This is a genomic window from Paraburkholderia heleia NBRC 101817, assembly GCF_000739775.1.
GTDB lineage: Bacteria > Pseudomonadota > Gammaproteobacteria > Burkholderiales > Burkholderiaceae > Paraburkholderia > Paraburkholderia heleia.
In genome coordinates, this window is record NZ_BBJH01000013.1 from 1 (window position 1) to 113,143 (window position 113,143).

Genomic DNA, 113,143 nt, shown 5'->3' on the forward strand with positions numbered 1-113,143 from the left:
TTGCTCTAAAAGACTTGCGGGGGTCATCAATGCTCCTCTTGCCATTAGAATGCTTTTTTCGGGTTCGTATTGTCGGGTAACGTTCCCCGTGCCGCAACCCAACAGGCTAACATTAGCACGACCGTTCTATTCTGTGGCGTCAGGCTTGGCGTGCTGCTCACGCCGCGTTCTGGCGCTTATACACTTCTGAACAGGAACCGGAAATGGGCCGTTCGATCAATCTGGAAGGCAAGGTCGCGATGATTACGGGGGCCTCCAGCGGGCTCGGCAAGCGCTTCGCCCAGGTGCTCTCGCAGGCGGGTGCAAAAGTCGTGCTGGCAAGCCGCCGCGTGGAACGGCTCAAGGAGTTGCGCGCCGAAATCGAGGCGAACGGGGGCGCGGCTCACGTCGTCTCGCTCGACGTGACCGACTACCAGAGCATCCGCTCGGCGGTTGCGCACGCGGAAACCGAGGCGGGGACCATCGACATCCTCGTCAACAACTCGGGCGTCTCCACGACACAAAAGCTCGCGGACGTCACGCCGGCCGACTTCGAATACGTGTTCGACACCAACACCCGCGGCGCCTTTTTCGTGGCCCAGGAGGTCGCCAAACGCATGATCATGCGCGGCAACGGCGGTGGTCCGAAGCCGGCCTACCGCATCATCAATATTGCTTCGGTGGCGGGTCTGCGCGTGTTGCCGCAAATCGGCCTGTACGCGATCAGCAAGGCCGCGGTCGTGCATATGACGAAGGCGATGGCGCTCGAATGGGGGCGTCACGGCATCAATGTGAACGCGATCTGCCCGGGCTACATCGACACGGAGATCAACCACCATCACTGGTCGACGGAGCAGGGGCAAAAGCTCGTTTCGATGCTGCCGCGCCACCGCGTGGGCAAACCCGAAGACCTGGACGGCCTGCTGCTGCTGCTCGCCGCCGACGAGTCGTCGTTTATCAACGGTTCGATCATCACCGCCGACGACGGCTTCGGGCTCACCTGAACTGAGGCGAGTCCGGCCGCTGGCCGGCATCCTGTTTTTTCGCAACAAGACGAAGTAGAAGTGCAATGAGTGACTACCACCCCGTATTTGAAATGACCATGCCGATCCGTTGGGGCGACATGGACGCGTTCGGCCATGTGAACAACACGGTCTATTTCCGCTACATGGAGCAGGTGCGGATTTCCTGGTTCGAGCACCTGGGCGTGGCCGCGGAGAGCGGCGACGGGCAGGGGCCCGTGATCGTCAACGCCTCGATGGAATTCCTCAAGCAGCTGCATTACCCCGGCGACATCGTCTGCACGATGACGGTCGGCCAGCCGGGCCGCAGCAGCTTCGACACCGGGTTCGAGCTGCGCCGCGCCGACGAGCCCGGCACGCTCTACGCACGCGGGAATGCGCGCTGCGTGTGGATCGACTACGCGGCGGGCAAATCGGTGCCGATTCCCGACATGCTGCGCGCCACCATCGAGCACGCGGGACTCGTCAAGTCCAACCGGGTAGGCTGAGCGCCCATGTGTCGCGCGCTGCGAGGCGGCGCGCGCCCTTACTGGCCGAGCAGCCGCTGCAGCAGCTCGGTGGCGTTGCCGGTGTCGTACTTGCGCATGAGGCGCGCGCGATAGACATCTACGGTGCGCGGGCTGATCTCGAGAATTCTCCCGATTTGCTTGCTGGTCTTGCCGGTAACGAGCTGCGCGGCGATCTCGCGCTCGCGCGGCGTGAGTTCGATGGCCACGCGCCGCGTCGCGCTCAGGTCTTCGAACGTCCAGACGCCCGCCGCGTGCGGCTCCGCGCGATCGAGCGAGCGCCCCGTGACGTGACACCAGAAGAGTTCGCCATTGGCGCGCTTCATGATGCGGTCGTCGGCGTAACTGCCTTGCGCCGTCATGATGGGCGGGATGCGTGCGCCAATGCGCTCGAATTCGTCCGCTGAAGGGTAGAGCACCTGGAACGACTGGCCGATCAGCGCATCGCGTGCGCAGCCGAAAATGGCGGCGACCTGGTCGTTGCAATCGACGATGGTGCGCTCGCGCGCAAGCACGAGGCCGATGGGCGCGAGGTGGAACGCGGTCTGATAGTCGAGCGCGGAGCGTTCGGCGGGTTGGGTGGGAGCAGCCATGGCGGACGGTGCGGGTATTGCTTTATGTAGTTTTGCGTATTGTGCCGCAACAGGGGGCCAGCGTACGCTTTGCACCCATCGGAGGGGCGGTTTTCGAGGCTCGCGCGGCTTGTTTGGCCCCGCGCGCGCTGCCCGGCCGGGCTGCCGGCTTCACGGCAACGCCACCGGGGCATGACTAGAATTGAACATCCGGACGCGCTCGACGTCCGTGCGACAAACCGGATTGGCGGATTTCCATTCGAGGAAGGGACACACTGATGAACAAGGTCTATCAAAGCGCGGCTGCCGCGCTCGAGGGCATCGTCAAGGACGGCCAGACATTCGCGGTTGGCGGCTTTGGTCTGTGCGGCATCCCCGAAGCCCTGATCGGCGCACTGCGCGATACGGGCGTGAAGGGCATCACCTGCATCAGCAACAACGCGGGCGTGGACGGCTTCGGCCTCGGCCTGCTGCTGGAGACGCGCCAGATCAGGAAAATGATTTCCTCCTACGTCGGCGAGAACAAGGAATTCGAGCGCCAGTATCTGTCGGGCGAACTCGAACTCGAATTCACGCCGCAAGGCACGCTGGCCGAAAAGCTGCGCGCGGGCGGCGCCGGCATCCCGGCGTTCTTCACGAATACCGGCTTCGGCACGCTGATCGCCGAAGGCAAGGAAACGCGCCAGTTCGGCGACAAGCACTACGTGCTCGAGCATTCGCTCACGGCCGACGTCGCGCTCGTGAAGGCGTGGAAGGCCGACAAGTCGGGCAACCTGATCTATCGCCGCACGGCCCGCAACTTCAACCCGATGTGCGCGATGGCCGGCAGGATCACGGTGGCGGAAGTGGAGGAGATCGTCGAGAACGGCGAGCTCGATCCGGACGCCATCCACACGCCGGGTATCTTCGTGCAGCGCATCGTGCTCAACGCACACCCGGAAAAGCGCATCGAACAACGCACCGTGCGCGCCGCATCGAGCAACCCGGCGGGCAACTGAGGAAGGAGACCGACCATGGCATGGAATCGTGACGAAATGGCCGCGCGCGCGGCGAAAGAACTGCAGGACGGCTTCTACGTGAACCTCGGCATTGGCCTGCCCACGCTGGTTGCCAACCACGTGCCCGCGGGCGTGGAAGTGTGGCTGCAGTCGGAAAACGGCCTGCTCGGCATCGGCCCGTTCCCGACCGAGGACGAAGTGGACGCCGACATGATCAACGCCGGCAAGCAGACGGTGACGACGCTGGCGGGCTCGTCGATTTTCTCGTCGGCGGACTCGTTCGCGATGATTCGCGGCGGCCACATCAACCTGGCGATCCTCGGCGCGATGCAGGTGAGCGAGAAGGGCGACCTGGCCAACTGGATGATCCCCGGCAAGATGATCAAGGGTATGGGCGGCGCGATGGACCTCGTGGCGGGCGTTGGCCGCGTGGTCGTGCTGATGGAGCACGTCGCGAAGGGCGACCAGCACAAGATTCTCGAAGCCTGCACGCTGCCGCTGACGGGCGTAGGCGTGGTCGATCTCATCATTACCGACCTCGGTGTGATGGAAGTGAGCGACGCGGGTCTGAAGGTGACCGAACTCGCACCGGGCGTGACGGTGGACGAGATCAAGGCGAAGACCGGCGCGCCGCTCGATGTGAGCGCCGTGGGCTGAACGTCGTAGCGCAAGCGCGATTTGCGGCGGGCGGGACTTCGGTCTCGCCCGTTTTGTTTGCGCGTACGGTTTGCATGCGGCTTGACGGAGGATGCCGTGCGGCAAAGCCGTTTACAATCGGCCGAAAGCCTTGATGCGCCTTCGAGCGAGGATTTTGCGATGACCGGGTCGACCGCAGTGCCGCGCCAGCAATACGTCCAGTGTCTCAGTCCCGCGGGCCTGCACCGCATCGCGTACACCGAATGGGGTGACCCCGCCAACCCGCGCGTGCTCGTGTGCGTGCATGGACTCACGCGCTCGGGGCGCGACTTCGACCGCTTTGCTGCCGCGATGGCCGACCAGTATCGCGTCGTGTGCCCGGACGTGGCCGGGCGGGGGCTGTCGTCGTGGCTGCTCGACCCGCGCGGCTACGCTGTCGCGCAGTACGTGGCGGACATGGTCACCTTGATCGCGCGCACCGGCGTGGAAAAGGTGGACTGGTTCGGCACCTCGATGGGCGGCCTGATCGGCATGGCGCTCGCGGGGCTGCCGGGCACGCCCATTGGCCGCCTGCTGCTCAACGACATCGGGCCGCATATCGAGCCCGCGTCGCTCGCACGCATCGGCGAGTACGTGGGGCGTGGCGGGTCTTTTGCTACGCTCCAGGAAGGCATCGACAATGCGGCGCTTCTCGCGGCCTCGTTCGGGCCGCTGAGCGCCGGGGACTGGCGCGAGATCAATACGCCGTTGCTGCATGAAGTCGAAGGCGAGTGGCGCTACCGGTACGACCCGCGCATTGCGGAGCCCTTCAAGTCGATCACGCCCGAGCAGAACGAAGCGGGCGAGCAGTTCCTGTGGCGCTCGCTCGCCGCGTTCGAAGGGCTTGTGCTCGTCGTGCGCGGCGCGCTTTCGGACCTGCTTTCGCGCGAAACGGTCGCGAAGATGGTCGCGACCGGGCGCCATGTCTCGAGCGTCGAAATCGAAGGCGTAGGGCACGCGCCGGCCTTCCTCGCGCCCGGCCAGATCGCGATCGCGCGCCGATTCTTCGACGGCGAGGTCCTGCGCGCGTCATAATATGAGATTGGCCGGCATATACCGGCGTGCACTGATGCATGCTGGATCGCGCCAGCCCGGAAGTCGACCGTTTTTCACTTCTCACAGGAATTTTCATGGCAGTCATTCGTCACCACGTTGGCCCGCGTCTTTCGGAAACCGCCATTCACAATGGCACCGTCTACCTGGCCGGCCAGATCGCCGAAGACACGAGACAGGACATCGGCGGGCAGATGCGCGAAGTGCTCGGCCACATCGATCGCCTGCTGGGTGAGGCGAACAGCGACAAGTCGCTGCTTCTCTCGGTGCAGATCTATATCGCCGACATGAAGGATTTTCCCGGCATGAACGCCGAGTGGGACAAGTGGGTCGCGCAAGGCGCGACGCCGCCGCGCGCGACGGTCGAAGCGAAGCTCGCGAATCCGGAATGCCTCGTCGAGATCGTCGTGGTGGCTGCGCAGCGCGATTGAGCGTGATTGAGCACGAGTCGTTCAGTCGGTGCAGCTGGTTTGATCCTTTTCGTTGTGGCCCGTCCGGCAAGCCGGCGGGCATCGCCTCATGAGTAGCGACACCGTTCCTCCCGCTCCTGCGGTTTCCGCCGATACCGGCGTGCTGCCGTCGCTCGACGACGCGCTGGCGTTCGTGCGCGAGCACGCCGGGGACGCACGTCTTTCCACGGGCGAGCCGCTCATCGAGCATGCGCACGGCACGGCGTTGATCATGAGCCGCCTCAACGTCGATCCGCCTGCGGTGCTCGCCGCGGCGCTCTTCAATCTCGCGCCGCATCTCGATGACCCGGAAGGCGCGCTCGAAGCGCGTTTCGGCGCGCAAGTCGCGAAGCTCGTGTTCGACGTGCGCAAGCTGTTGCGGCTTGGCACCGTGAGCCTGCGCGCGGCGCACCAGGCTGTGCCCGAAGCGGGCCGCGAAGGGCGCGACGCCCAGGCCGCGCGGCGCGCGCAGGTCGAGTCGCTGCGCAAGATGCTGCTGGCGTTCGCTCAGGACATCCGCGTCGTGCTGATCCGGCTCGCGTCGCGCCTGCAGTCGCTGCGCTTTTATGCGGCGGCGAAAATCACGCCGGCGCCCGAGATCGCGCACGAGACGCTCGAAATCTACGCGCCGCTCGCCAACCGGCTGGGCATCTGGCAATTGAAGTGGGAACTCGAAGACCTCGCGTTCCGCTTCCAGGAGCCCGATACCTACAAGCGCATCGCGAAGCTGCTCGACGAAAAGCGCGTGGAGCGCGAGACCTACGTGTCCGAGGCGATCGCGCGGCTGCAAAGCGAGCTTGCAGCGGCGCATATCCAGGCCGAGGTGAGCGGGCGGCCCAAGCACATCTACAGCATCTGGAAGAAGATGCGCGGCAAGGAGATCGACTTCTCCGAGCTTTACGACGTGCGCGCGTTCCGCGTGATCGTGCCCGACATCAAGGATTGCTACACGGTGCTCGGCATCGTGCACAACCTCTGGCAACCGGTGCCGAAGGAATTCGACGACTACATCTCGCGGCCCAAGCCCAACGGTTATCGCTCGCTGCACACGGTGGTGATCGGCGACGACGGCCGCGCGTTCGAAGTGCAGATCCGCACGCAGGAGATGCATCAGTTCGCCGAATACGGCGTGGCCGCGCACTGGCGCTACAAGGAAGCCGGTGCGAAGGGCTACGGCGGCCAGTTCAGCGCGAGCAGCAGCTACGACGAGAAGATCGCATGGCTGCGCCAGCTGCTCGCCTGGAAGGACGATGTGGCGGATGGGCGTCAGCCGTGGGAACAGTTGCGCCAGGCCACGCTCGACGACGACCACATCTACGTCCTCACGCCCCAGGCGCGCGTGATTGCGCTGCCGCAGGGCGCAACGCCGCTCGACTTCGCCTATCACCTGCACAGCGAACTGGGGCATCGCTGCCGGGGCGCGCGCGTGGACGGTGCGATGGTGCCGCTCAACACCCAGCTTCGCAACGGCCAGACAGTCGAAATCGTCTCGGTGAAAGAGGGCGGCCCGTCGCGCGACTGGCTCAATCCGCAGCTCGGTTATCTGCAAAGCCCGCGTGCGCGCCAGAAGGTGCGTGCATGGTTCAACGCGATCGAGGCACAGGAAAACATCGCCAGCGGCCGCGCGATGGTGGAAAAGACGCTGCAGCGCGAGGGCCGCACGTCGGTCAGTCTCGATCAGCTCGCGGCCAGGCTGGGCTTCAAGTCGCCCGACGACCTCTTCAGCGTGGTCGGCAAGGAGGAGTTCAGCCTGCGCAACGTCGAGCACGCACTGCACGACGCGCCCGCGGCCGCGCCCGAAGAGGAGACGCCCGAGCAGCTCACCAAGCGCGCGAGCGGCGCGAACGTCACGCACGGCGGGTCGTCGGGCGTGCTCGTGGTCGGCGTGGATGCGCTGCTTACCCAGCTCGCGCGCTGCTGCCGGCCCGCGCCGCCCGACGCGATCAGCGGTTTCGTCACGCGCGGCAAGGGCATGTCGATCCACCGCAGCGATTGCCCGACCTTCCGGCGCATGGCCAGCCGCGCGCCCGAGCGCGTGCTGCACACCACGTGGTCCGCCGACGTGATGGGCGGGCGCGGCCAGTCGGTCTACCCGGTCGATATCTCGATCGAGGCGACCGACCGCCAGGGCCTGCTGCGTGACATCTCCGAAGTGTTCGCGCGCGAGAAGATGAACGTGATCGGCGTGAAGACGCAGTCGCGCCGCAACGCGGCGTACATGCAGTTCACGGTGGAAGTGTCGAATTCGGCGCAGATCCAGCGTGCCTGTGTGCTGCTGGGCGAGGTGAGCGGGGTGCAGCGGGCGTCGCGCAGGGGCTGAGGCAGGCAGGCGAGACAGGCAAAGATTGCCGCGCTGCAAAAAATGCTTGCCAAGTCTGCGGCTGCTTCATATAATCTCCCTTCTTCAGGCTCGTAGCTCAGCTGGTTAGAGCACCACCTTGACATGGTGGGGGTCGTTGGTTCGAGTCCAATCGAGCCTACCAACGGAATCGAGGCTGCGGCGGTTGTTTCGCCGAGGCTTCAAATGCAGGAAAAAGCGCTCTGCGCTCAAGGCGACTACGGTTATGACACCGCGAACGTTTACCGAAACTACTTCGGAGCGACGCTAGTCGAGGACCTCTTTCGCCTCTGCAGTCTGGTTTGAAAAGTGAATGCGGCCCCTCGAAAGCGGGGCCGCATTTTTTTTCGCTGCGAAGTTTTCCGCGGTCTGTTCCCACGAACAATACGATGTGCCTGCGCGGCACTTCTGGAGAAAAACATGGTTGCGATACGTCTGCCCGACGGTTCGGTTCGACAGTACGATCATCCCGTCACGGTCGCCGAAGTGGCGGCTTCGATTGGCCCCGGCCTCGCCAAGGCGGCGCTCGGCGGCAAGCTCGACGGCGAACTGGTCGACACGTCGACGCTGATCGACCATGACGCATCGCTCGCCATCGTCACGGACAAGGATGCCGACGGCCTCGACATCATCCGTCACTCCACGGCGCACTTGCTCGCCTACGCGGTGAAGGAGCTGTATCCGGAGGCACAGGTCACGATCGGGCCGGTCATCGACAACGGTTTCTATTACGACTTCGCCTACAACCGTCCCTTCACGCCCGAAGATCTCGAAAAGATCGAAAAGCGCATGCAGGAACTCGCGAAGAAGGACGAGCCGGTGTCGCGCCGCGTCGTCACGCGCGGCGAAGCCGTCGATTACTTCAAGAGCATTGGCGAGAAGTACAAGGCCGAGATCATCGAGTCGATTCCGGGCGCGGAAGAGATCAAGCTGTACTCGCACGGCGGCTTCACGGACCTGTGCCGCGGCCCGCACGTGCCGTCCACGGGCAAGCTCAAGGTCTTCAAGCTCATGAAGGTCGCGGGCGCCTACTGGCGCGGCGACTCGAAGAACGAGCAGCTGCAGCGTATCTACGGTACGGCCTGGACGAAGAAGGAAGACCAGGACCAGTACCTTCACATGCTCGAAGAGGCCGAAAAGCGCGACCATCGCAAGCTCGGCAAGCAGCTCGACCTGTTCCACATGCAGGACGAGTCGCCGGGCATGGTCTTCTGGCACCCGAAGGGCTGGACGCTCTGGCAGCAGGTCGAGCAGTACATGCGCGGCCGCCTGCGCGTGGCCGGCTACGACGAAATCAAGACGCCGATGATCATGGACCGCTCGCTCTGGGAAGCGTCGGGTCACTGGCAGAACTATCGTGAAAACATGTTCACGACGGAGTCGGAAAAGCGCGACTACGCGATCAAGCCGATGAACTGCCCGGGCCACGTCCAGGTGTTCAACCACGGCCTGCGCTCGTATCGCGATCTGCCCCTGCGTTATGCGGAATTCGGCTCGTGCCACCGCAACGAGGCTTCGGGCGCGTTGCACGGGCTCATGCGCGTGCGCGGCTTCGTCCAGGACGATGCGCACATCTTCTGTACGGAAGACCAGATCATCAGCGAGTCGATCGCCTTCAACACGCTGGCGATGAGCATCTACAAGGATTTCGGGTTCGATCACATCGACATCAAGCTCTCGCTGCGCCCGGATTCGCGCGCGGGGACGGATGAAACGTGGGATCGCGCCGAGCAGGGCCTGCGCGAGGCGCTTACGGCCTGCGGCCTGCAGTGGGAAGAACTGCCGGGCGAGGGCGCGTTCTACGGTCCGAAGGTCGAGTACCACATCAAGGACGCGCTGGGCCGCTCGTGGCAGTGCGGCACGCTGCAGCTCGACATGGTCCTGCCGGAGCGCCTTGGCGCGGAGTACGTGGCCGAGGACAACAGCCGCCGCCGCCCGATCATGCTGCACCGCGCCATCCTCGGTTCGATGGAGCGTTTCCTCGGCATTCTGATCGAGCACCATGCCGGCGCCATGCCGCCGTGGCTCGCTCCGGTGCAGGCCGTTGTGATGAATATCGCGGAAAGTCAGGCCGAATACGCTGCAAATCTGGTCCAATCGTTGCAAAAACAAGGGCTTAGAGTCGTGGCCGATTTGCGCAACGAGAAAATTAGCTATAAAATACGCGAGCACACGCTTGAGAAGGTCCCGTACCTGCTTGTCGTCGGCGACAAGGAGCGTGAAGCACAAACGGTAGCCGTGCGTGCCCGTGGCGGTGTCGATCTGGGTGTCATGCCCGTCGAGGCCTTTACCGCGCGTCTTGCGGAAGACGTCAAGACGTTCAAGTAAGCCACTGCGGCAGCGCGGCTCGTTTTTTTAATTTTTAGAGGAAACGTAACATCGCTACGGATAAGTCGCATCGCATCAACGGTGAAATCACTGCACCCGAGGTGCGTCTCGTCGGAATCGAGAACGAGCCGCTTGGTATCGTAAAGCTGGCGGATGCGTTCCGCATGTCGGAACAGCAGGATGTCGATCTGGTTGAAATTGCTCCTCAGGCGGTGCCTCCCGTATGCCGCTTGATGGATTACGGCAAGTTCAAGTACCAGGAGTCGAAGAAGCAGCACGAGGCCAAGCTCAAGCAGAAGGTCATCCAGGTCAAGGAAGTCAAGTTCCGCCCGGGTACCGACGACGGCGATTACAACGTCAAACTGCGCAATCTCATCCGCTTCCTCGATGAAGGCGACAAGACGAAGATCACGTTGCGTTTCCGCGGCCGCGAAATGGCCCACCAGGAAATCGGCATGCGCATGCTCGAGCGCCTGCGCACCGACCTCGAAGAAGTCGGTCAGGTCGAGCAAATGCCGAAGATGGAAGGGCGCCAGATGATCATGGTGCTCTCGCCCAAGAAGAAGAAGTAGTTGGCATGCCGCGCGGCGCAGTCTGCGCGGCGGTCAAAGTCAGTGTTCAATGACGTCTTCGGCGCCGTGGTGCGCGGAAGACGGCAAGCAGGTTCCGGAACGGCGCCCGCGCGCTGCACACGAAGTGCGGCAAACGGGCGCTTTTCCTGAAAGCGGCGGCGAGCTTGTTTTTCAGAAGCCAGCCAGTCGCCAAAACAAGTGGAGTGGGTTTCGAAGGGCGGAGTCCCGGCTAGGTGTGAGAACACTGCGCCAACCGCACACCCACGTCCATCAAATAATGGAGTTGTCTGTCATGCCGAAGATGAAGACCAAGAAGAGCGCTGCAAAGCGCTTCGTGGTTCGTCCGGGCGGTACCGTCAAGCGCGGTCAAGCCTTCAAGCGTCACATCCTGACCAAGAAGACCACCAAGAACAAGCGTCATCTGCGTGGTGCAACGGCCGTTCACGATTCCGATCTGAACTCCGTGCGCGCAATGCTGCCGTTCGCGTAATCCTCAACCGATAACTCATAGGAGCGAAACATGCCTCGAGTCAAACGTGGGGTTACCGCACGGGCCCGCCACAAGAAGATCATCAACCTGGCCAAGGGTTACCGCGGCCGTCGCAATAACGTCTATCGCATCGCCAAGCAGGCGGTCATGCGCGCAGGCCAGTACGCCTATCGCGATCGCCGCAACAAGAAGCGTGTGTTCCGCGCACTGTGGATCACGCGTATCAACGCGGCGGTGCGTCAGCACGACATGACCTACAGCGTGTTCATCAACGGCCTGAAGAAGGCTTCGATCGAACTCGACCGCAAGGTTCTGGCTGACATGGCTGTGTTCGACAAGGCTGCATTTGCTGCGATCGTCAAGCAGGTGAAGGCCGCCGTCGCTGCCTGATAGCAGGTATTGCGCAGGTTCGTTGCAGCAGACATTCCGGTAGTCCCGGTGATGCTGCAACAAAAACGGGGCTCCTCACCGAGCCCCGTTTTTGTTGGTAATTACGCTTCTTGCGCCGCTTCATGGAGTGTCTTCGCACCGTCATTGCCAGGCGTCATCATGGCGTGCCGCGAGCGCGGAGAGGCTTCAAGTCTCAAACTCTGACGCTGAAAAGATGGGATCAATGGATCTGGACCAGATTGTCGCCGACGCGCAAAGCGCGTTCGCTGGCGCCCCCGACGTCAACACGCTTGAAAACGAAAAGGCCCGATTTCTCGGCAAGTCCGGCGCGCTGACCGAACTGCTCAAGGGCCTCGGCAAGCTCGACGCGCAAGCGCGCAAGACCGAAGGCGCACGCATCAACGCCGTCAAGCAGCAAGTGGAAGCTGCGCTTAACGCGCGCCGCCAGGCGCTCGCGGACGCGCTGCTGAACCAGCGTCTCGCCGCCGAGGCGATCGACGTCACGCTGCCGGGCCGCGGCACGGGCACGGGCAGCCTGCACCCCGTGATGCAGACGTGGGAACGTGTCGAGCGCATTTTCGGCTCGATCGGCTTCGACGTGGCCGACGGTCCCGAGATCGAAACCGACTGGTACAACTTCACCTCGCTCAACAGCCCGGAGAACCATCCGGCGCGCTCCATGCAGGACACGTTCTACGTGGACGGCAAGGACGCCGACGGCCGTCAGCTTTTGTTGCGCACGCACACGAGCCCGATGCAGGTGCGCTACGCGCGCACGCACACGCCGCCCATCAAGGTGATCGTGCCGGGCCGGACGTATCGCGTGGACAGCGACGCCACGCACTCGCCGATGTTCAACCAGGTCGAAGGCCTGTGGATCGAGGAGAACATCAGCTTCGCAGACCTGAAGGGTGTCTACACCGACTTCCTCAAGAAGTTCTTCGAACGTGACGACATTCAGGTGCGCTTCCGTCCGTCGTACTTCCCGTTCACGGAGCCGTCGGCCGAAATCGACATGATGTTCGAGCAGGGCAAGAACGCCGGCAAGTGGCTCGAGATCTCGGGCTCGGGCCAGGTGCATCCGACCGTGATCCGCAACATGGGCCTCGACCCGGAGCGCTATATCGGCTTTGCGTTCGGCAGCGGCCTCGAACGCCTGACGATGCTGCGTTATGGCGTGCAGGACCTGCGCCTGTTCTTCGAGGGCGATCTGCGCTTCTTGCGTCAGTTCGCGTAACGCGGCGACGCATTCGCCTGCAGCGCGCGAGGCGGACGCAGCACCTGAGGAAGGTGCGCGAGACCCCGCCTACGCGACGGTCACAATCTGTCTGGAACGTAAAACCACATGCTATTCCCCGAATCCTGGCTGAGAAGCTTTGTTGATCCGAAGCTCACGACCGATGAACTGGCCCACGCGCTCACCATGGCCGGCCTCGAAGTCGAAGGCCTGAGCCCGGCGGCGCCGCCCACCACGAAGATCGTCGTGGGCCGCGTGCTCGAAGTCGTGAAGCACCCGGACGCGGACAAGCTCAACGTCACGCAGGTCGATGCCGGCACCGGCGCGACGCTGCAGATCGTCTGCGGCGCACCCAACGTCGCGCCCGGCATCAAGGTGCCCGTGGCGCTCGTGGGCGCCGAGCTGCCGGCCGCCGAAGAGGGCGGCAAGCCTTTTGCGATCAAGCTCTCGAAGCTGCGTGGCGTGGAAAGCCAGGGCATGCTGTGCTCGGCGCGCGAACTGAAGCTCTCGGAAGACCATAGCGGCCTGATGATCCTGCCGGAAGATACGCCGGTCGGCCAGGACATCCGCGAAGCGCTGAACCTCGACGACACCGTCTTCGAAATCAAGCTCACGCCGAACAAGGCCGATTGCCTTTCGGTCTACGGCATTGCGCGCGAAACGGCTGCGATCACCGGTGCGCCGCTGCAGGCGCCCGTGTATCCGAAGGTCGAAGTCAAGCTCGACGGACCGAACGCCCGGCTGCCCGTGAAGATTTCGGCGCCGGACCTGTGCGGCCGTTTCTCGGGCCGCGTGATCCGCGGCGTGAACGCGCGCGCGAAAACGCCGATGTGGATGGTCGAGCGCCTCGAGCGTTCGGGACAGCGCAGCATCTCGGCGCTCGTCGACATTTCGAACTACGTCATGCTCGAACTCGGCCGCCCGTCGCACGTGTTCGATCTCGACAAGATCCACGGCGCGATGGACGTGCGCTGGGGCAAGAAGGGCGAGACGCTCAGGCTGCTCAACGGCAATACCGTGGAAGTCGATGAAACCGTGGGCGTGATCGCCGACGACCGCGAGATCGAGAGCCTCGCGGGCATCATGGGCGGCGACAGCACGGCCGTCACGCTCGACACCACGAACATCTATCTCGAAGCCGCATTCTGGTGGCCGGACAGCATTCGCGGCCGCTCGCGCCGCTACAACTTCTCGACCGATGCGGGCCATCGCTTCGAACGCGGCGTGGACTGGTCGACGACTGTCGAGCACATCGAGCGCATCACGCAGCTGATCCTCGATATCTGTGGCGGCTGCGCCGGCCCGATCGACGATCAAACGGTGAACGTGCCCAAGCGCGAGCCGGTGACGATGCGCGTGGCGCGCGCGAACCGCATCATCGGCGTGAAGATCGGCGCCGACGAGATCGCGCAGATTTTCACGCGTCTCGGTCTTACGTTCACGCGCAGCGTCGACAGCGCGGGCGACGAGAGCTTCCGCGTCACGCCGCCGCCGTACCGCTTCGACATCGAGATCGAAGAAGATCTGATCGAAGAAGTCGCGCGTATCCATGGCTTCGAAAAGATTCCGGCGTTGCCGCCTGTTGCCCGCAGCGAAATGCGTGCGACCCACGAAACGCGCCGCTCGATCCACGCCATTCGTCACGCGCTCGCCGCACGCGACTACGCCGAGACGATCAACTTCAGCTTCGTCGATGCCGAATGGGAGCAGGACTTCGCGGGCAACGCGAATCCCGTGAAGCTGCTGAACCCGATCGCGAGCCAGCTCTCGGTCATGCGCACGACGCTGTTCGGCAGCCTCATCAACGTGCTGCGCCACAATCTGAACCGCCGTGCCGACCGCGTGCGCGTGTTCGAGGCGGGCCGCGTGTTCCTGCACGATCCGTCGATCAAGGCGAGCGAGATGACGGTGGAAGGTTTCGCACAACCGAAGATGATCGGCGCGCTCGCGTACGGTCCCGCGCTCGAAGAGCAGTGGGGCGCGCCAACGCGCGGCGTGGACTTCTTCGACGTGAAGGGCGACCTCGAAGCGTTGTTCGCATCGCTCGGCGCCGCGAAAACGCCGCGCTTCGTGAAGGCAGAACACCCGGCGCTGCACCCGGGACGTAGCGCGCGCATCGAAGTCGATGGCCGTGCCGTGGGCTGGATTGGCGAGCTGCATCCGCGCTGGATGCAGAAGTACGACCTGCCGCACGCACCGATACTCTTCGAGGTCGAGGCCGACGCGCTGATGGCGCGCGAACTGCCCACGCCTGGCGAAGTCTCGAAATTCCCGCCGGTCCGCCGCGACATCGCTCTTGTCGTCGATCAAAAGATCGAGGTGCAGGCGTTGCTCGACGAGTTCCAGAAGGGCATGCAAGACGAGGCTTGCCGGATTGTGCAGAGGGTTGCGCTCTTCGATGAATTTCGTGCAAAATCAAATACTTCCGGACTTGGCGCGGACGAGAAAAGCCTTGCCTTCCGGGTGACCCTGCAAGATACTGGCGGAACCCTTCAGGACGAAACGGTCGATGCGGCCATCAAGTCCCTGGTGGATCGCCTGGCTCGAGTGTATGGCGCCCGGTTGCGCGGATAAGCTCCTTGGCTCATCACGTACCGACATCGGCTTCCGGTTTGCGAGGTAGCAAGTCAACCTCGCGACCGGCAGCGCGCCATCTCATAGATAGATGAACGAAATGAACTCGAGTGATTTCGAAGCCCTACTTGCGGCACAGCGTAGCGCCATGATTCGCGACATTCCTGCCTCGTCGGCAAGCGCCACGAACGACACGCCCACGCTGACGAAAGCCGAACTCGCTGAGCTGCTGTTCGACAACGTCGGTCTGAACAAACGCGAAGCGAAAGACATGGTCGAAGCCTTCTTCGAAGTGATTCGCGACGCGCTTGAAAGCGGCGACAGCGTGAAGCTGTCCGGCTTCGGCAATTTTCAGTTGCGCGACAAGCCGCAACGACCCGGCCGTAACCCGAAGACGGGCGAGGCGATACCCATTGCCGCGCGTCGCGTGGTGACGTTCCATGCGAGCCAGAAGTTGAAGGCGCTCGTGGAGAGCGGCGCCGAGGCGAGCTTCCCGCGTTGATGCGTTGAGGCTGTTGGCCCGCGCCGGTACGCCCGCGGCGGTGGCAATATGGCGGGCATGAACGAATAAGTAGAAATAGCGGACTTCAAGGACCCAGGCGGCGACGCCTCATTGCGCAACCACCACGACGGCAAACCGGCGATGACATCGACAAGCGAAAAGGTCGTCTTGCCTCCCATACCCGCCAAGCGCTACTTCACCATTGGCGAGGTGAGCGAGTTGTGCGGCGTGAAGCCTCACGTGCTGCGGTATTGGGAGCAGGAGTTCACGCAGTTGAAGCCGGTGAAGCGGCGCGGCAATCGTCGCTACTACCAGCATCACGAGGTCTTGCTGATCCGTCGCATTCGCGAACTGCTTTACGAGCAGGGCTTCACGATCAACGGCGCGCGCAACCGGCTCGATTCGCATGGCGCAGCGGCCGATGAAGCCGGGCAGCCGGAAGCCGTGAGTGCGCCGGTTTCCGAAGGCACGACGGCGCTCGTGGATGTCGATCAGCTGCGCAAGGAATTGCTGCATGTGCTCGATGCGCTCGGGCGCTGAGGCACTTCTCCGAACGCACGCATGTGAGCCGTTCACGAATTACACGCGAAGCGGTTCTAATTGGAGAAACTCTCTGTTATACTTTCTAGCTCTCGGGGCGTAGCGCAGCCTGGTAGCGTACCTGCATGGGGTGCAGGTGGTCGGAGGTTCAAATCCTCTCGCCCCGACCAGAATAGAGCCCGCGTAATCGAAAGATTACGCGGGCTTTGTCTTTTGTGCGCCGCGAAGAAAGCACAAGAAAACACAGGAAGCGCACGCAAGAAGCGCACGAACGACACCGCAAGATCCGGCTGTTATTTTTTCTCACATATCGGTGAGAATCCTTCGTTATACGGCGCGTGTTGCTCGCCTTACGATACGCGTACCTTCGCGCCGGTGATTCGTGCAAACGCGCGCCCGCGCGCAACTCCGTGCTCACTCAGCGCCACTTCACATGAACCCGATCGAACTCGCGCAACTCATCTTCCTCGCCGCCCTATGGGGCGGGTCGTTTCTGTTCATCCGCGTCGGCGTGACCGACTTCGGCGTCGCGCCGCTGATGGCGCTGCGCGTCGGCATCGGCGCGCTGTTCCTGCTGCTGGTGCTGTTTTCACGCCGCCCCGCACGCGAAGCGCTCGGCACGCTGCGCGAACGCGCGTGGCCGCTTTTCATTGTCGGCATCCTCAATTCGGCCGCGCCGTTCTGTCTCTTCGCGTGGGCCGAGCTTACGCTCTCCGCGGGCGTCACGTCCGTGATCAACGCGACTACGCCGCTGTGGGGGGCGGTCGTCGCGTATGCCTGGCTCAAGGATCGTCTGAGCGGGTTGCGCGTGGCCGGGCTCGCGATCGGCTTCGCGGGCGTGCTTGCGCTGGTGTGGGATCAGGTCGTGACGCACGCCGGCGACGGCGCGTCACCCGCCGGCGCTGCGCTCGCCGCCCTCGCGGCGCTGGTTGCAGCGGCGCTGTACGGCGTCGCTGCGAGCTACACGAAGCGCCATCTCACGGGCGTCGATCCGCTCACGGTCGCTGCCGGGACGATGACGGGCGCAACGCTCGTGCTCGCGCCGTTCGCCGTGGCAACCTGGCCTGCTACACCCATCTCGCTGCACGCGTGGGGCGCAGTGCTGGGCCTTGGCGTGGCGTGCACGGGTATCGCGTATCTGTTGTTTTTCCGCCTGATCGCAGCGGTAGGCCCGGCGCGCGCGATCACGGTGACGTTCGTGATCCCGATCTTCGGTATTCTGTGGGGCGCGCTCTTTCTCGGCGAGCGCGTGTCGATGGGCATGGTCGAGGCGTGCGCGGCGATTCTCGTAGGCACCGCGCTCGCAACCGGCTTCGTGAAGCGCTTGCCGGGTTTCACTGCGCGCCGCAGCGGGGCAGGCGCAGAACGCTAGCCGGGCAGTGCGCGTACGAGACGCTCGAAGCGGGTGCGTTGTGACCGCCATGCAGGCGATTCGCCACGCTGCGTCCGACGAGCGGGATCAGCGAAATCGCGCGGCGACCAACGTCGCGCGATTTGCATTTTCGTGCGCGCTCAAGCCGCCGCGCGAGGCACGGCTTCGACTTCCTTCTCCCGATCGCTGCGGCTACCGCGCCCGATCGACAACGTCGCGACGATCATCGCCCCCGGCACGAGCAACCCTGCGGAATAGACGAGCCCCGCAGCATCGCTGTGTGTCGCATCCTTGAGCCAGCCCACCACCCAGCCCACCACCCAGCCCACCACGAGCGGATTCGCCGCCGAGCTGATGTTGCCGATCGCATCGATCACGATGCCCACTGCGCGCGCCTGCGGCGCGAACGCCTGATCGGGTGTCGTCCAGAAGATCGGCATCGCCGTGTACGACCCCGCCGATGCCAGGCACGCCGAGCAGTTGCACGAGCGGCGCGCCGCCTTGCGCCGTCAGCACGCAGCCAATCCCCGAGAGCGGATTATGCGAGCGGCCTACGCGTTGTCTGTCCTCAATTTGGGTACAGCTGCGCATTGCGCGCTGTTCGGGAATGCCCGGGCCCAGACGTCATGCCGGTTTTACGCAGAGGAATATCAGGTCGAGTGGCGAACCACAAAAGTCGTCATTCATGGATTTTGAATACCCGGTAAATCGAAGAGCGGTAATTGAGGCGGATTCGCTAATAATGGGAGTTCATATCCCGCAAATTATTCCGTCAATACGCGTTCAGCACCATTTATGCGATTCAATAATGGAAACTGAAAGCCGTCAGTCAGTCTTTATCAAGCCACAAGCGCCTGCCCGGGCGCGGTCTATTGGCGCGTCAACGAGCGCGTTCGATTTTTCGACGCTAAACTTCGCTCTCATATACGCGCGGGTCATTAGTGAACATCTGGACGTGAAGGTATTTGTTCTGTCCACGTGACAGGTGCGCAGTGCTTTTTTATTTGCGCCGATACCGAATCCGCACAATTCGTGGTTGTGCCCGATGCATGGCGTCATGCTGAATCGATTGAATCGGGGAAATAGATGAAACCAGGAAGATTCGTCTGGCACGCTCATGCAGTGCGCGGGGCGCTCACCGCGCTTTGCGCCTTTGGCGCGGCGAGCGCGCAAGCGGACAACACGTTCGGCGTGCAGCTCGGAGCGGGCATCGCGGACCACGACGTGAAAAAGCTCGACCTCGGTTTCGTGTGGGATCCGGGCCTGCAGTGGTGGCACATCGGCGGGTATCACTTCACGCTGGTTGGCGAGGCACACGTCGCCTACTGGAAGCTGAACGCACCGGATGCCGTCTACTCGCATATCTGGGAATACGGCGTGACGCCCATTTTTCGCTTCATCAGGGACAGCGGCTGGTTCAAGCCGTTCATCGAGGCGGGCGTGGGCTTGCACTTTCTCTCGCATGTCCGGCAGACGCCAGATCGCGCGACATCGACGTCGTTGCAGTTCGTCGACATGGTCGGCGTTGGCGCGCAGTTCGGCGAGCATGGAAACTATCAGGCCGGGTTCCGTTTCCAGCATTTGTCGAACGCGGATATCAAGGAGCCGAATCCGGGCACGAACTTCAGTCAGATCTATTTCCAGTACAACTTTTAGGGCGCCGGCGAGTCGCCGACGAGCCTTCCAGTGACGCGCTCCCTGTCGCGCGGGCGTCAGTCGATTCCCGCAACCCGTTACACTGTGGGTATTGGTGCGGTGCACCACGCGTTGCGCCGCCGACCGGCATTTTCCATAGCGACTCGCCGGGGTCGCAGACCAGGAGTGAGGACGAGGCATGGCAATCGAATCGGTAGGGATTGTGGGCGCAGGCACGATGGGCAACGGCATTGCCCAGGCCGTGGCGGTGGCGGGGCTCAAGGCGGTGATGATCGACGTCACTGATGCGGCGCTCGCCAGGGGCATCGCCACGCTCACCCATAGCCTCGAGCGGCTCGTCTCGAAGGGCAAGCTCGAGGCCGGCGCACGCGACGCCGCGCTCGCGCGCATCGAGACGACCACCGACTACCAGCGCCTCGGGAGCGTCGATCTCGTGATCGAGGCGGCGACCGAGAACGCCGAGCTCAAGACGCGCATTCTCAAGCAGATCGAGGCCGCGGCCCGCCCCGACGCGATCGTCGCATCGAACACCTCGTCGATCTCGATCACGGCGCTCGCGACCACGCTCGCCGACCCCTCGCGCTTCATCGGCATGCACTTTTTCAACCCGGTGCCGATGATGCCGCTCGTCGAAGTGATCCGCGGTCTGCAGACGCGGCCGGACGTGGCCGAGTCGGTACGCGAAATGGCGCTGCGCCTCGGGAAGACGCCGATCGCCGTGAAGAACGCGCCGGGCTTCGTGGTGAACCGCATTCTGGTGCCGATGATCAACGAGGCGTTTTTCGTGCTCGCGGAAGGCATTGCGAGCGCCGAGGAAATCGACGCCGGCATGAAGCTCGGCGCCAATCATCCGATTGGACCGCTCGCGCTGGCGGACCTGATCGGCCTCGACGTGTGTCTTTCGGTGATGGATGTGTTCCTGAAGGACTTCGGCGACTCGAAGTATCGTGCGTGCCCGCTGCTGCGCGAGATGGTCGCGGCGGGCCAGCTCGGCCGCAAGACCGGCCGCGGCGTGTATCAGTACGACAAGGTGTCCTGAGGCCTCGCGCCGGGCTTCAGGCGAGCACGCTCACGCGGTATTGCGTGACTTGCCGATAGGTCTTGCCGGGCTGCAGCACCACTTCGTCGCAGGCGGGCGCTTCCATGTTGATCTGGTTCGGGAAGCCGCCCGCTTCGAGGCAAAGCCCCGCATAGCGCGCGCACGTCGCGCCCCGGCGTCCCGGCTGCCCCTCCAGATAATTCCCCGTATAGAGCTGCAGGCCGCGCTGATCGGTCGAGACGGCAAGCTCGCGTCCGCTGCCCGGCTCGTAGACGCGCGCCACCGGCCGCACCGGCCAACGCCCCGGCGCGGCGTGCAGCGTGCCTGCCGTGCTCTCGGGGGCGCGCAGCACGTAGCAGTGGTCGAAACCGCGTGCGCGCTCGAGCTGGGCGTGCGGCCAGTCGAGCCGCCCGCCGAGCGGCGCGCCATGGCGGAAGTCGAAGGCGCTGCCCGAGACGTCGGCAATGCGCGCGGGAATCAACTGCGGATCGACTTCGAGGAAGGCGTCCGCGTCGATCGTCAGCACATGGCCGCGAATGTCCGGGCTCACCTCGCCGGAGAGGTTGAAGTAGCCGTGGCTCGTGAGATTCAGCGGCGTAGGCGCGTCGGTCACGCCCTCGTATTCGAGCGTGAGCGTGCCTTCGTCGTCGAGCGTATAGCGCACCTGCACGCTCACGTTGCCCGGAAAGCCGCCGTCGCCTTCGGGCGAGTCGAGCCGCAGCACGAGCGACCCCCGGTCCTCTTCCACCTGCCACATCTGCCGATGAAAGCCGTTCGCGCCGCCGTGCAGCAGATTGCCGTTCTCGTTGCGATCGAGCGGATAGTCGATCCCGTCCAGCGTGAAATGCGCACCCGCGATGCGGTTGGCCCAGCGCCCGACCACGCCGCCCATATACGTGGTGGCCGCGAGATAGTCCGCCGGCGTGTCGTGGCCGAGCATGATGTCCGCGAGGCGGCCGGCGCGATCGGGCGCGAACCACGAGACGAGCGTCGCGCCGAGGTCGCTGATCGTCACCTTCATGCCCTGCGCGTTGCGCAGCGTGTAGAGCCGCACGGCGTCGCCGCCGGGCAGGGCGCCCCACGGTTCGGAAGTCAGATGGGCAGCAAGAGTGTTCATGAGCTGAAGGGAACGTATGAAGAAAGCGTGATTGTCCGGGAAGGCCGAAGCCGCTTCATCAAGTGGACAGGCGCGGGTCCGAAGCGTTCGCGACGCTGTCCTGATATTCGCGCGGCGTGCATCCCAGTTCGCGCCGGAATACGGCATACATGTATTGCAGCGACGTGAATCCGCAGCGGATCGCCACTTCCGCACTCGAGGCGTCGCGGCTCGCGAGCATCGCCTTCGCGGCGTCGAGTTTGTGGCGCAGGATTTCCTGGTGGACCGTGCACTGCAGTTCACGCCGGAAATAGTCTTCCAGCGACGAGCGCGAGACGCCCACGTAGTCGGCCACCTGCTCGGTCTTGATGCCCTGGCAAGCGTACTGGCGGATGAAGTGGCGCGCACGCATGACATGCGGGCTCGACAGCGGTTCGTGCCGGGTCGATTCGAGCACGTTGATGCCCACGGGCGGAACCAGGATGCGTTGGCCCGGAAAACGGGCGCCGCGCAGCATCTGGTGCAGCAGGTGGGCGGCGGTCTTGCCCATCTCCTCCGTGCCCTGGATGACCGACGAGAGCGGAATGCGCGTGAGCGTGCGGGTGAGCGGATCGTTGTCGATGCCGATGATCGCCACCTGCTCGGGCACGGCAATGCCGTGAATCAGGCAGGCCTGCAGCAAATGCCGCGCCCGTGCGTCCGTCACGGCGATCACGCCCACCGGCTTGGGCAGGCTGTGCAGCCAGACGCTCAACTGCTCGATGGCCTGGTTCCACGCGCTGGCGCTGGTCGCCTGGCCCCGGTAGATCGGCGCCTGCAGGCCCTCTTCGCGGGCGAGCGCCTGAAACGCCAGCTCGCGCTCCTGCGCCCAACGGTTTTCTTGCGCGACGGGCAGGCTGTACATCGCGAAATTGGGCAGGCCCGCGCCGATCAGATGCGTCCACGCGAGCGAGACCAGTTTGCGGTTGTCGGTCGCGATATAGGGCACGTCGGCCGGGTACTGGGCCGCATCTTCGAATGACGAGCCCACGGCGACCACCGGCAGCGGGCAGCCGCGCAGGGCATCGGCCACGTCGGGGTCGTCGAAGTCGGCGATGATGCCGTCCCCGTCGAAGCGCTCGATGCCCGCCAGGCGGCAGCGGAAGTCTTCCTCGAGAAAGAGGTCCCACGCGACGCGCGTGGAGCGCAAATAGTGGCCGATCCCCGCAATGATCTCGCGGTCGTACACCTTATTTGCGTTGAAGAGCAGCGCGATGCGGTGGGGCGTCTGGGAAGCGGGGGCGCGGGTCATGTCGTGTCGGCGGCTGTTCGCCCGGCTTGGTGCGCCTGCGGAAAGCCGCACTGTCTCCAGTTCGGGCGCGGTGCACGCAAATGAGCGCCGCGCTACGATGTCTCTCGCGCCGGTGGCGCGTCGTTTTAAGCGTCCGGCTATTTTAGGCCCACATTCGGTTCGCGGGCACAACGGCCGCGCCGGTCGGCAGGAAACATTACAGGTCTCACGCAATTTCGCAATTGCCGCACTTTGCGCGTCGCGGGCAGTATGACGTCACACAGAGGGATGCACGCTGCGCCGCTGCGCTGCAACAACATTGGAGACATCATGTCGTATTTCGAACATATTCCCGCCATTCGATACGAAGGCCCGCAGTCGGACAACCCGCTTGCGTACCATCACTACGACCGTACCAAAAAGGTGCTCGGCAAGACGCTCGAGGAGCATCTGCGCATCGCGGTGTGCTACTGGCATTCGTTCGTCTGGCCCGGCAACGACATTTTCGGCCAGGGAGCGTTTCACCGCCCGTGGCAGCAGCCCGGCGACGCCATGGAGCGCGCGCGCCAGAAGGCCGATGCGGCGTTCGAGTTTTTCTCGAAGCTCGGCACGCCTTACTACACGTTCCATGACACCGATGTCGCTCCGGAAGGCAAGGACCTGAAGGACTACACGGAAAACTTCAAGCGCATGGTCGACTACCTCGGCGAGCGTCAGCAGGCGAGCGGCGTGAAGCTGCTCTGGGGCACCGCCAACCTGTTCTCGAATCCGCGCTACGCCGGCGGCGCCGCCACGAACCCCAACCCCGAAGTCTTTGCGTATGCGGCCGCTCAGGTTTGCCAAGCGCTCGACGCGACGCGCAAGCTGGGTGGCGAGAACTACGTGCTGTGGGGCGGCCGCGAAGGCTATGACACGCTGCTCAATACCGACCTCAAGCGCGAGCGCGAGCAGTTCGCGCGCTTCCTTTCGATGGTGGTCGAGCACAAGCACCGCACCGGCTTCACCGGCACGCTGCTGATCGAGCCGAAGCCGCAGGAGCCGACCAAGCACCAGTACGACTATGACGTTGCGACGGTGCACGGCTTCCTCACGCAATACGGTCTGCAAAACGAAATCCGCGTGAATATCGAGGCGAATCATGCGACGCTCGCGGGTCACTCGTTCCATCACGAAATCGCCACGGCGTTCGCTCTGGGCGTGTTCGGCAGCGTCGACGCGAATCGCGGCGACCCGCAAAACGGCTGGGATACGGACCAGTTCCCGAACAGCGTAGAAGAGCTGACGCTCGCGTTCTACGAGATCCTGCGCCACGGCGGCTTTACGACGGGCGGCATGAACTTCGACGCGAAGGTGCGCCGCGCGAGCATCGATCCGGAAGACATGTTCTATGGTCACGTGGGGGCGATCGACGTGCTCGCGCTGGCCCTCGAGCGCGGTGCTGCGCTCGTGGAAAACGACCGGCTCGAGCAGTTCCGCAGCCAGCGTTACGCGGGTTGGGACAGCGAGTTCGGCCGCAAGATTCTCGCAGGGGGCTATTCGCTCTCGTCGCTCGCCGCCGATGCGCTCGCGCACGGCATGAATCCGCAGCACGCGAGCGGCCAGCAGGAGCGGCTCGAGAATGTCGTGAACCAGGCCATCTACGGTCAGCGCTAGCCGTGCCACGGCGCGCGCGAAAAAACATTAGCGCGCGCCGTCAAATTCGCAATTGCGCAGCTTGCCGTTGAGGGCAAACTGACGCAAAAAAATCAGGACGGAGACATGTTCATCGGTATCGACCTCGGCACGTCGGGCGTGAAGGCCGTGCTGCTCGACCGCGCGGGCGATGTGCTCGGCAGCGCGAGCGCGCCGCTCACCGTGAGCCGGCCACAGCCGCGCTGGTCCGAGCAGGCGCCGCAAGACTGGTGGCTCGCCACGCAGAGCGCATTGCGCGCACTCATCGACGAGGCGCGCGGGCGCGGCATCGACCCGGCACGCATCGAGGCGCTCGGCCTGACCGGCCAGATGCACGGTGCGACGCTGCTCGACGCGCAGGGCGAAGTGCTTCGCCCCGCCATTCTGTGGAACGACGGTCGTTCGGATACCGAATGTATCGAACTGGAACGTGCCGTGCCGCAGTTGCATGCCATCGCGGGCAATCTCGCGATGCCGGGGTTCACGGCGCCGAAGCTCTTATGGGTGCGCAAGCACGAGCCGGAGATCTTCGCGCGTATCGCGCACGTGCTGTTGCCGAAGGATTATTTGCGCTGGCTGCTCACGGGCGTATTCGCCACCGATGCGTCGGATGCCGCCGGCACGCTGTGGCTCGACATCGCGAAGCGAGACTATAGCGAGACCTTGCTTGCGGCGTGCGGCCTCACGCGCGCGCACATGCCGGACGTATTCGAAGGCAACCAGGTGACCGGCTCGCTGCGGCCCGAACTCGCGCGCCAATTCGGCCTGCGCGACATTCCGGTCGTGGCGGGCGGGGGCGACAACGCGGCGGGCGCGGTGGGCGTGGGCATCGTACGGCCCGGCGACGCGATGCTTTCGCTCGGCACTTCGGGCGTCTATTTCGCGGTTTCGGACGGCTTTCTCGCCAATCCCGACTCCGCGGTGCACAGCTTCTGTCATGCGTTGCCGCACACGTGGCATCTGATGTCGGTGATGCTCAACGCGGCCAGTTGCCTCGACTTCACGGCGCAGTTGACGGGCTACGAAAGCGTCGCCGCGTTGCTCGCCGATGCGCAAGCGAACGCGAACGCCGGGCGCGATGCGCGCCGGCCGTGGTTCCTGCCGTATCTCAGCGGCGAGCGCACGCCGCACAACAACGTCAACGCGAAGGGCGTGTTCTACGGCATGACCCCGCAGACCTCGCGCGCCGATCTCGCCAACGCCACCCTGGAGGGGGTAGGCTTCGCGCTGCTCGACGGCATGGACGCGCTGCACGCGGCGGGGCTCGTGCCGGACACGATCACCGTAATCGGCGGCGGCTCGCGCAGCGCCTGGTGGACGCAGATGCTCGCCGATATCAGCGGCCGCGCGCTCACGCTGCGCGCGGGCGGCGAGGTAGGTCCGGCGCTCGGCGCCGCGCGCCTCGCGCATCTCGCGATCGAACCGGGCGCGACGCTCGACGAAGTGTGCCCGCAGCCGCCCGTGCTGGCGGTTCGCGAACCCGACACTGCTCGTCACGCGTGGTATCGCGAGGCGCGCCGTCCAACCTTCAACGCGCTGTATCGCGCACTCGAACCGGTTTTCGCAACCGGCGCCTGATTAGCGGCGCCGGCGAGGAAAAAACTGCACGGCCAGTGTAGTCGTGCAGTCGATTGGTAGTCCTACGGTTATACCGCACGCTGTGCCGTTTTGCGTGTGTTCCGCAATTGCATCGGCAACAACCTGAAAACCATCGCCGCGGCGGCGACGCGTTCGCGCGTGCCTGCGTATCGGCATCAAGAGGAGTATGGAGACATGAATTTCACCAAACGTCGTTCGGTTCTGAGTTCGCTCGTGTGCGCAGCCGTGCTCGCGAGCCTGTCACTTGCCGCCCCGCTTGCGCATGCGAGCAAGGATCATCCCGAGATCGGCTTCTGTATCGATGACCTGCGTGTCGAGCGCTGGTCGCGCGACCGCGACTATTTCGTCGCTGCCGCGGAAAAGATGGGTGCGAAGGTGTCGGTACAGTCGGCTGACGCCAGCGAAGAACGCCAGATCTCGCAGATCGAGAACCTCATTTCGCGTGGCGTCGACGTCATCGTGATCGTGCCGTTCAACTCGAAGACGCTCGGCAATGTTGTCGCCGAAGCGAAGAAGGCAGGCATCAAGGTCGTTTCGTATGACCGCCTGATTCTCGACGCCGATATCGACGCGTACATTTCCTTCGACAACGAGAAGGTGGGCGAACTCCAGGCGAAGGGCGTCTACGACGCACAGCCCAAGGGCAACTACTTCCTGCTGGGCGGCGCGCCCACCGACAACAACGCGAAGATGCTGCGTGCAGGACAACTGAAGGTCCTCAAGCCCGCCATCGACCGTGGCGACATCAAGGTGGTCGGCCAGCAGTGGGTGCCGGAGTGGAGCGCTTCGACGGCGCTGCGCATCATGGAAGACGCGCTCACCGCGAACAACAACAAGATCGACGCAGTCGTCGCCTCGAACGACGGCACGGCCGGTGGCGCGATCCAGGCGCTCGCCGCGCAGCATCTCGCGGGCAAGGTGCCGGTCTCGGGCCAGGACGCGGACCTCGCCGCGGTCAAGCGCGTGGTGGCGGGCACGCAGACCATGACGGTCTACAAGCCGCTCAAGCTCATCGCGAGCGAAGCCGCGAAGCTCGCTGTCGATCTCGCGAAGGGCCAGAAGCCCGCGTACAACGCGCAGTACGACAACGGCAAGAAGAAGGTCGATACGGTGCTGTTGCAGCCGACGCTGCTTACGAAGAGCAACGTGGACGTCGTCGTGAAGGACGGCTTCTACACGCAGGCGCAACTGGCAAGCCAGTAACGCTTATGGCCTGACGGCCCGCGCGCGACACGAGTGTGGCCACGAAAGTGGTCACGGATGTGATCACTGCGTCGCGTGCGGGCCATCGCAGCGAGTAACCAGCGTATGACCGAACCCTTGCTGACGATGCGCGGCATCGTCAAGTCCTTTGCGGGCGTGAAAGCGCTCGACGGCATCGACCTCACGGTGCGGCCCGGCGAATGCGTGGGCCTGTGCGGTGAGAACGGCGCCGGCAAATCCACGCTCATGAAAGTGCTCTCGGGCGTGTACCCGCATGGCACCTGGAGCGGCGAGATCCGTTGGGAAGGCGCGCCGCTCGAAGCGCAAAGCGTGCGCGACACCGAACGCGCGGGCATCGTCATCATCCACCAGGAACTGATGCTCGTGCCCGAGCTGTCGGTCGCGGAGAACATCTTTCTCGGCAACGAGATCACGCTCCCGGGCGGCCGCATGAATTACGCGGCGATGTACCAGCGCGCCGACGCATTGCTGCGCGAGCTGAACATCGATGCCATCAACGTGGCGCAGCCGGTGATGAACTACGGCGGCGGCCATCAACAGCTCATCGAGATCGCGAAGGCGCTGAACAAGCGCGCGAAGCTGCTGATTCTCGACGAGCCGTCGTCGTCGCTTACGGCGGCGGAAACGAAGATCCTGCTCGACATCGTGCGCGACCTGAAGCGCCGCGGCGTGGCGTGCGTCTACATCTCGCACAAGCTCGACGAAGTCGAGGCCGTGTGCGACACGGTGAGCGTGATTCGCGACGGCCGTCACGTGGCCACCGAGCCGATGGCGACGCTCACCACCGACCGCATCATTGCGATGATGGTGGGGCGCGAGATCCGCAATCTCTTTCCGCGCGAGCCGCACGATATCGGCGAGGTCGTGTTCGAGGCCCGCAACGTGACCTGCCATGACGTGACGAACCCGCGCCGCAAGCGCGTGGACGACGTCTCGTTCTCGGTGCGTCGCGGAGAGATCCTCGGCGTGGCCGGACTGGTTGGCGCGGGCCGCACGGAAACGATGCAGGCGATCTTCGGTGCGTACGCGGGCGCATGCACGGCGACGGTCCTGCTCGAAGGCAGGCCACTGAAAATCCGCTCGCCGCTCGACGCGATCAAGGCGGGCATCGCCATGGTGCCCGAGGACCGCAAGCGTCACGGCATCGTGCCGCAACTGGGCGTGGGCCACAACATCACGCTCTCGGTGCTGCAGCGCTTTTCCCGGCATGGACGCATCGACACGGCCGCCGAGCTCGATACGATCCGCACGGAGATGCAGCGCCTTTCGGTGCGCGCGGCGAACCCCATGCTGTCGATTGCGAGCCTCTCGGGCGGCAATCAGCAGAAGGCGGTGCTCACCAAGATGCTGCTCACCGACCCGAAGGTGCTGATCCTCGACGAACCGACGCGCGGCGTGGACGTCGGCGCGAAGTACGAGATCTACAAGTTGATCTTCCAGCTGGCCAAACGCGGCGTGGCGATCGTGATGGTGTCGTCCGAGTTGCCCGAAGTGCTGGGCATCAGCGACCGCGTGCTCGTGATCGGCGAGGGCGAGTTGCGCGGCGACTTCGTCAACGACGACCTCACGCAGGAAGACATTCTTGGCGCGGCGATCCAGAGCGTGCGCGCCCAACCCGATACAGCGAGTGCAGTATGACCCCCGACGTCACGACCCAAGGCGCACGCGAAGACCTGCCACAAGGCGGCAACGGCTTCGCCATGCGTTTCCAGCAACTCTTCGCGCGCTACAAGATCCTCGCGCTGCTGCTCGCAGTGGCCGTGATCTGGCTGTTCTTTTCGCTGCTCACGCATGGCGCGTTCGTCACGCCGCGCAACGTGTCGAATTTGCTGCGGCAGATGTCGATCACCGGGATGCTCGCGTGCGGCATGGTGTTCGTCATCATCGCGGGCGAGATCGATCTTTCGGTCGGTTCGCTGCTGGGCCTGCTCGGCGGCGTCGCGGCGATTCTCGACGTGAATCGCGGCTGGCCCATCGGCGTGACCGTGCCGGTGGTGCTCGTGCTTGGCGTGCTCGCCGGACTCTTCAACGGCTGGTGGTCGACGTACCGCCGCGTGCCATCGTTCATCGTGGGGCTCGGCGGCATGCTCGCGTTTCGCGGCGTGCTGCTCGGCATCACGGGCGGCTCGACGATCGCGCCGGTGTCCGATCACTTCGTGTTTCTCGGCCAGGGCTATCTGCCGCGCGTGGCGGGCGACGTGCTGGCGCTCGCGCTCTTCGTGCTGCTCGCCGTGCTCACGGTGCGCCAGCGCGCGAACCGCAGGCGCTATCAGCTGAGCGTCGTGCCGCCCTGGCAAGACGGCATGAAGATCGTCGGCGCGGGCGCGATCCTGCTTGCATTCGTGCTGATGCTCGACAGCTACGGCGGCATTCCGGTGCCCGTCCTGCTGCTGCTCGCGCTGCTCGGTATCTTCACATGGATCGCCACGCAAACCGTGTTCGGCCGCCGTATCTACGCGGTGGGCTCGAACCTCGAGGCGACGCGTCTTTCGGGCGTCAACACGAACCGCGTGAAGCTCGCCATCTTTGCGCTCATGGGCCTCATGTGTGCATTCGCGGGCATCGTCAATACGGCGCGTCTCGCGGCGGGCTCGCCCTCGGCGGGCACGATGGGCGAACTCGACGCGATCGCGGCCTGCTTTATCGGCGGCACGTCGATGCGCGGCGGTTCGGGCACCGTGTACGGCGCGCTGATCGGCGCACTCGTGATGGCGAGCCTCGACAACGGCATGTCGATGCTCGACGTGGACGCGTATTGGCAGATGATTGTGAAGGGCGGCATTCTCGTGCTTGCGGTGTGGATCGACGTGGTGTCGGGCTCGAACCGCCGTTGAGAAACGCGTGACGGACACGATTGCAAACCTGATATCGCTGCGAAAAGGATGACCGTGTTCTCGCATCGCGCGTGACACCGCGACGTATCGCTAGCGGATAACTGCCACGCGCAGTTGCTCTCCTCGTGCGCCCCGGGCGCGCTTTCGGGGCGGGACTCATGTCCCGCCCTTTTTCTTGCCCGTGACCGGTCGGCGGCGTCGCATCGGGCGGCGCATGTTCGACGCGCCGGCAATCGATTCCTGCCACAATCGTTCGCACCTGTGCAGGGCGGCGCACGCACGAGATGTGCGCGAATCATTGCCATCCGCAAGGCCGCCGTCAGCCATGGCACGCCGCCGCAATGCGTTCGCGCGCGTGCTCGCCGATTTGTCGCTTTACCGGTGCAACCGCTGCAACTGCTGCATGCGCTGTCGCGTTGCACCGAATCGTGCCGTGAGGTTGTGCCAGCGTCTTGCCAACTTCGCCGGCGCGATGCCGATCCTACGGAGACAAGCCGACCATGCCCACTCTTTGCGAAATCTGTAATGCCCGGCCTGCAGTCGCACGCGTGACTGTCGTGCAAAACGGGCAGCGCAGGTCCATGTCGATCTGCGACTACGACTACCGTCAGCTGATGCGTCACCAAAGCATGCTCAACCCGTTCGATTCGCTGCTGGGCGGCAGCGGCCTGTCGCGCTTTTTCGGCGGACAAGGCGGCGAGGAAGCGCGCGACGACGAGGAGCACGACTTCGCCGCCGAGGTGCCGCGCGAATCCGTGGACGCGACCGATGCGTTCAGCGAGCAGACGCTCGAAATCCTGCAGCGCGCCGCGGAAAAAGCCCATGAACTGCAGCGCAATGAACTCGATACGGAACACTTGCTGTACGTGCTCGCGGACACCGATGTTTGCGCCGCACTCCTGAAAGAGTTGAAGCTCTCGCCGCAGGACATCAAGGACTATATCGATCAGCATGCGCAAAAGGGTACGGCTTCGCCCGCCGCGTCCATCGACAGGATGACGATTTCGCCGCGCCTGAAAAAAGCGTTTCAGTTCGCGTTTCAGGCATCGCGCGATCTCGGTCACTCGTACGTCGGCCCCGAGCATCTGCTGATCGGTCTCGCCGCGGTGCCCGACAGCATTGCGGGCGCGCTGCTCAAGAAGTACGGCGTGACGCCCGAGGCGTTGCGCCAGAAGGTCGTGAAGGTGGTGGGCAAGGGCGCGGAAGACGGCCGCGTCGATGCGCCTACGGGCACGCCCACGCTCGACAAGTTCGGCCGCGACCTGACGGCCATGGCGCGGCAAGGCAAGCTCGATCCGGTGCTGGGCCGCGCGCAGGAAATCGAGAGCACGATCGAGGTGCTCGCGCGGCGCAAGAAGAACAACCCGGTGCTCATCGGCGAGCCCGGCGTGGGCAAGACTGCCATCGTGGAAGGGCTCGCACAGCGCATCGTCAATGGCGACGTGCCGGAGGTGCTGCGCGGCAAGCGGCTCGTGGAGGTGAACATCAACTCGATGGTCGCGGGCGCGAAGTACCGCGGCGAGTTCGAGGAACGCGCGAAGCAGCTCATTGACGAGGTGAGCGCGAAGCACGACGAGCTGATTCTCTTCATCGACGAGCTGCACACGATCGTCGGCGCGGGACAGGGTGGCGGCGAAGGCGGCCTCGACATTGCCAACGTGCTCAAGCCTGCTCTCGCGCGCGGCGAGTTGAGTCTCATTGGCGCCACGACGCTGAACGAGTATCAAAAGTACATCGAGAAAGACGCGGCGCTCGAACGGCGCTTTCAGCCCGTGCTCGTGCCGGAGCCTACGGTCGAGCAAACCATCGTGATCCTGCGCGGCCTGCGCGACAAGCTCGAAGCCCACCATCAGGTGACCTTCGCCGACGACGCCTTCGTGGCCGCCGCCGAACTGTCGGATCGCTACATCACCTCGCGCTTTTTGCCCGACAAGGCGATCGATCTCATCGATCAGGCGGCGGCGCGCGTGCGCATCGGTTCGACCTCGCGCCCGGCCGAGATGCAGGAACTCGAAGCGGAGATCGCGCAGCTCAAGCGCGAGCAGGACTACGCGGCTTCGCGCAAGCGCTTCGACGAGGCCAAGGGTTTCGAGGAGCGCATCAACGAAAAGCAGGAGAAACTCGAAGCGCTGACCGAGGCGTGGCAGCGCAAGACGGGTTCGGAAACGCTCGAAGTCACGGTGGCGTCGATCGCCGAGGTCGTGTCGCGGCTCACGGGCATTCCGGTCGCGGATCTCACCCAGGAAGAGCGCCAGAAGCTGCTCAAGATGGAGGCGACGCTGCGCGAGCGCGTGGTAGGCCAGGAAGACGCCGTGGTCGCCGTGAGCGACGCCGTGCGCCTTTCGCGCGCGGGACTCGGTCAGCAGAACCGGCCGATCGCGACCTTCCTGTTCCTCGGGCCGACCGGCGTGGGCAAGACCGAACTCGCGAAGGCGCTGGCGGAAACCGTGTTCGGCGACGAGCAGGCCATCATCCGCATCGACATGAGCGAGTACATGGAGCGTCATGCGGTGGCGCGGCTCATCGGCGCGCCGCCGGGCTACGTGGGCTACGACGAGGGCGGCCAGCTTACCGAGCGCGTGCGGCGCCGCCCGTACAGCGTGATTCTGCTCGACGAGATCGAGAAGGCGCACGCCGATGTCTACAACGTGCTGCTGCAAGTGTTCGACGACGGGCGGCTAACCGACGGCAAAGGCCGCGTGGTCGACTTCAGCAACACGATCCTGATCGCCACGAGCAACCTCGGTGCGTCGATCATCATGGACAACCTCGAGCGCCCCGAGAAGTCGCGCCTCGACGAGAAGACGATCCGCGCCGAACTCATGAAGGTGCTCAAGGGCCATTTCCGGCCCGAGTTCCTCAACCGCATCGATGAAATCATCGTGTTTCATGCGCTCTCGCGCGAGAACATCCGCGCGATCGTGCAGATCCAGCTCGAACGCGTCACGCGCACGGCGGCCGCGCAGGGCATCACGCTCCTGATGGGCGAGACGCTCGTCGATCATCTCGTGGAGGCCGGCTATCAGCCCGAGTTCGGTGCGCGCGAACTCAAGCGGCAGATTCGCCAGGAGGTGGAAACGCGGCTTGCCAAAGAGATACTCGGCGACGCGCTGCAGTCCGGCGATACCGTCGAGATCGGCTACGACAAGACGAACGGCGAAGTCACGATCAGCAAGGTCGCCGTGGCGCCCGACGTGAAGGAGAGCAAGCCGGCGAAGAAGGCGAAGAAAACGGCGGCGGCGCCGGTCGACGAAATCGCGGACGAAATTGCCGCCGACGACATGGAGGGCGACCCACCGCCGCCTTCGAAGAAGAGCGTCAAGGGCGGCGGCAAGCCGAAGCCTGCCTGAGCGCGTGGAGCAACGGCTGGCGCACCGCAACGTGCGCCAGCTTTTTTCAGCGTGAGTAATAATCAGGAGTTCGGATCAACTGGCGGCGATGCGCCACCACGTGGGTAGCAGCGCACGCACGCCGGGCTGCGCGAAGCGGTCGTCCAGCAGGTGCACGACGCCGCGATCATGCTCGCTTCGGATCACGCGTCCGGCGGCCTGCACGACCTTGCGCAGGCCCGGAATCAGGTAGGTATAGTCGAAGCCGTCGCCGTAGAGCGCATCCATGCGTGCGCGCATCGCCTCGTTCACGGCGTTCACCTGCGGCATGCCGAGCGTCGCGATGAAGGTGCCGATGAGGCGCGTACCCGGCAGATCGATGCCTTCGCCGAAAGCGCCGCCCAGCACCGCGAAACCGATGCCGCGGCCGCCTTCCACGAAGCGTGCGACGAAAGCCTGCTGGCCCGCCTCGTCCATGCTGCGCGACTGGAGCCAGATGTCCACCTCCGCATGACGCGCCGCGAACGCGTCGGCGGCTTGCTGCAGATAGTCGTAGCTGCTGAAAAAGCACAGATAATTGCCGGGGCGTTCGGCATATTGCGCGGCCACGCGCTCAACCAGCGCTTCGAGCGAACGTTCGCGGTCCTTATAACGTGTCGAGATATGGCGGGCGATGTGGACGTCGAGCTGCTCGGCGCGAAATGGCGTGTCGATGTCGATGCTCACCGTGTTGGCAGGCAGGCCGAGCATGTCGCAGTAGTAATGCGTGGGCGAGAGCGTTGCCGAAAAAAGCGTGATGCTGTGTGCCGTGGCAATGCGCGCTCGCAAGGCATCCGCTGGCACGATGTTGCGGATCGCGATCGTCGAACGCGGGCGGCGTGCGCTTTGATGCGCCAGTGGGGTGACGTCGAAGAGCGAATGCGCATCGAAGCGTTCGGCAATGCGCGTGAAGTGCAGGGCGTCGAAATAGAAGCGCTCGAGTTCGGGGTCGCGCACGAGCGCGGGTTCGGCGAGCTGGTCGCCGATCGCCCCGATCACGTCGCCAAGCGCGGCGACGAGGCCTGCGGGCAAGGTGTCGCTTGCGTGCCAGGCGCCAGGCTGCACGGCGTTTTGTGCGTTCCAGTGTTTCTGCAGGCGCGCGAGCGCGCGCTTTAGCGGTGCGCTTGCGCCGCGGCGCACGGCGTCGATGCGCGTTTGCACGAGTTCCGCCGAATACATCGCGCGGGCGCGCTCGGGGAGGTTGTGTGCCTCGTCCACGAGCAGGCTCGCGCGCCACTGGTTGTGCGCGGCAAGCATGAACAGCATGGCGCTCGTGTCGAACCAGTAGTGATAGTCGCCGACGATCACGTCGCTCCAGCGCGCGAGTTCCTGGCCAAGGTAGTAGGGGCATACGGCATGCTCGCTCGCGACCTCGCGCAGTGCTGCGCGATCGAGCCGCACGCGTTCGAGCGCTGCGGCACGCGCGGCCGGCAGACGGTCGTAAAAGCCGCGTGCGAGCGGGCACGATTCGCCATGGCAGGCCGCCTCGGGATGCTCGCAGGACTTTTCGCGGGCAACGAGTTCGAGCACGCGCACGGGCACCTTCGTTCGTTGCGCATTGGCGTTGGCTTCCGCTTGTGCGCTCGTGAGCCTGGCAAGCGCGTCGAGCGCCAACTGACGCCCTGAACTTTTCGCGCTCAGAAACACGACCTTGTCAATCGCTGCGCGCGGGCAAGCCTTCAACTGCGCAAAGAGTGTGCCGATGGTCTTGCCGATGCCGGTGGGCGCCTGAGCGAGCAGACAGCGCCCCTGTGTCGCCGCGCGCCAGACGGCTTCGGCAAGATCGCGCTGGCCGTGCCGAAACTGCGGATGCGGCAGGCGCAGCGCGGCGAGCGCGGCGTCGCGCGCGGCGCGGTGGGCGCTTTCCTGCCCGGCCCAGGCGACGAAGCGGCGGCATTGCGTTTCGAACGCGGCGCGCAATGCCGCCGCGCTCGCAGGCTGGACGAGCGCCGTCTCGCGGCCCGAACCGATGTCGTAGTACACGAGCGCGAGTTCGAGTGCATCGAGGCCGAGTTTTTCGCACAGGAGCGCGCCGTAGACGCGCAACTGCGCCCAGTGCAACGCGCGCTGGTTCTCGCGCATCGCTTCGAGGTCGCCGCGATAGGTCTTGAACTCTTCGAGCCTGCGGCGCGCGGGGTCGTAGCCGTCGGCGCGTCCGCGCACGGTCAGCGATCCGAACGTGCCGGAAAGCGCGATCTCGGTCTCGTAGCCGGGCGGCCGGCGTGCGGCGATGGCCGCGTGGCCGGCGCGGCCGTCGCTTGCGTCGGGCGAGGGCGTGAAGCGCAAGTCGAGGTCGCCGCGCTTCGCGGTGAACTCGCACAGCGTGCGCACGGCGACGGTGTAGCTCATAACGAGCGCGGCGCCTGGGCGGCGCTGTCGCTGGTTTCCTCGGCTTCGCCGGGAAGGTTGGGCCAGCGCACCTTCAACACGGAAACCGGCATGCGGTGTTGCACGCAATAGGCAAGCCAACGGCGCTGGTTGTCCTGCAGGCGGTCGCCGGGGCCTTTTACCTCGATCAGTTCGTAGCGATGCTCGTGCGGCCAGAAGCGCACGAGATCCGGCAGGCCCGAACGGTTCGCAACGGGTTCGCGCAGCAGGCGCTCGAACCACAGGCGCAGATGCGCGGCGGGGAAGCAGTCGAGGGCGAGCACGAGCAACTCGTCGCTCAATGCGGGCCATGCGACGAACGGCGACTGGGTGCCGGCCTTTTGCGCATAGCGCCGCAGAATCGAGTCGCGGTAGGCGTGCGTTTCGAGTTCGGCGAGGCATGTTTCGAACTGCGAAGCACGGCGCGCGACGAAGTCGGCGGCGTGCAGGTCGGCGGGGCCGCGCTGGAACGGATGGAAGAACGCGCCTGGCAGCGGCGCGAACAGCGCGGGCCAGCAGAGCAGGCCGAAGAGCGCGTTGATCAGCGTGTTCTCGACATAGAACACAGGCGCTTGCGGCGTGGCGAGTGCGATGCGCGCGGCTTCCTCGACGCGCAGCACCCCAGGTGCCGCGGGCAGCGTGAGTTCGAGCTGCGCGAACCCGCGCCCGGCGCTCGTCTTCGAGTTCGCCCGCGTGCGTGCGAGACGCCCGAGCGTGCGTGCCGCGCGCTGCGCCTGCTCTTCGTTTTCGGGCGCATCGGCAATGGTCCGCGCGAGCGCCAGCGCTTCCTCGCGGCGGTTCAGTTGTTCGAGCACGCGCACGCGGCGGTAGCGCGATTCAGGATGGCCGCAGTCGAGATAAGCGCGCCACGCGAGTTCCGGTTTGCCCGCGCGTTCGGCGGCGAGCCCCGCGGCGTGACGCAGTTTGTCGTGGCGCGCGCGCAGCCACGCGTTGCCGTGCGTGCACGGGGCCAGCGCGTCGAGCGTGTCGAGTGTCGCGGCGATGGCGGCGGCAGCGGCAGCGTCGAACTCCTGGTCCCGGGTTGCGCTTTCGAGTTCGTCGCGGCAATCGCGCAGCGCCAGATACGCGTCGATATCTTCGCGCCGCTGGAACGCGCGCGAGGCTCGATCGAAGGGCACGCTTTCGTAGCGAAAGACGCCGAGGTCGGCAAGCACGAACTCCGACCAGTCCTGATGCAGGTTACCGAAGAACATGAGGCGCAGGCGCTCGCAGAGCGGGGCGCTCGCGAACAGCAGCACGGTGTCGGGCGAGGCCGGGAACCAGGCATGCCAGTCGCGCGGCTCGGGCGCGGCGGCGTAATGTGCGTCGAGCGCCTCGAGCGTTGCCGCGCGCGTGGCGCGCGGTTCGAGCGCAACGCCAAGGCGCGCGGCGAGCGCCTGCAGTTCCGCTTTCGTGACCAGCGCGGCGAGCGCGGCGAGATCGAGCGCGGGCGTGCCGTCGAGCCAGCCCGCCGCGACGAGCGGGGCTGCCGCCGCGCGCGGGCAGCCGATCTCGTCGTACGCGAGACGGCTCACGCGGAAATGGGGTCCCTTGCGCATCAGCATGCGCACGAAGAGCGCGCGCGACGCCTGCGGCATCCGGGCGAAACCGTCGGCGAAGCCGCGCTCGGCGTCGTCGAGCAGGTCGGCGCAGCGCGTGTCGAGCCACGCCAGCGCACGCTCGAAGTTCGCGAGGTAGTAGAACGGATCGGGAGAATCGGGGAGCACGCCGGGCACTGTACGGATATACAGCGGCGATGATAGCAGGGTCGCGCGGGGGCGCGAGCGCCGTAAGGGATTCCCCGCCCCGTACGCTACAATTGCCGCAGCCTGAAAATCGGATGAGCGATGAACAAACGTAACGCATGCTTCGCTGGCCTCGCGGCCGCCGTCACCCTGCTCGCGGGATGCGCGGCGCAGTACCGCAATACCAGCGCCTGCGAAGAGGCAATGCGTAACCGCCTTGCCGGGACGACGCTCGGCGACCTGAAAGTCACGCATAGCGCGACGACCTATCGCGGCGCGCGCGTGGTGATCGAAGGGCGACTCGAGAACGGCGCGGCGTCGGCCGCCGCGGCTGCCTCGGTTCCATCTGCCTCGGCGGCATCGGCGGCATCGGCCGCGTCGTCGGCGGCGCCCGCTGCGGCGCAAAGCGCCGACGAGGCGCCCACGGTCACGGCGCCGACGGTGCAGGCGGCTGCGCTGCCCGGCACGATTTCGGTTCCTACCGCTCCGGTTGCCCAAGGCGGCGCGCCGGGGGGCCAGCCGACCACGCCGGTCGCGGCGCTGATCGCGAAGCTTGGCATCAAGAAAGCTGTGGTCACGCCGGCGGCCGCGGAGTGCACCTTCAACGAGTCGGGTCTCGCGACGTTCCGCTGGCTCGCGCCGCCGAAGCTCGCGAAGACCACGCCCGACCCGAACGCCGGGAACGACTGACGCGAAGAATGGCCCGCTGCCTGCAGGCGTGACCGGCGGGGCGCATTGATCCAGAAGGAAAATGGCGGCGAGGCAGGGAGTTTGCCGGGTCGGATCGAATGTAGAGGAAAGTTGCCGCGCGGCCGGTTTGGGGAGTCGCGACCGCGGTCTGGCACGCGTCGGCGCGCCGGATGGCGGGACTGGATCGAGGGCCACCCCGCGGTTTTTGCACAGCGGGCCGCCGGACCGGTAAAATGTCTGGTTGATCCACGGAAACTGGCCGTGGCGTAGCCGAAGGGATTACCCGAACATGAGTGATTTTCATCAACGTCTTGCCGCACGCGCACTCGCGCTTCTGATGGCGGGCGGGCTGGTCGCCGGCTGCAGCGCGCCGACGCCAGGCAAGATTGATTACCGTAGTGACGCCAAGGCGAAGCAGTCGTCGCTCGCCGTGCCGCCGAACATGCTCGACGAAGCGTCCGACCAGCGCTCGCTGGCGCCACAGGGCGGGGAGACCTCGTTGTCCTCGCTCAAACAGACCCAGGCCGCCGCGCCGCAGTCCGACGAGACCCAGGTGGTTCCGCAGGTACCGGGCATGCATATCCAGCGTGACGGCACGGAAAGCTGGCTCGTCATCGACAGCCGCACGCCCGACCAGGTCTGGGCGCAAGTGCGCCGCTTCTGGCAGGAACAAGGCTTCCTGCTCGTGGTGGACCAGCGCGACAAGGGCGTGATGGAAACGGACTGGAACGAAACCCATCCGAAGATCAGCGACGGCCTCATCCGCAACACGCTCTCATGGGCCACGGGCAACTCGTACGTGACCGCCGAGCGCAACAAGTACCGCACGCGCCTCGAAACGTCGCCCAGCGGCGGCACCTATGTGTTCATCAGCCAGAAGGGTCTGAGCGAACAGCTCTCGGGCACCAACAACGACACCAGCAAGTGGGTGCCGAAGCCCAACGATCCCGCGCTCGAAGCCGAGTACCTCAAGCGCCTCATGATGACGCTCGCGAACGCGAAGCCGGGCGTGCCCGACGCGCAGATCGCGGCCGAAGCCGACGCCAAGGCCAACAGCAAGGGCGACGCGAAGTCGAAGGGTCCGGACGCCGCTGCAGCCGCCATGGCCGCGCAGAATGTCGCGGCCGTGGGCCAGCAATCGGGCAGCGGCTCGTCGAACGCGCAGGGCACGTCGGGCCAGTACAGTTCGACGGAACTCACGCTCGGCGAGCCGTACGACCGCGCATGGGTGCGCGTGGGCATCGCGCTCGACCGCGCCAACTTCACGGTGGACGATCGCGACCGCACGAAGGGCATTTACTACGTGCGCTACGTCGATCCGAAGGACCACAGCTCGGACGAACAGGGCTTCTGGAACCAGATCTTCCACGGCCGCAAGGAAAAGACCGCGAAGCAGTACAAGCTGAACGTGCGCGCCGTGACCGACAACCAGACGCGCGTCGCGATCGTGGACGACAGCGGCCAGATCGACGCGTCGCGCCCGGCACAGGAGATCATGAGCCTCGTGGTCGACGAACTGCACTAAGCATTGCGCCGCATTTTGCCTGAGCCGGCATCGGCCGGACTCGTTGGCGGAATGCCGTAAAAGAAAAACCCGCCTGCGTTTCGCAGGCGGGTTTTTTCATGCACGCGCACGTCGTACGTCGTACTCAGTGCGGAATCATCCAGGTGAGCACGTTCTGCTGCAGCCACACGAGGATGCCGAGCAGCACAGTCAACAGGATCGAGTGCTTGAACGTCTTCGCGAACACATGGCCTTCCTTGCCCTTGAGGTCCGTGGTCGCGACGCCCGTCGCGATGTTCTGCGGCGAGATCATCTTGCCCATCACGCCGCCCGACGAGTTGGTCGCCGCCATCAGGATGGGATTGAGGTTGAGCTGTTTCGCGGCCACCACCTGCAGGTTGCCGAACAGCGCATTGCCCGAGGTGTCGCTGCCCGAGAGGAACACGGCGACCCAGCCGAGGAAGGCCGAAACGAGCGGGAAGAACGCGCCGACCGAAGACACGCCAAGGCCCAGCGTATAGGTGAGCCCCGAGTAGTTCATGAGGAACGCGAGCCCGACGATGGTCGCGACCGTGAGGATGGCGATGCGCGTCTGCACCCAGGTATCGACGATCGCGACGCCGAAATCGGCGGGCTTCAGGCGCACGACGAACGCGGTGATGATCGCCGCGACGAGAATCGCCGTGCCGGTGGCGAGCGGCTGGAAGTCCCAGATCGCGCCATAGGCCGTGTTGTAGAGCGTGATGTAGACGGCCTTGTCGAGGCCCGGCCACGGCACTTTCACCTCGCCGATCGTGAAGACCTTTGCGAGGGTCCAGATGATCACGACGGCCGCGACGATGATCCACGGATACCAGCCCTGCGCGCCCGTCACGGCGCCGCGCGTTTCGTTTGCGCGATCGACCTTGATGGTGAAGCGCGGATCGGGTGCGGGCTTCCACACGCGCAGGAACAGGATGGTGAGGATCAGCGAGACGAGCGACGAGAGCACGTCGGTGAGGCTGTAGTTGATGAAGTTGGCGGTGACGAACTGCGTGAGGGCGAAGCTGCCGCCCGAGACGAGCAGCACCGGCCAGATGCGCAGCATGCCGCCCACGCCCGCGTAGATCGCGATGACATAGAACGGCAGCAGCAACGCGAAGAACGGCAACTGGCGGCCGACCATCTGGCCGAGCAGATCGGAGGGCAGGTGCGTGACTGCGCCGAGCACGGTGATCGGCACGCCGAGCGCGCCGAAGGCCACGGGTGCCGTGTTGAAGATGAGCGTGAAGGTCAGGGCTTCGAGCGTCGGAAAGCCGAGCATGATGAGCAGCGAGCTCGTGATGGCGATAGGCGTGCCGAAACCGGAAATCCCTTCGAACAGCGCGCCGAACGAGAAGCCGACCACGACGAGCACGATGCGCCGGTCGTTGGGCAGATTGTCGAGCAGCCACATGCGAAACGCCGCGAAACGGCCCGAGCGCAGCGCGATGTTGTAGAGCAGGATCGCCGTGACGACAATCCACATCACCGGCCAGAGTGCGAACACCACGCCCGCGAGCACCGAGCTGATCGCAAGATTGACCGGAAACTGCCAGCCGGCGATCGCGACGGCGAGGCCGACCACGAGCCCCGCGAGCGAGGCCTGCCATGCGGGCCGCCGTGCCCAGCCGAGGAGGGCGAGCACGGTGAGAATGGGCAGCACGGCGACCAGAAACGAAAACAGCAGCGAATTGCCAATGGGGGTCAACAGCTGGTGGAACATCACGTCTCCTTTATGCTGGTTCGTTATTGGCGCGGCAGTGCGGCAGCGTGCGCCGGGGCGCGTCGTCGGCTGTGGAGTTCGGTGCGTGGCCAGGCGGCCGAGTTAAGGCGGTGCTTCAATCCCCGCTAGCCCACTTGGAGGATAGATAACGACACGGGAGCGTCAAGGAGGGAAAGTACGGTCCGGCACCGTTTTGTGGCGCATTTTGCGGTGCGGCTCCAGGCGCGAACGTCAGTGATGCCAGTGCCCTCCGCCGCCGCCCCAGTAGCCGAAGCCGAACGAGACGGCGGGCGCGCCCCAGCCCCAGCCGTACGCGGGGTAAGGGTAGTAAGCGGGGTAAGCCGCGGGATAAGCGGGATAGGCCGGCCACGCAGGAACGGCGATCGCAACGGGCGGCGAGGGATAGAGCGGTCCCGGATACTGCGCGTCGGGCACGGCGGCTGGAGCCGGGTTCGGCGCCGTTTGCGCGACGATGGTCTCATGCTGCGTGGCCGCGACGGGCACGGTGCCGTAGTAGTAGGGCGGGTAGCCGTAGGGGGCGTAGTAATAGCAGCCGGAAAGCGCGGGCAGCGCGCTCGTGGCGGCGATCACAAGCACAGACGGACGTTTCATGGCGGGCTCCGCGAGTGGCGAACGGCCGCGCAGGATCTTCGCCTTCAGGCCCGGGCCGTCTGATCGTGTGAGCTTACGCCGTACGAACACGCTTTGCGTTGCGCATCGCTTACCGAATATTTCGCCTGGCAGCGCGGCCGCGTCGGTGTCGACCCCAAGCAAACGCGGCGCAGCCCGTGAGGGTCTGCGCCGCGCATCCTTCCCTGATGCACGCCTTGAATGGCGTGTTGCCTGTCGTGTCGTTTCTGTTCTGTGCCGTCGCCTCGATCGTGCCGCCCGTCGTGCAGCCGCATCGTCGATTCGTCCTGGCGCTAACGCCTGTTTGCTACTTACTTGCCAACCTGATTGCCGATCACGCCACCCACCGCCGCGCCGCCCACGGTGGAAAGCGCATTGCCGCCGATCGCCGCGCCGGCCACGCCGCCCACGCCCGCGCCAATCACCGTATCGCGGTCGCGTCTCGACATGTTGTCGCAAGCGCCAAGACTGCCCAGCACGGCGACGAGTGTCGTCACCGTGAGCAACGTGCGTGCACGTTTGAGCGTATTCATTTTTCGACTCCCCACGCATGATGCGTTCGAGTGAGCGGTGCGGCGCGCGCTGGCACGCACGCTGCGCCTTCGATACCCTCATCCTAGCCACGCCACCCGTATCCGGGTGTGTGCGCTTGTCAGAGAGTTGTGGGAGTCGTTAGTAAATGTTTCGGCGGACGGCGAGCGCCCGCCGGGGCGTGGTCAGCCCTGGGTCAACCCGAAGTCGGCGCTTACTGGCGCTGATAGATCTCGGCGCCCTGCTTGATGAACTCGACCGCCTTCACTTCCATGCCCTTCCTGAGCGCCTCGTCGTCGCTCACGCCTTGCTTCGCGGCGAAGTCGCGTACGTCCTGGGTGATCTTCATCGAGCAGAAGTGCGGGCCGCACATCGAGCAGAAGTGCGCGACCTTGGCCGAGTCCTTGGGCAACGTTTCGTCGTGGAATTCGCGCGCCTTGTCCGGATCGAGGCCGAGGTTGAACTGGTCTTCCCAGCGGAACTCGAAGCGCGCCTTCGACAAGGCGTTGTCGCGCACCTGCGCGCCCGGATGGCCCTTCGCGAGATCGGCCGCATGCGCCGCGAGCTTGTACGTGATGATGCCTTCCTTCACGTCGTCCTTGTTCGGCAGGCCCAGGTGTTCCTTCGGCGTGACGTAGCAGAGCATGGCCGTGCCGAACCAGCCGATCATCGCGGCGCCGATGCCCGAAGTGATGTGGTCGTAGCCCGGCGCGATGTCGGTGGTGAGCGGCCCGAGCGTGTAGAAGGGCGCTTCCTTGCACCAGTCGAGCTGGAGATCCATGTTCTCCTTGATGAGCTGCATCGGCACGTGGCCCGGACCTTCGATCATCACCTGCACGTCGTGCTTCCATGCGATTTGCGTGAGCTCGCCAAGCGTCTTCAGCTCGCCGAGCTGCGCTTCGTCATTGGCGTCGTAGATCGAGCCGGGACGCAGGCCGTCGCCGAGCGAGAAGCTCACGTCGTATGCCTTCATGATTTCGCAGATCTCTTCGAAATGCTCGTAAATGAAGGATTCCTTGTGATGTGCGAGGCACCACTTGGCCATGATCGACCCGCCGCGCGAGACGATGCCCGTCATGCGGTTCGCGGTGAGCGGCACGTATTGCAGGCGCACGCCCGCGTGAATCGTGAAGTAGTCCACGCCTTGCTCGGCCTGCTCGATGAGCGTGTCGCGGAACATTTCCCACGTGAGGTCTTCGGCCTTGCCGTTGACCTTTTCGAGCGCCTGGTAGATCGGCACCGTGCCGATCGGCACCGGCGAGTTGCGGATGATCCACTCGCGTGTTTCGTGAATGTGCTTGCCGGTCGAGAGGTCCATGACCGTGTCGCCGCCCCAGCGGATCGCCCACGTCATCTTGTCGACTTCCTCGCCGATCGACGAGGTGACCGCCGAATTGCCGATATTCGCGTTGATCTTCACGAGGAAGTTGCGGCCGATGATCATCGGCTCGCTTTCCGGGTGGTTGATGTTCGCGGGAATGATCGCGCGGCCGCGCGCGATTTCGTCACGCACGAACTCGGGCGTGATTTCCTTGAGCGCGTTCTCGCCGAAGGCGGCCGCGCCGAACGCCTGGCCCGGATGCTGGCGGCCCATCATCGCGGCGAGCTTCGCGCCGTTCGGGCCGCTGGCCTTGAGGCTTTCCAGATATTCGGCGCGGCGCTGGTTTTCGCGAATCGCGATGTATTCCATCTCCGGCGTGATGATGCCCTGGCGCGCGTAGTGCATCTGCGTGACGTTCTTGCCTGTCTTCGCGCGGCGCGGCGTCCGGTGCAGGCCGGGGAAGCGCAGCTCGGCCGTCGTGGGGTCGGCGGCGCGCTCGCGGCCGTATTCGGAGGAGAGGCCCGGCAGCGCTTCGGTGTCGCCGCGCGCCTCGATCCAGCCCTGACGCAGCGCAGGCAGGCCCGCGCGAATGTCGATCTTCGCTTCAGGGTCGGTGTACGGACCTGAGGTGTCGTAGACATAGATCGGCGGATTCTTCTCGCCGCCGAAGCCCGTGGGCGTATCCGCCTGCGTGATCTCGCGCATCGGCACGCGGATATCGGGCTGCGAACCGGTCACGTAGATCTTGCGGGAATTGGGCAGCGGCGCGATCGCGGCTTCGTCGACGTGCGCGTTGGCGGAAATGAACTTCGGATTCGCGTTCATGCGTCTGTCTCTCCATGCAATGCAAAGTGGGAACGGCGGCTTAGCAGGAGACGAGACGGAACGTGGACGGACTTCGCTGTGTGATGTGAGGCGGTAAGCGATGTAGCGAAGTCCGGACGCTTCCCTGCGCTGGCATTATCCAGATCAGGTTCAAAGGGTATTTCTCACCCGCGAAATACGCTGCACGACTTTCGTTCGATGCGGCGCATGACGCAGGACCCCCGCGTAAGCAAGGCCAAACGATACACCGCGCTGCGACGATCTGGCAAGTGCCATCTCGCGTGCAATGTGCCAGGCGCGGCATGTTGGGTATGCGGAACTTACAGCGTGAAATCCTTCGAGGCTTCCGGCTGAAACAGGATGCGTTCGATCTTCAGGGTCTCGACCGCGCCGCCCGGCGTCGTGAAGCGCACGGCGTTGCCGCGCTTCGCGCCGAGGAGCGCGAGACCCGCGGGCGAGAATACGTTCAGGCGCCCGGCGTCGACGTTCGCCTCGTGCGGATAGACGACGGTGTACGTGAGGGCTTCGCCATTGCGCTGGTCCACGAGTGTGACCTGCGAGTTCATCGTCACGACGTTGGCGGCCATGTCGCGCGGCTCCACGATCACGGCGTGGTCGAGCAGTTCATCGAGCATGGCCTGGCGTTCGGGCGCCGCGCCGGGTTCCGCGGCGCATTTTTCGAGACGGGCAACGTCGAGTTCGGTGAAGTAGCGGATTTTCTTCGACATGGCGGGAGCGGCGAGTATGAAATCCAGTTGATGAAAGTAAAACGAAAGGTTATGTCATGCTAGCATGAACTCGCCAGCGCCACGCGACGCGGCCACTGCCCGTCGCCAGGGTGCGCGACCGGCCGTGCTGGCTGGCGTCGCCCGCGCTGTGACGCGCACGCAACGAATCGCTGCGCATAAAGCATCCTGAAAGCATCCGCAACGGTCGGCGTTGTTGCATAATGCGGTTCGCCCGTCCCGGGTGTCCTTCGTACTCCGTCTTTTTTCGCGTTCTTGCGCATCTGCACCATGCCGTCGAGCTTCACCCGTCCCGCCGTCTTGCCGCCGGGGCGCCCGCGGTCCTGCCTTTCATACGCCGCGGTGAAATGACGATGCCGCCTCGTTTGCCTTCCCGCGTGAGCACGCAATCTTTTCTCACTGGCGCCCGGCAGGCCGCAGCCGCGCTTTGGCGTGTCGCGCGCGCCGTGCGACTGCCGCAATCGCGCACCGGGCGCGTCGCGCTTTCACTCGCCGTCGTCTACTTCGTCTGGGGCTCGACGTATCTCGGCGTGAAGGTCGCGCTCGATTCGTTCCCGCCGCTGCTGCTTTCCGGCTTGCGCAATCTGCTCGCCGGGATTGGCCTGTTCGTCTTCGCCATGCGCCGGCGGCCCGCCATGCCTACGCTCCTCCAGGTGCGCAATGCGGGCGTGGTGGGCACGCTGCTCGTGGGCCTGTCGAGCGGCATGCTCGCCTACGGCATGCGTACCGTGGGCACCGGCAAGGCGGCCGTGATGGTCGCCACCGTGCCGCTGTTCGCGACCGTGATCTCGGCGGTCAGCGGGCGGCGCGTGGCGCGGGCCGAATGGGCCGCAGTCGCGCTCGGCCTCGTTGGCATCGCCATCCTGAGCCATGGCGGGGCCGCGTCCGGCTCGGCGGGCGGCAGCCTCGCGATTCTGTGCGGCGCGTTCTTCTGGGCAATCGGCGCGCATCTGGCGGGCAAGCTCGCGTTGCCGACCGATCTCTTCATCGCGACGGCGCTGCAGATCGGCCTCGGCGGCGCCATCTCGACCGCGCTCGCGTGGATCAGCGGAGAACGCATGGGCGAGCTGCATTTCCTGCCGCTGCTGGCGTTTGTCTACCTGCTTTTCATCGGCACGATGGCGGCCTATGTCGCCTACGGCTACCTGATCCGCCATACCAGCCCGCTCCTTGCGAGCAGCTGCATGTATGTGAATCCCGTTGTTGCCGTCGCGCTCGGCGCGCTGCTGCTCGGCGAGCCGGTTACGAGCGCGACCGTTGTCGCGACCGTGCTGATTCTCGGCAGCGTGGGTTTGTCGTTCCTGTTCGACGACCGACGCCGCACTTCCTGAGCTCGTCCCGACTTCGCGAAGCACCTCGCATCGTCGCGCCGCGTGGCGCGCGCGGCCGCTGCGCATGTGACGTGCGCAACGGCCGCGTCTTCATCGTTTACCGGTGATCGATGCGGGCAGCCACTTGCGGGCTACCCGCACGCGTTAGCCCGCATTCCGGTGCCTTTACCGTCTGCCAGACACTATTTCGCCTTTTCCGCTGAGTTCGTGAGGGCGTGGCCGCCTGCGGAAACGTCCTCGCCGGCACCCGCCATCGTATTGCACGCCGAGAGCGCTGCCAGCGAAGCGGTAACGAGAAAGAGGGCAATCAGGCGTTTCATGAGGAAGTCCTCCACGGTGACAGGGAGACGACTCATCAGCATGTTGCGTGCCCGGTCGTTTGTGCCGCCAGGTGCCGGCGTGGGCGCGGGCGCCGGGTCCACTGCTTGCGCCAGTGCCGATGCAGCGCGACATGGCGCAGCACTTCCGCCCTAAAAAAGCATGTTCGAAGGAGAGTCAGATGTCGAAGACACACGCTTCGTTTGAGTTCGATCTCAAGCGCGTGCGCGATGAGGCGCGCCGCAATCTCGACCACGGGCCGGTCACGCCGGACTACCCCGCGAATCGCCAGACCGTGCTCAAGCTGCTCAACGATTCGCTCGCCACGGAACTCGTGTGCGTGCTGCGCTACAAGCGGCACCATTACATGGCGAAGGGCATCGAGTCCGAGTCGGTGGCGGCCGAGTTTCTCCAGCACGCGGCCGAGGAACAGCAGCACGCCGACATGCTGGCGGCCCGCATCGTGCAGCTGGGCGGCGAGCCCGACTTCTCGCCGGCGACGCTGTTAGAGCGCTCGCACTCGGAATACAAGGAGGGGGCGGACCTGAAGGACATGATCCGCGAGAATCTGATCGCGGAGCGCATCGCGATCGAAAGCTATCGCGCGATCATCAATTATCTCGGCCACGACGACACCACTACCCGACGCATCTTCGAGCAGATCCTCGCGACGGAGGAGGAGCATGCCGACGATATGACGGACTTGCTCTATACGCGCAAGTAGCGCCTGCCGCCAGCGCTCAGGAAGAAGTCTGCGCGCCCGTGCCCATGCGCGGGCGCGTTGCATGGTGAATCCAGCCGGCGAGCGCCGTGAACGCGATGCCCGCCGCGCACACGCCGATCCAGCCGAATGCGTGCCAGGCGGTCGCGCCCACGGCAGAACCGGTTGCGCCGCCAATGAAGTAGCAGACCATGTACACCGTATTCACGCGGCTGCGCGCCTCGGGGCGCAGCGCGTAGATACGCGACTGATTCGAGATCTGCGCGGCCTGCACGCCCACGTCGAGCACGATCACGCCGATCACGAGGCCGATCAGGCTCTTGCCCGATAACGCGAAGATGACGAACGCGAGCGCCATCAGCACGATCGACATCGTGATGACCGCGCGCGGCCCGCGCTTGTCGGCGGAGCGCCCCGCCATCGGCGCGGCCAGCGCGCCCGCCGCGCCGACGATGCCGAACAGGCCCGCCGCCTGCGGCCCGAGATGGAACGGCTCGCCCGCGAGCAGCAGCGTGAGCACCGGCCAGAAAAGGCTGAACGCGGCGAAGAGGCAAGCGCCCGTCGCCGACGCTTCCCGCAGTCCGGGCAGTTCCACCACGAGATGCCACATCGAGGCGAGCAGCTTGCCGTAGCCGAGCTCCGAGGTCGGCTGGCTCTTCGGCAGCTTCTTTATGATGACGAGCGCGAGCACGAGCAGCGCGACGATCGACGCCCCGAATACGGCGCGCCAGCCGAAGTACTGGCCGACGAATCCGGCTGCCGTGCGCGCGAGCAGGATGCCGAGCAAGAGGCCGCTCATGACCGTGCCCACAGCGTGGCCGCGTGCCTCGGGCGGCGCGAGTTCCGCGGAAAACGGCACGGCCTGCTGCGCGATGGTGGCGAGGATGCCGATCGCGAGGCTCGCGCCGACCAGCACGGCAAGCGATGGCGCGGTGGCCGCGACGAGCAGCGCGACGCACAGGCCGGCGGTTTGCAGCAGGATGATGCGGCGGCGGTCGTAGCGGTCGCCGAGCGGCGCGAGCAGCAGCATGCCGGCTGCGTAGCCGAGCTGGGTGCCGGCCGGCACGGCGCCGATCCACGCGGCGCCCGCCGGGAAACTCTGGCGGAAATCGTCGAGCAGCGGCTGGTTGAAATAGATATTCGCGACCGTGATGCCCGCGATAGTCGCGAGCAGGAGCAACAGGCCGCGCAGCGACTGGCTTGCGCCAGCGGTTGCGGAATCAGGTGTGGACATGTGCGGATGCGGGCGGCGCCCGGCGATACGGAAGGCAGGCTTCGAGCGTGCCGATCATACCGGAGCGCGCGCAATCGCGCTGGCGGCGCTCAAGCGCGCCGCCAGTTGCGCACTCAGGCGCGCACTCAGGCGATCAGCTCGCCCGAGGGCTCGTGGAACGGATACGGGCCGTCGAATGTGTCCACGTAGCCGTGATGCGTGACGATCCCGCCCTGCGCATCGTAGCGATGCAGGGCGAAGGCGGGCGGCTCGAGCGTGAAGGTGGAGGGCGCATCGGGCGCGAGGTCGAGCGTGACCTGGTGGGCCGGTGCGGGCACGGCCGCAGCGATCGTGCCGCCGAAGCGCACAAACATGGGCCGGTGCACGTGGCCGCACAGCACGCGCTCGACGTTGGGATGCCGCGCCACGAGCGTTTCGAACGCCTGCGCGGCGCTGTCGTCGAGCCGGATCGCATCCATATGGCCGATCCCGCAGTCGAATGGCGGATGATGGAGTGCGACAATCGCGGGCTTGCCGCGCGCCGCGTCGAGCTGCTGCGCGAGCCACGCGAGGCGCTCGGCGCAGAGTGTGCCCGCGCTTTGCCCCGGCTGCATGGAGTCGAGCGCGATCACGCGCAGCGGCCCGAGGTCCACCGCGTACTGGATGAACGCGCCGCCTTCGCGCAGTTCGGGCCGATCGGCGAACACTTCGCGCAGCGGCTCGCGCGCGTCGTGGTTGCCGATCAGGAGCCAGTACGGAATCTCGAGCGTGTCGAGCAGCGTCTTCAGGTGCCGGTATTCCTCGACCGAGCCCTGGTCGACGAGATCGCCGGTCATGAGGACAGCGTCGGGGCGCGGCGTGAGCGCGTTCAGGCGCGCGATGGTGCGTGCGAGGCTCGCGGCCGTGTCGACGCGGCGATAGGCGAGCGCGCCCGGTGGCTTGATGTGCAGGTCGCTGATCTGTGCGAGCAGCATGGTCGTCCTCATTTGTCAGAATTATGCGAGTGCAATGAGCGCTTCAGGGGCGATCGAAATACCGACCGGCGTGCCGCGCGCCAGCTCCACACGGCCCGCCACGTCGACGAGCAGGGCATCGGGCGCCGCGCCGCCGATCGTGAGCCGCGTGCGCTCGCCGAGAAAGGTCGCCTGCTCGATCACGCCGCGTAGTTGCGCGCCGACCGGGTCGGCGAGCGTGGCGTCTTCGGGCCGGAAATACAGCTCGGCGGCGCCTCTGGCCTGGGACGCGCCGGCCGGCACGGCGCCGCCGCTCGTGCGCAGCATTCCCCCGTGCCATTCTCCGGCGATCCGGTTGAGCGTGCCGACGAACTGCGCGACCGCACGGCTCGCCGGCTGGAAATAGATCTCGCGCGGCGTGCCGATCTGCTCGATGCGGCCCGCGCTCATCACGACGATGCGATCGCCCAGTTCCATCGCCTCGGCCTGATCGTGCGTGACGTAGACCGTCGTCACGCCCAGCTCGCGCAACAGCATGTTCATCTCGCTGCGCAAGGTGTCGCGCAGGCGCGCATCGAGCGCGGTGAGCGGTTCGTCCAGCAGCAGTACGCGCGGGCGCGGCGCGAGCGCGCGGGCGAGCGCCACGCGCTGGCGCTGGCCGCCCGAAAGCTGGCTGATGGGCTTGGCCGCGTGCGCTTCGAGGCGCATCATCGCGAGCAGTTCGTCGACGCGTGTGCGCGCGTCGGCGGCGGGAACGCGCTGGATCTTCAGGCCATAGCCGATGTTGCCGCGCACGTCGAGGTTCGGAAAGAGCGCGTAGTTCTGGAACACCATGCCGACCTTGCGCCGCTCGATGGGCAGCGCGGTCACGTCCTCGTCGCCGAAGGCGACGCGGCCCCCGGCGTCGGGCGTCTCCAGACCCGCGATCATGCGCAGCGTGGTGGTCTTGCCGCAACCCGATGGGCCGAGCAGCACGAGCGTCTCGCCCGCGCCGATGGCGAGGTCGAGCGGTTCGAGCACGCGCGTGCCGCGAAACGTCTTTGCACAGCGCGTGAGCGTAATCGGGATCGGTTCGAGTTTCATTCGGAATCCTTGTCGTTCTTTTGCTGGCCTGCGAGTCGCTGCTTGCCAGACGGCTTCCCTGAGGAGCCGGGTACGTCCACGCCGAGCCATTGCATCGCCACGAGGAGCGGCATCGTCATGAGGAAGAAGAGGATCGTGTAGGCGCTGCCCACTTCGATGCGCAGCGACGCGTAGGTGTCCGCGAGGCCGACCGGCAGCGTTTTGGTGTCGGGCGTATGCAGCATCCACGTGAGGTTGAATTCGCCGATCGAAAGCGTGAGCACCGCGAGCGCGCCCGCCACGATGCCGGGCCGCGCATTGGGCAGCACGATGGTCGTGAAGCGCTGCCAGAAGCTCGCGCCGAGGCTCGCGGCGCCTTCTTCGAGCATGCGCAGGTCCGCCGACGCGCATACGGCCGCCACGGGCCGCACCATGAACGGCAACGTGAACACCACATGGCCGACCACGATGAACGCCGCGCTCATGCGAAAGGCGCTGAAGCCGCCGTACACCACGAGCAGGGCGAGTGCCGAAGCGAGGCCGGGCAGGGCCACGGGCAGCACGAGCAATTCCTCGATCAGGCGCGAGAGGCGCGTGCGGCTGCGCGCGAGCGCATAACCCGCGGGCACGCCGGCCACGAGCGTGATGCAGAGCGTGGCGGCCGCCACTTCGAGCGAGAGGAAAACGCTAGCGTGATACTGCGCCCAGACCTGGTCGAGCCAACGCAGCGTAAGGCCGCTCGCGACGCCGCGAAAATAGTTGACAGTCAGGCCCGCGAGGATCGACATCATCACGGGCACGATGAGGAACGCGCAGGTGGCGAGCGTGACGAGCCATTGCGCGCACGCAATCCACGCGCGGGCCGAGGGCAGCGCCAGGCGCCGCCGCGCGGCGGGCGGCTGGCCGGGCGCTTCGTGCATGTCTTGCGCAGCCGTTGCGGCGGGATTGACGACGGAATTCATTCTGGAGTCCTCGAAAGCCACAGCCTGCTCATGCGGTGGCCGCGACGGCCGCGCCCGTCACGCTGCGCGCGAGCGTGAGCACCGCCCAGGTAACGAGGCCGAGCACGATCGACAGGCCCGCTGCCGTGACCATGTTCGCGTTGAGCGTGAACTCGGTATAGATCGTCATCGGCAGGACGTCGATGTCGGTGGCGAGCGTGAACGCCGTGCCGAATGCGCCCATCGCGGTCGCGAAGCAGATTGCCCCCGCGGCGACGAGGCCGGGCGCGAGCGCGGGCAGGATCACGTCGCACAGCACGCGCCACGACGACGCGCCTAGCGATCGCGCCGCCTCTTCGAGCGAGCCGTCGAGCTGGCTGGCGCAGGCCATCACGGTCACGATCACGCGCGGAATCGAAAAGTACAGGTAGCCCGCGAAGAGTCCCGCCATCGAGTACGCGAACACCCAGCGCTCGCCGGTGAGCCGCAGCGACAGTGCGCCGACGAGCCCCTGCCGGCCGGCGAGCATGATCACCATGAAGCCGACCACCACGCCCGGAAACGCCAGCGGAAACGTGAGCAACGCGACGAGCGCGCGGCGCCCGGCGAAGGTGCGCCGCGCGAGCAGAAGGCCGCAGATCGTGGAGATCACGAGCGTCGCCGCGGTCACGGCGGCCGAGAGCGCGATGGTCGCGCCGAGGCTCCTCATGTAGCGGCCATTCGTCAGCAGTGCGCGATACGTCTCGACGAAATGCCCGTCGGCGCTCACCTGCACGAGCGCGATCATCGGCAGCAGCCAGAAGGCGAGGAACACCGCGAGCGCGGGCGCGATGAGCGCCAGACGCCAGCGCAGCGGAAAAGTGAGGTCATGCATGGCAGTGATCGGCTGGGATATCAGTGCATGATCTGCAGATAGCGCTCGCCGAACGCCTGCTGCTGCGCCGCCATCTTCGCGAAGTCCACGGGTTTTGCGCGCGCATAGTCGCTCGCGGGCAGGAACTTCGACGCCGCTTCCGGCGAGAGCGCGCTTGTGCGCACCGGGCGCAGGTAGGCATTGGCCCAGAGCTTCTGGCCTTCGTCGGAGAGCACGAAGTCGAGCACCTTCTTGCCGTTCGCTTCGTGCGGGCCGTTCTTTACGAGACTCATCACGTAGGGGACCGAAATCGTGCCTTCCTTCGGGATCACGAACTCGACGTTCGCGTGGTCCTTGTATTTGGCGCGGTAGGCGTCGAAGTCGTAGTCGAGCAGGATCGGAATTTCACCCGAAAGCACGCGCGCGTAGGCGGTCTGCTTCGGCACGATCGGCTGGTTGGCCTTGAGCTTGCCGAACCATTCGAACGCGGGCTGGAAGTTCTCGAGCGTGCCGCCCAACGCGAGATTCACGGCCACCGCGCCCGCATAACCCACAAAGGCGCTCGAGGGATCGAGGTAGCCGACCATGCCCTTGTATTCGGGCTTGAGGAGATCGGCCCACGAACGCGGCACCGGCTTGCCTTCGAGCGCGTCCTTGTTGACGAAGAAGCCGAGCGTGCCCGAATGGATGGCGAACCAATAGCCTTGCGGGTCCTTGAGGTCGGCGGGAATGTCGTTCCAGTGCGCGGGCTTGTACGGCGTGATCACGCCCTTGTCCTTCGCCTGGAACGCCGAAGACACGCCGAGGTAGACGACGTCGGCGACCGGGCTCTTCTGCTCGGCCATCAGTTGTGCGATGGATTGGCCGGAGTTCTTGTTGTCGAACGGCACGCGAATGCCGGTCTCTTTCTGGATCGCCTGGATCTGGCTCGCCCAGTCGGCCCATTCGGGCGGGCAGTTGTAGCAGATCGCAGTTTGATCGGCCTGTGCCGCGAGCGGCGCGGCAAGACCGGCGACGAGGGCGGCGGCGCCCGCGGCGAGCGGCAGCGCATGGGAGAGGCGGGGCAGGCGGGTCAGGCGCCGCACGGGCGCGGCTAGCGCACGCAGGGCGGCGCGCACGGGCGCAAGCGAAAGCGGGCCGGCAAAGTCGGGTCGGCTGGTCACGGCAGGTCTCCAGGTCGGTTGCGAGAGGGTTCGGGTGGATGAGGGCCGCGTGCTTGCACGGCCCGGTTTGTTTGGCTGGTTTGGCTGGTTCGGTTTGTTCTTCGGACGCGCCGCTGACTCACGAGAGCGCGCCGCCGATTTCGAAGTCGCGATCGATCGCGCTCCGACGCGCGCCGAGCGGCGCGTGCGCGATCGCCGCGATGGTGCCGCCCGTGCGCAGCGTGTGCGGCAGCGTATTGGCGAGCGGCCCCGCGTACTGGCCGCCGATGCGCGCCATCAGGCATTGCCACGCTTCGCGGCCGATGTCGCGGTTCGGCGTGCCGATGCTTGCGAGCGGCGGCGCGAGCAGTTCGCTCATCGCGAGGCCGTCGAAGCCGAGAATCGACATGTCCTGCGGCACGCGCAGGCGGGCGCGGCGCAGTCCGCGCATCACGACCATGGCCAGCAGGTCGTTGCTGCAGAAGAGGGCCGTGGGGCGCGCGGGTCCGCTCGTCAGATGCGCGAGCACCGAGGGCGCAAGTTCTTGCGCGTTGAAATCGACTTCGAGAGCCGGTGCCGGCGTGAGGCCGGCCTGCTGCATCGCAAGGGCGTAGCCGGCATGGCGCTGGCGCGCGCGGTCGGAGGCTGCCAGCGTGCCGGCCAGCATGAGGATGCGGCGATGGCCGTGCGCGATGAGCATGCGCACGCCGTCGCAGGCGGCCTGATGGTTGTCCACCGAGACCGAAGGGCGGCGCTTCGTGTCGTTGTGCATCAGCACGTAGAGCGGGCCGTTGGCGTCGAGCTCGTCGAGCAGGGGGTGCGTGTCGGCGTCGGCGACGGTCAGGATCAGGCCCTCGACACGTTGCGCGCGCAAGGTCTCGATCGCATGACGCTCGCGATCGGCGTCGTACTGCGTGGTCATCAGCATGAGGCGAAAACCCTGCGTGGCGGCAAGTTCGTCAATGCCCTGCAGGCACTCCGCGAACACCGGATTGGCGAGCGTGGGCAGCACCACGCCGATGAGGCGCGTGCGCTCGCCGCGCAACTGGCGGCCGAGCGGGTTCGGGCGGAATTTCAGCGCGTCGATCGCTTCGCGCACCCTCGCGAGCGTGACGGGGTTGACGGTGTGAGGCGCATTGATCGCGCGCGACACCGTGGCGATCGAGAATCCGGCGTGTGCGGCGACATCCTTGATGGTTGGCGTCATGCGAGCGGCCCCGGCGGCGTTGTAAACGTTTTCGATGGGGCCGATTATGAAAAACGCGTATGACCGGCAGATGACGGATGCGGTACCCCGTCGCGCCTTTGGGACGCACGCCGCGCAATGGTAGAATCGCGTCCGCCCTGCCGGGGTGATGAAATTGGTAAACATAGCGGACTTAAGAAACGATTGAGTGCCCGACCGGAAACGGCCGGTGCAGAACCCCTCAAATTCGGCGAACCCCCTGGGGCCTTGAAGCGCGTTGCGCGTGAGGCGCCGAGGCAACGCCGAGCCAAGCCGGCTGCCGCGCGAAGCGGCGGTGAGGAAGGTGTAGAGACTAGACGGGGGGCGCCTAAGGCCAGGCGCGGCGTGAGATACGCGGCGCTTCGCGACGGCGAAGGCATAGTCCAGCGCACGAACGCGCGTCCATGCCAGGACGCGTGGCGTCGAAAGACGTGGTGTGACGAAAATCCGCCGCCTAACGGCTTGCCGGTTCGAGTCCGGTCCCCGGCACCAGGACAATTTCTCGCGCTATCACTCATTTCGCCTCTTTCTCCCGTCTGACGGGCGTTTGGGGCGATTCGAGTGTCCCTCCAAGTGCTACATTTTCCCCCTTCTCGCCGCTTATTTAAACTACCATCTACGAAAAATCTCCCAAATTTTTACGAAGGGGCGAAGATGGCGTCGTTTAAGAAAGATGGTGACGTCTGGCGCGTGCAGATCGCGCGCCGTGGCGTCCGGATGTCCGGGACCTTTCCCACGAAAAAAGCTGCAGAGGCGTGGGCGGTTGAGCGCGAAAACGAGATTTTGAAGGGGACATATACTGGTGCGGGTACGCGAACGGTCGCCGACCTGTTCGACGAGTACGCCCGGCGGGTCTCCGACGGCAAACCTGGCGCCCAATGGGAGCGGACCAGGTTCAAGGCGTTCAGGCGAGATTTCCCGGAGTTGGCTGGCAAGCTGCTGACCGAAGTGACTAGCCACGATTGGGGCGTCTGGCGCGACACCCGACTGACGGGCACGGACAAGATTCGAAAGATCAGTGCAGGCTCGGTGATTCGAGAGGTCAACCTGTACTCGGCGGCGTTTCAGACGGCAGCCCGCGAGTGGAAGTGGTTGCAGGCGAGCCCGCTGACGGACATGAAGCGTCCGAAGGAGCCCAAGGCGCGTGATAGGCGCCTCTCTGCTGACGAGGAGGGGCGCCTGATGTTTGCCCTCGGGTACGAGCCGGGGAAGGCGCCAGAAACTATTTCCGCACGCGTGGCGTTGATCGTTCAGTTCGCGATCGAGACGGCGGCCCGTGCCAGCGAGATTACTTGCCTGACGTGGGACCGCGTCCACGAGAAACACTTCCATTTGGATAAGACGAAGACCGGCGTGGCCCGCGACGTGCCCATGTCGTTGCGGGCCCGCGAGATCATCGAGGAGGTTCGGTCCGTGACCGGATCGCTGCCGACAGTGTTCGAAGTGCCATCGCCATCGCTCGATGCTCTATTCCGTAAGGCGAAGACGCGATGTGGGATAGCCGATCTTCATTTTCACGATACGAGGCATGAGGCCATCACGAGGCTCGCGAAGAAGATCGACGTGCTGGATCTCGCGCGAATGGTCGGACACCGCGACCTGCGCATGCTGCAGATTTACTACAACGAGCACGCGAGCGATATGGCCGACCGTCTCGGCTAGTGCGGCTTGCGGTCCTTGTGCGACATTGTCCAGTCGATCACTTCCTGGGCGCACCACAACGGTTGCATCTTCTGGCCGGCCGCATTCGGGAGCCTGATCGCGGCCGGAAAGCTGGGCGTGCATACAACGCGCTCGCGCACCACTGACTCGCTGCGATGCAGATAGCTCGCGATCATCGCGACGTCCCACATTGCAACCTCGATCGGAATGATCGGCTTTGAGAGTGCGGCGATTTTATCGATCAATGTTCCGACGAGCGCTCCAAGTTCCGCGGAGTCGTCGCCGTCGTCTCCCGACCTCGTCGGTTTGCGCGTCGTGCTTCGCGTGCGCGGTGCGCGCGGGGCGGGTGACGACAATCCGCCGCCGCCCATTGGCTGCGCGATAGCGTCTTGGCGGGCATCAAGCGCGCGCAGGCATACGTGCGCCCAACGGTCGTATGCGCGGCTGCTGCGAGCGCTCCTGGGACTGCCGGTGAGAATGTATTCGAGGTCGAAGAAGGGAAGCATGCGTGTCCTGGCTGAAGGTGTTAACGACAGAGGGCAGTCCCGGCCCCTGCCAGTGACTGCCCTTCAGTGCCGTCTACTCTGCCTAAAATCTGCGCTTCGCACAACTGTACGATTTGCGCCTACCGTTTTCGAACACTTTCGCCCAGCGCGAGCCGTAGAGTCTGCGCGAGCCGCAGAATGTTTCGAATCAATGGCTTACTCGCTTAGTGTGCATGGCGCGCAGAAAAAGCAATGAAATCATTGAGTTGTAGCACTTCTCGATATTGCAACTTGTTTGATGGTCGCAGATAATCCTGCCAACAGGTGCGTGGCGACGCGTTCGCTTCGGGCAAAGAAAAAGGCCCGAACTCTGGCAGGAGCGCGGGCCTCGTGACCACTCGTATAGGCCGAGTGGGGTGATGCGTGAAAATCAGACTGAGGAGTCTGATCGCGATAATAATTTAGGACTGCTATGCATGTCAAGCAGAAACCTGAAGCCGGTCACGCCATCCTCGCCCGGCCTTCCACTTACAAGGAAGGCATTGTGAGCAACACTTTTTCCGACGCAGTAACTCCCACGAAGGGCCACGGCGCTCGCCCGAATTCCAGCGGCTTCGTTGGCGTGAGCCTTCACAAGCCGACGGGCCGCTGGCTCGCATACGTCACGCTCGCGAACGGCAAGCGCAAGAATCTCAAGCGCCACGCGACCGCCGCAGAGGCCGCCGCCGCGCGTGCCGAATACATCGCGGAATATGGCGTCGCCGATCCGCTCCCGCTCGCGAAGGCTGCGCCCGCAACGACTGGCGAGGCTCAGTAATGGCTGATCTCTTTAACCTTCCTGATCCGCCGTATCTGCCGGATACGCGCGCGAAGGGCTGGCGCTTCGAGCTTGACCTTCAGCGCATTGAGCAATCGGATACGTGGGCTCTGGCGACGCCCGACCTTCGCCCTTGGCTTCTCATGCTGTGGGCCGTCGCATGGCAGCAGACGCCTTGCGGCACGCTGCCGACCGAGGACCGCCTCATTGCCCCACGCCTTGGGATGCCCCTGCAGGCTTTCACGGACGCGAAGGAAGTCCTGTTGCGCGGCTGGTGGCAGGCAAACGACGGGCGCCTCTACCACCCGACGATTGCCGAACGCGTGGTCGAGATGTGCAACCACAAGGATACCGAGCGCATTCGCCAGCGCGCATACCGCGCCCGCATCAAGGCCGAACGCGAGGCTCACGAGGCGGCCGCTGGTGCGAAAACGTCGGCAGGACAAACGAAAACGTCCACCGAACAAACGGAAACGTCCGACGTTGTCACGCGTGACAAACGCGTTAGTAACACCGTAGTCCCCCGTGAATACGACACTGGAACTGGAACTGGTAATACTGTTCCTAACGGAACAGACGCTGGCGCGTCGCCGGACCTGTTTGGCAGGGAGGATGATTCGCAACAGAGCGATGAGAAGATCCCGACCACGAAGGAGCAGATCTGGATTGGCGGAAAGTCGCTGTTGGCGAATTCCGGTCTGGACAAAAAGCAGGCGGGCACTTTCCTCGGCAAGCTGATCGCGGACTACGACGAGCCGAGCGTACTCGAAGCCGTGCAGGCTGGCGTGTCTGAGCAGCCCGCCGACCCGCGCTCGTATCTGAAGGCGACATGCCAGCGCATTGCTGGTGAGCGCAAATCGAAAGGCGCGGCAGTGACGGGTTGGTGGAAGTCCGACGAACTCGCGTTGCAGCAGGCAAACCTCGTTGGCGTTGGCCCGGCGCATTCGAACGAGCACCGCGACTCGTGGCATGCCCGCATCAAAGCGGCCATCGACAACGGCGGCAAGCCGCCCGAGCGTGTGCCTGTGGCCCCGGTGCAGTCCCCTGCTATGCGGCCGGAAGTTGCGCGCTCCGAGATGACGCCCGAGCAACAGGCTGCAAACCGTGCGGCACTCAAGGCGGCTCTCAAGGGCACCGCGACCATCGTGCAATCGGCATAGAGGCATCCCATGCAACGCGAACAATTCGAATCCAGCAACGTGCCGCCGCACTCGGTGGAGGCCGAGCAAAGCGTGCTCGGCGCGCTGCTTCTGAGCAATCCCGCATGGGATGAAATCGGCGACCTCTTGGGCGCCGAGGACTTCTACCGCGTCGATCACCGCGTGATTTTCGACCATATCGGCAAGCTGATCATGGCCGGGCGCCCGGCTGACGTGGTGACGGTCTACGAATCGCTGTCGGCATCGGGAAAGGCCGAAGGCGTCGGCGGCCTTGCGTACCTGAATGCGATAACGCAGAACACGCCGAGCGCTGCCAACATTCGCCGCTATGCCGAGATGGTCGGCGACCGCACAACGCTGCGCCGTATGGCGACTGTGTGCGGCGAAATCAGCGCGTCGATCTACAACACGGGCGGCAAAGAAGTCTCGCAGATTCGCGATGAGGCAGAGGCGAAGTTTTTCGCACTCGGCGAGGACGGTGCGCGCGGCACGCAAAATTTCGTCGGCGGCAACGAACTGCTCACGAAGGTCGTGGAGCGCCTGGACACCCTCTCTAGCAATCCGAACGCGAGCGACGTTACCGGCACGCCGACGGGCTTCATTGACCTTGATCGCATGCTGTCGGGGCTGCACGGCGGCGAGTTGATTATCGTGGCTGGCAGGCCGTCAATGGGGAAAACCGCCTTCTCCATGAACATCGGCGAGCACGTCGCAGTGGATTGTGGGCTGCCGATTGCCGTGTTTTCAATGGAGATGCCCGGCGAGCAGCTCATAAACCGCATGCTCGGGTCCGTTGGCCGCATCGATCAGCAGCGCCTGCGTACGGGGCGCTTGCATGATGACGACTGGCCGCGCGTCACGCATGCTGTGCAAAAGATGAGCGAAGCAAAGATCTTCATTGATGAGACGGGCGGCTTGAACCCGATGGAATTGCGCTCGCGTGCGCGCCGCCTGCAACGCCAGCACGGCAAGCTGGGAGCGATCATCATCGACTACCTGCAACTGATGAGCGGTACGGGCGGCGAGAACCGCGCAACGGAAATCTCGGAAATCTCGCGCTCGCTGAAGAGTCTCGCCAAGGAACTCGATGTGCCGGTGATTGCCCTGTCGCAACTGAATCGCGGACTTGAGCAGCGCCCGAATAAGCGTCCGGTCATGAGCGACCTGCGCGAGTCAGGTGCCATCGAGCAGGACGCTGATGTGATCCTGGGCATCTATCGCGAGGAGGTCTATGTGCCCGATACGCCTGATCGTGGCACGGCAGAAATCATTTGTCTCAAGCAGCGCAACGGCCCTATCGGAACCGTGCGCTTGGCGTGGCACGGGCAGTTCAGCAAATTCGAGAACCACGCTTCGCAGTACGCGCACCTAAACTAAGGGCCGACGGATTGCGATTCTGATTCATAGCGGCCCCGCGGTGCCGCCAGCGGAGTATCGCCAATGCGTAGGGGGACGACGCTCGCGAGAGGTTCCTGCAGGATGGATACGGTTATGCATAACTCGCCGAAGCGCCCATGATGCGGTGACGATTAGAGTGAAATTTCTAAACCGCCAGATTCGACGGTTCATTAACGGAATATGTTAGGACTTCTTCATTGTGTGAAAACTCAGAGGATTGCCCCGCCGCGCCGCGAGCCGTACAGTCGCACCAACTGAAGCGAGGGACGCCAACGTGAAGACCTACCTGATGAAAAACCCCGTCACCGGGCTCGTGAAAATCGCAAAGGCAGTCGAACCCGAGACCGTCGTAAAGATGATCGAGGATGGTGCCGGTGAGCGCTTCGAGTTGCTGATCGCGGTGGATGGTGACCGTGTGCAGGAGCTTCACGAGCGCTTCACCGACCTGCGCCAGCCGTTCGCCGATTGGTTCGAGGACGATGGCAGCATCCAGGTATGGCTGCAGGAGAATGCGCCGCAGGAGTGGGCGCAGTAGGAAGTAAAGTTGAGCAGTGCAGCGGCTACATGATGGCCATCTAAACCAACCGCAGTACAGAGGAAACCCCAAAAGGCCAAAAACCCCGACGCGGGACGAACCGCGACGGGGCCTTTGAAACGACGTGGCACAGGAGCAACCAGAAACCATCCTGACGTCATGTCCTCCTTTTTGGAGTTTGTTATGACGGTAGTAAAACGCAATTCCATCGTGTGCGCCGAGTTCAACGGTAACGAGTACGAGTTTCACGAAGACGGCTGGTTTAACGCAACAGCGGCGGCGAAGCGCCACGGCAAAGAGCCGTCCGACTGGCTCGCGTTGCCGTCTACGAAGGACTACATCGCGGCGCTGGACGAAGAATCAAATGCCGGAAAATCTGGTATTTGGTTTCGCACGAAGCGCGGGCAGGGCGGTGGCACATGGATGCATCCCGAACTTGCCGTCGAGTTCGCGCGCTGGCTCGATGCCCGCTTTGCCGTCTGGTGCAACCGTCAAATTCGCGCGTTGCTGGCTGGCGAGCATCCGCACTTCGGCCGCATCCGCTCGCGCCACGCCGCTGCCGCATCGAACAAGTATCTGCGCTCGATGATTGAGCGCGTGCGCGAGGCCGACGGAAAAGACACCAAGGCGCATCACTTCATCAACGAATGCACGCTCGTGAATTTCATCGTGAGCGGCGAGTACGTGGGCCTCGATCGCGACGCGATGCCGATGCAAGTGCTCGATTTCCTGGCCGAAGCCGAGGGCTACAACGCGATGCTGTATGCCCGCGGAAAATCTCGCGAGGACCGTATCAAGATGCTCGCGAAGTTCCGCCGCACCTGGATCGACAAGCATGGCGAACTGCCCGCGCTAGTGCTAGCTGATCATCCGAAGCTGGAGGCGCGCACGATCGGCAAGGGCCTGACTGCCGCCGCAAAGCCGCGCAAGCTGAAGGCAGCTACGGGCACCGCTGAAGCGAAAAGTCCCGAGGCGGCGCTGAAGCTTTGCGCCGGTTACGCGGCCAACGCGCCGCGCGTGCCGGACGTGCGCGAGGCCGCAGAGCTTCGCCGCGACTTGAGCTAACCCGACCGGCTCCCCAGCCAACAAGAAGCACGCGACCAAGTTAGATCGACGATACGCAGCACTTTCCCCATATACCGCAAGGCTTTCCGGTTGATATTTCCAGATTCTGCATGAGCTGCATTTCGCATGGAGATGATGGGTAAGTACGATTCGGGTGTGCAAACGCTCATTCACCAAAAAGAGGTTGATGGAATATGGAAAAGCGCATTTCGGTGGTGGTGCCGAAGGACGTGCATGCGAGTTTGAAGATTCTCGGTGTGCGCCTTGGTGCGGATATGTCTTCGCTGCTTCGCGTCGCGATCAATGACCTGATCGCCAAGCACGAGGCAGGCTCAAAGAAGCAGTAAGTGGCACGTGGCTACGAATTGATCGATGCCACACATAAACACAGTATAACTAATTGTTTGACGATAAAACCATGAACACGAAGCACGCAAGCGTTTTCCGCCCCGTCATGACCTCAGATGAGATGCAGGGTGCGATTAACGCCGTGAAGGCCATGAGCGAACACGAACAGGTGGAGGCATTCAAGCCCGATAACGAGGTCGGTCGCGAGTTCCGTCGCCGCCTGGTGAGCGGGTTCATTCAGACGCGCCGCAATGCCCGCGAAAATATCCGCATGCTTGAGAAGGTCAATTTCAACATTGGCCGCATGCGCCGCTGCATCGAGAAGATCAAGCGCAGCAAGTCGGCGTTCCTTGAGAGCCATAAAATGCTCGAATGCCGCAAGTTTGTGCGCGATTCGCTGCAGGACCGCGACAAGCTGCGCGCCCTTGCGGCAGATATCGGGCGCAGCGTCGAGCATGACGTTAAGTTCCTGTCGCACTTCATGCCCCGCGAGTTCGTGCTTGACCTGTTCAACGTCGGTGTCGAGGCGCGTGCCGCCATGAAGGAGTTCGAGAACCCGCTGTCGATTGAGGAGATTGTGCGCTACGGATTCGCTGACGATTACCGCGCCAGTCGTGGTATGCAGCCGCTTCAGTGGTGCCTGATCCGTGCCCGCAGCGCTGCGGCGACCGCCGACATGACGTCCGCGTCCGCTCCCGAGGAGGAAGCGACGCCCGATCGCTTCGCCGAGAAGGCTGCGGAACTGGAGGTGCTGCGCGACGAGCACAAGTCGCTGAAGTTCATTCTGAAGGAAGCCGCGCATGACATGGACAACGCGCAGGATGGCGACGCGTTCCATAGCAGCGCATATGTTCGCGTGGAAGCGATGGAGCGCACGTTTGCGCTGTGGGAGCGCGCGATGGCTGCGCTTCTGGACTGCGACGGCTTTTCGCTCGCACAGAAGGCCGCGCTTCTGAATGCTGATCCTGCCAAGGTCGCGGAAGCCAACTTGCCCGAGAGTACTACCCTTCTGGAGATGGTTTCGGCCGGATTCGAAGTCAGCGCTGAGTCGATCGAGAACGAGGACATGTCGCACACGTTCCTGATGCTTGGCGCGGCGTCGAGCATTACCGAAGTTCGCGACGACTTAGAGGTGCATCGCGGCATGGTCGCGCAGCACGCGATGATGAAGGCGGCCCACAAGCGCGGCGCGACCGTGTTCAATAGCGTCGTCACGCTGCAATAACTCCATTCGCCCGGCCGCCAAATGGAGTTGAATTTTTAGCACCTAAGTGGTTATCGGTCCCCCCGGATCAATCCGAATCCACACAGGAGCCGTTATGGCCGCAGCACCGAAGAAAACCGCAGCACAGAGCAAACAATCCGTAGCGTGCGCAGCGTTCATCGAGTGCAACACCCTTGGGAACGCTCCCACCGTCGATCCGGTCGCGCAGGCCCGCGCCGAACTGCAGGCCGCAGGCGACGGCGTGAAAGTCGCGAGCCGCGCGCTCGTATTGGCCCAGCGCCGCGCCGAGGACGCGCGCGTTGGTCTCGCGCGTGCGATTGAGGATAGGTCCCTGGTCGAGGGGGTCTAAGTGACCATGCAACTGAATCCCATAACCGTGCGCCTTTTCCACATTCGCCGCGCTGTAGCTGCCGCAGTTTCGGTGTTGCAAGACTGCAGTGTCGCTGAACGCAAGATACGCCTTGATGCGCACTGCTTCGCGAGAGTTTCGGGCGTCGATGCGCCATCGCTTGCCATCTCGCGTGGGCGCGCGTTCGCGCTGCGCTGGCGCGCCCATGACACGCTTATCCGCGCCGGCATCGCGTTCCGCACGCTGTGCGTCGAGATCGACAACTCCGGCATGACGACGGCGCAGAAGCTGGATTTGCTTGGAGCCCGTCATCGCTATCGCGTGCTGCCGCTGAGCATCGCGTTCGCTCGCCTGGTCGGTGAGGGCGACGAGGTGCCGCCCGTTGATGTTGTCGGCACGTCGGACCCGCGCGTGGGGTTGCTCAAGACGGCCGGAAGGGTCGTCGCAAACACGAGTTTCCTTGAGCAGCATATCGCGCTGCAACCGGCCGTCGAGGCGATAGAGAGCGTCGAGGTCGAGCATCAGTGCATGGCTGTTGCCATCCGGCGCGGGTCCGTACTTGTTGACGGGCCTCAGACCATTCAGTGACACTACGACGGACCTCCATTCCGTCGGGGCATCAATTAAAAAGAACTACGATCACCAAGGGGCTTAGACATGAAGAATCTGCTTCTCGCCGCTGTCCTCGCAGTTGCCTCGATCGGAGCGCATGCGCAGGCATCCGCAATCCCTCCCGGGTGGGACAGCTACACGCCGCAACAAAAGCAGGAATACAACACTCGGCGCGCGGAGGCGCTGCATACCCAAGTGGCCGTAACCCTGGACGAGCAGCGCGGTCCTTCTGAATGCGGCGGAGAGAAGTTCCGCGAACTCTGGCAGGCATCTTATTCGGAGAAACGCTTGGCAGAGGGTGATGCCAAGGCCGCAGAAGATCCGCGCTACGCAGACAAGCCCGCCTTCCAAGCGCACGAGCGCAAGGTGGCTGCGCAGGAGCAGGCAGCATATGTACGCATCAAGGCTCAGGCTATGGCCGCCTGTCACGGCTAACACTCCGACCTTATGGTATTAGGCGTGTGCGCTATATGCACGTTCTGCAGCCAGCAGGCTGATCGAGGGTGCTGCGGAGCACGGGCCTATGCGGGCGTGCGCCACATGTGTGACGAGAGGGGCGGGGGCAGCGAGCGGCGAATGGTCTTTCGTTAAATCTGTGCCGAGGGCAGACTGCTAACTTGCAATTCTGCGGGTAAAAAAGATTATAAAAATCAAATAGATGGACTATAAAAAGTGCTTGCGGGGACGGCTGCTTTCAAGCTATCGTTCGGTCGTCGCTGAGACAGAAGCGATGCGGGTTTGGCGACCTGACATGCAATAGGCGGACAGCCGCCTCGCGGCGTTCTTTTCTGTCCGCTACCTTTGCACGCCTATGGGTGGGCAGGGGTGGGGAGACTTTCGAGTCTGCCGGTTCCTATTGCACCGGTTCGCCAACCCCGCTTACTGCCCGCCCACCCCGTTTGGCGACGGGGTGCGGGTCAAACCCGCGATAGGAGCAGCGCCATGTTTGAATTGTCAGTTAGCAATGCTAAGTCAATCGTTCAAGAAATCCTGCTTGGAAGCACGAACAGCACGTTGCACATCGCTGTGGATGCCTTGGCGATGCAATCATTTTTGTTCGCCCGAATCGGAGCCCTTGTTGCTGACGGCGACGCCGTCGCTGATCTTGTGCGGCTGGGCCGTCGCGCTGCGGATGAGGACGTGATCGAGTGCTGTGAATTCGCTGACTCAGGCGACATAGTCGGCGCCATTGATTGTCTGGCGCGCGTCCAGCGCGGACATCGCATCGCAAAGAATCTACTTTCGACCATTGCGGAAATTGGCGATGCTGAGGTAGCTAAGCTGGCACAGCTCGGCGTCAACCTCGGCATGTCGGTCCTAGACGATCTTGGCTACGAAGGGTGAAAGGATTTCCGCTGATGAACACGACTTTTCTGCTACTCGCCCAGTATGAAGGGCGAGCAGTAATTCCGATCGAGACCGTTTGTGCCGACTACTTTGCCCCGCTCACGCTGCCGAACCTGCGTCGCAAGATCGCCACTGGCGAAATTGGGCTGCCGCTCATTCGCATGGAAACGGACAACAAAAAGACGGCGCAGGGTGTCCACCTTCAGGACCTGGCTGAGTACATCGACTCGCGCAGGGCTGTTGCGGTAAAGGAACGCGATCAACTTTGCGGAGTTCGGCATAGCAGGTAAGTGAAGGGAGGGTTAGCGGCTCCGCGCGGACGGGCCACGTTTCCCATGCCCCGCGCTCCTTGCAGCTTCGCGTGAGTCGTTGTGATCGACGCCTAGCCGACGTAATCGGCGATCCGAAGCGCCCGCGCCGCAGCCAGTCGGTCGGGCCGCTTTCCTCATGTCGAGACGTTTCCTCTGGAGCCCACACAAGTCCCTCAACTCGTTCAGAGTCACGTCATTCTCCATTCCGCATCCGTCTCCTGCGTCGGCCGGCTGTCTCCCCCCGATTTAACTTGTCGAGCTGTCGCGGCGTCAGTGGATCGCGTAGGCACGGCTCCCCATCGAGCGTCTGCTCGAATAGCTCCCATATGCCGCCTGCCAAATACGGCTTCCTGTTCCCCTCGGTCATGATGCGCCGCACCTGGTCGGCCCGCGATATGGTCGCGCGCAAGCGGTGGATTTCCCACAACAGTTCAAGCACTTGCGGCTCCGGGCACTCGTCCCATATTTCCGCGAGGCGCGCGGCGGTAAGCGGAGTTCGATGTGGCACGATTTAAGCAAAATACTGTATAAAAACACAGTATAGCCAGGACCACGCGTTATCTCGATAAGATGGCTGCTCCATCTCGCCGGAGCCGCCGAATGTGTACAAACTACGCCGCAGCGCGCCGCGATAAGCTGTTCAAGCATTACGGCATCGAGCCGCCAGATAGCTTGTGGCGCGACGAGGTCTACAAGGACTACCCGGCCCCCATCATCAGGCGCGTGGATGGTGCCGAGCGGGCTGATGTGGCAACGTTCGGCATCGTGCCGCGCAAGCACATTCCGCCCGGCGTGAAGGTATTCGATACGATGAACGCGCGCGCGGAGACGGTCGGCGAGAAGCGCAGTTTTAGCGGCGCCTGGAAGAAGCAGCAACTTTGCCTAATCCCGTGCGAAGCTATCTACGAGCCGAACTACGAAAGCGGGAAGGCGGTGCGCTGGCGCATCGACATGGCTGACAGGTCGCCATTCGCGATCGCGGGACTCTGGCGCGAGTGGGACGAGCCCGAGGGGACCACGTATTCGTTCACGATGCTGACGGTCAATGCGGCCGAGCATCCGCTCATGAATCGCTTCCACAAGCCCGGCGATGAGAAGCGGTCGGTTGTGATCGTGCCGCCATCTGAGTACGAAGGCTGGCTCGCCAGCAGGTCGATGGATGAGGCGCGCTCATTCCTGAACTTGTTTCCTGCCAGTTCCATGCGTGCCGAGCCGTTCCCGGCACCCCCGCGAGCATCGAAGGTACGCTCCGAAACGCCTGGAGCCGACGTGACGTAATTTGCGCCGTAGGCGCAGCCCGCGAGTCCCATGGCAGGGTCGCCCCGTTTCCTGCCCGCGACCTGAACGAAAGTCCAGATTCCTACCCGAGTGACCGATGGTGACCGATGGTGACCGCCGTCCTTCGTGACGCCATTATGGAGAGCATGACGAAGGCGGTGAGGTAGGTGTGGCGAACGAATCGAGGGTGTCCGATGAGGACTGGCGAGCCGCGCGGATGCGCTGGGAGAACGGCGAGGCAAGCGTAAAGCAAGTCGCTGATTCCATTGGAGTTTCAAAGGCGCTTGTTATGAAGCGCAAGGCCGCAGAAGGCTGGCAATTGCGCATCGGCGTGGCCCCGGTGCCCGTTGGAGGGGCTGCACAGGCGAATTCTAAAGTTACAGAAAGTGCCGGGGCTTCTGGCAGGCAGGCGCCCCCGGTGACCGGTCACCGCTCGGTCACTCACGCCTCGCGCGCAGAATCCGCTGACGCCCACGATGAGACCGACCTGGGCGAAATCGGGCTGCCTGCGAACTTCGCCGAGATGAGTTTCGAGGAACGTCTTGCTGCTGCCGAGGCGGCGGCGCTGAAGCGCGTTGACGAGATGATAGCGAGGCAGGAGCGGGCATCGAACGCTGCGCTCTCGCTGCTGTATTCGGCCATGAAGGCGAGCCGGGATGGCGACAAGAACGCGAACGCGCGCATCCGGGGCGCAGAGGTCGCTCACAAAGCGCTGAAGCTGGCGCACGAGGAGCAGCGTACCCAAGAGCGCCAGCGCGTGCTGCGGGCCTACAACGTGATCGAGGGAACGAAGCCGCCGAAGCCGCTTGAGCCGCAAATCGAGATCGTCTTCAGCGACGAAAGCCCGCTGACCGGGCCCGTTGGCCGACGCATCCACTGCGGTGAGGGCTACAAAGGTGCGCTCGCCGCCATGAAGCTCGCTCGCGACCGGCACGCCGCTGCTCGTGGCGGAGATGACATTCAAGACGTTGAAGCGAGGGCATTATGAGCACGAAAGAGCAGACCTGGCGCACGAAGCGCATTCGCGAGATGCTAGCCGGGCGCGGCCTGCCTGCGATCGAGCCGTACACGACGCCGAAGCTGGACGGCCCGGTTGTCGCCGTCGTGACGATCATCCCGGGCAAATCCGTCTACGATGCGGCCGCCGAAAATTACGACATGGCTGCCGCACAAGCGCGCTGGGCCGTGTGGGATAGGGTGCTCGCCGACGTGCTCGAACCATGCGACCTGCCGGTGCTCGCGCTCGAACCGATCATGACGAACGACTAGGCGCCGCGACTTCGAACGCCGGCGCCGCGATTGCGGCATCCTGCTCAGGTGTGCGCTTGACCTAACCTTCGATCTTCTCGAACGGCTTGAGCATGCCGGGGAACTCGTCGGCGATCCACTTGGCGAGATCGGCAATGTGGTAAGCGGTGACGGCGTTCGTGTTGGTGTCGAGGACGTGATACGCGCCGAGGTTCTGCTTTTCGGCGGCGCTGCGCGAGACTTTGAGAATCTGGCCGTCATGCGCCAGCTTACGGTTGATGCGCGCCATAATCGCGCGGATGGTGACGGTGACCGTCGGCGACTTGGCGATCACTTTGCGGCCTCTTTCGTCTTCGGCGCGAACGGAACGGGCGGCGTCCATTCCACTTTTGGGCACTTGATCGCGTTGCGCTTGAAGACCTCGACGGCTTGGTGATGCATCTCGGCTTTCTGCTGCTGCTGCTGCTCGTGGTCGTATGCCATGCGGCCTCCTATTGATGTGGGCTCAACGGTATTTCACGTTCTCACGTTTGCACAGATGTGCGAAATTGGAGGGGCTAGATTCCGAACGCTTCGGACAAGAAAATCCTGTGCGGTGTCTCCGGCTACAATCGTCGAAATGGTCTCATAGCGCAGCGCGCAAAGGGGCGAAGGATGCGACGTTACTCGCGAGTTCGGGAAAAACTAGGCGAGGCAGTCTATCGACTGGCCGTGGGTGAGGGCGATGTGAGGGCTCGCCTGAAAAGCGCTCATTGGGTTTTGCGGCAATTGAGGGCCGAAGAACTGCCGCTCGAATTGCGCGACGGCTGGGAAAGCATCATGCGCAGGCTGGTGCGTCACGGGCCGGAAGTGTTGCCCGACGGTGAGGTTTTTCGGGACGCGGTGACGCACACAATGTCGCGGATAAAGAATTCCACGGGCCGCGCGATTGCGACCGACATCTACACGCTGTACCGCTCGTTCGTCTACACCTACGGGCTATAACGGAAGCGCGCGAGACTCCCTCAAATTGAGGTCATGAGCCCATCCAACTGTTTGGACCGCCATTGCCACGCGGAGGGGTAACCTTCGCACGGGCGACACTAGCTTTGTCCTGAAAGAGAAACCGTTCCTTGCAGATACGACATTCGAGACCGATGTGGGCTCCCATGTACAGGGCGGGCTGGAGCGTGGACTTGAGCGCTTTGCCCTCGAAACAAGGCTGGCAGAAGTACTGTGGCTCAACTACCGCGCCTTCAACGTCCGATATCGCAGGAGTCTTACGTTGATACGCGCGCAAGCCGTTTCCGATCTCGACTAAGCTGTATTCGCGCCTGTCGTCGAGAGCTTGCTCCATCTCTCTGACCTTTTTCAGTGCCTCGAAGTGCTCCTGCTGCTCCCGAAGCAACTCGCTCTGGAGCGCGAAGAGGCTGTCCTGAGCCTTAAGAATCTGATCGTTCAGCTTGCTGACGATCGTGGCCATTTCATTGAAATCGCGAACAGCCATAGCGGCTTTGCCGAAATCGCGTGCGAGGCCAAGGGACGTTGCGGCAGCACTAATAAGCGAAAGGTCCATGCAATTCCTCGAAAGGGTGATTCGTTGGTTGTCGCGATCACAATTCTACTGCTACCGTGGGTCGTCTCCCGAAACGCAGGAAGGTTAGCGTGCGGGATGACTTGCCAACCATTGATTGGCACGTGCGAGAAGCGCTGGGACGGCCTGGGTAATCCATTCGTCACGTTGCTTCAGCTTGCCCGCGTAGTCCCGCAGGTCGTTAGCATGAGCCGCTAGCACCGAATCTCGGTCAGGCTGGCGATACAGCAGAAGCAGTTGCTTATGTTCAGCCAGCATCGAGTTGTTGAGCTGGAAAGAGGAAATCGTGCCCCTTGCCAGCGAGTAGATATTGACAATCATGCGGCGCAGTTCGGAGTCGTCGATCCTGCCGATGATTGACGCGCCGTTGTCGTAGATCGTGAATGTTTCGTTTAGGACGGGGTAGATCACGTTGAAGTGCTGACCGACCGGTAGGGCCTGTAGCGCCGGGTGTATCTCGATGCAGTAGCCATCCCAAGCTGCTTGCACTTCCTCAATGATCGCTTCCACGAATGCTCGAATTTCGCTTTCGTCGTCGGCTTTCTTGTCCTGGTACTGTCTCGCGTAGATCCAGACCGCTGTACCGACGGCGGCCAGCGATCCTATCCCCTGAATGATCCCCGCGATATCAGCAATGTTGGCTGTCATGTCTGGCACTCTCTAGTTGGTGGGGCGATTATCGACGGCCAGCGGGTGACCTGCGAGCGGCGACGCAAACTCGCGGGAACTACCGTGTCGCGGTCCGGCCCCCTCTGGGGTTTGCTAAAACACGGGCGGAAAGGTGTCGCAGAAGGCGCGCCCGCTAAAGCGCTCCATTCGACGATCGTTATATTCGACCGTGAAGAATACAGGCAACTCCGTTTCGGGCAGCGGCGCGCTACGGCTCAGTGCGATCGTGTGGATCGGACCACCATACAGCTTGAGCATAAATACAAGGACACACCGTCCATTTCCGATTGGGTGTGCCGCCAGAGCCATAGCATGGAATCTAGGCGGGACAGATGCAAAGATCGGCTGATATCGGTTGCTCTGCACCTGCGGCTCAAGTTGGAGGTCTGGCTGCCCCGTAAGAATTGCCTTTTTCAAATCCTCGAAGGCGCTGTCGCGAATCATGGCATCACCTAACTCATGCGTCACCAGATTCACGCCGATCTTCGCTACGACGCGAGCGTATGAGGCAAAGTCTATTTCCAGCGAAACATGCAGGCTAGTACCGGATACGGGCGTATCCACTGCAGCCGTTTGCCTTGCCCCTGGCAGGCTTTTTCGGGCGAGTCCGAGCAGACTTCCAACGTTGTCGGTGTCACGCACCCGGAGCTGCAATTGGCCTTCGAGTCTCTGAAACAATCGCGGGCAACTCGCCGAATCGTCCTCGGGGAACGATATTTGCCAAATGCCATTTGCGGGAGCCTTTGGAACCACCGTCTCCTCGCCTTGGATATAGGTGCCTCCGTTCCATACGAAGGTCGTAACCTTGAAGCGCGCAGCTTTGCCTTTCCCGATTTTTTCAACAACCTGTAGAGAGTCCACAAATGCGTTTTCGAGAGAATCATAGAAGCTCTGGAAGCCTGTTTGGTCTCTGCCCGCCAACCGGATTCCGGTATTCGAGAACAGTATCTGGAGCAATACGACTGGCACGCCTCCAGTTCGAACTTCTACCTCAACTCCGAGGTTTGATTGTGGGTCAACCAAGGTTTTCGAGTTGGCGTGGATCGTAGGGATGCTCGCTTTTTTGCCCTTACCTCGGCCGCGTTCTTGCAAGAAAACGCGAGGGAATGCAATCGGCGAACTACGCATGAACGATTCTTCGAGCGGAGAAAAACGCTTTGTGTTGCATTCGGCGCATACCAGGTCGATCAGAAGGCATGCGTCATCGCCACCGAGCCCGGCGGGGAATACATGCTCGTCACTAAACGGGCCGCCCTCGCCGCAATAGATGCAGCGAAGCTCATCTGGAAGTTCGGGGTGGTCGTCCATGCCAATACCTTGCGGGCAAGTTAGTGCGGTGAGACAGTCGGTTGCTACTTTAGATCATTCTCCTGATTCGAGTGTGGTCATGTCTTGCTATTGCGTCACGGCCGCTTCGCGTCGCTGGGTTGGCAGCCCGACGCTCTTTCCCTCGCGCTCGTGCATCGCGCCATGCTGCGCGACACAGTCGGCAAGGGAATGCGTGGCGGCGCTCAATGGATCTTGACCGGCGAACTGCGCGCCGGACTCGCCGGCTGCCTACGTGGGCGTGGCTGCGATCGGTTTTGGTGCGGGCGTGAGATTGCCCGGCTTGTGCCACGCCGCGGCGCGCCCGAGGCGAGTGCCGCGGCTGCGGCGGTTGTTCTCGCGGTCCTGCTCAAACACGCGGCGCTCCTGCTCCTCGCGGCTCTTGTCGAGATGGGCGGGAAAGGGCTCGCCGTGGACACGGACGCGCTGCTGTAGCGTGCCGAGTGGAAGTCCGCTGCGGTGGGAGTGTTCGGCGAGCGTGAAGCCATCGTAATGGGTGGCGGGCTGCGCGCGGCGCACGAAGCCGACGAGGCAGCCGCACGAGAGGGCATCCCCACGCGTCAAGAGGTTGCCTGCGGCCACGGCGCTATTGCCGCAGTCGCATTTGCAGTTCCACGTCGCATATCGTTGCTGGTTGCTGGTTGCTGCCCGCGCGAGACACGACGGTGAGGCGGCCGAACCTGCGGCCGGCGAGGTCGATGGCGGGCCTCATGCTGCCGGGCTCGTGGCGTAGCGCGAGAACTGCAGGCCGGACAGCGCGACGGCCCAGCGAATCGCCCCGTCTGCGTCGTTGGTTTCGATATGGTGGAGGGCTGTGCCGGCGGCTAGCTGGTGCAACGTCGGTGCGTCGAAAAGCGGCTCGGTCGTGCGGCGTATCATACGCTCGCGTGAGCCAAGGGTGAAGCTGTAGGCGGTGCGTTCGTGCTGTTCGGTCATTCGTTGGTCCTCGTGTAGACGGTCGGATCGGTTCCGACTAGATTCGCGTCACGGCTCTGTTGCCGCGCAGCTTGCGAGCGCACGTCGCGCACCGCCTCGTCTCGCAATTGCGCAGCCGATCAGCGATTGCGCTAAACAGTGCGGAGCCGCACTTGCACGCGACGATCCAGTACACGCGCTTGCGCGTGCTGTCTCTCCTGATGACGTGCAGATCGCCGAACACGAGCCCAGCAAGGTCGGCGGCCTTGCGCTCGGGCCTGTTCGATTGCATGCGCACTACGGCGATTTCGCGAGCCAGGCACCCGCAAGACTTGGTGTGTCCGCTCTTGAGGCTCAATGCGAGCACGTCTTTGAATTCGCTGCACTCGCATCGCGTGCTCCAGATGGCGTTTCGGTTTTTGTCGCTTCCGACGCGCTCGATGGCGGTCAAGCGGCCGAACTTCACGCCCGCGAGGTCTCGGGAATAGGGCTCCAAGATCATTCGGTGGTCCTCGTGGATGGTTTGATCATGCTGGCATCACGCGCTCACTTCAGACCACGATCGCGTCGCGATGGGCGGCCGCCGCGTTTGACGTGGCGCTTGCGTCGCGGCTTGATCAGGGGCAGCACGGTGACGGGGCTGGAGTCTGCGGCGCGCATCGCCGCTTCGTCGGTGAAAATGGCCCTCGGCCCTGCAAACGGCGCGTCTGCTGATAGCTCGGGGCGATAGGGGAGGCATCCGGTGCGCTTCGTGCTCATGGGCTTATCGTCGCGTCACGGCTGCGAGCGCGGCCACGGCCACGCAGGTGCCGGGCGCGGCGCAAGTGGCGCGATCACGGCCCGACGCCGTTTCGATTTGCACGAGCGCGAGCACGCCGTCTTTTCCCCACGGGTGAGCCTGTCCGATCGCACGGCGAATGGTGAGCTTCCGCAGGAGCACGCGACGCGCCAGAAAGCTGCGGTTGAGTTCGAGCCTTCGGGCTTCGGTGCGCGCCTGATTACGCGCAGGTTTTCGAATACGCAGCCCGTGAGGTCGATTGCCAGGCGGCTGCTAAGAGTCCTAGTCAACGGCATGACCGCCTTGGCGGTTTCACGCTGCAAGCAACCGCACGATCTGCTATGACCGTTCTTGAGGCTCGACGCGATCACATCTCGCACGGTCCCGCACTCGCATTGCATGCGCCAGCGCGGATTGCGATTCTTGCCATTGGCAACGCGACATAGGAACGTCCAGCGTCCGAACGTCGCCCCGGGAATGTCGCGACGACTACGCTGCCACAGCATCATGAGCGCGTCCCGATTTCGTACATGACGTGAATGAACGCTTTCGCGGTATTGGCGATCGACGGAAAGCCCAGCTCGTTCTGTTCGCGCTGCTTCTGCTGCTGTTCCTTGCGGAGGGCCTTCTCGAACGCACGGCGACCCGCACGCGTTTTCATGTCGTACTTGACTGGTTCTGGCGCGCGCTGCGGCTGCTGGACGGGCTGCGCGACCTTCGGCAATGCTCCGGGCTCGGCTACGGCTGCCGACGGCTCTATGGGCGCGTATTGCATGCCGCCTTCGCCGTCGAGCACGTCGAGCGGGTCGGGCTCGGTGCGCTCGTGCAGCCTTTTCGGATAGCCATACACGGCGCAGTCAGACAGATACTCGGCCATCCCGTGATTCAGCACCGCCTTATCCTCTGCGCTCGGCTCCCACTCGGACGCTTCCTCCATCGGAGGGAGTGCGACCGGCTCGCGCATAGCCCGAAGCGCGGCGCCGTCGTCGAGCCGGTCCTTCAGGCGATCGGCCGCCGCTTCAGCGGTAACGCCCCATGCGCTCGCCCATTCCTCGATGGACTTGCCGAAGTAGAGCGGGGCCGGGTGCGCGCTTGCACGCTTGACGATGATCGGCGAGCTTTCGAACTGCGGCCACTCGGCAGAAAGCCATTGGACAAAATCGGCGAGGTCAAGGGGGTAGCCGAAGTCTGAGAGGGTTTCCTCCACGAACGAACTGCGATATTCCTGGTCCTCTTCCTCGCTCAACGGCGGGAGCCAGCCGCGGCGGCGTGCAAGGCCGTTGCCGTCTGCGGTGCTCTCGTCGGCGGACGCCGGGCGTGAGATCTTGTGCAGCGGCGTGTCCCAATCGTCCCAATCGACCTGCGCAGTGATGGGCGCGCGGGGCTTGCGCGAGGCGCTTTGAACGCGATGGGTGCTTGTGTGCTTCAGCTTCTTCGCCTTCGCGGTGCGAACCATGCGTGGCTCCCACGGCGAGAATGGCAACGGCGCCCAAAGACTGTATTGCGGGATAGTTTCGCCGTCGAACACGGTCTCAATCAGAGCAGCGCCGGCGTGGGCGCGATCGACGTATCGGGCGCACTCGTGCCAGTTCAGGCGCAGGCCGATATCCATCGTCTCGCGCGTGCCGTCCTTCTCGACAGTGACGGACGCGCGTTTCAGAACGATGCGCGGCGTGCCGCCCTTGCTGTTGGAGCCTTTTTCGAATTCCTTCTGCCGGTTAAAGCAACTTACGCAGATGGCTTTTCGAACGAGGCGCATACGCCCAATGAGGCGCTTGTTCGTATGGCCGCTCTTTTCGCAACGGATGCAGGAAAGACCTGTCGCAGCTTGCGTGGGCGCGTGGAATTCGCGCTTGTTGCTCGGCGCGATGATCGGCTCATGAGTCGCGCTGTGATGCTCGCCGATGGGGCAACTGAAGCAGACAGACGAGCACTCGGCGCGCGCGTAGTTCGATGCGCAGGAATTCGGCGTAATCGTCGCGTTCAGGCGGACGCACTGAAACACCTTCAGGCCAGCGAAATCAGGATGATCGTGAACCCGGATGGTCTCCACGCCGAACGCGCTGAAGTCGGGGCCGGCGGTGGCCCGCTTTACTCCCTGAATCTCGCCGGTAACTGGCATGCGCCGCTCCCATCAATTTCGATGGGACCATGCTCACGTCACGATTTTCTCCTCGAAAGGGGCCAAAAACTATGGTTCGATATGGGTTTCGGTGCGGCAGAATGGGGGGGATCGCCCCCCTTGGTTCTGCACGCCTCGTCTGTGTGCTGTAGCCGCAGCCGCTCGCCGCTCGGGCATCCTTGCGTGAGGCGCTACGCGCCGGGCCGGATGGGCCCGTATGAGAGATTCCTGATTGCCAAGCTCGCAGAGACACACCACGGCCCTCGCCGGGCCGCCGCGCAGCGGCTCACGTGAGGGGCTAGGATCGCGAATGATCGCTGACGCGGGAGGTCGGCGAGCGCCGTGAAAACTGCTTCGAAAGAGTAAAAGAACCTTGCCCGTGAAAATATAGCGGTGGGTTTGACTGCGCCGAGGAGACTGCCGCGCCTGTGTGCGTGGGCCATCCGTCTACTCAAGGGGGCTTGCGCTTCCGCATGTTCCCCCAACTTGGGCACTGTTTTATCGCGGTAGGCGCTATGCCAAGCGCGACCATTACGCCGCGCCTCTGTTCCGCTAGGGCCGGGCCAGCCCCCCATCGGCGTTTCTTCTAGCCCGCTCTGCCTATTTGCGGGGCTGAAGGCGTTGCCCAAATGGAAAAAGCCCCGATGCTTTGGTTGGCTCTATACCGTGGGCTAGACGGCTGGCACAGGGATACGCGCGAACGTTGGCAAGAGCCGAACCTGTGCCGAATAGAGACCACCAAAAAACCGGGGCTTCGATATGACGGTGTGATTCTACTACCTTCCAACGTTCGCGTGCATCCACCGGCCAAGGCTTCAGCGAGGGTGATCATGCTTGCCCATCATTCGTACGTCCAATGCGCGCCGTGCAGAATCAGGGCGCTTCCACCAGACTCCCTTATCGTGTACGGGAAAACGGTGGCTCGCTGATGCGGCTTGTCGATCTAAAGTGGTCGCGAGCTTCTGACGCGCACCGATAACGCGCCAACGCGCAATGCGCTGCGCACGCTCGAACTCACGTATCGCGCTGACCCGCGAGGATGCGGGCGACAAAGTCCTCTGCCCTAGGCACAACGGTGGTTGCTGACGTCGCTTCGTGGCCGACTCCTGTCTCAGGCAGTAGGCAGTAGCCGACCGTTTGGAGACGTTTCTGTAGCCACGCTCGGAACGTCCGAGTTCAAAATTGAAACGGACAGCCGCGATGAGCAGCGAGCTCGCGCGGCATATTACAGACTTCAAAACCGCTTCATATCTGAAGAAATAGAACGCGCAATGATTGAAATTCGAAACGTGGTCTCATTGCCCGGGAAACTCTTTCATCGCCATGAGTTCAGTCCAAGTAACTCTTCTAATTGACGTGAACATTGCCGACTGGTCTTCGAAAAGCACCTCTTCGCGAGGATCGTCGATTGTGATCGGAATCCTCATGCCGCCAGGTGAAATAGTTCCCGTTCCAAGCACTCCATTTGCAGACAGGATGACCCCCACGTTTTTCTGGCCCCTTGCATAAGCCTCCGACACCCCCTGTCGGAGCCACTCCCAATCGACGTCAATGGTGGAAAGCGATGGTCTAAGATGAAGAACGCCATGCGCCATCCAATCGGATGCGGAAAGACATGCACGCCAACTTTTGACAAGTGTAGCGGGTGACACTTGATCGATCGAATCTGAATTAACGTTGTTCAGACCAAGCTCAGATGTCAATCGATTAAGTTCTTGTATTCCTTTAGGTAAAAGGCCACCCTCATCTCGAAATTTGGTGAGCTCGTCAAGCACGAATTCAGTGGCTGATCTGATTTCTTCCTCGATAGCTTTCGTTGCTGCCGTACGGTAATCGTCGTCGATCAGCGAATCTATTGCGCTATCATCAAAAATCGCAGCTCCGTTTACTCCGCAGATAAAAGCGTTGATGTGCCCGCCTGATCCCATTAAGAAATCCTCACAAATCCATTCCACGAGACGATCGAATTGATCAGTGTCAAACTTAAGTGGATTCGAATAAAATCCAATGGGATCCGCAGGTCGAGCAATATTTGCCGAATCTGCCAAGAGGGACATCTCGTCAAGTGCCAGCACCAAATCCATCCTATTCCAGACGAATCGGCACAGTAAAGGGCCAGCGGGTTCTGTGCCAGATTCCCTTTGTAGATTCTCTCGAAGAAATCTATCAAGTCCAAGAAAGACACCAAGCTGAAAAGCATCTGACCAACGTACATTGCCGCTGCCGAACAGCTGTGGACGCATGAACTGCGCAACCAGCGACAATGCGACGTCGGGATTCCTCCAATCTCCTTCTCCGTTTTGCAACAATAGCTGTCGCCATGCTCGAACCGAGGGGTTCGCCACGTACTCGCGCGCGTATCGACCGAGAGCCCCCCAAAATTCGCAGATCAAGGGTTCAGCTCGGAGCGACAGCGATATCTTGTCCTCGCTCCACGTGGATGGGGATTCCCATACAGGCCGTGACACCTCTGCGAGCAGCGAGACAGCGGATTCGCAAATAGAAAAGAACGAGCTTGAGTGGCCGCTAGGAAAAAAATCGCGACGAACTTTGTCGAGCGCGCCTGCGAGCGCGCTTGATTTTGAATTGCCCCCAGACTGCGAGGCTTCATAGATTGCAAATGGCGACACTGAGCAAACCGTTATACAGTATGCGTCGGGTGAGGGCGCCGAGTGGTCCCGGCATAGAAGGACAAATCCGTGACCTCCCGCGACATCACCCTCCCGCGCGATCAGTTCTACAGCGGTAATCATTTGGTGAGGTACATATTCCGACGCTGTTTCATCCTCGGTGTGCCAAGGCTCCAGCGAGCTGCCTGGAGTATCGAACTCATCCTTTCTATAGAGAGTGAGCTGTGATGTCGCAAGTGCCTCATTGGGCAGAAAGACAGAACCGGTGATGGTCCATGCCTTGGGGATCCGTGTTCGTAGCGTAAGTGCTCCGTTTTCGTTTGAGGCATGCAAGCATAGAATATTCTTTCCGGACCAAGTAATGGCGGCGGAAACGCCATGATCCATCAGAGTGTTCCACTCTGTAGATAGGAGAATTAAGCAAATATCTCGTTCGGCGAGCAGTGGTAAATGATTTTTGATTTCTTGCTCGTATGCCGCCAATTCTGAAACTGCCTGCCGCCCCGGAGAAGATGAGTTTTTGAGTTCAAACAGGACAATGCTTTGCAGTTCCGGACTGAAGCAGACAATGTCCGGGCGAAGCGTTTCCGACTCTTCCAGTGAAACGTCTGTATCGGAACTCAGGATCACCAAGTTATCTAGCGCATTGAGTACCCTCGCGCCCGCGCGAATGGAAGCGCTTCTGCACAGGTAATCGATCGAAAAATGTGGAAGAATATTGGCTGCCACCTCCTCGTGCTTCCCTCGCAATTTCGCAGTGTCGGTGATTAGCGTTGATAATTGCTGACTCCGAATTGCCTCCAAGACCAAGGCTTGCAGTTCTGCTTCAGATGAGAATTTTGTCATAAAATTTTTCTTGTTGAAAATTTAAGCGTTCTGAGAAATATCGGCTTCTCGATGGAATATCCGATGTTTACGATCACTCACGAGTTCATCGCAAGCTCGACTGCGTAACGAGAGCCGGAGTACCTCGGTCTAACGGCAGGCTAGCGTGGAACTTGAGAACGCGATTGGATGTCAGCTTTGGACTTAGCACGGACATCAGAGTGCCCAGCCGATGCTCCTGCTGGACGACGCATGTTGGCCGGCTAGCGCCAGACGACCAAGCGTGGCGATCGCCGCGGGCACGGACTCTCATGCAAAAGACATAAAGCGACCCGTTGCTGCCGGTCGAGCCGTCTCAGTTCCGGGGGGTATCAAAGCGGAACGGTCATCCCGCGCCGTCACTCGATGATCAGCGATCGGCCTTAGTTGACATTCGGCGATAGATGGCGGTGCGTTGGCTGCTGATGGGTTTGTGGCCATTCGCAAACCGGCTTCAGCGAATGGCACTTCTCACCGTTAGTTAATGAATGAGTCTCCCCGTTAGTTCTACGCCCTAAAAAATCGCTCGAATTTTGCTTGCTCGATGGTCTCGAACTGGCCGAATGTTTCAAGAAGGTTACGGCGGGATGCGCCGATCACGCCATGTTTGAACGCAACCTCAAGCGGGGTCGGCCCGGCGTTTGCGGGACTAACAGGCGGTGCAATTTTTTTCGCATGTTCTGCGCCATCGGGCGACACTATGAACAGCTTCAGGTTGTGGTTGGTCACCGCGTCGATAATGACCGCGTTAATATGGTCATCGCGAAACCCATAGCCAATGACCATCAATCGCGAATCGCCGCGACAAAGATACGCGCGGAACTCCTGTTGATACCAGGTAAGGACAGGCACACGGTCAATCGCATGGACCTTGTTGCCGCCCATGATGAGCATGGGCCCGCCTTGCTGATCGTGTTGCCAGTTCGATGAGCCGTGCAGTTTGAAATACGGCTGTGTTCCAGCAGCGATCTGAAACTGGTTTTCATCCGGCATGTACGGTACGGCCCATCGGTGATCGGGCATTGGTTGCGCCGGTTGTGGCACAGGGCGCATACCGGGAATCGATATACCATGAAAGCGCCGTTGACCCAGCAACTCGGGGCTCGCCGTAAAGTATTGGTACTCTAACAACAAATCCTGATTCAAAGTAAAGATCGCCTCGAAGCCGGCGAGCAAGGTGCGCACGCGATTTTGCACGTCAAAATTCATGTACCGCAAAAATTTCGCGTTCATGTCGTTGAACATGCTCCGGACTGCACCGTCCAGCAGCTGCAGTTCGGGAGCCCGCTCCGGTTTAAACCGCACCGAAACCTGCAACTCGTCGAGCGCGTTTTCAAACCCGCCAGTTGGCTGGTTTCTCCATAGCAGTTCCATCAGCACCGGGTTGGCAACTATTTCGGGGCAACCGAGCAGATACTCGAATGCTTCCGCAGCAAGCCAGCCGCCCCAATTGCGGCTAAAGCCCGCGCCGAGCAATAACAAACAAGACATAAGCGATCACTGTAAGCAAAACGCGCCACACGAGAAAGAGGCGCCGAAGATCCGCGCGACATGATGGGGATATGCCGCTACTCACACAAGGGGACGCCGGACAGAAGAAAAAGCGCTCCGATTGCGATTCTACGCTCGGCGCAGTGCGTCAGGCGTACAGGCCCGCTTCGACAGCCTTGAGGAAAGAGCGCCGAAGAAAAAGCGTTTGTGTTCGACAATCGCATGGCCGGTTACTCGACAAACCGGACACCCGAGTGTCCGATCGCCGATGCATGTGAACGGCGGGCTGTGGCCGACCGCTGCCCGACGTGGTCGGCTGAATCTGCAACCTGGTTAGCGCCGTTCGTAGATAGGGACTTGTTCCGCTTTATTCCCCGTGTCAGACGCTGCGTCCAGCGTGCTTCTCTTCGATTGCGGGAAACCAGTAGTGAACCCGCCTTCCGCTTGGAAAATATGCGTCTGGATCAAGGAGTGCCAAGTCACGCCAGTCCGCAGCGCGTATTGCCAGCGCGCGCGCTGTGAAAGCGGCAATCGCGGCGTCATACATATGATCGCCCGGCCCCCGCTGCTGGATGCTTCTTCCGAAATTGAGAGCCTCCGGCCAAACCTGTGTCAACGCTTTGGGGTGAGCCTCGGTGATGATGGCACTCGGCCAGTCCAAGGCTGCCTTATGGGCAACCAACGCTCCCTGGATGAGGCAGGCTCCCCGCAGTGAATTCACGTGGCCAACTGTTCCGCCGTGTCCGCCTGCGTTGCAGACTAATTTGCGAACGGCTCTATCAGCCTCTCTATCGTTTCCGTCAGTCCAGAAAAGCGGCGCGTCAACTCCGACTGCAGATGGCTCTGCGGAGAGGGATTCGTTAGCTCGGTCGATTGCCTCGGTGGCGCAGCTTACAACGTCTCCAACTATGCGAATTACGGTATTGCCTTCAAACTCAATTACACACCAGCCGAAAGCATGCTTGCCTCCAGGGTCGAAGCCGACACACAGCATTTGTAGTCCAATATCGTCAAATATTAATTCACGGCGGAATAGTTACGGTCCGCATTGTCCTCTCGGAGGCCAGACGCTAGGGCGTCGCGCCCGCTTGCAGGGCTTTCCCGCGGGTTCTCGAATTTCGTGCCATTGCACAGCGCCACCGGCGTTCTTGCGTTCCCGCTGGACTGCGTGCGGACGTTCGCATCGCTCCTGCACGCGAGCACGGCAAGTTCGGGAATAACGGTAACGGCCGTCATCGTATCAGCCCGATGCGGCTCGCGCACCGGCGGCGCAGCAGGCCGGGTGGGCATAGGTTGTTGGCCGAACGCTGCGCGGTGTCCGAGTCGGACAATGGCCTCTGGCGGAGCCTCCGATGCAAGAGGCATATCCCGAGTACAAAAAGCCCGGCGCGCGGACGGGCTCGGGGTCCACCGGATTTCCGGTAGAGCTACCTCAGGCCGACGTGCGCGGTGCGAATCGACTTCATGAGCGCGTCGGGCACAGGGCGATCAAAGGACAAGCAGCGGTCAATCACCTGGGCATCCGATGCCGACAGCGTGCCGGCCGCGAGCATGGCGCTGGCAGCGCCGATCACCTGCGATTTCGTCAGCAACTTGGGCTGCTTCGGCGCGTGGCCTTGCAGCTTCGCGATCATCTCCGGGGGCGGCATGTGGCCCAGCGCGAGATGCGTGGCGCAGTGGTTCGCTTCGGCGGCCGTAATCGCGCCAGCCGCGAGGGCCTTGTGGCAGGCGGCCTCAATTTCCTGCGCCGTAAACGTGCGCCTGGGCTTCGCAACCGGTGCTTCGATGTGCGTTGCGCCGAGCACGCTATCGGTCGGCATTGCCTTCGTGAGCGCGCCCATGCTCTTGCGAAGCGCGGCGTGCGCGCCCTTCGTGTTGACGACCGGGGTGCGGCGCAGGTCGCGCATCGCAGTCACCATGTCGTAATCGCTCGACTGGCCGAAGTCGCCAGCAGCGCCATACCATTTTGCCATCGTCGCGCCGCCGCGCGATTCGGCGTGCAGGCTGTCGAGGTGGGTCTTCAGTTCTTTGAAATTCACGGTACTGCTCCTATTCGCCCTAGGGCGCTTACGGTTGTGATGCTGCGGAATCAGTTCGAGCAGGCTGCTGCGACGCGCGCAAGCAGGTCGCGAGGAAGTTGCTTCCCGAGGGACAGGTGCGAGCACACCGATTTGGCGTCGGTCGGCGAGAGGCGTCCCGCACTGAGCGCGGCTTCGAGTGCGCCGAGGTCGATTGCCTTCGGCGCTTCGGCGTCGTATGAGGCATCGAGCACATCGGGTGAGCCCGCGCCGATCACTTTCATCGGGTTCGCGGGCGGTGTGGTCTTGTTGTGCTGCATGTGCCGCATGACGTGCTGATAGTGGTGCTCGGCCATAGCCTTCTCCGGTTCGTCTATATCCAAATTCTCCCGTCACGATGCGGCTGCGCTGCGCATGGTGCGAATGGCGCGCTTGCGCTCGCTTGCATCGAAAGCAGTCGTGACGCGAAAGTGGGCCCATCGAAGCAAACGGCGCGAATGGCGCGAATGACTCACCAACCGGAGGTATGCAGCGTGACCGATACCGTGACCGGGCAGGGTGCCGACCTGATCTCGATCGGCGAAGTGGCTGCAATTCTGTCCGTATCAAAGACCACCGTGGCACGTTTCGCCGCGGACAAAGACGCAGACTTTCCGAAGGCGTTCGCACTGAATGCCAAGACAAAGAAGTACAGCAGGACGGCCGTGCTCGCATGGCTGCAATCAAAACAGGAGCAGTGATGACGACGACCGCGAAACAGAACCGCAGCTCGAAGGAGGCCGCAACCATGCCGAAGACGCCGAAGACGCTCGCACAATTGGAGGCGCAGGCGCAGGACGTTCGCGCGAGCCTCGCCGTATCTCTTGTCAAGGGCGACGCCACGGCATCCCTGCGCGAGTTCCTGGTCGAGCTGGAGGCGCAGATTGCGGCCGCGCGCCAGCACTCAGAGGCCGAGCGCGCACGCGCAGCGGTGGAGCAGGCCGCGCAGGTCAAGTCGGACGCCATCCGCAAGTTCGAGGAGGCGCATCCTGTCGCTGTGCGCCTGATCGCTGAAGCTGCGGAGCGAAGGATGCGCCGCAGTGAAGTATTCGCTATCTAACCAACGAGAGGAATCTTTCGATATGAACGAGCAGAACATGGGCGCGCAACTCAAGAATCTCGCGCTGAACGTCGATGCCGCAGACGCCAAGGCTACCGAAGTGGCAGCGAGGCACGGCACGGTCGCCGATCAAGCACAGACGCTGCGTGCGCGCATCGCGGAGGAACGCGCGAAGGCTGCGAAGGCCGTAGCCGACTACCGCGCAGGTGTTATCGACGTGGGCGTCGCCGGTGTCATTCAGAAGGCCGCCGAACTTGACATTGCTGACCTAGAGAAGTTGCTGGCGTCCGAGTCCGAGAAGCTCTCGGCGCTGGGGAGCGAACTTACTCGCGCGAATGCAGATCTCGTCGGCGCACAGAACGCGTTCCGCGATGCAGAGACGACCATTGCGTGCAATGCTTTCGACCTGCAAATCAAGGCGCTGGAGCGCAGGCTCTGTGACGCGCTGGTTGAACGCTACGGCATGCGTCACCGCGCAAGGAACACGCTTTGGGACGTCTGGGCGCCGTCGCAGGAACTCAAGGATGCGGTCGAGAAGCAGACGCTTCCGATCCGCAACTAACTCGGTATTGCAGCGCAAACCTGCCTAAACCTCAATGCAGGCCGCTTAGCGCGGCCGCCTGACGAACAAACCCACAATCGTTCAACTGCCGGGGTAATCGTGAACGTCAATATTCGCAATCCGAACATTCAAGTGCTGCTTCACAAAGTGGTGACGCGCACGAGCGCGACGGGGAATGTCTCGGCGACGACTGGAAGCGGCGCGCCGACGGCTTTTTCGTCATCGTCTACCTCGTCGTCCACTTCGTCACTCGCCGGACCACCGAGCCAAACCGACTCGACCTCGAATATCTACGACCTGACTTCATGGCTCGGCGAGCACTCCGTCGTGCGCGTGCAGAAGTCGGTGAGGGACTCTGCGGGCGTTTTCTCGATCGAGTTCGTTGATCAGCTTACGAGCGGGCTTCACGACACGCTTTACGCGCTTATCGAACCTATGGATATGTTCGAGATCCGATTCGCCAGCAACGCCTACCAGTATTCGGGCGCGCAGGGGCAGCAGTTTCCGATCATGATGCGCGGCTTTGTTTCTGACATCGAGCGCAGTCAGGTCATGGGCTCAGACGGCAAGCCGCGCAACACGGTGCACGTGAGGGGATTTGACTACCAGAAAATCCTGCAGATCATCCAGATTTTCAACATGCCGGCAACGCCGGACGTTGCGAACCTGATCACATCGTTCCCGCTGTTTTCGAAATGGGGGCCCGAGTTGAATGTGCAGGATTCGACGGACTTCGTGCTGCGGGTTTTCAATCAGGTCGTAAATAAGTACATCTCGGAAATGCAGGCCGCTGGCGCGACCTCGGGCGCGGCGCTACTTGAAGTGGCGACGGATATTCAGGTGCCCAGTGCGCTCATGTCGGTGCAGCTCGGCGCCTTTCCCGCTGGCAACCTACAGCAATTCATGGAGGCGTATCTCGACATAGGCCCCTTCAATGAATTCTTCATCGAGGACCGCGATGCGGGCGCTTGGGGTCCCGCTGGACCGTATGCCGTCTATCGCCCCACGCCGTGCCTTGGCGCGGTCTCGCGCGCCGCGCTGCAGCCGATTCAAACGTCCGTAACGACGGGCGTGAGCACGGATAGCCAACTCTATCCGACGGCAAACATGGTCTCTATCACAACCGACTCGGTCATTGCGATCACGCAGCGCCGTTCGGATGCTGGCGTCGCAAATTATTTTTGGGTGGACGCGCCGCGCTTCAGCATGAACTACGACGACCTCACGCGAATGTATGCGGGCTACGCCACGCAGCAGGGCGCGGTCCCTTACTACATTCAGAACTACCAGAACGTCAACCCGGCGCTGTACGGCCTGCGGAAAATGGAAGTCTCGACACAGCAGGGCAGCATCAACGAGACGAACGCTGGAAACGGCACCCCGGCTGGCGACGACCGCTGGAATAATCAAGCGGCGTTCCTGAGTTGGATCGACGACCGCCGTAATCTCCTGATCGCACTAAATCAGGATAACGTAATTTTTGAGAGCGGCGTTCTCCGATTGGCTGGATATGAACGCATCCGCGCCGGGAGTTACGTGAAAATCCGCTTTGGTGCGACGCCTGACAACCCGGGCGGCTATATCCAGTCCCTCTACTACGCGCATAGCGTGACGCACGTTTTCGAGCCGTACGGCAACTACCTGACCGAAGTCGAGTATGACCGCGGCACGAATGTCGCCGACCGTATCACGCAGGGCAATACCGGCGTGTCGCCGTACTATGCAGAAAGAATCTCGTGGAGCAATTCGCAATGACCGCTCGCGTCACTTCGCTCGCACCTTCGGGGACCGCCTGTACTGGATGGCTCGACGCCGACGCCGCGGGGAAAGAAGTCGTGACCTGGGAATGAGTACGTGGTCACAGGGACCGCAACTCCGCTTACCGCGCTTCGCCCCCTCTCGAAGGGGGCTTTCTTTTGGTTCTTCCCAGATTCCCGGGGAAGGGGCGCTTGACCATCGTTCGGGCACACATTCCTGAATGTCGGCTCCGATGATGGCCTGACTAGAAGCTATGTGGGGGAGCAGCGGCAGTAAACCCGACTGGAGTAAACGGGATTTGCACACTCGCTTTCTCCGAAGGAGTACGCGAATGGACGCGTCTGACATAGCCCTCCACGGGCAGCATCCGACGCAGTCCCCTCGTCAGATTCGGCGGCCCAATGAATGGAAAAAGCCCGGTCCAAAAGAACCGGGCTGTATGTCGTTCGTCCGCCCTCGGTTAGACCATACGCAAGCGCTTTTGTCTGACGAATTGGCGCAACCAATGCTTCGCGCGTCGCGACATCCGCGACTAGCAGCGTGCCTCAGTGCGTAACCGCGTACATGATCGATGCAGCAACCGTTACAGAAGCAGCGATCACCGCACCAAGTCCGACCCGGCGAACAATGCGCTGGCCAGCTTCGTAGCTGGCCGCTTCGTAGCGGCGCTGCTCGCGCCGGCGCCTACGCTCGTCCTGATAAAGCTCGTTGGTGTATTTTTCCTTCAGCGCGTCGCGCATCTTCGCGTGATCGGCTACCGAATGTCCACTCATAGACACCTCTCAACTGACTTTGCCATGAACAATAGCAGCCAAAGGCAATGTTAGCACGCACAGTGCAACCGATGAAAAGAATGCAGGATAGCCCGTGATCAATCCCTTGCCTGCGGCCTTGTTTCTCTCCGGATCAACTGGCGAAACCGACCCGACGGCCGCGACCAGTCCAGACATTGCTGCGAGGAATAAGAGCGCCAGAACGTAGAGCAACATACTAAATGACTGATGCTTCACCAGCCACTTGGTCACCTCTATCACGGAGCCCACGACCCACCCCACTGAAACAAAGCCGAGTTGGCCGTTTCGGAACGACGCCGTGTAGCTGATCTTAATTTCTGTGGACCCGAGGAGTCCCTTAAGAAAGTGCATCAGCAGCATTCCAAACACTGGAAGAAATATGCCAAACACAATGTTGGAGATGATCCAGCCACCCCAGTTTAGAGTCCTCGTCAGTTCGTCGCCGCTCATCAGACCCCCGTCGCAAGTTGAAGATTCCACTTGCGTCGCTCAGTTCACTGCGCTGATCCCGCTTTCATTTCGAATGGGCGTCGGTGATGAACATATTGTCCTGAAGGTATGACAAATCCCCGACAACTTTGAGCGCTCGCATAATGGTCTCCGAAGGCGCCAAAGATATCACAGGGACGATTAATGTATGTCTGCTTGCGCCTATAGGAGTGCCTTTCCGGGCAATCTGCGAAGAATCTCTCTTTTGGCCGATTGGTGGTGTTCAGTGCTTCGCACCAACCAATCTTGCGACCACGTCGGCGAGCATGGCTTCGATCGTCGGTTTGATCGCGTCCTCGGGCTCGCCGTTCTCGACCGACTGCATCATCTGCACGAGTTGTGCCGCCATCCATAGCCCAAGTGCTGCTCCTGGGTCGCCCGTCTGCTTCGTCTCCTCGGGCAGCAGATAGCGCCAGTACGCCGCGCCGTGCACGGTGAGCGCGAGCGCGGCGCTGAGTGCTCCTGCGTCGTGGTCGATCGTTTCAAGAGGGTTACCGGCGCCGGGCTCGCCAGCATGGAAGGCGGCGCGCAGAAACAGAACGCGTGCCGCGAAGCCGCGCACGAGCTGCTCGACCTCTGCGTCGTCTATGAGAGTGGGGCGGCGGCGCGCGGGTGCCTCATGCCGGTCCATACGGCCTCCCGAGCAGCGCGTCGCGCAGGTGCACGCAGGCGGTGTCCATCTCGTTGGCCAGGATTTTTTCGGCGTACCACAGGAACGCGGTGCGGATGCCCGCCCGGATATCGCCGTCGATGCGTAGCGCGAGCATGACATGCTGGGCGAGCGCCATGCCGTCGTCGTCTGGTTCGTGCCCGATGATCGCACCGCTCGCGCGGCGGCATTCGAAATCGAGCGTCGCCATGAAGTCGGCGGCGCGCGGCGGCTCCATTGCACCGATCGCCCGTGTGGCGAACTCGTCGATCACCTTCTGAACGTGCTGCTCGTCCATCGCTGCTCCCAGTTGCAACGCGATCAATGAGTTATGGCGGTGGTGGCTTCAACGATTTGCGAGCGCCCATTGCTCGGGGATGCGAAGCCATGCTTCACGATTGATGCCCCGATTAATCGGACTTGGGTGCATGGACTTGATGACACGAATCCATTTCGGAATGATCTCCTCGGCCTTATGCGCAGTCTTGCCGACTAAGATGATCGTTTCGAGCTTTGGGAGCAGTTCAATCAGATTGAGAACCTCTGCGCGGCCTTCCTTTTCCTCGGCTCGGGTAAGGTCGCGGGTCCTGTTCCACCCAGGTACGGCATTCCACAACAGCGTCCGGCTGCGCGAAACACCGGCCTGCTCGAAAAATCGCGACGTGGCGGCGGCTGTCTCGTCATTGTTGTCCCGGCTGATGAAACCTGAGCCTATGCGCTGGCCGTTCGGGTTCGTCATCCGGCCCGGCTTCTCCATTAAGACCAAAATATCCGCGTGGATGCCGCCGTCAAGCGGGTCCATATCCGGGAAGTACCATTCGTTCCCTGCTTTGGATCGCAGGTCTTGAACGTATTCAACGAGCGGTCTCATGTGAGACTGCGTGAGCATCGCGCGGCGGCTCTCTACTGCGGCCGGATCGCGCAGGCACTTTATGGTGGCGTTCATGGCGAATTTATCGTCGATATGGCTGTTGCCCATGCGTGCTCTATCGGTATCGCGTTCCGCCCGAGGAGCTTCAGCCAGGCTCTGGACTTGCAATGCAATCAATGGCTTACGGCCAGAAGTGCCTCAGCAGCACCGTCGCGAGCACAACGGCGACGCCCCACGCGTACAGTCGCAGCGTCATGCGCCGCTCGAATCCTGCGAGCGCATCGCTCATTGTGCGATCCTTCATGACGACCTCCTTGTTTGAGCGCGAGCGGCCCGGGCCTTCAGTAGGTGTGGCCTTCGCGCACTCTGCCGGGAAAGATGTGCAAATCCTGTCTGCCATGCCTGCCGGTATCAGTTCCGTGCGCGTCGATTGCTGCTTCCCCGTGCAGAATTTAGGTGATCCTACCCTGTAACGGCCCTAAGCGGTTGATGGTTGTTTAGGGGCGCTGGTTCGAGTCCGGATGGGGGCCTCGAACGCGCGCAGCGATTCAGCTAAGCGAAGTTTTTACGAAAAAAATGGTAGTAGCCTTGCGCAGAAAGGGTCCGTATTTCCGGTCCCCGGCACCAGAGGTCTTTTGAGATATTATTCCAGCGAATTCCGCGGGATCCCAGGAACCCGTGATTGCTTGACGCTTCGCGGGTTTTTTTATTTGCACGGCTAACGCCGTGCGGGCGCACGAAGGTATCTGGCGACGACGAAGGGAAAAACGGGAAAGGGCGGGAGAAAACCGCTGCAGCCGCGCAGAATGGCGGCGCGAGGATCAGTCGGGCGCTGCGCCGCAACAAGGCGCTTGCGCACTCAACGACTACCGATTTTCCCCGTCAAAGGATTAATTAGCTTTGCGAATCCGAACAATGCCGCGATGCCCAAGGGGCAGGCGATGAAGAATGCGGTCAACATGACTCGGCCCCGAACGTAACAAAATGTATCGTCAGTCTAGCGCGGTCATGCGGTTTGGGTATCAGGGGGAACGACAACAAACTATTGCGCTATCGCGAGCAATTGGATCTGCAACGGCGGGCGAACAGGCTGCAACGCCCGTTTGGCGCGGGGGGCGAGAAGACGGTGCGGACTCCATCAGATGCAGTCGAAGATGACTTCTACTGTCTGGGACGTCACGCCGCGCAGGCCTTCGCTGTGGATCTCCACCGTGTGCAACTGCTTCTTCTGTTTTTCACAGTAGTCTTCGGCTTCGCTGAGCCCGGCCGCGCGCACGTGGTTCCACGAAACCAGATCCCAGCGCGCGCGGCTCGTGACGGTGAGATGGCCATCCTGTCTCGAATTGACGGCCGTCACCGATGTGCACGCCGCCAGCATGCTGACTCCAAACAGCAGGATGTAACCTTTCATGGATTCTCCGTGGTCCGCGAGCATTCTCGCCGCCAACCAGGGGAATTGGCAACCCAAAGCGATGCGCCGCGGCGCGCCAGGCTTGCTTGATGCAGTGGGACGCCGCCACGCCGCGGTTTCATAAAATACCGTCACGGCCGGCTGACCGCGCGACGCGGGCGCCGAATCGATGAATGATCGGCCCAGGTAACCCGGGCGGCCATGGACATAGAGGTTTGCGACGCCGGGCGTATAACCCTGCTCAGCCGAATGGCGTACGGCGTCGGGCGGGTTGATCATGGGCGCGCTCCGGCGGCGGGTCCGCGAGCCCGGCAGCACGCGCCGCGCCGTTGAACGGCGCCCGCGCCGCGAAACCCGCCTGGGCGGTCGCGGCGCGCCGGGTGCTCAGTCGTGGGCGATCAGGTCGCCGACTTGACCCTGGCCCGAAACGAGGCAGGAAGACAGGAAGTTTTCGCTCTGCGCGCTTGCGCCGCGTTCGCCGAATCCGCGCACGAGTGCTTCGGCCTTCACGAGTGCGGAGCCCTGGGCACAGGTAAGCGAGCCGGCCTCGTGAGCCTGCACACGTGTCATGGCACGATTCGCGAGGAGGAGTGCGAGGACGATGACCACACCCACATTGAATGCTTGTCTCATGATTTCGTCTCCTTGTGCATTGAGACTATCTCAGCCGTTCGGCGTCCGAATCCAGGAGTTTCCCGGCGATGCACTGCAGCACATGTGGCGCGCAAAAACCCGCTTTCATGCAACCTGAGTAATGCTTCGGCATCCTTCGCTTGCGACCGGCGCGCCGCCGCGCCTTAAGCCGCGCGGCACGGTAAAAAAGCGCCTGTACGCGGGGCGGGGCGCTGCGTCGCAACAATGCCGCGACGCGTCAGATTCGACGTCTGCTAACAAATGTAGCCAGGTTGTGCGGCGAGCCGGACGTGGCACGTCGACACAGTGTGTTTTTGCACAACGCGCCGCCTCGGCAAGACGGCGATCCGGGGTGTGCTCAACGTGTCTTGAAATGCGGTGGGGCTTCCTGCAAGATCGACGTCCGATCCCCTTTTCCTGTGCGAGGTAAACCCATGCAGTTGATCGGCATGATGGATTCCCCCTATGTGCGTCGCGTCGCGATTTCGCTCCATGTGCTTGGGTTCGAGTTCGAGCACCGCAGCATTTCGGTATTCCGGCAGTACGACGAATTTGCCCAGATCAATCCGGTCGTGAAGGCGCCCACCTTTATCGACGACGACGGCACCCAGTTGATCGACTCGACGTTGATCCTCGACTACCTGGACCGCAAAGTGCCCGCCGCGCGCAGGCTCATGCCGGAGGAGACGCAGGAGCGGACCTTCGCGCTGCGCGTGAACGGTTTCGCGCTCGCAGCCATGGAAAAGACGGTGCAGCAGGTCTATGAGCGCCAGTTGCGCCCCGCCGAACGCCAGCACGAGCCATGGTTCGAGCGCGTGAACGCCCAGATGCATGCGGCCTGGGCCGTGCTCGACCAGCTCGTTGCGGGCCGCGACGGCTGGCTGTGCGCGGGCCGCATCACGCAGGCGGACATCACCGCGGCCGTTGCGTGGCGCTTCAACCAGTACATGCTGCCCGGTTGCGCTGATCCCGCCCGATATCCGGCGGTTGCCGCGCTATCCGCGCGTACCGAGACGCTGCCGGAATTCGTTGCCACGCCCCTCGACTGAAGCGCGCCCGCGCGGCCGGGACTCGCGCAAACCACCCTGCGGCGGGGCCGCGCGCAATGCCCGGCGGGCACGGCGGCCGCGCCGCCGCACCCTCTGTCTTCGCAGTCGTTTCGATTGTTTGCGATTTTCGACAAGTGACTTCGCTGGCGGCCCATTTATCGACGTACCCCGCATTCCTACAATGACAACCATTGAATGACCTTGCGTCAGGAGGACGCGGGGCATGCAGTGGGAGCGGTCATGAAATCCTTTATCGAACGACAGTTATATCAGTCAGCATTGGTCCTGCCGATGGTGGACCTGATGCAGCTGATGGTGTCGCACGACTTCAACATGGGGCAAGTCGGGCTGATGATGGCGACGCGCGGCGCGCGCGCCGCATTCCTGCGCTCGCGCGAACTCTGGAACGCGGGCCATGGAGAGTCTGCGGCCACGGATTGCGTGCACTGATGATCTATTGGATGCACGCGCACGGATTTCTCCAACTTTAACGACTGGATATCCAGTCACAGATTCACCGAACGCCTGACGCAAGCGAGTCTTCGTTCGCCGATCCCCCTGACGCGCAGCGGCTTCGCCCGTTTGCTGTTGTGACGTCACCCTGTGAGCCGCCTCGACGTGCGAGGCGGCTCTTTTTTTGCGCGTTCGTTTCCGTTCGCAATACACGCCGATGCGCACCCGGTTTGCAGAATCACGCTGCGGGCGATGGCCATGCGTCGCGCGTAAGATGGCGCGATCGGCCGCCTTTGGCGACCCGCGGCTCCATTCGCGTCAACGGCAAAGGAGGGCGACATGGCACAACGTTTCGATGCGATCGTGATCGGCACGGGGCAAAGCGGCCCGCCTCTCGCGGTGCGGCTTGGCGAGAGCGGCCGCAAGACCGCGGTGATCGAGCGCGCGTCATTCGGCGGGACCTGCGTGAACGTGGGCTGCACGCCGACCAAGGCTTATGTCGCCTGCGCGCGTGCAGCCCACGTCGCGCGCCATGCGGCGGACTTCGGCGTGCAACTCGGCAAGGGCGCGCAGCCCGGCGACGTGCGCGTCGACCTCGCGGTCGTGAAGGCGCGCAAGGAACGCATCATCGGGGCGTCGCGCGATGGTGTCGAGCAGTGGCTGCGCCATGCGCCCAACGTCAGCGTGTTCAACGGGCACGCGCGCTTCACGGGCGCCCATACGGTGCGCGTGGCTGCGCACGACGGCGCGCAGATCGATCTCGAAGCGCCCGAGATCTTCATCAACACGGGCACGCGCGCGCAGATTCCTGCCATGCCCGGCATCGATACGATCCGCTACGAAACCAACTCGACGCTGCTTGCGCTGGAGCAATTGCCCGAGCATCTGGCAATCTGCGGCGGCAGCTACGTCGCGCTCGAATTCGCGCAGATGTTCCGCCGCTTCGGCAGCCGCGTGACGGTGCTCGTGCGCGGGCGGCGCGTGCTCGCGCGCGAGGACGAGGATTATTCGCGCGCGGTACAGGAGGTGCTCGCCCGTGAAGGCGTGGAATTCCGCTTCGGCGCAGAGCCGCGCAGCGTCGCACCGCTGGATGGCCAGGCGGGCGTTCGCGTCGTGCTCGACAGCGGACCGCTCGACGTTTCGCATCTGCTGTTCGCGACCGGGCGCCTGCCGAACACGGACGATCTGGGGCTGGACGCGGCGGGCATCGAGCGCGACGCCCACGGGCTCATCGCCGTGGACGGCGAGTTGCGCACGCGCGTAGAGGGCGTCTGGGCGCTCGGCGACGTGAATGGCCGCGGCGCTTTCACGCACACGTCGTACGACGACTTTCAGATCGTCGCGGCGAATTTGCTGGACGGCAAAATGCGCAGCGCCGACACACGCATTCCCGCCTACGCGGTGTACGTCGACCCGCCGCTTGCGCGCGTCGGCATGAGCGAGCGCGAAGTGCGCGAGCGTGGCAAACCCGCGCTCATCGCCACGATGCCGATGTCGCGCGTGGGCCGCGCGCGCGAACGCGGCGAGACGGACGGCTTCATGAAGGCGCTGGTGGACCCGCAGACGCAGCGTATCCTCGGCGCGGCGATCTTCGGTATCGAGGGGGACGAGGCGATCCACACGTTCATCGACACGATGACGGCCGACGCGCCCTATACGACGCTGCAATACGCGATGCATGTCCACCCGACCGTGAGCGAGCTCGTGCCGACCTTGCTCGACGGCCTGAAACCGCTCGAATGAGCGCATTTGCATGAACGAACCGAACACCGCCTCATTCGGCAATCTCTTCGCAGGCATCGACCGCGACGCCAGTGAAGAGCGCTTCGATACGCTCGTTTCGCGCGACGGGGTGGTGATCGAGCGCATCGTCTCCACGGGTCAGGCGAGCCCGCCGGGTTTCTGGTACGACGACGCGCGCGAGGAGTGGGTCGTGCTTCTTGCCGGCGCGGCGACGCTGGAATTCGAGGACACGGCTGTGCCGCCGCGACGCCTGCTGCCCGGCGACTATGTGCACATTCCGGCGCACTGCCGGCATCGCGTCTCGTGGACCGATCCGAGCGTGCCGAGCGTGTGGCTCGCGGTGTATATCGGCGCAGCGGCCGCCGAGGGCGGCGGCAAGGCATGAGCGCGGCGATAATCGGCAGGACTCAACCGGAACGCCACGTCATGTCCGCGAAACATCCGCTACGTATCGCACTGGTTGCCGACACGCACAACCTGCTGCGTCCGGAGTTGCTCGCCTTCGTCGAGGGCGCGGATGCCATCGTGCATGCGGGCGACATCTGCGAAAAGCGCGTGCTCGACACGCTCGCGGCCATCGCGCCGCTCACCGCCGTGCGCGGCAACAACGATCGTGGCTTGTGGGCCGACGCGTTGCCGGTGCAGACTACCGTCGCGCTGGGTGGGATCCGGCTCGCGGTGGTTCACGAACTGCCCGACCTGCAGGGCGATCCCGCAGCCGACGGCATCGCTGCTGTCGTGAGCGGGCATTCGCACAAACCCGCACTCGAAACGCGCGCAGGCGTGCTGTACGTGAACCCCGGCAGCGCGGGGCCGCGCCGCTTCAGGCTGCCGATCTCGGCGGCAATGCTGACGATCGGCAGCCAAGGCGTACTGGACGTCGAGCACGTCAATCTCGTCGAATAGCCGTCAGTGAGCGCCAGAACAAAGGCCAGCACGAAGCTGGCCTTTTTGCGTTGCAGTGGTGCCGTATCAGGCGCGCACGGCATTGGCGACGGCGTATTCCTCGTCGAGTTCGCGCGCGAGACGCACACCGCGCAGCACCGCATGCGCTTCCGCCCTGGTGCTCACGCTCGGCGCGGAGCCCGGCAGCGGGCGGCGCGCCGTTTCATGCAGCGCCAGTACCGAGACGATGCCGATGACGGCCGCGCCCATCAGGTAGTACGCGGGCATCATGAGGTTCTGCGTGTGTTCGACGAGCCATGCCGCCACGAGCGGCGTGGTGCCGCCGAACAGCGACACCGACACGTTGAAGCCGATGGCGAGCGCGCCATAGCGGATCGCGGTCGGGAACAGCGCCGGCAGCGCCGAGGGCATCACGCCCGTGAAGCACGAGAGCAGCGCGCCGAGAATCAGGAGACCGAAAAACACCGGCACGAGCGAGCCCGTCTGGATCAGCGTGAGCGACGGGATCGACAGCAGGATCAAGCCCACGCAGCCCGCGAGCATCACCGGCTTGCGGCCCACGGCGTCGGAGAGGCGGCCGAACGCGAGCGTCATCGGCATCATCAGCACCATCACGATCAGCACGAGGAAGAGGCCGTGCGTCTCGTTGAAGTGCAGCGTCGCCGAGAGGTAGCTCGGCAGGTACGACAGCGCCATGTAGTCGGTCACGTTGAAGATCAGCACGAGACCCACGCACAGCAGGAACGGGCGCAGATGCTGCGTCAGCAGCGAATGCAGCGTGAGCTTCGGGCGCGTGTGCTCTTCGGCTTCGCGCAGCTCCGCTTCGCGCTTGAACGCGGGCGTTTCTTCGAGCTTCATGCGGATATAGAGGCCCACGAGGCCGAGCGGACCCGCGATCATGAACGGCACGCGCCAGCCCCAGTCGAGCAGCTGCTGGTGCGAGAGCACGGCGGTCAGCACGGCAACCGTGCCCGCGCCGAACACGTAGCCGATCAGCGTGCCGAACTCGAGGAAGCTGCCCATGAAGCCGCGGCGCTTGTCGGTGGCGAATTCGGCGATGAAGGTCGCGGCGCCCCCGTATTCGCCGCCGGTCGAGAAGCCCTGAACGAGGCGCGCCACGAGCAGCAGCGCCGGCGCGGCAATGCCGATCGACTGGTACGAGGGGATCAGGCCGATGGCGAAGGTGCCGCAGGCCATCATGATCATCGTCATCGCGAGCACGCGCTGGCGGCCGATGCGGTCGCCGAGCGGCCCGAACACCATCCCGCCGATCGGTCGCACGAGGAACGCGGCCGCGAATGTGCCGAACGTGGCGATGAGCTGCGCCGAAGCGCTGCTCGACGGGAAGAACACCTGGCCGAGCGTGACGGCGATGTAGCTGTACACGCCGAAGTCGAACCATTCCATGGCGTTGCCGAGCGCCATGGCGCCGACGGCGCGTTTGAGGAGGCTGTTGTCGACGATCGTGATGTCGTCGAGGGTGAGGTCGGTCTGGGCCGACGCGCCGGAAGTGGAAGCGGTCAAGGTCTGCATCTCCAATGACTGCGACGGACCCACGCGGGCCCGCCACGGTTGCCGGAGAGTGCCGTTTCGCGATAGCGGCGACATTTCGCGCACGGCACGCCGCGTGACGTCGGAGACGAAGGCGGGCCGATGCTGCATCGCACAAGGCGAGCGGCGCACGAAAGCAAAGCTGAAGTGTCGCGAAACGACACTCGGACAAATTGTGTTTAACGTTGCGCCTGCGTGGCCGTGGATGGGGGGCAGGGCGCATGAGGACGCCGGACCGGCACGGGGTGCCTTGGGGTTGCCTGGTCTGAGCGCCGCTGAAACGAAAAAGAAGCCCGCGTGGCGGAGCGTTCCTTTTGTCATATGCGCATTCGGGATAATGGCGTCTTGGGGCGCCGTGCCGAATGCAATTGATGGCTAATGCCTGTTGAACGAGGCCACATATTAGCACGATAGCGAAAGATAGCGCAAACCCCACTATCTGCAAAGATTCGGGGCGCGGGCTGCAAGCCCCGTGCGGCGGGGGATTGCGCGGTTTCGATGGAACCGTTTCCGCGGCCCGGAAAACGCATGAAGTGCATAAAAAAACCGCGCCGGGGGCGCGGTTTTGCGAGGGATTGGACGGCTTTTTTTGCCTGCCAGTGCCAGATCCCGGTGCGCAGCGTAAGGCTTTAGCCTTCGGTCGGCGGCACGTAGCCCGAAGCCTGGTCGGCGCCTTCGCCGAAGAAGAACTTTTCCGTCTGCTTCATCAGGTACTGACGCGCGCGCGGATCGGCCATGTTCAGGCGGTTTTCGTTGATCAGCATGGTTTGCTGCTTGAGCCACTGCTGCCACGCTTCCTTTGAGACGTTTTCATAAATGCGCTTGCCGAGATCGCCCGGCAGCGGCGGAAAGTCGAGTCCCTCGGCTTCCTTGCCGAGCTTCGCGCATTGGATCATACGGGCCATGCTGTGCTTCTCCTGTAGTCGTATGTGAGGTGGGCGGCGCCGCTCAGAGCTGTTTCATCAGCACGAGCGATTTGCGCTGCCAGTTGTAGAGGCGGCGGCGGTCTTCGGGCAGGTCGTCCACCGTTGCCTTGACGAAGCCGCGCTTCAGGAACCAGTGTTCGGTGCGGGTGGTGAGCACGAAAATGCGTGTGAGGCCGCGCGCCCGTGCGCGCTGCTCGATGCGGCGCAAGAGGCGTTCGCCGTCGCCGGAGCCCTGCGCTTCGGGCGAGACCGTGAGGCACGCCATTTCGCCGATGCGCTCCTGCGAATACGCGTACAGCGCCGCGCAGCCGAACAGCACGCCATCGTGCTCGATCACCGAGAAGTGGTCGATGTCGCGCTCGATCTGGTGGCGCCCTCGCCGCACGAGCGTGCCGTCGGTTTCGAGCGGCTCGATCAGCGTGAGAATGCCGCCGACGTCGTCGGGCGTGGCTTCGCGCAGACTTTCCAGATTCTCGTACGAGATCATGGTGCCCACGCCGTCGTGCAGGAACAGTTCGAGCAGCACGCTGCCGTCGAGCGCGTAGGGAATGATGTGCGCGCGGCCCACGCCGCCGCGGCAGGCGCGAATGGAGTGCTTCAGATAGAAACCCTCGTCGCCGAGCACCGTGCCGCCTTCCTGCAGCTTGTAGGCGTCGTCGAGCGACAATTCGCGGATCAGCTCGCCTTCCTCGTCGATGAGCCCCTGCGTTTCCGTGAGGAAAATGATCTTGTCGGCGCGCAGCGCAATGGCCGCCGCCGAGGCAACGTCTTCCATCGACAGATTGAACGCCTCGCCCGTGGGCGAAAATCCGAGCGGCGAGAGCAGCACGAGCTTGCGGCTCGCGAGCGAGTGGCGGATCGAATCGGCGTCGATCTTGCGCACGACGCCCGTGTGCTGGAAGTCCACGCCGTCGAGAATGCCGACCGGCCGCGCCGTCACGAAATTGCCCGACACCACGCTGATATGCGCGTGCGCCATTGGCGTGTTCGGCAGACCCTGGCTGATCGCGGCCTCGATATCGAGACGCACTTCACCGGCCGCTTCCTTCGCCGATTCGAGCGCGCGGGCGTTGGTGATGCGCATGCCGTGCGAGAACTCGGACTCGACGCCATGCAGGCTCATCTGCTCCTCGACCTGTGGGCGCGAACCGTGCACGAGCACGATCTGGATGCCCATGGCCTGCAGGAGCGCGATGTCGGCGACGAGCGCGTTGAGCAGGTTCTGGTGCACGACCTCGCCGCCGAAACCGACCACGAACGTCTTGCCCTGGAACGCGTGGATGTAGGGCGCGACCGATCGCATCCAGTCGACGAACTGCGCGTGCTGCGCCATGAGCTGCGAGTTGGAATCCGCAGCGGCGGCGCAGGCCGGCGCGCTGGCGGTGGCGGGGACGAGGTCGGTTTGGGAATTCATGCCCGGGATTATAATGCGCCCCCATGTCGAATGTACCCAAAAGACCTGCCTCGGCGCAGGGCAGCAACACCCCGGCCGGGAAGCAAACAGCGCAGGACGGCGCGAAAGCGAAGAGCGCGTCGCAGAAGTATGGCGGCGGGCAAAAACCCGCGTCGTCGGACAAGCTTGCCGCGCTCGCGGGCGGCGGCGCGCGCGCGCAGGACAAGCGTGCGGCGCAGACACAACCGCAGACGCAACGGCAGACGCAACGGCAGACGCAACGGCAGACGCCGCCGCGCGCACCGCGCACGAACGTCGAGCCGAACAAGATCCCGCCCGTCACGTTCCCCGAAGCGTTGCCGGTCTCCGGCCGCCGTGAAGAGATCGCGCGTGCGATTGCGCGGAATCAGGTCGTGATCGTGAGCGGCGAAACCGGCTCGGGCAAGACCACGCAGCTGCCGAAGATCGCGCTCGCGCTGGGCCGCGGCCTCGGCGCGGGCGGCACGGGCCTGATCGGCCATACGCAACCGCGCCGGATTGCGGCTTCGGCCACCGCGCGGCGCATTGCCGACGAACTCAATACGCCGTTCGGCGAAGTGGTCGGCTACAAGGTGCGCTTTACCGACAATCTCTCGCCGGGCGCCTCGGTCAAGCTCATGACCGACGGCATTTTGCTCGCGGAGACGCAAACCGATCCGCTGCTCAAAGCCTACGATACGATCATCATCGACGAGGCGCACGAGCGCAGCCTGAACATCGACTTCCTGCTCGGCTATCTGAAGGAGATTCTGCCGCGCCGGCCCGATCTGAAGCTGATCGTGACGTCGGCGACCATCGACGCCGATCGCTTCGCGCGCCACTTCGGCAGCGAGGCAAAGCCCGCGCCCGTGATCGAAGTGAGCGGGCGGCTGTACCCCGTCGAGGTGCGCTATCGCCCGGTGCAGGAAGACAGCCCGGCGGTGAAGAATGCGCAGGGCACGACGGGTCGCGAAAAAGGCGCGAAGTCGCAACGCGACACGGATCGCGACCTGATGGAGGCCATCGTCGATGCGGTCGACGAACTCTGCCGCGAAGGCTCCGGCGACGTGCTCGTGTTCCTGCCCGGCGAGCGCGAGATTCGCGACGCTGCGCAAGCGCTGCGCAAGCATCATCCGCCGCACACGGAAATCCTGCCGCTGTTCGCGCGGCTTTCCGCGCAGGAGCAGGAGCGCGTATTCAAGCCGTCGAACGCCCGCCGCATCGTGCTCGCGACCAATGTGGCCGAAACGTCGCTCACGGTGCCGGGCATCCGCTACGTGATCGATACGGGCCTCGCGCGCGTGAAGCGTTATTCGTATCGCAACAAGGTCGAGCAGCTGCAGATCGAGCCGATTGCGCAGGCGGCGGCGAACCAGCGCGCCGGCCGTTGCGGGCGCGTCGCGGACGGCATCTGCATCCGGCTTTACGAGGAAGCGGATTTCATCGCGCGGCCGCGCTTCTCCGATCCGGAAATCCTGCGCTCGTCGCTCGCCGCCGTGATTCTGCGCATGAAGTCGCTGCATCTCACGGCGATCGAGACGTTCCCGTTTATCGAACCGCCGCCGGGCCGCGCGATCGCCGACGGCTATCAACTGCTCAACGAACTCGGCGCCGTGGACGACGACAACGCGCTCACGCCGCTGGGCCGCGAACTCGCACGCCTGCCGCTCGATCCGCGTGTGGGCCGCATGATTCTCGGCGCACGCGACGAGCAGGCGCTGCGCGAAGTGCTCATCATCGCGAGCGCGCTTTCGGTGCAGGATCCGCGCGACCGGCCGATCGAGGCGCAGGAGCAGGCAGACCAGGCGCATCGCCGGTTTGCCGACGAGCGCTCCGAGTTTCTCCAGTGGCTCAGGATCTGGGCCTGGTTCGAAGAGGCCGTCGCGCACAAGAAGTCCAACCGGCAACTACTGGATGCATGCCGCGCGAATTTTCTGTCGCACTTGCGTCTGCGCGAATGGCGCGACGTGCATTCGCAATTGCTGACGGTGGTGCGCGAGCATGGCTGGCGCATCAACGAAGCCGACGCGACCTACGAGCAGATCCATCACGCGCTGCTCACGGGCCTGCTCGGCAATATCGGCCTGAAGGCCGACGACGAGCCGCATTACCTCGGCGCGCGCGGCATCAAGTTCCACCTGTGGCCGGGCTCGGCGCTCGTGAAGAAGGCGGGGCGCTGGGTCGTGGCCGCGGAGCTTGTCGAAACGAGCCGCCTCTACGCGCGCTGCATCGCGAAGATCGAGCCCGAGTGGCTCGAGAAGGTGGGCGCCCATTTGCTGAAGAGGTCGCTCTCCGAGCCGCATTGGGAAAAGCGCGCGGCGCAGGTGAGCGCATTCGAGCGCGGGGTGCTGTATGGCCTGCCGGTGTATCAACGCCGGCGCGTGGCGTTCGGCAAGCAGGACCCGGCGCGTGCGCGCGAACTCTTCATTCGCGGCGCGCTGGTGGAAGGCGAATTCGACACGAAGCTGGCGTTCTTCGCGCACAACCGCAAACTGCTCGCCGATATCGAGCAACTCGAACACAAGTCGCGCCGCCAGGACGTGCTGGTGGACGACGAGCTGATCTACGGCTTCTACGATCAGGCGATTCCCGAAAGCATCTATTCTGGCACGTCGTTCGAACGCTGGTATCGCGACGAGGTGCGCAAGGGCGGACAGCCCGAGGACAAGCTGCGTCTCCTGTACCTCTCGCGCGACGACCTGATGCGCCACGAAGCGGCGGGCGTGACGACCGACCTGTTCCCGAAGCGCATGACGATGTCGGGCGTGGCGATGGCGCTCACGTATCACTTCGAGCCGGGCTCGCCGCGCGACGGCGTGACGCTCGCGGTGCCGCTCTACGCGCTCAACCAGGTCGACGCGCGCCGCTGCGAATGGCTCGTGCCGGGCATGCTCAAGGAGAAGGCGCAACTGCTCCTGAAGTCGCTGCCGCAGAAGTTGCGCCGCCACTGCGTGCCGCTGCCCGAGTACGCGGCTGGCTTCGCCGGGCGTGTGGGCGGCGAGCGTTTCGGCGGGGGCGGCCTGCTGGAAGCGCTGATCGCCGACGTGCGCGAGCAAAAGCAGGTCGCCCTGAAGTCCGCCGACTTCAAGCTGGAGACGCTGCCCGCGCACCTCTTCATGAACTTCAAGGTGATCGACGAGCACGGCCGCCAGCTCGCGATGGGCCGCAACCTCGCGCAACTGCGCGCCGAACTCGGCGCGCAGGCGCAGCAGCAATTTCAGAAGCTCGCGAGCGCGACGGCGCTCGCCGCGCTCGAAACGCACGCGCAGGGCGGCGAGGCAGCGCAGAACGCGCAGGCCGAGCGCGTGGCGGGCAACAACGCGCCGCCAAAGGGCAACGCGCCGCATACGCCCGTGCCGGGCGACGCCGCGCCTGCCACCGCGCTCTACGAAAACCTCACGACGTGGAATTTCGGCAAGCTACCCGAACTACTGGAAATCCGCCGCGGTGGACAGACGCTGTTCGGCTATCCGGCGCTCGTCGATCGCGGCACGCATTGCGATGTCGAAGTGTTCGATTCGCCGGAGGAGGCCGCGCGTATTCATCGCGCGGGGCTGCGTCGATTGTTCGCGCTGCAGCTGCGTGAGCCGATCCGCTACCTGGAGAAGAACCTGCCGGGCCTGCGCGAGATGGCGATGCAGTTCATGGCGCGCGCCACACAGGAGGAACTGCGCGACCAACTGGTCGAACTCGCGCTCGACCGCGCCTGCCTGCAAGACCCGCTGCCCGACGACGACGCGAGCTTCCACGCGCGCAAGGACGAAGGCCGCGGACGTCTCTCGCTGCTCGCGCAGGAAATCGCGCGTCTGGTGGGGCAGATTCTCGCGGAATACACGTCGTTGGCCAAAAAACTCGTGCAGGCCAAGGCCTTCGGCGCGCCGGCAGCGGACATGCAGGCGCAGGTCGACGCGCTCATCAGCAAGCGCTTCATTCTGGAGACGCCCTATGCGCAGCTCGTGCATTTTCCGCGCTATCTGAAGGGCGTCGCGCTGCGCATCGACAAGCTGCGCGCCGACCCTGCACGCGACGCGCGCCAGGCCGCCGAATTCCAGCCGCTCGCGCAGCAGTACCAGCGCGCGCTTTCGCAGCGTGGCGGCGTGTTCGATCCGCGACTTGCGGAGTTCCGCTGGCTGCTCGAAGAACTGCGCATCTCACTCTTCGCGCAGGAATTGCGCACACCGATGCCGGTTTCGGTCAAGCGCCTCTACAAGGTTTGGGAATCGATGCAGCGATAACGCGTATTACGGGCCATAACAGGGGGCAGTCGTGTTCGAAAGAGGGGCGCTTAATTGCGTCTCTTTAATGTGTCAAGGGCACTACGTCAACCTTGCGTGCAGGTAGACGTTCTACAATCACGAATCTGCCCGGGAACGATTCTTCATGCCGAACGACAACACCTTTAGCCGCACCGCCGCCAAGGCCGCAACGTTTGCGCTCGCTTGCGCAGCGACCGTTGCCACTTTCGCCTCCACGGCCGCCTACGCGAACAACATCATCGTCCTGAATTCGGGTGAAGCCACGCTGAGCCTCATCGACGACAAGACGCACGAAGTCGTCGGCACCGTGCCCACCGGCAAGGAACCGCATCACCTCTTTCCCACGCCGGACAACACCTCGCTGATCGTCGCGAACTCGGTGTCGAACAATCTCATGTTCGTCGATCCGAAGACCGGCAAGCCGCAGCGCTGGATCGAAAACGTCGAAGACCCGTACCAGCTCGGCTTCTCGCCCGACCGCAAGTGGTTCGTCACCACGGGCCTGCGCCTCGACCGCCTCGATATCTATAACTACGCGGGCGGCAGCAACATCACGCTCGCCAAACGCCTGCCGCTCTCGGCCATGCCGAGCCACCTGGCGTTCACGAACGACAGCCGCACCGTGTTCGTTTCGCTGCAGGTTTCGGGCGAAATCGCGGCGGTCGATCTGCCGACGCAGAAGGTGCTCTGGAAGATGAAGGTCGGTGCCGCACCGGCGGGCCTGTGGCTCACGCCCGGCGACAAGTATCTGCTCGTCGGCATGACGGGCGCCGACTACGTGGCGGTGGTGGACTGGCGCAACCAGAAGATCGTCAAGACGATCGAGGTGGGCAAGGCCGCGCACAACTTCCGCTCGCTCGTGGACGGCCGCCATGTGCTGGTGTCGAGCCGCGTCGCGAACGTCATCAGCATCATCGACGAGGAAACGCTCGAAAAGACCGGCGAGATCAGCGGCCTGATGCCCGGCCCCGACGACATGGAACTCACCGCCGACAAGCGCTACCTGTGGGTGACGTTCCGCTTCGCGAAGCACATCGGCCTCATCGACATGCAGACGAAGAAGCTCATCAAGACCATTGCCGTGGGCCGCTCGCCGCATGGCATCTACTTCTACGATCGCGCGCCCGTCACGGCGCCGAACGGGGCTTAAGGCGACGGGACGCGCATGGATACGGTGGCGTCGTTGCTGGCCTTCGTCGCGCACGCGGGGCAGTCGGTGGTCGCGTCGGCGGACGACCTCGTCTCCTGGCTGCAAACGCTCCTCTACATCGACCTCATTCAGCCGCTGCTCTTTCACGTCGGCATGATGGACGTGGACGAAGACACCTACGACGCGCTCTACTGGGTGATCGTGGGTCTGCTCGAAGTGGGCCTGATGTATGCGCTGCTGCGCCCCCTCGAAGCGCTCGTGCCCGCGCAGAAGTGGCGCGACCGCAAGGGCGTAGGCGTCGATGCGCTCTACACGTGGATCACGCGCCTCGGCATTCTGAACCTGCTGTTCTTCTTCACGGTGCAGCCGTTCTTCGACCGTGCGCAGAGCGCGCTGCGGCTCATGGGCGTGAAGACGGTGGACCTCGACAATCTGTGGCCGGGCGTGACCACGCAGCCGCTCGTGGCGTTCGCGATCTACCTCGTGGTGCTCGACTTCTTCAGCTACTGGTATCACCGGCTTTCGCATCGCTACGGGGTCTGGTGGGAGCTGCACGCCGTGCATCACAGCCAGCGCAAGATGTCGCTCTGGTGCGATGACCGCAACCACCTGCTCGACGTGATCGGCCAGTCGTGCATGTTCGCCGCCGTGGCGCTCGTGATCGGCGTGCCGCCCGCGCAATTCGTGGTGCTCGTCGCGCTCACGAACTTCGTGCAGAGCGTGCAGCACGCCAATATTCGCGTGCATTTCGGCTGGCTCGGCGAGCGGCTCGTGGTGAGCCCGCGTTTTCACCGCCGCCATCACGCCATCGGCTACGGCCACGAGGGCACTCACTATGGCTGCAACTTCGGCGTGCTGTTTCCCTGGTGGGACATGCTGTTCGGCAGCGCGTCGTTCAATCGCGAGATCGAGCCCACGGGCATTCGCGACCAGCTCGAAGGCGTGAGCTATGGCGAAGGCTTCTGGGCGCAGCAGGGTTATGCGTTTGCCCGTATCGCGCGGCGCCTGCGTTCGCATTCCCGCGCCGCCGCTAGCGCGCCGGCCGAGGCGCGCGACGACGCCACCGTGACCTGATTGGCCGGCGCGGCGTACACGCGCGTCCTGGCGCTTGCTCGCACCCGTCTTACCCGCCATGCGCGCGGTGGTTTATGCTGTCGGCTTGGTCGCACCGATTTCGCCGACACCGTGTTCTCTACCCGTCCTCTTCGCCGTATTCCGCTCGCATGAATGACCTGTTGCGCTCGTTCGGACGCGCGCTCGCGAGCGTGTTCCATCCCGCCATGCTGCTTCTCACCTTCGTGCCATTTCTCGTCGCGGCGGCAGTGTGGGGCGCCGTGCTCTATGTGTTCTGGCAGCCGCTGCTCGACCTGATGCGTGGCGCGCTCGCGAACTGGCCGTCGACGGCCTACCTCTATCACCTCTTCGACGCGCTCGGCTTCGGCTGGCTGCGCGCGACGATCGCGCCGTTTCTCGTCATCATCCTGACGATTCCGCTCATCGTGATCACGGTGCTGCTGCTGATCGTCGCGATTTCGATGCCGCGCGTGATCCGCCATCTTTCGAAGCGCCAGTACGGAATGCTCGAGATGCGGCGCGGCGGCATCTGGTACGGCAGCCTGTTCTATTCGCTCGTGACGACCGTCGTCTGCCTGATTGTGATGATCGTGACGCTGCCGCTGTGGCTCATTCCGCCGTTCTTCGCGCTCATTCCGCCGCTGCTGTGGGGCTGGCTCACGTATCGCGTGATGACCTACGACGCGCTCGCGCTGCACGCAAGCGTCGAGGAGCGCCGCGCGCTGGTGCGCAGTCACCGCCTGCCGCTGCTCGTGATCGGCGTGGTGAGCGGGCTGCTCGGCTCGCTGCCCACGGCGATCTGGGCCGTGTCCGCGTGGCTGCTGCTGTTCTTCCCGGTGCTCGCGGCGGTGACCATCTGGATCTATGCGTTCATTCTGGTGTTCACGGCGCTCTGGTTCGGGCACTACTGCCTGCGCGCGCTGCAGCGCATGCGCGCGCACGAAGTGCAGCAGGCGTCCGGTGACGCGACGATCGTGCACTAACGCTTAATCATCAAGACAATCCAGCGAGGCGACACATGGCATTTGGCGTCATCATCATCGGCGACGAGATTCTCTCCGGGCGCCGCCAGGACAAGCATCTGCCGAAGGTCATCGAACTGCTCGGCGCGCGCGGCCTCTCGCTCGAGTGGGCACAGTACGTGGGCGACGATCCCGGGCGCATCACCGAGACACTGCGGCGCTCGTTCGCTTCGGGCGACATCGTGTTTTCGACGGGCGGCATCGGCGCGACGCCGGACGACCACACGCGCCAGTGCGCGGCCGCGGCGCTGGGCGTGCCGCTCGCGCTGCACCCGGACGCCGGGGCGGCGATCCGCGAGCGCATTCGCGACATGCACACGGGCACCGATCCCGTGAACTACCAGTCGCCCGAGAATCTGCATCGCTTCCAGATGGGCACGTTCCCGCAGGGCTGCGAGATTATCCCTAACGGCTACAACAAGATTCCGGGCTTTTCGATTCGCGAACACTACTTCGTGCCCGGTTTCCCGGTAATGGCATGGCCGATGATCGAGTGGGTGCTCGACACGAAGTACGCGCACCTGCATCACCAGACGCCGCACGCCGAGAAGTCGCTGCTCGTGTTCGAACTGCCGGAGTCGACGCTCACGCCGCTCATGGAGCACATCGAGCGCGACTTTCCGGGCGTGAGGGTGTTCAGCCTGCCGAGCGTGGGCGATACGGAGCGCGGCGGCATTTACGCGCGCCGGCATATCGATCTGGGTGTGAAGGGCGAGCCCGAGGCCGTGGCGGCCGCCTTCGTGAAGCTGCGCGAAGGCGTGCACGAGCTTGGCGGCGACGTGGTCGAGCCGGCGGCGCCGGGTGAAGGCACGCCCCATCGCGAGCACCGCGGCGGGCCGCACGCCGGTTCCTGAATCAGCAGGGGATGGTGCGCCGCGTGCGGCTCGAGGGCCGGCGGCGCATCATCGGCGTGTCACACGGGGCGCTCAGAGTGGCCCGTCGGGTCCAGGCGGGGCGGGTCTTACGGTTTTACGCACCGATCCACGGCAGGCCGCGGAAGCACCAGCCGGTAACGGTCTTGCGGTGCCCCTGACCGTCCTTGTCGCCTTCGAAGCCTTCGAGCAGGTCGTAGGCTTTCGTGAAGCCGGCCTTAGCGGCCTCGATGGCGGCAAGCTTGGAGCGCGCGGCGCTGCGGCACAGGAACAGCACGGGCGCGTCGGTTTGCACGGCGCTCTTGAGCTGGGTGAGGAACTCGGCGTTGGGCACGCCGCCCGGATAGCGGGTCCATTCGACGTGCGAATACTGGCCGTCGCCCACCACGGGACGGCCGACCCAGTCGAGTTCTGCGCGCGTGCGCACGTCGACGAGGCGCGCACGCGGGTCGAGCTGCAGAAGCTCGAATGCCTCTGCGGGCGATACCGCGCCCGCGTAGGGCAGCTGGTTCTCGACGCGGCGCTTCTCGGCCTGGGCGTATAACTGTTCGAGCGTACTCATGACAACGGATCTCCTGTTTCGCGTTGGACCAAAAAACCATTCTAGCGCGTGGGGACGGAGCGGGCAGGATGGTCTGGACGAGGCGAAAACCGTACCGCGCGATGCACTGGGCGGCACGCAAGTGGCGAGATGCATTGGTATGGTGCATGTGACGCGTTATGCACCATAATGAAGAGGGATTCGCGCGCCAAATCCGGGATTGCACGTATTTGGTGCCGATGAGCCGTCATGCTGGCGGCTCCATAAATGCGCGGCGCACGATTTTTGACTCCAAGTGCGTGTCGCGAAAGGGATTTGCGCCACGTTGGCGCATGCATGGCATGGAAGCTGCTTCATACGTCCCGATCGATTCGCAGCCGGCCAGCCGGGGTCAGCAGGACGGACCCGGAAAGGAGGCGGCCGGCGGGGATCAACAAGATTGGGACGGCGGCAGCGTTCGCCGAAATCGTTAATCAGGAGAATAGGTTATGAGTAAATCCGTGGCCGACGTCATGCAACTCGTCAAGGACGAAGACGTCAAGTTTGTCGACTTCCGCTTCACGGACACGCGCGGCAAGGAGCAGCACGTTTCGGTTCCGCTGTCGGCATTCGACGAAGACAAGTTCGAGTCGGGTCATGCGTTTGACGGTTCGTCGATTGCCGGCTGGAAGGGCATCGAAGCCTCGGACATGCTGCTCGTGCCGGACCCGAACACGGCCTTCATCGACCCGTTCTACGAAGAATCGACGCTCGTGCTGACCTGCGACGTGGTCGAGCCGGCCGACGGCAAGGGCTACGAGCGCGACCCGCGTTCGCTCGCCAAGCGCGCTGAAGCGTACCTGAAGAGCACGGGCCTCGGCGACACGGCCTTCTTCGGTCCGGAGCCGGAATTCTTCATTTTCGATTCGGTCCAGTGGAATACGGATCAGTCGGGCTGCTTCGTGAAGATCGGCTCGGATGAAGCACCGTGGTCGTCGGGCCGCGAAATCGAAGGCGGCAACACGGGTCACCGTCCTGGCACGAAGGGCGGCTACTTCCCGGTCGCGCCGGTCGACACGTTCCAGGACATCCGCTCGGAAATGTGCCTGCTGCTCGAGCAGATCGGCATTCCGGTCGAAGTGCACCACCACGAAGTGGCGGGCCAGGGCCAGAACGAAATCGGCACGAAGTTCTCGACGCTGGTTCAGCGCGCAGACTGGACGCAACAACTGAAGTACATTGTCCACAACGTCGCGCACACGTACGGCAAGACGGCGACGTTCATGCCGAAGCCGGTCGTCGGCGACAACGGTTCGGGCATGCACGTTCACCAGTCGATCTGGAAGGACGGCCAAAACCTGTTCGCGGGTAACGGCTACGCCGGTCTGTCCGAATTCGCGCTGTTCTACATCGGCGGCATCATCAAGCACGCTCGCGCGCTGAACGCCATCACGAACCCGGGCACGAACTCGTACAAGCGTCTCGTGCCGCACTTCGAAGCGCCGGTCAAGCTCGCTTACTCGGCACGCAACCGTTCGGCATCGATCCGTATTCCGCACGTGTCGAACCCGAAGGGCCGCCGTATCGAAACGCGCTTCCCGGATCCGCTCGCCAACCCGTACCTGTGCTTCTCGGCACTGATGATGGCCGGTCTGGACGGCGTGCAGAACAAGATCCACCCGGGCGAAGCCGCCGACAAGAACCTGTACGACCTGCCGCCGGAAGAGGATGCAAAGATCCCGACCGTTTGCGCCGGCCTCGACCAGGCGCTCGAAGCGCTCGACAAGGATCGCGAGTTCCTGACGCGCGGCGGTGTGTTCACCGACGGCATGATCGACGCGTACCTCGCGCTGAAGGAAAGCGAACTGCAACGCGTGCGTATGACCACGCACCCGGTCGAGTTCGAACTGTACTACTCGCTGTAATGGGCGATGGCGCTTCGCTGCACGCTACACAGCGAAGCGCCGGTTCAGTTTCTTCGACTCGCAGGACGCGTGCGCGTCAGGTCTCCAAGGGACGGCGGTGCCGTCCCTTTTTCGTTGGGCCGCCTGGTCGTTTGTCGACGAGGCGTATTGCCCCGCGTGTTGACCCGCGTATTGACCAGGATTAACGACCAGGACCGTTGCTGGCGCGCCGCATGGCGGCCGGCCTGAAACATGGTGCTCAAGAATCTGATCAAGGCAAGAAAGGGCCACGCCGAACCGCTCTCCGACGACGCGCCGCTCGTCGAGTCGGGCCTGTTGCCCGGCTTCGAGGCGCTGCCCACGGTCGTGCTCGTGCTCGACAAACGCACACTGCGTGTCGCCTTCGCGAATCCTTCGGCAGAGGCAATGCTCGATCTCTCGCGCCGGCAGCTCGCGCAGATGGCGTGGTCCGATCTCTTCTCGAACGCGGACGAACTGCTCTCGACGATCGCCTCGATCGCCGAGCATCGCTTTCACGCGACGCGGCTCGACGCTTCGCTGGAACGCCCCGGACGCGAACCGCTGAACGTGCATGTGGTCGTGGGTTTTCTCGAGAGCACGCCCGATTACGTGCTGCTCGAACTCTTCGAGAACGAGCGGCATTTGCGCAGCGACCGCGAGGAGCGCATTCACGACCTCACGGCGGTGAACAAGCAACTGATCCGCAATCTCGCGCACGAGATCAAGAATCCGCTCGGCGGTATTCGCGGTGCGGCGCAGTTGCTCGAATTCGAACTCGGCGCGCTGCAGCGCGACGAGCTGCGCGAGTACACGCAGGTGATCATCAAGGAGTCGGACCGTCTGCAGACGCTCGTCGACCGGCTGCTGGAGCCGCACCGGCATCCGCATATCGTCGGCGACGTGAACGTTCACGAAGTGTGCGAGCGCGTGCGCGCCGTGATCCTCGCGGAATTCCCGCGCGGTCTCACCATCGAGCGCGACTACGACGTGAGCGTGCCCGACCTGCGCGGCGACAAGGAGCAGCTGATCCAGGCACTGCTGAACATCGTGCGCAACGCGGCGCAGGCGCTGCGCGAACGCATTTCCCAGGGCGACGCGCGCATTGAACTGCGCACGCGCATCGCGCGCAAGGTCACGATTTCCAGACGCTTGTGCAAGCTGGCACTGGACTTGCATATCACTGACAACGGACCCGGAATTCCCGAGGAGATTCGCGACCGCATCTTCTATCCGCTCGTCTCCGGACGCGAGGATGGCAGCGGTCTCGGCCTCACGCTCGCGCAGACGTTCGTCCAGCAGCACGACGGACTCATCGAAGTGGATAGCCGGCCGGGTCACACCGAGTTTCAGATATTGCTGCCGCTCGATAGTTGAATCCGTTGAATCGATAGCCAAGCCTGAATTTAGATTTACCGATACCGCACGCCACCAGGACTTCTGACCGATCTTATGAAGCCGATCTGGATAGTAGACGACGACCAATCGATACGCTGGGTGCTCGAAAAGGCCCTTGCCCGCGAAAACTTCGCCACCCGCAGCTTTTCGAACGTGCGCGAAGCCGCGAGCGCGCTCGATCACGACAGCCCGCAGGTGCTCGTCTCCGACATCCGCATGCCGGGCGGCTCGGGCCTCGAGCTGCTGCAAACCGTGCGTGAGCGCGTGCCGGGATTGCCCGTCATCATCATGACGGCGTTCTCCGACCTCGACAGCGCGGTCGCCGCGTTTCAGGGCGGCGCGTTCGAGTATCTCGCCAAGCCGTTCGACGTCGACAAGGCCGTCGAGCTGATTCGCCGCGCCGTGGACGAAAGCATGCGCGGCGAGCAGCAGTGGGACGAGCGTCCCGCCGAAGCGCCCGAGATGCTCGGCCAGGCGCCGGCCATGCAGGACATGTTCCGCGCCATCGGGCGGCTTTCGCATTCGGCGGCGACCGTGCTCATCACCGGCGAGTCCGGCACCGGAAAGGAGCTTGTCGCGCGCGCCTTGCACCGACATAGCCCACGCGCGAACGGTCCGTTCATCGCGCTGAACACCGCGGCGATCCCGAAGGATCTTCTGGAATCCGAATTGTTCGGCCACGAGCGCGGCGCGTTCACCGGCGCGCAGGCCATGCGCCAGGGCCGCTTCGAGCAGGCCGAGAACGGCACGCTGTTCCTCGACGAAATCGGCGACATGCCGTTCGACCTGCAAACGCGCCTCTTGCGTGTGCTCTCCGATGGCCAGTTCTACCGCGTGGGCGGCCACAACCCGCTGCGTGCGAACGTGCGCGTGATTGCGGCGACGCACCAGAACCTCGAAACGCGCGTGCGCCAGGGGCTGTTCCGCGAGGACCTGTATCACCGGCTCAACGTGATCCGTTTGCGTTTGCCTGCGCTGCGCGAGCGCAGCGAGGACATTCCGCTGCTCACGCGCCACTTCCTCCAGAAAAGCGCGCGCGAGCTGGGCGTGGAGCCCAAGCGCGTGTCGGACGAGGCGCTTGCGTGGATGTCGTCGCTGCCGTTTCCGGGCAATGTGCGTCAGCTCGAGAATCTCGCGAACTGGCTCACCGTGATGGCGCCCGCGCAGACTATCGAGATCAAG

110 protein-coding genes, 2 tRNA genes and 1 riboswitch (1 of these 113 cut by a window edge) are annotated in these 113,143 nt (G+C 63.5%); of the genes, 64 read left to right on the forward strand and 48 right to left on the reverse strand.

Going from position 1 to position 113,143, the window contains the following annotated elements:
- The first annotated feature begins 203 nt into the window (after positions 1-203).
- A complete protein-coding gene (locus BHE01S_RS13115; protein ID WP_042264611.1) occupies positions 204-983 on the forward strand; it encodes an SDR family oxidoreductase in 780 nt (259 codons plus the stop codon).
- Positions 984-1,048: 65 nt separating this feature from the next.
- Positions 1,049-1,489, forward strand: a complete 441-nt coding sequence (locus BHE01S_RS13120) for an acyl-CoA thioesterase (RefSeq protein WP_042264612.1) — start codon at positions 1,049-1,051, stop codon at positions 1,487-1,489.
- Between the two features lie 38 nt (positions 1,490-1,527).
- On the opposite strand, the gene BHE01S_RS13125 is transcribed toward BHE01S_RS13120, so the two are convergent.
- Positions 1,528-2,100, reverse strand: coding sequence for a LuxR C-terminal-related transcriptional regulator (locus BHE01S_RS13125; RefSeq protein WP_042264614.1), 573 nt, complete (start codon positions 2,098-2,100; stop codon positions 1,528-1,530).
- A gap of 257 nt (positions 2,101-2,357) precedes the next feature.
- Here BHE01S_RS13125 and BHE01S_RS13130 point away from each other — a divergent pair, with 257 nt between their 5' ends.
- The 16 genes from BHE01S_RS13130 to BHE01S_RS13210 all read left to right on the forward strand — a co-directional run bounded on the left by BHE01S_RS13130 (position 2,358) and on the right by BHE01S_RS13210 (position 17,597).
- A complete protein-coding gene (locus BHE01S_RS13130; protein WP_042264617.1) occupies positions 2,358-3,077 on the forward strand; it encodes a CoA transferase subunit A in 720 nt (239 codons plus the stop codon).
- A 15-nt stretch (positions 3,078-3,092) separates the two neighbouring features.
- Positions 3,093-3,734 carry a CoA transferase subunit B gene (locus BHE01S_RS13135; RefSeq protein WP_042264618.1) on the forward strand — a complete coding sequence of 214 codons (642 nt, stop codon included), beginning with the start codon at positions 3,093-3,095 and terminating at the stop codon, positions 3,732-3,734.
- Positions 3,735-3,893: 159 nt separating this feature from the next.
- A complete protein-coding gene (locus BHE01S_RS13140; RefSeq protein ID WP_042264620.1) occupies positions 3,894-4,787 on the forward strand; it encodes an alpha/beta fold hydrolase in 894 nt (297 codons plus the stop codon).
- Between the two features lie 95 nt (positions 4,788-4,882).
- On the forward strand, positions 4,883-5,236 hold the full coding sequence (locus tag BHE01S_RS13145; protein ID WP_042264621.1) for a RidA family protein: 354 nt from the start codon (positions 4,883-4,885) through the stop codon (positions 5,234-5,236).
- A gap of 88 nt (positions 5,237-5,324) precedes the next feature.
- Positions 5,325-7,574 carry a RelA/SpoT family protein gene (locus tag BHE01S_RS13150; protein ID WP_042264623.1) on the forward strand — a complete coding sequence of 750 codons (2,250 nt, stop codon included), beginning with the start codon at positions 5,325-5,327 and terminating at the stop codon, positions 7,572-7,574.
- A gap of 86 nt (positions 7,575-7,660) precedes the next feature.
- Positions 7,661-7,737, forward strand: a tRNA-Val gene (locus BHE01S_RS13155).
- A 275-nt stretch (positions 7,738-8,012) separates the two neighbouring features.
- Entirely contained in the window at positions 8,013-9,920 is a 1,908-nt protein-coding gene (thrS, locus tag BHE01S_RS13165) for a threonine--tRNA ligase (RefSeq protein ID WP_042264625.1), read from the forward strand.
- 50 nt (positions 9,921-9,970) lie between these two features.
- Complete coding sequence (infC, locus tag BHE01S_RS13170; protein WP_084068824.1) at positions 9,971-10,492, forward strand: translation initiation factor IF-3; 522 nt, start codon at positions 9,971-9,973, stop codon at positions 10,490-10,492.
- Positions 10,493-10,784: 292 nt separating this feature from the next.
- Positions 10,785-10,982, forward strand: a complete 198-nt coding sequence (rpmI, locus tag BHE01S_RS13175) for a 50S ribosomal protein L35 (RefSeq protein ID WP_004191477.1) — start codon at positions 10,785-10,787, stop codon at positions 10,980-10,982.
- Between the two features lie 30 nt (positions 10,983-11,012).
- The gene (gene rplT, locus BHE01S_RS13180) at positions 11,013-11,372 is read left to right on the forward strand and encodes a 50S ribosomal protein L20 (RefSeq protein ID WP_004192938.1); all 360 of its coding nucleotides are present in this window, start codon (positions 11,013-11,015) and stop codon (positions 11,370-11,372) included.
- 223 nt (positions 11,373-11,595) lie between these two features.
- Complete coding sequence (gene pheS, locus BHE01S_RS13185) at positions 11,596-12,609, forward strand: phenylalanine--tRNA ligase subunit alpha (RefSeq protein WP_042264651.1); 1,014 nt, start codon at positions 11,596-11,598, stop codon at positions 12,607-12,609.
- A gap of 108 nt (positions 12,610-12,717) precedes the next feature.
- Entirely contained in the window at positions 12,718-15,183 is a 2,466-nt protein-coding gene (pheT, locus tag BHE01S_RS13190; protein ID WP_042264653.1) for a phenylalanine--tRNA ligase subunit beta, read from the forward strand.
- Positions 15,184-15,274: 91 nt separating this feature from the next.
- Positions 15,275-15,685 carry an integration host factor subunit alpha gene (locus BHE01S_RS13195; protein WP_028204248.1) on the forward strand — a complete coding sequence of 137 codons (411 nt, stop codon included), beginning with the start codon at positions 15,275-15,277 and terminating at the stop codon, positions 15,683-15,685.
- A gap of 141 nt (positions 15,686-15,826) precedes the next feature.
- Positions 15,827-16,225, forward strand: a complete 399-nt coding sequence (locus BHE01S_RS13200) for a MerR family transcriptional regulator (protein ID WP_042264953.1) — start codon at positions 15,827-15,829, stop codon at positions 16,223-16,225.
- Positions 16,226-16,318: 93 nt separating this feature from the next.
- Positions 16,319-16,395 (forward strand) — tRNA-Pro (locus tag BHE01S_RS13205).
- Between the two features lie 263 nt (positions 16,396-16,658).
- Positions 16,659-17,597, forward strand: a complete 939-nt coding sequence (locus BHE01S_RS13210) for a DMT family transporter (protein ID WP_042264655.1) — start codon at positions 16,659-16,661, stop codon at positions 17,595-17,597.
- Positions 17,598-17,737: 140 nt separating this feature from the next.
- On the opposite strand, the gene BHE01S_RS13215 is transcribed toward BHE01S_RS13210, so the two are convergent.
- A complete protein-coding gene (locus BHE01S_RS13215; protein ID WP_042264657.1) occupies positions 17,738-18,037 on the reverse strand; it encodes a hypothetical protein in 300 nt (99 codons plus the stop codon).
- 646 nt (positions 18,038-18,683) lie between these two features.
- On the opposite strand from BHE01S_RS13215, the gene BHE01S_RS13220 reads away from it, so the two are divergent.
- Both BHE01S_RS13220 and BHE01S_RS13225 read left to right on the forward strand, forming a co-directional pair.
- Positions 18,684-19,253 (forward strand): acyloxyacyl hydrolase, encoded by a 570-nt coding sequence (locus tag BHE01S_RS13220; protein ID WP_042264659.1) that lies wholly within the window; start codon positions 18,684-18,686, stop codon positions 19,251-19,253.
- A 178-nt stretch (positions 19,254-19,431) separates the two neighbouring features.
- Positions 19,432-20,292 (forward strand): 3-hydroxybutyryl-CoA dehydrogenase, encoded by an 861-nt coding sequence (locus BHE01S_RS13225; protein ID WP_042264661.1) that lies wholly within the window; start codon positions 19,432-19,434, stop codon positions 20,290-20,292.
- Between the two features lie 16 nt (positions 20,293-20,308).
- Here the strand turns inward: BHE01S_RS13225 and BHE01S_RS13230 are convergent, their stop codons facing one another.
- Together BHE01S_RS13230 and BHE01S_RS13235 are read right to left on the reverse strand one after the other, a co-directional pair.
- On the reverse strand, positions 20,309-21,409 hold the full coding sequence (locus tag BHE01S_RS13230) for an aldose epimerase family protein (protein WP_042264663.1): 1,101 nt from the start codon (positions 21,407-21,409) through the stop codon (positions 20,309-20,311).
- Positions 21,410-21,467: 58 nt separating this feature from the next.
- Positions 21,468-22,679, reverse strand: coding sequence for a XylR family transcriptional regulator (locus BHE01S_RS13235; protein ID WP_042264665.1), 1,212 nt, complete (start codon positions 22,677-22,679; stop codon positions 21,468-21,470).
- A 309-nt stretch (positions 22,680-22,988) separates the two neighbouring features.
- Between BHE01S_RS13235 and xylA the strand changes: the two genes are divergently transcribed.
- The 6 genes from xylA to BHE01S_RS13265 all read left to right on the forward strand — a co-directional run bounded on the left by xylA (position 22,989) and on the right by BHE01S_RS13265 (position 33,336).
- The gene (gene xylA, locus BHE01S_RS13240) at positions 22,989-24,311 is read left to right on the forward strand and encodes a xylose isomerase (protein ID WP_042264955.1); all 1,323 of its coding nucleotides are present in this window, start codon (positions 22,989-22,991) and stop codon (positions 24,309-24,311) included.
- A 105-nt stretch (positions 24,312-24,416) separates the two neighbouring features.
- A complete protein-coding gene (gene xylB, locus BHE01S_RS13245; RefSeq protein ID WP_042264668.1) occupies positions 24,417-25,907 on the forward strand; it encodes a xylulokinase in 1,491 nt (496 codons plus the stop codon).
- A 195-nt stretch (positions 25,908-26,102) separates the two neighbouring features.
- Complete coding sequence (gene xylF, locus BHE01S_RS13250) at positions 26,103-27,131, forward strand: D-xylose ABC transporter substrate-binding protein (protein ID WP_042264957.1); 1,029 nt, start codon at positions 26,103-26,105, stop codon at positions 27,129-27,131.
- Positions 27,132-27,236: 105 nt separating this feature from the next.
- Positions 27,237-28,790 (forward strand): D-xylose ABC transporter ATP-binding protein, encoded by a 1,554-nt coding sequence (xylG, locus tag BHE01S_RS13255; protein WP_042264670.1) that lies wholly within the window; start codon positions 27,237-27,239, stop codon positions 28,788-28,790.
- Entirely contained in the window at positions 28,787-29,986 is a 1,200-nt protein-coding gene (locus tag BHE01S_RS13260; protein WP_042264672.1) for a sugar ABC transporter permease, read from the forward strand. The genes xylG and BHE01S_RS13260 overlap by 4 nt, the downstream gene beginning before the upstream one ends.
- A 500-nt stretch (positions 29,987-30,486) precedes the next feature.
- Positions 30,487-33,336 (forward strand): ATP-dependent Clp protease ATP-binding subunit, encoded by a 2,850-nt coding sequence (locus tag BHE01S_RS13265; protein WP_042264674.1) that lies wholly within the window; start codon positions 30,487-30,489, stop codon positions 33,334-33,336.
- Positions 33,337-33,411: 75 nt separating this feature from the next.
- Here the strand turns inward: BHE01S_RS13265 and BHE01S_RS13270 are convergent, their stop codons facing one another.
- Together BHE01S_RS13270 and BHE01S_RS13275 are read right to left on the reverse strand one after the other, a co-directional pair.
- A complete protein-coding gene (locus tag BHE01S_RS13270) occupies positions 33,412-35,703 on the reverse strand; it encodes an ATP-dependent DNA helicase (RefSeq protein ID WP_042264676.1) in 2,292 nt (763 codons plus the stop codon).
- Positions 35,700-37,448 carry a VRR-NUC domain-containing protein gene (locus BHE01S_RS13275; RefSeq protein ID WP_042264959.1) on the reverse strand — a complete coding sequence of 583 codons (1,749 nt, stop codon included), beginning with the start codon at positions 37,446-37,448 and terminating at the stop codon, positions 35,700-35,702. Before BHE01S_RS13275 ends, BHE01S_RS13270 begins: the two co-directional genes overlap by 4 nt.
- Before the next feature lie 120 nt (positions 37,449-37,568).
- Between BHE01S_RS13275 and BHE01S_RS13280 the strand changes: the two genes are divergently transcribed.
- Positions 37,569-38,156 (forward strand): hypothetical protein, encoded by a 588-nt coding sequence (locus BHE01S_RS13280; RefSeq protein WP_042264678.1) that lies wholly within the window; start codon positions 37,569-37,571, stop codon positions 38,154-38,156.
- Between the two features lie 289 nt (positions 38,157-38,445).
- Entirely contained in the window at positions 38,446-39,681 is a 1,236-nt protein-coding gene (gene bamC, locus BHE01S_RS13285) for an outer membrane protein assembly factor BamC (protein ID WP_042264680.1), read from the forward strand.
- A gap of 124 nt (positions 39,682-39,805) precedes the next feature.
- Here bamC and BHE01S_RS13290 read toward each other — a convergent pair whose 3' ends face one another.
- The 5 genes from BHE01S_RS13290 to BHE01S_RS13310 form a co-directional block, all read right to left on the reverse strand.
- Complete coding sequence (locus BHE01S_RS13290; RefSeq protein WP_042264683.1) at positions 39,806-41,404, reverse strand: L-lactate permease; 1,599 nt, start codon at positions 41,402-41,404, stop codon at positions 39,806-39,808.
- Between the two features lie 231 nt (positions 41,405-41,635).
- The gene (locus BHE01S_RS13295; protein WP_042264960.1) at positions 41,636-42,016 is read right to left on the reverse strand and encodes a hypothetical protein; all 381 of its coding nucleotides are present in this window, start codon (positions 42,014-42,016) and stop codon (positions 41,636-41,638) included.
- A 329-nt stretch (positions 42,017-42,345) separates the two neighbouring features.
- On the reverse strand, positions 42,346-42,567 hold the full coding sequence (locus BHE01S_RS13300) for a glycine zipper 2TM domain-containing protein (protein WP_042264685.1): 222 nt from the start codon (positions 42,565-42,567) through the stop codon (positions 42,346-42,348).
- A gap of 212 nt (positions 42,568-42,779) precedes the next feature.
- Entirely contained in the window at positions 42,780-44,711 is a 1,932-nt protein-coding gene (gene thiC / locus BHE01S_RS13305) for a phosphomethylpyrimidine synthase ThiC (RefSeq protein WP_042264686.1), read from the reverse strand.
- A gap of 103 nt (positions 44,712-44,814) precedes the next feature.
- A riboswitch (TPP riboswitch) is annotated at positions 44,815-44,944 on the reverse strand.
- Between the two features lie 87 nt (positions 44,945-45,031).
- On the reverse strand, positions 45,032-45,439 hold the full coding sequence (locus BHE01S_RS13310; protein ID WP_042264688.1) for a GreA/GreB family elongation factor: 408 nt from the start codon (positions 45,437-45,439) through the stop codon (positions 45,032-45,034).
- Positions 45,440-45,903: 464 nt separating this feature from the next.
- On the opposite strand from BHE01S_RS13310, the gene BHE01S_RS13315 reads away from it, so the two are divergent.
- Entirely contained in the window at positions 45,904-46,788 is an 885-nt protein-coding gene (locus BHE01S_RS13315) for an EamA family transporter (protein ID WP_042264961.1), read from the forward strand.
- A gap of 182 nt (positions 46,789-46,970) precedes the next feature.
- Here BHE01S_RS13315 and BHE01S_RS13320 read toward each other — a convergent pair whose 3' ends face one another.
- Entirely contained in the window at positions 46,971-47,108 is a 138-nt protein-coding gene (locus tag BHE01S_RS13320; protein WP_042264962.1) for an entericidin A/B family lipoprotein, read from the reverse strand.
- Between the two features lie 179 nt (positions 47,109-47,287).
- On the opposite strand from BHE01S_RS13320, the gene BHE01S_RS13325 reads away from it, so the two are divergent.
- On the forward strand, positions 47,288-47,830 hold the full coding sequence (locus tag BHE01S_RS13325; protein ID WP_042264690.1) for a ferritin-like domain-containing protein: 543 nt from the start codon (positions 47,288-47,290) through the stop codon (positions 47,828-47,830).
- Between the two features lie 16 nt (positions 47,831-47,846).
- Here the strand turns inward: BHE01S_RS13325 and BHE01S_RS13330 are convergent, their stop codons facing one another.
- The 7 genes from BHE01S_RS13330 to BHE01S_RS13360 all read right to left on the reverse strand — a co-directional run bounded on the left by BHE01S_RS13330 (position 47,847) and on the right by BHE01S_RS13360 (position 55,198).
- Positions 47,847-49,061, reverse strand: coding sequence for an MFS transporter (locus BHE01S_RS13330; RefSeq protein ID WP_042264692.1), 1,215 nt, complete (start codon positions 49,059-49,061; stop codon positions 47,847-47,849).
- A gap of 125 nt (positions 49,062-49,186) precedes the next feature.
- Complete coding sequence (locus tag BHE01S_RS13335; protein WP_042264694.1) at positions 49,187-50,014, reverse strand: phosphodiesterase; 828 nt, start codon at positions 50,012-50,014, stop codon at positions 49,187-49,189.
- A gap of 21 nt (positions 50,015-50,035) precedes the next feature.
- Entirely contained in the window at positions 50,036-51,076 is a 1,041-nt protein-coding gene (locus tag BHE01S_RS13340) for an ABC transporter ATP-binding protein (RefSeq protein WP_042264696.1), read from the reverse strand.
- Entirely contained in the window at positions 51,073-52,017 is a 945-nt protein-coding gene (locus tag BHE01S_RS13345) for an ABC transporter permease (protein ID WP_084068829.1), read from the reverse strand. Before BHE01S_RS13345 ends, BHE01S_RS13340 begins: the two co-directional genes overlap by 4 nt.
- A 28-nt stretch (positions 52,018-52,045) precedes the next feature.
- The gene (locus BHE01S_RS13350; protein ID WP_042264698.1) at positions 52,046-52,870 is read right to left on the reverse strand and encodes an ABC transporter permease; all 825 of its coding nucleotides are present in this window, start codon (positions 52,868-52,870) and stop codon (positions 52,046-52,048) included.
- Positions 52,871-52,890: 20 nt separating this feature from the next.
- Positions 52,891-53,925 (reverse strand): ABC transporter substrate-binding protein, encoded by a 1,035-nt coding sequence (locus tag BHE01S_RS13355; protein WP_407669516.1) that lies wholly within the window; start codon positions 53,923-53,925, stop codon positions 52,891-52,893.
- A 205-nt stretch (positions 53,926-54,130) separates the two neighbouring features.
- A complete protein-coding gene (locus tag BHE01S_RS13360) occupies positions 54,131-55,198 on the reverse strand; it encodes a LacI family DNA-binding transcriptional regulator (RefSeq protein ID WP_042264700.1) in 1,068 nt (355 codons plus the stop codon).
- A gap of 672 nt (positions 55,199-55,870) precedes the next feature.
- On the opposite strand from BHE01S_RS13360, the gene BHE01S_RS13365 reads away from it, so the two are divergent.
- Positions 55,871-56,878: an integrase gene (locus tag BHE01S_RS13365; RefSeq protein WP_042264702.1), complete on the forward strand. Its 1,008-nt coding sequence runs from the start codon at positions 55,871-55,873 to the stop codon at positions 56,876-56,878.
- Here BHE01S_RS13365 and BHE01S_RS13370 read toward each other — a convergent pair.
- Positions 56,875-57,249: a hypothetical protein gene (locus BHE01S_RS13370; protein ID WP_245639739.1), complete on the reverse strand. Its 375-nt coding sequence runs from the start codon at positions 57,247-57,249 to the stop codon at positions 56,875-56,877. The two genes, BHE01S_RS13365 and BHE01S_RS13370, sit on opposite strands and share 4 nt — an antisense overlap.
- Positions 57,250-57,907: 658 nt before the next feature.
- Between BHE01S_RS13370 and BHE01S_RS36045 the strand changes: the two genes are divergently transcribed.
- The 15 genes from BHE01S_RS36045 to BHE01S_RS13445 all read left to right on the forward strand — a co-directional run bounded on the left by BHE01S_RS36045 (position 57,908) and on the right by BHE01S_RS13445 (position 69,077).
- Positions 57,908-58,180: an AP2 domain-containing protein gene (locus BHE01S_RS36045; RefSeq protein WP_218000417.1), complete on the forward strand. Its 273-nt coding sequence runs from the start codon at positions 57,908-57,910 to the stop codon at positions 58,178-58,180.
- Positions 58,180-59,340 carry a hypothetical protein gene (locus tag BHE01S_RS36050; protein WP_052405916.1) on the forward strand — a complete coding sequence of 387 codons (1,161 nt, stop codon included), beginning with the start codon at positions 58,180-58,182 and terminating at the stop codon, positions 59,338-59,340. The genes BHE01S_RS36045 and BHE01S_RS36050 overlap by 1 nt, the downstream gene beginning before the upstream one ends.
- A gap of 9 nt (positions 59,341-59,349) precedes the next feature.
- Positions 59,350-60,717 (forward strand): replicative DNA helicase, encoded by a 1,368-nt coding sequence (gene dnaB / locus BHE01S_RS13385; protein WP_042264704.1) that lies wholly within the window; start codon positions 59,350-59,352, stop codon positions 60,715-60,717.
- Between the two features lie 295 nt (positions 60,718-61,012).
- Positions 61,013-61,273, forward strand: a complete 261-nt coding sequence (locus BHE01S_RS13390; RefSeq protein WP_157025351.1) for a hypothetical protein — start codon at positions 61,013-61,015, stop codon at positions 61,271-61,273.
- Positions 61,274-61,456: 183 nt separating this feature from the next.
- Entirely contained in the window at positions 61,457-62,338 is an 882-nt protein-coding gene (locus tag BHE01S_RS36055; protein ID WP_052405918.1) for a KilA-N domain-containing protein, read from the forward strand.
- 194 nt (positions 62,339-62,532) lie between these two features.
- Positions 62,533-62,685 carry a hypothetical protein gene (locus BHE01S_RS37775; protein WP_157025353.1) on the forward strand — a complete coding sequence of 51 codons (153 nt, stop codon included), beginning with the start codon at positions 62,533-62,535 and terminating at the stop codon, positions 62,683-62,685.
- A gap of 71 nt (positions 62,686-62,756) precedes the next feature.
- A complete protein-coding gene (locus BHE01S_RS13400; RefSeq protein ID WP_042264707.1) occupies positions 62,757-63,911 on the forward strand; it encodes a hypothetical protein in 1,155 nt (384 codons plus the stop codon).
- Positions 63,912-64,005: 94 nt separating this feature from the next.
- Positions 64,006-64,260, forward strand: a complete 255-nt coding sequence (locus BHE01S_RS13405; protein ID WP_042264709.1) for a hypothetical protein — start codon at positions 64,006-64,008, stop codon at positions 64,258-64,260.
- Positions 64,261-64,848 carry a hypothetical protein gene (locus BHE01S_RS13410; RefSeq protein ID WP_042264711.1) on the forward strand — a complete coding sequence of 196 codons (588 nt, stop codon included), beginning with the start codon at positions 64,261-64,263 and terminating at the stop codon, positions 64,846-64,848.
- A 69-nt stretch (positions 64,849-64,917) separates the two neighbouring features.
- A complete protein-coding gene (locus BHE01S_RS13415; protein ID WP_042264713.1) occupies positions 64,918-65,307 on the forward strand; it encodes a hypothetical protein in 390 nt (129 codons plus the stop codon).
- A gap of 507 nt (positions 65,308-65,814) precedes the next feature.
- Positions 65,815-66,216, forward strand: coding sequence for a hypothetical protein (locus BHE01S_RS13420; RefSeq protein WP_042264716.1), 402 nt, complete (start codon positions 65,815-65,817; stop codon positions 66,214-66,216).
- A 14-nt stretch (positions 66,217-66,230) separates the two neighbouring features.
- Entirely contained in the window at positions 66,231-66,509 is a 279-nt protein-coding gene (locus BHE01S_RS13425) for a pyocin activator PrtN family protein (protein WP_042264719.1), read from the forward strand.
- Positions 66,510-67,130: 621 nt separating this feature from the next.
- Positions 67,131-67,808, forward strand: a complete 678-nt coding sequence (locus BHE01S_RS13435) for an SOS response-associated peptidase (protein ID WP_042264724.1) — start codon at positions 67,131-67,133, stop codon at positions 67,806-67,808.
- A gap of 289 nt (positions 67,809-68,097) precedes the next feature.
- Positions 68,098-68,796 carry a hypothetical protein gene (locus BHE01S_RS13440; protein ID WP_157025354.1) on the forward strand — a complete coding sequence of 233 codons (699 nt, stop codon included), beginning with the start codon at positions 68,098-68,100 and terminating at the stop codon, positions 68,794-68,796.
- On the forward strand, positions 68,793-69,077 hold the full coding sequence (locus tag BHE01S_RS13445) for a hypothetical protein (RefSeq protein WP_042264729.1): 285 nt from the start codon (positions 68,793-68,795) through the stop codon (positions 69,075-69,077). Before BHE01S_RS13440 ends, BHE01S_RS13445 begins: the two co-directional genes overlap by 4 nt.
- 61 nt (positions 69,078-69,138) lie before the next feature.
- Here BHE01S_RS13445 and BHE01S_RS13450 read toward each other — a convergent pair whose 3' ends face one another.
- Positions 69,139-69,390, reverse strand: coding sequence for a hypothetical protein (locus BHE01S_RS13450; protein WP_042264732.1), 252 nt, complete (start codon positions 69,388-69,390; stop codon positions 69,139-69,141).
- On the reverse strand, positions 69,387-69,539 hold the full coding sequence (locus tag BHE01S_RS37780) for a hypothetical protein (RefSeq protein ID WP_157025356.1): 153 nt from the start codon (positions 69,537-69,539) through the stop codon (positions 69,387-69,389). Before BHE01S_RS37780 ends, BHE01S_RS13450 begins: the two co-directional genes overlap by 4 nt.
- A 171-nt stretch (positions 69,540-69,710) precedes the next feature.
- Here BHE01S_RS37780 and BHE01S_RS13455 point away from each other — a divergent pair, with 171 nt between their 5' ends.
- Positions 69,711-70,040: a hypothetical protein gene (locus tag BHE01S_RS13455; RefSeq protein ID WP_157025358.1), complete on the forward strand. Its 330-nt coding sequence runs from the start codon at positions 69,711-69,713 to the stop codon at positions 70,038-70,040.
- Between the two features lie 31 nt (positions 70,041-70,071).
- On the opposite strand, the gene BHE01S_RS13460 is transcribed toward BHE01S_RS13455, so the two are convergent.
- The 14 genes from BHE01S_RS13460 to BHE01S_RS13520 all read right to left on the reverse strand — a co-directional run bounded on the left by BHE01S_RS13460 (position 70,072) and on the right by BHE01S_RS13520 (position 83,798).
- On the reverse strand, positions 70,072-70,611 hold the full coding sequence (locus BHE01S_RS13460) for a hypothetical protein (RefSeq protein ID WP_042264737.1): 540 nt from the start codon (positions 70,609-70,611) through the stop codon (positions 70,072-70,074).
- 84 nt (positions 70,612-70,695) lie between these two features.
- Positions 70,696-71,277 carry a hypothetical protein gene (locus tag BHE01S_RS13465; RefSeq protein WP_042264740.1) on the reverse strand — a complete coding sequence of 194 codons (582 nt, stop codon included), beginning with the start codon at positions 71,275-71,277 and terminating at the stop codon, positions 70,696-70,698.
- A 114-nt stretch (positions 71,278-71,391) separates the two neighbouring features.
- Positions 71,392-72,606 carry an HNH endonuclease gene (locus BHE01S_RS13470; protein WP_157025360.1) on the reverse strand — a complete coding sequence of 405 codons (1,215 nt, stop codon included), beginning with the start codon at positions 72,604-72,606 and terminating at the stop codon, positions 71,392-71,394.
- A gap of 249 nt (positions 72,607-72,855) precedes the next feature.
- The gene (locus BHE01S_RS13480) at positions 72,856-73,188 is read right to left on the reverse strand and encodes a hypothetical protein (RefSeq protein WP_157025362.1); all 333 of its coding nucleotides are present in this window, start codon (positions 73,186-73,188) and stop codon (positions 72,856-72,858) included.
- Between the two features lie 144 nt (positions 73,189-73,332).
- A complete protein-coding gene (locus tag BHE01S_RS13485) occupies positions 73,333-73,560 on the reverse strand; it encodes a hypothetical protein (protein WP_042264749.1) in 228 nt (75 codons plus the stop codon).
- 37 nt (positions 73,561-73,597) lie between these two features.
- Positions 73,598-74,041 carry a hypothetical protein gene (locus BHE01S_RS36060; RefSeq protein ID WP_052405920.1) on the reverse strand — a complete coding sequence of 148 codons (444 nt, stop codon included), beginning with the start codon at positions 74,039-74,041 and terminating at the stop codon, positions 73,598-73,600.
- Positions 74,042-74,085: 44 nt separating this feature from the next.
- A complete protein-coding gene (locus BHE01S_RS37785) occupies positions 74,086-74,298 on the reverse strand; it encodes a hypothetical protein (RefSeq protein WP_157025364.1) in 213 nt (70 codons plus the stop codon).
- Between the two features lie 4 nt (positions 74,299-74,302).
- Complete coding sequence (locus BHE01S_RS37790) at positions 74,303-74,479, reverse strand: hypothetical protein (RefSeq protein WP_157025366.1); 177 nt, start codon at positions 74,477-74,479, stop codon at positions 74,303-74,305.
- 343 nt (positions 74,480-74,822) lie between these two features.
- Positions 74,823-76,439, reverse strand: coding sequence for a hypothetical protein (locus tag BHE01S_RS13495; RefSeq protein ID WP_042264751.1), 1,617 nt, complete (start codon positions 76,437-76,439; stop codon positions 74,823-74,825).
- Between the two features lie 1,295 nt (positions 76,440-77,734).
- Complete coding sequence (locus tag BHE01S_RS37795; protein ID WP_157025370.1) at positions 77,735-79,915, reverse strand: hypothetical protein; 2,181 nt, start codon at positions 79,913-79,915, stop codon at positions 77,735-77,737.
- A gap of 525 nt (positions 79,916-80,440) precedes the next feature.
- Entirely contained in the window at positions 80,441-81,424 is a 984-nt protein-coding gene (locus BHE01S_RS13505) for an SIR2 family protein (RefSeq protein WP_042264755.1), read from the reverse strand.
- A 379-nt stretch (positions 81,425-81,803) separates the two neighbouring features.
- Positions 81,804-82,418, reverse strand: a complete 615-nt coding sequence (locus tag BHE01S_RS39850; RefSeq protein WP_084068833.1) for a DUF429 domain-containing protein — start codon at positions 82,416-82,418, stop codon at positions 81,804-81,806.
- 433 nt (positions 82,419-82,851) lie between these two features.
- A complete protein-coding gene (locus BHE01S_RS13515; protein ID WP_042264758.1) occupies positions 82,852-83,463 on the reverse strand; it encodes a hypothetical protein in 612 nt (203 codons plus the stop codon).
- A 50-nt stretch (positions 83,464-83,513) separates the two neighbouring features.
- On the reverse strand, positions 83,514-83,798 hold the full coding sequence (locus tag BHE01S_RS13520; protein WP_042264760.1) for a hypothetical protein: 285 nt from the start codon (positions 83,796-83,798) through the stop codon (positions 83,514-83,516).
- Between the two features lie 177 nt (positions 83,799-83,975).
- Here BHE01S_RS13520 and BHE01S_RS13525 point away from each other — a divergent pair, with 177 nt between their 5' ends.
- From BHE01S_RS13525 to BHE01S_RS13540, 4 genes are all read left to right on the forward strand, one after another.
- Positions 83,976-84,182 (forward strand): helix-turn-helix transcriptional regulator, encoded by a 207-nt coding sequence (locus tag BHE01S_RS13525; protein ID WP_157025372.1) that lies wholly within the window; start codon positions 83,976-83,978, stop codon positions 84,180-84,182.
- Positions 84,182-84,541: a hypothetical protein gene (locus tag BHE01S_RS13530; RefSeq protein WP_042264764.1), complete on the forward strand. Its 360-nt coding sequence runs from the start codon at positions 84,182-84,184 to the stop codon at positions 84,539-84,541. Before BHE01S_RS13525 ends, BHE01S_RS13530 begins: the two co-directional genes overlap by 1 nt.
- 22 nt (positions 84,542-84,563) lie before the next feature.
- Positions 84,564-85,103 carry a hypothetical protein gene (locus tag BHE01S_RS13535; RefSeq protein WP_042264766.1) on the forward strand — a complete coding sequence of 180 codons (540 nt, stop codon included), beginning with the start codon at positions 84,564-84,566 and terminating at the stop codon, positions 85,101-85,103.
- 99 nt (positions 85,104-85,202) lie between these two features.
- Positions 85,203-86,858, forward strand: coding sequence for a hypothetical protein (locus tag BHE01S_RS13540; protein WP_042264768.1), 1,656 nt, complete (start codon positions 85,203-85,205; stop codon positions 86,856-86,858).
- Positions 86,859-87,406: 548 nt separating this feature from the next.
- Here the strand turns inward: BHE01S_RS13540 and BHE01S_RS13545 are convergent.
- The 8 genes from BHE01S_RS13545 to BHE01S_RS13575 all read right to left on the reverse strand — a co-directional run bounded on the left by BHE01S_RS13545 (position 87,407) and on the right by BHE01S_RS13575 (position 91,708).
- Positions 87,407-87,634, reverse strand: coding sequence for a hypothetical protein (locus BHE01S_RS13545; RefSeq protein WP_042264769.1), 228 nt, complete (start codon positions 87,632-87,634; stop codon positions 87,407-87,409).
- Positions 87,635-87,643: 9 nt separating this feature from the next.
- On the reverse strand, positions 87,644-88,105 hold the full coding sequence (locus BHE01S_RS13550; protein WP_042264771.1) for a hypothetical protein: 462 nt from the start codon (positions 88,103-88,105) through the stop codon (positions 87,644-87,646).
- Between the two features lie 262 nt (positions 88,106-88,367).
- The gene (locus tag BHE01S_RS13555) at positions 88,368-88,775 is read right to left on the reverse strand and encodes a hypothetical protein (RefSeq protein WP_042264773.1); all 408 of its coding nucleotides are present in this window, start codon (positions 88,773-88,775) and stop codon (positions 88,368-88,370) included.
- Entirely contained in the window at positions 88,762-89,067 is a 306-nt protein-coding gene (locus tag BHE01S_RS13560) for a hypothetical protein (RefSeq protein WP_157025374.1), read from the reverse strand. The genes BHE01S_RS13555 and BHE01S_RS13560 overlap by 14 nt, the downstream gene beginning before the upstream one ends.
- Before the next feature lie 72 nt (positions 89,068-89,139).
- Positions 89,140-89,772 (reverse strand): uracil-DNA glycosylase, encoded by a 633-nt coding sequence (locus BHE01S_RS13565; RefSeq protein ID WP_084068835.1) that lies wholly within the window; start codon positions 89,770-89,772, stop codon positions 89,140-89,142.
- A gap of 73 nt (positions 89,773-89,845) precedes the next feature.
- A complete protein-coding gene (locus BHE01S_RS39550) occupies positions 89,846-89,968 on the reverse strand; it encodes a hypothetical protein (protein WP_281177753.1) in 123 nt (40 codons plus the stop codon).
- Between the two features lie 834 nt (positions 89,969-90,802).
- Positions 90,803-91,354, reverse strand: coding sequence for a hypothetical protein (locus BHE01S_RS39095; RefSeq protein ID WP_245639740.1), 552 nt, complete (start codon positions 91,352-91,354; stop codon positions 90,803-90,805).
- A gap of 105 nt (positions 91,355-91,459) precedes the next feature.
- Entirely contained in the window at positions 91,460-91,708 is a 249-nt protein-coding gene (locus BHE01S_RS13575) for a hypothetical protein (RefSeq protein ID WP_042264780.1), read from the reverse strand.
- A 434-nt stretch (positions 91,709-92,142) separates the two neighbouring features.
- On the opposite strand from BHE01S_RS13575, the gene BHE01S_RS13580 reads away from it, so the two are divergent.
- The 5 genes from BHE01S_RS13580 (at position 92,143) to BHE01S_RS13600 (ending at position 95,859) form a co-directional block, all read left to right on the forward strand.
- On the forward strand, positions 92,143-92,757 hold the full coding sequence (locus BHE01S_RS13580; RefSeq protein WP_042264781.1) for a glutathione S-transferase family protein: 615 nt from the start codon (positions 92,143-92,145) through the stop codon (positions 92,755-92,757).
- Positions 92,758-92,997: 240 nt separating this feature from the next.
- A complete protein-coding gene (locus BHE01S_RS13585; protein ID WP_042264971.1) occupies positions 92,998-93,207 on the forward strand; it encodes a hypothetical protein in 210 nt (69 codons plus the stop codon).
- Positions 93,208-93,549: 342 nt separating this feature from the next.
- A complete protein-coding gene (locus BHE01S_RS13590; protein ID WP_042264784.1) occupies positions 93,550-94,953 on the forward strand; it encodes an FAD-containing oxidoreductase in 1,404 nt (467 codons plus the stop codon).
- A gap of 10 nt (positions 94,954-94,963) precedes the next feature.
- Positions 94,964-95,338 carry a cupin domain-containing protein gene (locus BHE01S_RS13595; RefSeq protein WP_042264786.1) on the forward strand — a complete coding sequence of 125 codons (375 nt, stop codon included), beginning with the start codon at positions 94,964-94,966 and terminating at the stop codon, positions 95,336-95,338.
- Positions 95,339-95,379: 41 nt separating this feature from the next.
- A complete protein-coding gene (locus BHE01S_RS13600) occupies positions 95,380-95,859 on the forward strand; it encodes a metallophosphoesterase family protein (protein WP_042264789.1) in 480 nt (159 codons plus the stop codon).
- Between the two features lie 66 nt (positions 95,860-95,925).
- Here the strand turns inward: BHE01S_RS13600 and proP are convergent, their stop codons facing one another.
- The 3 genes from proP to argA form a co-directional block, all read right to left on the reverse strand.
- On the reverse strand, positions 95,926-97,392 hold the full coding sequence (gene proP / locus BHE01S_RS13605; protein ID WP_157025376.1) for a glycine betaine/L-proline transporter ProP: 1,467 nt from the start codon (positions 97,390-97,392) through the stop codon (positions 95,926-95,928).
- Positions 97,393-98,039: 647 nt separating this feature from the next.
- Positions 98,040-98,315: an oxidative damage protection protein gene (locus BHE01S_RS13610; protein ID WP_042264791.1), complete on the reverse strand. Its 276-nt coding sequence runs from the start codon at positions 98,313-98,315 to the stop codon at positions 98,040-98,042.
- Positions 98,316-98,358: 43 nt separating this feature from the next.
- A complete protein-coding gene (gene argA / locus BHE01S_RS13615) occupies positions 98,359-99,750 on the reverse strand; it encodes an amino-acid N-acetyltransferase (protein WP_042264794.1) in 1,392 nt (463 codons plus the stop codon).
- A 23-nt stretch (positions 99,751-99,773) separates the two neighbouring features.
- Here argA and hrpA point away from each other — a divergent pair, with 23 nt between their 5' ends.
- The 5 genes from hrpA to BHE01S_RS13640 all read left to right on the forward strand — a co-directional run bounded on the left by hrpA (position 99,774) and on the right by BHE01S_RS13640 (position 108,103).
- Positions 99,774-103,982 (forward strand): ATP-dependent RNA helicase HrpA, encoded by a 4,209-nt coding sequence (gene hrpA, locus BHE01S_RS13620; RefSeq protein WP_042264797.1) that lies wholly within the window; start codon positions 99,774-99,776, stop codon positions 103,980-103,982.
- Between the two features lie 145 nt (positions 103,983-104,127).
- A complete protein-coding gene (locus BHE01S_RS13625) occupies positions 104,128-105,153 on the forward strand; it encodes a YVTN family beta-propeller repeat protein (RefSeq protein WP_042264799.1) in 1,026 nt (341 codons plus the stop codon).
- 66 nt (positions 105,154-105,219) lie between these two features.
- A complete protein-coding gene (locus tag BHE01S_RS13630; protein WP_042264973.1) occupies positions 105,220-106,227 on the forward strand; it encodes a sterol desaturase family protein in 1,008 nt (335 codons plus the stop codon).
- 149 nt (positions 106,228-106,376) lie between these two features.
- Entirely contained in the window at positions 106,377-107,210 is an 834-nt protein-coding gene (locus BHE01S_RS13635; protein ID WP_042264801.1) for an EI24 domain-containing protein, read from the forward strand.
- Between the two features lie 35 nt (positions 107,211-107,245).
- The gene (locus tag BHE01S_RS13640; protein WP_042264803.1) at positions 107,246-108,103 is read left to right on the forward strand and encodes a competence/damage-inducible protein A; all 858 of its coding nucleotides are present in this window, start codon (positions 107,246-107,248) and stop codon (positions 108,101-108,103) included.
- 115 nt (positions 108,104-108,218) lie between these two features.
- Here BHE01S_RS13640 and BHE01S_RS13645 read toward each other — a convergent pair whose 3' ends face one another.
- Positions 108,219-108,683, reverse strand: coding sequence for a rhodanese-like domain-containing protein (locus BHE01S_RS13645; RefSeq protein WP_042264805.1), 465 nt, complete (start codon positions 108,681-108,683; stop codon positions 108,219-108,221).
- A gap of 467 nt (positions 108,684-109,150) precedes the next feature.
- On the opposite strand from BHE01S_RS13645, the gene glnA reads away from it, so the two are divergent.
- From glnA to ntrC, 3 genes are all read left to right on the forward strand, one after another.
- Positions 109,151-110,566, forward strand: a complete 1,416-nt coding sequence (gene glnA / locus BHE01S_RS13650; protein WP_042264808.1) for a type I glutamate--ammonia ligase — start codon at positions 109,151-109,153, stop codon at positions 110,564-110,566.
- Positions 110,567-110,797: 231 nt separating this feature from the next.
- Complete coding sequence (gene glnL / locus BHE01S_RS13655; protein ID WP_042264810.1) at positions 110,798-111,940, forward strand: nitrogen regulation protein NR(II); 1,143 nt, start codon at positions 110,798-110,800, stop codon at positions 111,938-111,940.
- Between the two features lie 75 nt (positions 111,941-112,015).
- On the forward strand, positions 112,016-113,143 hold the 5' portion of the coding sequence (gene ntrC, locus BHE01S_RS13660; protein ID WP_042264812.1) for a nitrogen regulation protein NR(I). 456 nt of this gene lie beyond the right edge of the window; the window shows 1,128 of its 1,584 coding nt (coding positions 1-1,128); its start codon is at positions 112,016-112,018; the stop codon falls past the right edge of the window.

Excerpts from the sequence above, each read along its gene's own strand:
- BHE01S_RS13520 (WP_042264760.1), bottom strand. The coding sequence starts at position 83,798 with ATGGCCGAGCACCACTATCAGCACGTCATGCGGCACATGCAGCACAAC.
- BHE01S_RS13345 (WP_084068829.1), bottom strand. The coding sequence starts at position 52,017 with ATGAATTCCGTCGTCAATCCCGCCGCAACGGCTGCGCAAGACATGCAC.
- BHE01S_RS13310 (WP_042264688.1), bottom strand. The coding sequence starts at position 45,439 with ATGTCGAAGAAAATCCGCTACTTCACCGAACTCGACGTTGCCCGTCTC.
- pheS (WP_042264651.1), top strand. The coding sequence starts at position 11,596 with ATGGATCTGGACCAGATTGTCGCCGACGCGCAAAGCGCGTTCGCTGGC.
- BHE01S_RS13225 (WP_042264661.1), top strand. The coding sequence starts at position 19,432 with ATGGCAATCGAATCGGTAGGGATTGTGGGCGCAGGCACGATGGGCAAC.
- BHE01S_RS13625 (WP_042264799.1), top strand. The coding sequence starts at position 104,128 with ATGCCGAACGACAACACCTTTAGCCGCACCGCCGCCAAGGCCGCAACG.
- proP (WP_157025376.1), bottom strand. The coding sequence starts at position 97,392 with ATGCAGACCTTGACCGCTTCCACTTCCGGCGCGTCGGCCCAGACCGAC.
- BHE01S_RS13435 (WP_042264724.1), top strand. The coding sequence starts at position 67,131 with ATGTGTACAAACTACGCCGCAGCGCGCCGCGATAAGCTGTTCAAGCAT.
- BHE01S_RS13210 (WP_042264655.1), top strand. The coding sequence starts at position 16,659 with ATGAACCCGATCGAACTCGCGCAACTCATCTTCCTCGCCGCCCTATGG.
- BHE01S_RS39550 (WP_281177753.1), bottom strand. The coding sequence starts at position 89,968 with ATGAAGGATCGCACAATGAGCGATGCGCTCGCAGGATTCGAGCGGCGC.
- thrS (WP_042264625.1), top strand. The coding sequence starts at position 8,013 with ATGGTTGCGATACGTCTGCCCGACGGTTCGGTTCGACAGTACGATCAT.
- BHE01S_RS36055 (WP_052405918.1), top strand. The coding sequence starts at position 61,457 with ATGACGGTAGTAAAACGCAATTCCATCGTGTGCGCCGAGTTCAACGGT.
- BHE01S_RS13470 (WP_157025360.1), bottom strand. The coding sequence starts at position 72,606 with ATGGACGACCACCCCGAACTTCCAGATGAGCTTCGCTGCATCTATTGC.
- BHE01S_RS13300 (WP_042264685.1), bottom strand. The coding sequence starts at position 42,567 with ATGAATACGCTCAAACGTGCACGCACGTTGCTCACGGTGACGACACTC.
- BHE01S_RS13270 (WP_042264676.1), bottom strand. The coding sequence starts at position 35,703 with ATGAGCTACACCGTCGCCGTGCGCACGCTGTGCGAGTTCACCGCGAAG.
- BHE01S_RS13130 (WP_042264617.1), top strand. The coding sequence starts at position 2,358 with ATGAACAAGGTCTATCAAAGCGCGGCTGCCGCGCTCGAGGGCATCGTC.
- hrpA (WP_042264797.1), top strand. The coding sequence starts at position 99,774 with ATGTCGAATGTACCCAAAAGACCTGCCTCGGCGCAGGGCAGCAACACC.
- BHE01S_RS13195 (WP_028204248.1), top strand. The coding sequence starts at position 15,275 with ATGAACGAAATGAACTCGAGTGATTTCGAAGCCCTACTTGCGGCACAG.
- BHE01S_RS13420 (WP_042264716.1), top strand. The coding sequence starts at position 65,815 with ATGTTTGAATTGTCAGTTAGCAATGCTAAGTCAATCGTTCAAGAAATC.
- BHE01S_RS13260 (WP_042264672.1), top strand. The coding sequence starts at position 28,787 with ATGACCCCCGACGTCACGACCCAAGGCGCACGCGAAGACCTGCCACAA.
- BHE01S_RS13445 (WP_042264729.1), top strand. The coding sequence starts at position 68,793 with ATGAGCACGAAAGAGCAGACCTGGCGCACGAAGCGCATTCGCGAGATG.
- BHE01S_RS13150 (WP_042264623.1), top strand. The coding sequence starts at position 5,325 with ATGAGTAGCGACACCGTTCCTCCCGCTCCTGCGGTTTCCGCCGATACC.
- BHE01S_RS13455 (WP_157025358.1), top strand. The coding sequence starts at position 69,711 with ATGCGACGTTACTCGCGAGTTCGGGAAAAACTAGGCGAGGCAGTCTAT.
- BHE01S_RS13230 (WP_042264663.1), bottom strand. The coding sequence starts at position 21,409 with ATGAACACTCTTGCTGCCCATCTGACTTCCGAACCGTGGGGCGCCCTG.
- BHE01S_RS13580 (WP_042264781.1), top strand. The coding sequence starts at position 92,143 with ATGCAGTTGATCGGCATGATGGATTCCCCCTATGTGCGTCGCGTCGCG.
- BHE01S_RS13505 (WP_042264755.1), bottom strand. The coding sequence starts at position 81,424 with ATGTCTTGTTTGTTATTGCTCGGCGCGGGCTTTAGCCGCAATTGGGGC.
- argA (WP_042264794.1), bottom strand. The coding sequence starts at position 99,750 with ATGAATTCCCAAACCGACCTCGTCCCCGCCACCGCCAGCGCGCCGGCC.
- BHE01S_RS13485 (WP_042264749.1), bottom strand. The coding sequence starts at position 73,560 with ATGACCGAACAGCACGAACGCACCGCCTACAGCTTCACCCTTGGCTCA.
- xylB (WP_042264668.1), top strand. The coding sequence starts at position 24,417 with ATGTTCATCGGTATCGACCTCGGCACGTCGGGCGTGAAGGCCGTGCTG.
- BHE01S_RS13425 (WP_042264719.1), top strand. The coding sequence starts at position 66,231 with ATGAACACGACTTTTCTGCTACTCGCCCAGTATGAAGGGCGAGCAGTA.
- BHE01S_RS13360 (WP_042264700.1), bottom strand. The coding sequence starts at position 55,198 with ATGACGCCAACCATCAAGGATGTCGCCGCACACGCCGGATTCTCGATC.
- BHE01S_RS13565 (WP_084068835.1), bottom strand. The coding sequence starts at position 89,772 with ATGGGCAACAGCCATATCGACGATAAATTCGCCATGAACGCCACCATA.
- BHE01S_RS13645 (WP_042264805.1), bottom strand. The coding sequence starts at position 108,683 with ATGAGTACGCTCGAACAGTTATACGCCCAGGCCGAGAAGCGCCGCGTC.
- BHE01S_RS13460 (WP_042264737.1), bottom strand. The coding sequence starts at position 70,611 with ATGGACCTTTCGCTTATTAGTGCTGCCGCAACGTCCCTTGGCCTCGCA.
- BHE01S_RS13335 (WP_042264694.1), bottom strand. The coding sequence starts at position 50,014 with ATGCTGCTCGCACAGATCAGCGACCTGCACATCAAGCCACCGGGCGCG.
- bamC (WP_042264680.1), top strand. The coding sequence starts at position 38,446 with ATGAGTGATTTTCATCAACGTCTTGCCGCACGCGCACTCGCGCTTCTG.
- BHE01S_RS13220 (WP_042264659.1), top strand. The coding sequence starts at position 18,684 with ATGAAACCAGGAAGATTCGTCTGGCACGCTCATGCAGTGCGCGGGGCG.
- BHE01S_RS13295 (WP_042264960.1), bottom strand. The coding sequence starts at position 42,016 with ATGAAACGTCCGTCTGTGCTTGTGATCGCCGCCACGAGCGCGCTGCCC.
- BHE01S_RS13365 (WP_042264702.1), top strand. The coding sequence starts at position 55,871 with ATGGCGTCGTTTAAGAAAGATGGTGACGTCTGGCGCGTGCAGATCGCG.
- BHE01S_RS13320 (WP_042264962.1), bottom strand. The coding sequence starts at position 47,108 with ATGAAACGCCTGATTGCCCTCTTTCTCGTTACCGCTTCGCTGGCAGCG.
- BHE01S_RS13340 (WP_042264696.1), bottom strand. The coding sequence starts at position 51,076 with ATGAAACTCGAACCGATCCCGATTACGCTCACGCGCTGTGCAAAGACG.
- BHE01S_RS13265 (WP_042264674.1), top strand. The coding sequence starts at position 30,487 with ATGCCCACTCTTTGCGAAATCTGTAATGCCCGGCCTGCAGTCGCACGC.
- BHE01S_RS13200 (WP_042264953.1), top strand. The coding sequence starts at position 15,827 with ATGACATCGACAAGCGAAAAGGTCGTCTTGCCTCCCATACCCGCCAAG.
- xylG (WP_042264670.1), top strand. The coding sequence starts at position 27,237 with ATGACCGAACCCTTGCTGACGATGCGCGGCATCGTCAAGTCCTTTGCG.
- rpmI (WP_004191477.1), top strand. The coding sequence starts at position 10,785 with ATGCCGAAGATGAAGACCAAGAAGAGCGCTGCAAAGCGCTTCGTGGTT.
- BHE01S_RS13290 (WP_042264683.1), bottom strand. The coding sequence starts at position 41,404 with ATGTTCCACCAGCTGTTGACCCCCATTGGCAATTCGCTGCTGTTTTCG.
- glnA (WP_042264808.1), top strand. The coding sequence starts at position 109,151 with ATGAGTAAATCCGTGGCCGACGTCATGCAACTCGTCAAGGACGAAGAC.
- dnaB (WP_042264704.1), top strand. The coding sequence starts at position 59,350 with ATGCAACGCGAACAATTCGAATCCAGCAACGTGCCGCCGCACTCGGTG.
- BHE01S_RS13610 (WP_042264791.1), bottom strand. The coding sequence starts at position 98,315 with ATGGCCCGTATGATCCAATGCGCGAAGCTCGGCAAGGAAGCCGAGGGA.
- BHE01S_RS13405 (WP_042264709.1), top strand. The coding sequence starts at position 64,006 with ATGGCCGCAGCACCGAAGAAAACCGCAGCACAGAGCAAACAATCCGTA.
- BHE01S_RS13640 (WP_042264803.1), top strand. The coding sequence starts at position 107,246 with ATGGCATTTGGCGTCATCATCATCGGCGACGAGATTCTCTCCGGGCGC.
- BHE01S_RS13585 (WP_042264971.1), top strand. The coding sequence starts at position 92,998 with ATGAAATCCTTTATCGAACGACAGTTATATCAGTCAGCATTGGTCCTG.
- BHE01S_RS13635 (WP_042264801.1), top strand. The coding sequence starts at position 106,377 with ATGAATGACCTGTTGCGCTCGTTCGGACGCGCGCTCGCGAGCGTGTTC.
- BHE01S_RS13575 (WP_042264780.1), bottom strand. The coding sequence starts at position 91,708 with ATGAGACAAGCATTCAATGTGGGTGTGGTCATCGTCCTCGCACTCCTC.
- BHE01S_RS13140 (WP_042264620.1), top strand. The coding sequence starts at position 3,894 with ATGACCGGGTCGACCGCAGTGCCGCGCCAGCAATACGTCCAGTGTCTC.
- rplT (WP_004192938.1), top strand. The coding sequence starts at position 11,013 with ATGCCTCGAGTCAAACGTGGGGTTACCGCACGGGCCCGCCACAAGAAG.
- BHE01S_RS37785 (WP_157025364.1), bottom strand. The coding sequence starts at position 74,298 with ATGAGCACGAAGCGCACCGGATGCCTCCCCTATCGCCCCGAGCTATCA.
- BHE01S_RS13535 (WP_042264766.1), top strand. The coding sequence starts at position 84,564 with ATGAACGAGCAGAACATGGGCGCGCAACTCAAGAATCTCGCGCTGAAC.
- BHE01S_RS13440 (WP_157025354.1), top strand. The coding sequence starts at position 68,098 with ATGAAGCGCAAGGCCGCAGAAGGCTGGCAATTGCGCATCGGCGTGGCC.
- xylA (WP_042264955.1), top strand. The coding sequence starts at position 22,989 with ATGTCGTATTTCGAACATATTCCCGCCATTCGATACGAAGGCCCGCAG.
- glnL (WP_042264810.1), top strand. The coding sequence starts at position 110,798 with ATGGTGCTCAAGAATCTGATCAAGGCAAGAAAGGGCCACGCCGAACCG.
- BHE01S_RS13555 (WP_042264773.1), bottom strand. The coding sequence starts at position 88,775 with ATGGACCGGCATGAGGCACCCGCGCGCCGCCGCCCCACTCTCATAGAC.
- BHE01S_RS13465 (WP_042264740.1), bottom strand. The coding sequence starts at position 71,277 with ATGACAGCCAACATTGCTGATATCGCGGGGATCATTCAGGGGATAGGA.
- BHE01S_RS13215 (WP_042264657.1), bottom strand. The coding sequence starts at position 18,037 with ATGCCGATCTTCTGGACGACACCCGATCAGGCGTTCGCGCCGCAGGCG.
- BHE01S_RS13415 (WP_042264713.1), top strand. The coding sequence starts at position 64,918 with ATGAAGAATCTGCTTCTCGCCGCTGTCCTCGCAGTTGCCTCGATCGGA.
- BHE01S_RS13600 (WP_042264789.1), top strand. The coding sequence starts at position 95,380 with ATGTCCGCGAAACATCCGCTACGTATCGCACTGGTTGCCGACACGCAC.
- BHE01S_RS13350 (WP_042264698.1), bottom strand. The coding sequence starts at position 52,870 with ATGCATGACCTCACTTTTCCGCTGCGCTGGCGTCTGGCGCTCATCGCG.
- BHE01S_RS39095 (WP_245639740.1), bottom strand. The coding sequence starts at position 91,354 with ATGATCAACCCGCCCGACGCCGTACGCCATTCGGCTGAGCAGGGTTAT.
- BHE01S_RS37780 (WP_157025356.1), bottom strand. The coding sequence starts at position 69,539 with ATGGCATACGACCACGAGCAGCAGCAGCAGCAGAAAGCCGAGATGCAT.
- BHE01S_RS13280 (WP_042264678.1), top strand. The coding sequence starts at position 37,569 with ATGAACAAACGTAACGCATGCTTCGCTGGCCTCGCGGCCGCCGTCACC.
- BHE01S_RS13545 (WP_042264769.1), bottom strand. The coding sequence starts at position 87,634 with ATGAGTGGACATTCGGTAGCCGATCACGCGAAGATGCGCGACGCGCTG.
- BHE01S_RS13370 (WP_245639739.1), bottom strand. The coding sequence starts at position 57,249 with ATGGGCGGCGGCGGATTGTCGTCACCCGCCCCGCGCGCACCGCGCACG.
- BHE01S_RS13530 (WP_042264764.1), top strand. The coding sequence starts at position 84,182 with ATGACGACGACCGCGAAACAGAACCGCAGCTCGAAGGAGGCCGCAACC.
- pheT (WP_042264653.1), top strand. The coding sequence starts at position 12,718 with ATGCTATTCCCCGAATCCTGGCTGAGAAGCTTTGTTGATCCGAAGCTC.
- BHE01S_RS13400 (WP_042264707.1), top strand. The coding sequence starts at position 62,757 with ATGAACACGAAGCACGCAAGCGTTTTCCGCCCCGTCATGACCTCAGAT.
- BHE01S_RS13145 (WP_042264621.1), top strand. The coding sequence starts at position 4,883 with ATGGCAGTCATTCGTCACCACGTTGGCCCGCGTCTTTCGGAAACCGCC.
- BHE01S_RS37795 (WP_157025370.1), bottom strand. The coding sequence starts at position 79,915 with ATGACAAAATTCTCATCTGAAGCAGAACTGCAAGCCTTGGTCTTGGAG.
- BHE01S_RS13135 (WP_042264618.1), top strand. The coding sequence starts at position 3,093 with ATGGCATGGAATCGTGACGAAATGGCCGCGCGCGCGGCGAAAGAACTG.
- BHE01S_RS36060 (WP_052405920.1), bottom strand. The coding sequence starts at position 74,041 with ATGATCTTGGAGCCCTATTCCCGAGACCTCGCGGGCGTGAAGTTCGGC.
- BHE01S_RS13125 (WP_042264614.1), bottom strand. The coding sequence starts at position 2,100 with ATGGCTGCTCCCACCCAACCCGCCGAACGCTCCGCGCTCGACTATCAG.
- BHE01S_RS13595 (WP_042264786.1), top strand. The coding sequence starts at position 94,964 with ATGAACGAACCGAACACCGCCTCATTCGGCAATCTCTTCGCAGGCATC.
- BHE01S_RS13325 (WP_042264690.1), top strand. The coding sequence starts at position 47,288 with ATGTCGAAGACACACGCTTCGTTTGAGTTCGATCTCAAGCGCGTGCGC.
- BHE01S_RS37775 (WP_157025353.1), top strand. The coding sequence starts at position 62,533 with ATGGAAAAGCGCATTTCGGTGGTGGTGCCGAAGGACGTGCATGCGAGT.
- BHE01S_RS13330 (WP_042264692.1), bottom strand. The coding sequence starts at position 49,061 with ATGTCCACACCTGATTCCGCAACCGCTGGCGCAAGCCAGTCGCTGCGC.
- BHE01S_RS13115 (WP_042264611.1), top strand. The coding sequence starts at position 204 with ATGGGCCGTTCGATCAATCTGGAAGGCAAGGTCGCGATGATTACGGGG.
- BHE01S_RS13495 (WP_042264751.1), bottom strand. The coding sequence starts at position 76,439 with ATGCCAGTTACCGGCGAGATTCAGGGAGTAAAGCGGGCCACCGCCGGC.
- BHE01S_RS13550 (WP_042264771.1), bottom strand. The coding sequence starts at position 88,105 with ATGAGCGGCGACGAACTGACGAGGACTCTAAACTGGGGTGGCTGGATC.
- BHE01S_RS13120 (WP_042264612.1), top strand. The coding sequence starts at position 1,049 with ATGAGTGACTACCACCCCGTATTTGAAATGACCATGCCGATCCGTTGG.
- BHE01S_RS39850 (WP_084068833.1), bottom strand. The coding sequence starts at position 82,418 with ATGCTGTGTGTCGGCTTCGACCCTGGAGGCAAGCATGCTTTCGGCTGG.
- thiC (WP_042264686.1), bottom strand. The coding sequence starts at position 44,711 with ATGAACGCGAATCCGAAGTTCATTTCCGCCAACGCGCACGTCGACGAA.
- BHE01S_RS13235 (WP_042264665.1), bottom strand. The coding sequence starts at position 22,679 with ATGACCCGCGCCCCCGCTTCCCAGACGCCCCACCGCATCGCGCTGCTC.
- xylF (WP_042264957.1), top strand. The coding sequence starts at position 26,103 with ATGAATTTCACCAAACGTCGTTCGGTTCTGAGTTCGCTCGTGTGCGCA.
- BHE01S_RS13590 (WP_042264784.1), top strand. The coding sequence starts at position 93,550 with ATGGCACAACGTTTCGATGCGATCGTGATCGGCACGGGGCAAAGCGGC.
- BHE01S_RS36050 (WP_052405916.1), top strand. The coding sequence starts at position 58,180 with ATGGCTGATCTCTTTAACCTTCCTGATCCGCCGTATCTGCCGGATACG.